At 26.9% G+C, this 115,343-nt stretch carries 113 protein-coding genes and 4 pseudogenes (1 of these 117 running past the window's edge); 46 read left to right on the top strand and 71 right to left on the bottom strand.

Annotated features, from left to right (window positions below; genetic code table 11):
* On the bottom strand, positions 1 to 67 hold the start of the coding sequence (locus tag HGAG_RS02070) for an alanine/glycine:cation symporter family protein (RefSeq protein WP_019117703.1). Its footprint begins 1,316 nt before the window's first position; the window shows 67 of its 1,383 coding nt (coding positions 1–67); it begins with the start codon at positions 65 to 67; the stop codon falls past the left edge of the window.
* Positions 68 to 319: 252 nt separating this feature from the next.
* Here HGAG_RS02070 and recJ point away from each other — a divergent pair, with 252 nt between their 5' ends.
* The 16 genes and pseudogenes from recJ to HGAG_RS02000 all read left to right on the top strand — a co-directional run bounded on the left by recJ (position 320) and on the right by HGAG_RS02000 (position 13,510).
* Positions 320 to 1,969 (top strand): single-stranded-DNA-specific exonuclease RecJ, encoded by a 1,650-nt coding sequence (gene recJ / locus HGAG_RS02065; RefSeq protein ID WP_019117702.1) that lies wholly within the window; start codon positions 320 to 322, stop codon positions 1,967 to 1,969.
* A gap of 8 nt (positions 1,970 to 1,977) precedes the next feature.
* Positions 1,978 to 4,155, top strand: coding sequence for a RelA/SpoT family protein (locus HGAG_RS02060; RefSeq protein WP_019117701.1), 2,178 nt, complete (start codon positions 1,978 to 1,980; stop codon positions 4,153 to 4,155).
* Positions 4,155 to 4,604, top strand: coding sequence for a D-aminoacyl-tRNA deacylase (gene dtd, locus HGAG_RS02055; RefSeq protein ID WP_019117700.1), 450 nt, complete (start codon positions 4,155 to 4,157; stop codon positions 4,602 to 4,604). Before HGAG_RS02060 ends, dtd begins: the two co-directional genes overlap by 1 nt.
* Complete coding sequence (locus HGAG_RS02050) at positions 4,604 to 5,209, top strand: MBL fold metallo-hydrolase (protein ID WP_019117699.1); 606 nt, start codon at positions 4,604 to 4,606, stop codon at positions 5,207 to 5,209. Before dtd ends, HGAG_RS02050 begins: the two co-directional genes overlap by 1 nt.
* A 9-nt stretch (positions 5,210 to 5,218) precedes the next feature.
* Positions 5,219 to 6,976, top strand: coding sequence for an aspartate--tRNA ligase (gene aspS / locus HGAG_RS02045; protein WP_019117698.1), 1,758 nt, complete (start codon positions 5,219 to 5,221; stop codon positions 6,974 to 6,976).
* A 12-nt stretch (positions 6,977 to 6,988) separates the two neighbouring features.
* Positions 6,989 to 7,402 (top strand): SoxR reducing system RseC family protein, encoded by a 414-nt coding sequence (locus HGAG_RS02040; protein WP_004838775.1) that lies wholly within the window; start codon positions 6,989 to 6,991, stop codon positions 7,400 to 7,402.
* A 64-nt stretch (positions 7,403 to 7,466) separates the two neighbouring features.
* Positions 7,467 to 8,783: a ribosome biogenesis GTPase Der gene (der, locus tag HGAG_RS02035; RefSeq protein ID WP_019117697.1), complete on the top strand. Its 1,317-nt coding sequence runs from the start codon at positions 7,467 to 7,469 to the stop codon at positions 8,781 to 8,783.
* Positions 8,780 to 9,358, top strand: coding sequence for a glycerol-3-phosphate 1-O-acyltransferase PlsY (plsY, locus tag HGAG_RS02030; RefSeq protein WP_019117696.1), 579 nt, complete (start codon positions 8,780 to 8,782; stop codon positions 9,356 to 9,358). The genes der and plsY overlap by 4 nt, the downstream gene beginning before the upstream one ends.
* Before the next feature lie 9 nt (positions 9,359 to 9,367).
* Positions 9,368 to 10,348 carry an NAD(P)H-dependent glycerol-3-phosphate dehydrogenase gene (locus tag HGAG_RS02025; protein ID WP_019117695.1) on the top strand — a complete coding sequence of 327 codons (981 nt, stop codon included), beginning with the start codon at positions 9,368 to 9,370 and terminating at the stop codon, positions 10,346 to 10,348.
* Positions 10,349 to 10,360: 12 nt separating this feature from the next.
* Entirely contained in the window at positions 10,361 to 11,035 is a 675-nt protein-coding gene (locus HGAG_RS02020; protein ID WP_019117694.1) for a YggS family pyridoxal phosphate-dependent enzyme, read from the top strand.
* On the top strand, positions 11,025 to 11,591 hold the full coding sequence (locus tag HGAG_RS02015; protein ID WP_019117693.1) for a cell division protein SepF: 567 nt from the start codon (positions 11,025 to 11,027) through the stop codon (positions 11,589 to 11,591). Before HGAG_RS02020 ends, HGAG_RS02015 begins: the two co-directional genes overlap by 11 nt.
* Before the next feature lie 22 nt (positions 11,592 to 11,613).
* A complete protein-coding gene (locus HGAG_RS10420) occupies positions 11,614 to 12,117 on the top strand; it encodes a YlmH/Sll1252 family protein (protein WP_341871702.1) in 504 nt (167 codons plus the stop codon).
* Positions 12,101 to 12,220 (top strand): annotated as a pseudogene (locus HGAG_RS12395) (YlmH/Sll1252 family protein); the annotation flags it as partial. The gene HGAG_RS10420 and the pseudogene HGAG_RS12395, both read left to right, overlap by 17 nt.
* A gap of 6 nt (positions 12,221 to 12,226) precedes the next feature.
* Positions 12,227 to 12,382 carry a hypothetical protein gene (locus tag HGAG_RS12390; RefSeq protein ID WP_341871701.1) on the top strand — a complete coding sequence of 52 codons (156 nt, stop codon included), beginning with the start codon at positions 12,227 to 12,229 and terminating at the stop codon, positions 12,380 to 12,382.
* Positions 12,379 to 12,846 (top strand): signal peptidase II, encoded by a 468-nt coding sequence (gene lspA / locus HGAG_RS02005; RefSeq protein ID WP_019117692.1) that lies wholly within the window; start codon positions 12,379 to 12,381, stop codon positions 12,844 to 12,846. The genes HGAG_RS12390 and lspA overlap by 4 nt, the downstream gene beginning before the upstream one ends.
* Positions 12,824 to 13,510 carry a uracil-DNA glycosylase gene (locus tag HGAG_RS02000; protein ID WP_019117691.1) on the top strand — a complete coding sequence of 229 codons (687 nt, stop codon included), beginning with the start codon at positions 12,824 to 12,826 and terminating at the stop codon, positions 13,508 to 13,510. Before lspA ends, HGAG_RS02000 begins: the two co-directional genes overlap by 23 nt.
* Before the next feature lie 5 nt (positions 13,511 to 13,515).
* On the opposite strand, the gene HGAG_RS01995 is transcribed toward HGAG_RS02000, so the two are convergent.
* The gene (locus HGAG_RS01995; RefSeq protein WP_019117690.1) at positions 13,516 to 14,436 is read right to left on the bottom strand and encodes a ribonuclease H-like domain-containing protein; all 921 of its coding nucleotides are present in this window, start codon (positions 14,434 to 14,436) and stop codon (positions 13,516 to 13,518) included.
* A 73-nt stretch (positions 14,437 to 14,509) separates the two neighbouring features.
* Between HGAG_RS01995 and HGAG_RS01990 the strand changes: the two genes are divergently transcribed.
* The 21 genes from HGAG_RS01990 (at position 14,510) to HGAG_RS01890 (ending at position 30,251) form a co-directional block, all read left to right on the top strand.
* Positions 14,510 to 15,628, top strand: coding sequence for a cysteine desulfurase family protein (locus tag HGAG_RS01990; protein WP_019117689.1), 1,119 nt, complete (start codon positions 14,510 to 14,512; stop codon positions 15,626 to 15,628).
* A complete protein-coding gene (thiI, locus tag HGAG_RS01985; protein WP_019117688.1) occupies positions 15,628 to 16,794 on the top strand; it encodes a tRNA uracil 4-sulfurtransferase ThiI in 1,167 nt (388 codons plus the stop codon). Before HGAG_RS01990 ends, thiI begins: the two co-directional genes overlap by 1 nt.
* Before the next feature lie 99 nt (positions 16,795 to 16,893).
* Positions 16,894 to 17,205, top strand: coding sequence for a 50S ribosomal protein L21 (gene rplU, locus HGAG_RS01980; RefSeq protein ID WP_004838787.1), 312 nt, complete (start codon positions 16,894 to 16,896; stop codon positions 17,203 to 17,205).
* A complete protein-coding gene (locus HGAG_RS01975) occupies positions 17,205 to 17,516 on the top strand; it encodes a ribosomal-processing cysteine protease Prp (RefSeq protein ID WP_019117687.1) in 312 nt (103 codons plus the stop codon). Before rplU ends, HGAG_RS01975 begins: the two co-directional genes overlap by 1 nt.
* A gap of 1 nt (position 17,517) precedes the next feature.
* A complete protein-coding gene (gene rpmA / locus HGAG_RS01970; protein ID WP_004838789.1) occupies positions 17,518 to 17,811 on the top strand; it encodes a 50S ribosomal protein L27 in 294 nt (97 codons plus the stop codon).
* A gap of 56 nt (positions 17,812 to 17,867) precedes the next feature.
* Positions 17,868 to 19,151, top strand: a complete 1,284-nt coding sequence (gene obgE / locus HGAG_RS01965; protein ID WP_019117686.1) for a GTPase ObgE — start codon at positions 17,868 to 17,870, stop codon at positions 19,149 to 19,151.
* Between the two features lie 8 nt (positions 19,152 to 19,159).
* Positions 19,160 to 19,447, top strand: a complete 288-nt coding sequence (gene yhbY / locus HGAG_RS01960; protein WP_004838791.1) for a ribosome assembly RNA-binding protein YhbY — start codon at positions 19,160 to 19,162, stop codon at positions 19,445 to 19,447.
* Entirely contained in the window at positions 19,447 to 20,040 is a 594-nt protein-coding gene (gene nadD / locus HGAG_RS01955; protein WP_019117685.1) for a nicotinate (nicotinamide) nucleotide adenylyltransferase, read from the top strand. Before yhbY ends, nadD begins: the two co-directional genes overlap by 1 nt.
* A complete protein-coding gene (gene yqeK / locus HGAG_RS01950) occupies positions 20,033 to 20,593 on the top strand; it encodes a bis(5'-nucleosyl)-tetraphosphatase (symmetrical) YqeK (RefSeq protein ID WP_019117684.1) in 561 nt (186 codons plus the stop codon). Before nadD ends, yqeK begins: the two co-directional genes overlap by 8 nt.
* On the top strand, positions 20,586 to 20,897 hold the full coding sequence (gene rsfS / locus HGAG_RS01945; protein ID WP_004838794.1) for a ribosome silencing factor: 312 nt from the start codon (positions 20,586 to 20,588) through the stop codon (positions 20,895 to 20,897). The genes yqeK and rsfS overlap by 8 nt, the downstream gene beginning before the upstream one ends.
* A gap of 24 nt (positions 20,898 to 20,921) precedes the next feature.
* Positions 20,922 to 21,560: a DUF655 domain-containing protein gene (locus HGAG_RS01940; RefSeq protein WP_019117683.1), complete on the top strand. Its 639-nt coding sequence runs from the start codon at positions 20,922 to 20,924 to the stop codon at positions 21,558 to 21,560.
* Between the two features lie 9 nt (positions 21,561 to 21,569).
* Positions 21,570 to 21,974 (top strand): RrF2 family transcriptional regulator, encoded by a 405-nt coding sequence (locus HGAG_RS01935; protein WP_004838796.1) that lies wholly within the window; start codon positions 21,570 to 21,572, stop codon positions 21,972 to 21,974.
* 14 nt (positions 21,975 to 21,988) lie between these two features.
* Positions 21,989 to 24,601: an alanine--tRNA ligase gene (alaS, locus tag HGAG_RS01930; RefSeq protein WP_019117682.1), complete on the top strand. Its 2,613-nt coding sequence runs from the start codon at positions 21,989 to 21,991 to the stop codon at positions 24,599 to 24,601.
* 9 nt (positions 24,602 to 24,610) lie between these two features.
* Positions 24,611 to 24,868, top strand: a complete 258-nt coding sequence (locus HGAG_RS01925; protein ID WP_019117681.1) for an IreB family regulatory phosphoprotein — start codon at positions 24,611 to 24,613, stop codon at positions 24,866 to 24,868.
* Positions 24,861 to 25,280, top strand: coding sequence for a Holliday junction resolvase RuvX (ruvX, locus tag HGAG_RS01920; RefSeq protein WP_026074029.1), 420 nt, complete (start codon positions 24,861 to 24,863; stop codon positions 25,278 to 25,280). Before HGAG_RS01925 ends, ruvX begins: the two co-directional genes overlap by 8 nt.
* The gene (locus HGAG_RS01915) at positions 25,273 to 25,515 is read left to right on the top strand and encodes a DUF1292 domain-containing protein (protein WP_019117679.1); all 243 of its coding nucleotides are present in this window, start codon (positions 25,273 to 25,275) and stop codon (positions 25,513 to 25,515) included. The genes ruvX and HGAG_RS01915 overlap by 8 nt, the downstream gene beginning before the upstream one ends.
* Positions 25,505 to 25,963 (top strand): Fur family transcriptional regulator, encoded by a 459-nt coding sequence (locus HGAG_RS01910; RefSeq protein ID WP_019117678.1) that lies wholly within the window; start codon positions 25,505 to 25,507, stop codon positions 25,961 to 25,963. Before HGAG_RS01915 ends, HGAG_RS01910 begins: the two co-directional genes overlap by 11 nt.
* Positions 25,947 to 27,623: a ribonuclease J gene (locus HGAG_RS01905; protein ID WP_019117677.1), complete on the top strand. Its 1,677-nt coding sequence runs from the start codon at positions 25,947 to 25,949 to the stop codon at positions 27,621 to 27,623. Before HGAG_RS01910 ends, HGAG_RS01905 begins: the two co-directional genes overlap by 17 nt.
* Positions 27,613 to 28,248, top strand: a complete 636-nt coding sequence (locus tag HGAG_RS01900) for an O-methyltransferase (protein WP_019117676.1) — start codon at positions 27,613 to 27,615, stop codon at positions 28,246 to 28,248. The genes HGAG_RS01905 and HGAG_RS01900 overlap by 11 nt, the downstream gene beginning before the upstream one ends.
* Positions 28,238 to 29,467, top strand: a complete 1,230-nt coding sequence (locus tag HGAG_RS01895; RefSeq protein WP_019117675.1) for a peptidase U32 family protein — start codon at positions 28,238 to 28,240, stop codon at positions 29,465 to 29,467. Before HGAG_RS01900 ends, HGAG_RS01895 begins: the two co-directional genes overlap by 11 nt.
* Positions 29,468 to 29,633: 166 nt before the next feature.
* Positions 29,634 to 30,251, top strand: coding sequence for a class I SAM-dependent DNA methyltransferase (locus tag HGAG_RS01890; RefSeq protein ID WP_019117674.1), 618 nt, complete (start codon positions 29,634 to 29,636; stop codon positions 30,249 to 30,251).
* Between the two features lie 85 nt (positions 30,252 to 30,336).
* Here HGAG_RS01890 and HGAG_RS01885 read toward each other — a convergent pair whose 3' ends face one another.
* On the bottom strand, positions 30,337 to 30,573 hold the full coding sequence (locus HGAG_RS01885; protein WP_019117673.1) for a hypothetical protein: 237 nt from the start codon (positions 30,571 to 30,573) through the stop codon (positions 30,337 to 30,339).
* A 71-nt stretch (positions 30,574 to 30,644) separates the two neighbouring features.
* Positions 30,645 to 31,862 (bottom strand): peptidase T, encoded by a 1,218-nt coding sequence (gene pepT, locus HGAG_RS01880; RefSeq protein ID WP_019117672.1) that lies wholly within the window; start codon positions 31,860 to 31,862, stop codon positions 30,645 to 30,647.
* Between the two features lie 117 nt (positions 31,863 to 31,979).
* On the opposite strand from pepT, the gene dut reads away from it, so the two are divergent.
* From dut to HGAG_RS01850, 6 genes are all read left to right on the top strand, one after another.
* Positions 31,980 to 32,414 carry a dUTP diphosphatase gene (dut, locus tag HGAG_RS01875; protein ID WP_019117671.1) on the top strand — a complete coding sequence of 145 codons (435 nt, stop codon included), beginning with the start codon at positions 31,980 to 31,982 and terminating at the stop codon, positions 32,412 to 32,414.
* Positions 32,414 to 32,956, top strand: coding sequence for a hypothetical protein (locus HGAG_RS01870; protein WP_019117670.1), 543 nt, complete (start codon positions 32,414 to 32,416; stop codon positions 32,954 to 32,956). The genes dut and HGAG_RS01870 overlap by 1 nt, the downstream gene beginning before the upstream one ends.
* A gap of 74 nt (positions 32,957 to 33,030) precedes the next feature.
* Positions 33,031 to 35,640 carry a DNA mismatch repair protein MutS gene (gene mutS, locus HGAG_RS01865; protein ID WP_019117669.1) on the top strand — a complete coding sequence of 870 codons (2,610 nt, stop codon included), beginning with the start codon at positions 33,031 to 33,033 and terminating at the stop codon, positions 35,638 to 35,640.
* Entirely contained in the window at positions 35,637 to 37,448 is a 1,812-nt protein-coding gene (gene mutL / locus HGAG_RS01860; RefSeq protein ID WP_040401569.1) for a DNA mismatch repair endonuclease MutL, read from the top strand. Before mutS ends, mutL begins: the two co-directional genes overlap by 4 nt.
* Positions 37,438 to 38,394 carry a tRNA (adenosine(37)-N6)-dimethylallyltransferase MiaA gene (miaA, locus tag HGAG_RS01855; protein WP_019117667.1) on the top strand — a complete coding sequence of 319 codons (957 nt, stop codon included), beginning with the start codon at positions 37,438 to 37,440 and terminating at the stop codon, positions 38,392 to 38,394. The genes mutL and miaA overlap by 11 nt, the downstream gene beginning before the upstream one ends.
* Positions 38,381 to 39,667: a methionine gamma-lyase family protein gene (locus tag HGAG_RS01850; RefSeq protein ID WP_019117666.1), complete on the top strand. Its 1,287-nt coding sequence runs from the start codon at positions 38,381 to 38,383 to the stop codon at positions 39,665 to 39,667. The genes miaA and HGAG_RS01850 overlap by 14 nt, the downstream gene beginning before the upstream one ends.
* Before the next feature lie 105 nt (positions 39,668 to 39,772).
* Here HGAG_RS01850 and HGAG_RS01845 read toward each other — a convergent pair whose 3' ends face one another.
* The 14 genes and pseudogenes from HGAG_RS01845 to gmk form a co-directional block, all read right to left on the bottom strand.
* Positions 39,773 to 40,768, bottom strand: a complete 996-nt coding sequence (locus HGAG_RS01845) for a tyrosine recombinase XerC (protein ID WP_019117665.1) — start codon at positions 40,766 to 40,768, stop codon at positions 39,773 to 39,775.
* A gap of 406 nt (positions 40,769 to 41,174) precedes the next feature.
* On the bottom strand, positions 41,175 to 43,046 hold the full coding sequence (locus HGAG_RS11070) for a peptidoglycan amidohydrolase family protein (protein ID WP_019117664.1): 1,872 nt from the start codon (positions 43,044 to 43,046) through the stop codon (positions 41,175 to 41,177).
* 195 nt (positions 43,047 to 43,241) lie between these two features.
* Positions 43,242 to 44,779 (bottom strand): annotated as a pseudogene (rny, locus tag HGAG_RS10410) (ribonuclease Y).
* An 84-nt stretch (positions 44,780 to 44,863) separates the two neighbouring features.
* The gene (locus tag HGAG_RS01830) at positions 44,864 to 46,603 is read right to left on the bottom strand and encodes an ABC transporter ATP-binding protein (protein WP_019117662.1); all 1,740 of its coding nucleotides are present in this window, start codon (positions 46,601 to 46,603) and stop codon (positions 44,864 to 44,866) included.
* Positions 46,596 to 48,329 (bottom strand): ABC transporter ATP-binding protein, encoded by a 1,734-nt coding sequence (locus HGAG_RS01825; protein WP_019117661.1) that lies wholly within the window; start codon positions 48,327 to 48,329, stop codon positions 46,596 to 46,598. The genes HGAG_RS01830 and HGAG_RS01825 overlap by 8 nt, the downstream gene beginning before the upstream one ends.
* Before the next feature lie 76 nt (positions 48,330 to 48,405).
* Complete coding sequence (gene epsC, locus HGAG_RS01820; RefSeq protein ID WP_019117660.1) at positions 48,406 to 48,936, bottom strand: serine O-acetyltransferase EpsC; 531 nt, start codon at positions 48,934 to 48,936, stop codon at positions 48,406 to 48,408.
* Positions 48,926 to 49,849 (bottom strand): cysteine synthase A, encoded by a 924-nt coding sequence (gene cysK / locus HGAG_RS01815; RefSeq protein ID WP_019117659.1) that lies wholly within the window; start codon positions 49,847 to 49,849, stop codon positions 48,926 to 48,928. The genes epsC and cysK overlap by 11 nt, the downstream gene beginning before the upstream one ends.
* Before the next feature lie 189 nt (positions 49,850 to 50,038).
* Positions 50,039 to 50,710 carry a translation elongation factor Ts gene (gene tsf, locus HGAG_RS01810; RefSeq protein WP_180362997.1) on the bottom strand — a complete coding sequence of 224 codons (672 nt, stop codon included), beginning with the start codon at positions 50,708 to 50,710 and terminating at the stop codon, positions 50,039 to 50,041.
* 10 nt (positions 50,711 to 50,720) lie between these two features.
* Positions 50,721 to 51,508 (bottom strand): annotated as a pseudogene (rpsB, locus tag HGAG_RS01805) (30S ribosomal protein S2).
* A gap of 133 nt (positions 51,509 to 51,641) precedes the next feature.
* A complete protein-coding gene (gene ftsY / locus HGAG_RS01800; RefSeq protein WP_019117658.1) occupies positions 51,642 to 52,751 on the bottom strand; it encodes a signal recognition particle-docking protein FtsY in 1,110 nt (369 codons plus the stop codon).
* Between the two features lie 9 nt (positions 52,752 to 52,760).
* Positions 52,761 to 55,139: a primosomal protein N' gene (gene priA, locus HGAG_RS01795; protein ID WP_019117657.1), complete on the bottom strand. Its 2,379-nt coding sequence runs from the start codon at positions 55,137 to 55,139 to the stop codon at positions 52,761 to 52,763.
* A gap of 8 nt (positions 55,140 to 55,147) precedes the next feature.
* Positions 55,148 to 56,321: pseudogene (gene coaBC / locus HGAG_RS10405) on the bottom strand (bifunctional phosphopantothenoylcysteine decarboxylase/phosphopantothenate--cysteine ligase CoaBC).
* On the bottom strand, positions 56,314 to 56,502 hold the full coding sequence (gene rpoZ / locus HGAG_RS01785) for a DNA-directed RNA polymerase subunit omega (RefSeq protein WP_004838826.1): 189 nt from the start codon (positions 56,500 to 56,502) through the stop codon (positions 56,314 to 56,316). The pseudogene coaBC and the gene rpoZ overlap by 8 nt, the downstream one beginning before the upstream one ends.
* A 2-nt stretch (positions 56,503 to 56,504) precedes the next feature.
* The gene (gene gmk / locus HGAG_RS01780; protein ID WP_004838827.1) at positions 56,505 to 57,101 is read right to left on the bottom strand and encodes a guanylate kinase; all 597 of its coding nucleotides are present in this window, start codon (positions 57,099 to 57,101) and stop codon (positions 56,505 to 56,507) included.
* 98 nt (positions 57,102 to 57,199) lie between these two features.
* Here gmk and HGAG_RS01775 point away from each other — a divergent pair, with 98 nt between their 5' ends.
* On the top strand, positions 57,200 to 58,948 hold the full coding sequence (locus tag HGAG_RS01775; RefSeq protein WP_019117656.1) for an Rqc2 family fibronectin-binding protein: 1,749 nt from the start codon (positions 57,200 to 57,202) through the stop codon (positions 58,946 to 58,948).
* Between the two features lie 51 nt (positions 58,949 to 58,999).
* On the opposite strand, the gene HGAG_RS01770 is transcribed toward HGAG_RS01775, so the two are convergent.
* From HGAG_RS01770 to rpiB, 11 genes are all read right to left on the bottom strand, one after another.
* Positions 59,000 to 59,281: an HU family DNA-binding protein gene (locus HGAG_RS01770; protein ID WP_004838829.1), complete on the bottom strand. Its 282-nt coding sequence runs from the start codon at positions 59,279 to 59,281 to the stop codon at positions 59,000 to 59,002.
* Positions 59,282 to 59,368: 87 nt separating this feature from the next.
* A complete protein-coding gene (locus tag HGAG_RS11850; RefSeq protein ID WP_244263833.1) occupies positions 59,369 to 59,770 on the bottom strand; it encodes a peptidyl-prolyl cis-trans isomerase in 402 nt (133 codons plus the stop codon).
* 26 nt (positions 59,771 to 59,796) lie between these two features.
* Positions 59,797 to 60,270: a SurA N-terminal domain-containing protein gene (locus tag HGAG_RS11845; protein ID WP_244263796.1), complete on the bottom strand. Its 474-nt coding sequence runs from the start codon at positions 60,268 to 60,270 to the stop codon at positions 59,797 to 59,799.
* Entirely contained in the window at positions 60,233 to 61,252 is a 1,020-nt protein-coding gene (locus tag HGAG_RS01760) for a peptidylprolyl isomerase (protein ID WP_004838831.1), read from the bottom strand. Before HGAG_RS01760 ends, HGAG_RS11845 begins: the two co-directional genes overlap by 38 nt.
* Positions 61,249 to 64,743, bottom strand: a complete 3,495-nt coding sequence (gene mfd, locus HGAG_RS01755) for a transcription-repair coupling factor (protein ID WP_019117655.1) — start codon at positions 64,741 to 64,743, stop codon at positions 61,249 to 61,251. The genes HGAG_RS01760 and mfd overlap by 4 nt, the downstream gene beginning before the upstream one ends.
* On the bottom strand, positions 64,736 to 65,320 hold the full coding sequence (pth, locus tag HGAG_RS01750; RefSeq protein WP_019117654.1) for an aminoacyl-tRNA hydrolase: 585 nt from the start codon (positions 65,318 to 65,320) through the stop codon (positions 64,736 to 64,738). Before pth ends, mfd begins: the two co-directional genes overlap by 8 nt.
* A gap of 2 nt (positions 65,321 to 65,322) precedes the next feature.
* The gene (locus HGAG_RS01745) at positions 65,323 to 66,309 is read right to left on the bottom strand and encodes a ribose-phosphate diphosphokinase (protein ID WP_026074028.1); all 987 of its coding nucleotides are present in this window, start codon (positions 66,307 to 66,309) and stop codon (positions 65,323 to 65,325) included.
* A 16-nt stretch (positions 66,310 to 66,325) separates the two neighbouring features.
* Positions 66,326 to 67,702, bottom strand: coding sequence for a bifunctional UDP-N-acetylglucosamine diphosphorylase/glucosamine-1-phosphate N-acetyltransferase GlmU (gene glmU, locus HGAG_RS01740; protein WP_019117652.1), 1,377 nt, complete (start codon positions 67,700 to 67,702; stop codon positions 66,326 to 66,328).
* A 9-nt stretch (positions 67,703 to 67,711) separates the two neighbouring features.
* Positions 67,712 to 68,431 (bottom strand): purine-nucleoside phosphorylase, encoded by a 720-nt coding sequence (gene deoD / locus HGAG_RS01735; RefSeq protein WP_019117651.1) that lies wholly within the window; start codon positions 68,429 to 68,431, stop codon positions 67,712 to 67,714.
* A gap of 117 nt (positions 68,432 to 68,548) precedes the next feature.
* A complete protein-coding gene (gene tkt / locus HGAG_RS01730; RefSeq protein WP_019117650.1) occupies positions 68,549 to 70,543 on the bottom strand; it encodes a transketolase in 1,995 nt (664 codons plus the stop codon).
* A complete protein-coding gene (gene rpiB, locus HGAG_RS01725; RefSeq protein WP_019117649.1) occupies positions 70,543 to 70,986 on the bottom strand; it encodes a ribose 5-phosphate isomerase B in 444 nt (147 codons plus the stop codon). Before rpiB ends, tkt begins: the two co-directional genes overlap by 1 nt.
* Positions 70,987 to 71,144: 158 nt before the next feature.
* On the opposite strand from rpiB, the gene murC reads away from it, so the two are divergent.
* Positions 71,145 to 72,536, top strand: coding sequence for a UDP-N-acetylmuramate--L-alanine ligase (gene murC / locus HGAG_RS01720; protein WP_019117648.1), 1,392 nt, complete (start codon positions 71,145 to 71,147; stop codon positions 72,534 to 72,536).
* Positions 72,537 to 72,556: 20 nt separating this feature from the next.
* Here the strand turns inward: murC and HGAG_RS01715 are convergent, their stop codons facing one another.
* From HGAG_RS01715 to nth, 42 genes are all read right to left on the bottom strand, one after another.
* Positions 72,557 to 72,781, bottom strand: a complete 225-nt coding sequence (locus tag HGAG_RS01715; protein WP_244263795.1) for an MBL fold metallo-hydrolase — start codon at positions 72,779 to 72,781, stop codon at positions 72,557 to 72,559.
* Positions 72,782 to 72,837: 56 nt separating this feature from the next.
* Positions 72,838 to 73,182 carry a type II toxin-antitoxin system PemK/MazF family toxin gene (locus tag HGAG_RS01710; protein ID WP_019117646.1) on the bottom strand — a complete coding sequence of 115 codons (345 nt, stop codon included), beginning with the start codon at positions 73,180 to 73,182 and terminating at the stop codon, positions 72,838 to 72,840.
* Positions 73,172 to 73,825 (bottom strand): alanine racemase, encoded by a 654-nt coding sequence (gene alr / locus HGAG_RS12385; protein ID WP_341871708.1) that lies wholly within the window; start codon positions 73,823 to 73,825, stop codon positions 73,172 to 73,174. The genes HGAG_RS01710 and alr overlap by 11 nt, the downstream gene beginning before the upstream one ends.
* Positions 73,826 to 73,848: 23 nt before the next feature.
* Positions 73,849 to 74,274: an alanine racemase gene (locus tag HGAG_RS12380; protein WP_341871700.1), complete on the bottom strand. Its 426-nt coding sequence runs from the start codon at positions 74,272 to 74,274 to the stop codon at positions 73,849 to 73,851.
* Between the two features lie 2 nt (positions 74,275 to 74,276).
* Entirely contained in the window at positions 74,277 to 75,464 is a 1,188-nt protein-coding gene (locus tag HGAG_RS01700) for an NAD(P)H-hydrate dehydratase (RefSeq protein WP_019117645.1), read from the bottom strand.
* Positions 75,461 to 76,741 (bottom strand): amidohydrolase, encoded by a 1,281-nt coding sequence (locus HGAG_RS01695; RefSeq protein ID WP_019117644.1) that lies wholly within the window; start codon positions 76,739 to 76,741, stop codon positions 75,461 to 75,463. Before HGAG_RS01695 ends, HGAG_RS01700 begins: the two co-directional genes overlap by 4 nt.
* A 30-nt stretch (positions 76,742 to 76,771) precedes the next feature.
* Positions 76,772 to 78,193: an Asp-tRNA(Asn)/Glu-tRNA(Gln) amidotransferase subunit GatB gene (gene gatB, locus HGAG_RS01690; protein WP_019117643.1), complete on the bottom strand. Its 1,422-nt coding sequence runs from the start codon at positions 78,191 to 78,193 to the stop codon at positions 76,772 to 76,774.
* Entirely contained in the window at positions 78,183 to 79,592 is a 1,410-nt protein-coding gene (gene gatA / locus HGAG_RS01685; protein ID WP_019117642.1) for an Asp-tRNA(Asn)/Glu-tRNA(Gln) amidotransferase subunit GatA, read from the bottom strand. Before gatA ends, gatB begins: the two co-directional genes overlap by 11 nt.
* 9 nt (positions 79,593 to 79,601) lie before the next feature.
* Positions 79,602 to 79,880, bottom strand: a complete 279-nt coding sequence (gatC, locus tag HGAG_RS01680) for an Asp-tRNA(Asn)/Glu-tRNA(Gln) amidotransferase subunit GatC (RefSeq protein WP_019117641.1) — start codon at positions 79,878 to 79,880, stop codon at positions 79,602 to 79,604.
* Positions 79,881 to 81,887 carry an NAD-dependent DNA ligase LigA gene (gene ligA, locus HGAG_RS01675; RefSeq protein WP_019117640.1) on the bottom strand — a complete coding sequence of 669 codons (2,007 nt, stop codon included), beginning with the start codon at positions 81,885 to 81,887 and terminating at the stop codon, positions 79,881 to 79,883. It abuts the gene before it with no gap.
* Between the two features lies 1 nt (position 81,888).
* Positions 81,889 to 84,078 carry an ATP-dependent helicase gene (locus HGAG_RS01670; protein WP_019117639.1) on the bottom strand — a complete coding sequence of 730 codons (2,190 nt, stop codon included), beginning with the start codon at positions 84,076 to 84,078 and terminating at the stop codon, positions 81,889 to 81,891.
* A gap of 164 nt (positions 84,079 to 84,242) precedes the next feature.
* A complete protein-coding gene (locus tag HGAG_RS01665; RefSeq protein ID WP_004838856.1) occupies positions 84,243 to 84,563 on the bottom strand; it encodes a YerC/YecD family TrpR-related protein in 321 nt (106 codons plus the stop codon).
* Between the two features lie 9 nt (positions 84,564 to 84,572).
* The gene (locus HGAG_RS01660; protein ID WP_019117638.1) at positions 84,573 to 86,222 is read right to left on the bottom strand and encodes a formate--tetrahydrofolate ligase; all 1,650 of its coding nucleotides are present in this window, start codon (positions 86,220 to 86,222) and stop codon (positions 84,573 to 84,575) included.
* A gap of 108 nt (positions 86,223 to 86,330) precedes the next feature.
* A complete protein-coding gene (locus tag HGAG_RS01655; protein WP_019117637.1) occupies positions 86,331 to 86,981 on the bottom strand; it encodes a type 1 glutamine amidotransferase in 651 nt (216 codons plus the stop codon).
* Positions 86,978 to 88,309, bottom strand: coding sequence for a Mur ligase family protein (locus HGAG_RS01650; RefSeq protein WP_019117636.1), 1,332 nt, complete (start codon positions 88,307 to 88,309; stop codon positions 86,978 to 86,980). The genes HGAG_RS01655 and HGAG_RS01650 overlap by 4 nt, the downstream gene beginning before the upstream one ends.
* A 127-nt stretch (positions 88,310 to 88,436) precedes the next feature.
* Positions 88,437 to 89,138 carry a glucosaminidase domain-containing protein gene (locus HGAG_RS01645; protein ID WP_019117635.1) on the bottom strand — a complete coding sequence of 234 codons (702 nt, stop codon included), beginning with the start codon at positions 89,136 to 89,138 and terminating at the stop codon, positions 88,437 to 88,439.
* Between the two features lie 82 nt (positions 89,139 to 89,220).
* Positions 89,221 to 89,790 (bottom strand): orotate phosphoribosyltransferase, encoded by a 570-nt coding sequence (gene pyrE / locus HGAG_RS01640; protein WP_019117634.1) that lies wholly within the window; start codon positions 89,788 to 89,790, stop codon positions 89,221 to 89,223.
* An 8-nt stretch (positions 89,791 to 89,798) separates the two neighbouring features.
* The gene (locus tag HGAG_RS01635; protein ID WP_019117633.1) at positions 89,799 to 90,698 is read right to left on the bottom strand and encodes a dihydroorotate dehydrogenase; all 900 of its coding nucleotides are present in this window, start codon (positions 90,696 to 90,698) and stop codon (positions 89,799 to 89,801) included.
* Positions 90,698 to 91,060, bottom strand: a complete 363-nt coding sequence (locus tag HGAG_RS12375; protein ID WP_341871699.1) for an iron-sulfur cluster-binding protein — start codon at positions 91,058 to 91,060, stop codon at positions 90,698 to 90,700. Before HGAG_RS12375 ends, HGAG_RS01635 begins: the two co-directional genes overlap by 1 nt.
* 35 nt (positions 91,061 to 91,095) lie before the next feature.
* Positions 91,096 to 91,413 (bottom strand): ferredoxin reductase domain-containing protein, encoded by a 318-nt coding sequence (locus HGAG_RS12370; RefSeq protein WP_341871698.1) that lies wholly within the window; start codon positions 91,411 to 91,413, stop codon positions 91,096 to 91,098.
* On the bottom strand, positions 91,400 to 92,266 hold the full coding sequence (gene pyrF, locus HGAG_RS01625; protein WP_019117632.1) for an orotidine-5'-phosphate decarboxylase: 867 nt from the start codon (positions 92,264 to 92,266) through the stop codon (positions 91,400 to 91,402). Before pyrF ends, HGAG_RS12370 begins: the two co-directional genes overlap by 14 nt.
* Positions 92,241 to 93,437, bottom strand: coding sequence for a dihydroorotase (locus tag HGAG_RS01620; RefSeq protein ID WP_019117631.1), 1,197 nt, complete (start codon positions 93,435 to 93,437; stop codon positions 92,241 to 92,243). The genes pyrF and HGAG_RS01620 overlap by 26 nt, the downstream gene beginning before the upstream one ends.
* A complete protein-coding gene (locus HGAG_RS01615) occupies positions 93,437 to 93,865 on the bottom strand; it encodes an aspartate carbamoyltransferase regulatory subunit (RefSeq protein WP_004838872.1) in 429 nt (142 codons plus the stop codon). The genes HGAG_RS01620 and HGAG_RS01615 overlap by 1 nt, the downstream gene beginning before the upstream one ends.
* Complete coding sequence (gene pyrB / locus HGAG_RS01610; RefSeq protein WP_004838873.1) at positions 93,858 to 94,787, bottom strand: aspartate carbamoyltransferase; 930 nt, start codon at positions 94,785 to 94,787, stop codon at positions 93,858 to 93,860. The genes HGAG_RS01615 and pyrB overlap by 8 nt, the downstream gene beginning before the upstream one ends.
* A gap of 58 nt (positions 94,788 to 94,845) precedes the next feature.
* Positions 94,846 to 95,379: a class IV adenylate cyclase gene (locus HGAG_RS01605; protein ID WP_019117630.1), complete on the bottom strand. Its 534-nt coding sequence runs from the start codon at positions 95,377 to 95,379 to the stop codon at positions 94,846 to 94,848.
* Positions 95,379 to 96,059, bottom strand: a complete 681-nt coding sequence (locus tag HGAG_RS01600) for a metallophosphoesterase (RefSeq protein ID WP_004838875.1) — start codon at positions 96,057 to 96,059, stop codon at positions 95,379 to 95,381. Before HGAG_RS01600 ends, HGAG_RS01605 begins: the two co-directional genes overlap by 1 nt.
* On the bottom strand, positions 96,056 to 97,966 hold the full coding sequence (locus HGAG_RS01595; RefSeq protein ID WP_019117629.1) for an ATP-binding protein: 1,911 nt from the start codon (positions 97,964 to 97,966) through the stop codon (positions 96,056 to 96,058). Before HGAG_RS01595 ends, HGAG_RS01600 begins: the two co-directional genes overlap by 4 nt.
* Positions 97,959 to 98,990, bottom strand: a complete 1,032-nt coding sequence (locus HGAG_RS01590) for a metallophosphoesterase family protein (RefSeq protein ID WP_019117628.1) — start codon at positions 98,988 to 98,990, stop codon at positions 97,959 to 97,961. Before HGAG_RS01590 ends, HGAG_RS01595 begins: the two co-directional genes overlap by 8 nt.
* Positions 98,987 to 99,556: a histidine phosphatase family protein gene (locus HGAG_RS01585; protein ID WP_019117627.1), complete on the bottom strand. Its 570-nt coding sequence runs from the start codon at positions 99,554 to 99,556 to the stop codon at positions 98,987 to 98,989. The genes HGAG_RS01590 and HGAG_RS01585 overlap by 4 nt, the downstream gene beginning before the upstream one ends.
* An 83-nt stretch (positions 99,557 to 99,639) precedes the next feature.
* Positions 99,640 to 103,107 (bottom strand): FtsX-like permease family protein, encoded by a 3,468-nt coding sequence (locus tag HGAG_RS10385; protein ID WP_019117626.1) that lies wholly within the window; start codon positions 103,105 to 103,107, stop codon positions 99,640 to 99,642.
* A gap of 1 nt (position 103,108) precedes the next feature.
* A complete protein-coding gene (locus HGAG_RS01575) occupies positions 103,109 to 103,810 on the bottom strand; it encodes an ABC transporter ATP-binding protein (protein WP_019117625.1) in 702 nt (233 codons plus the stop codon).
* Positions 103,811 to 103,814: 4 nt separating this feature from the next.
* Positions 103,815 to 104,258 (bottom strand): SsrA-binding protein SmpB, encoded by a 444-nt coding sequence (smpB, locus tag HGAG_RS01570; RefSeq protein WP_019117624.1) that lies wholly within the window; start codon positions 104,256 to 104,258, stop codon positions 103,815 to 103,817.
* Positions 104,242 to 106,362 carry a ribonuclease R gene (gene rnr / locus HGAG_RS01565; protein ID WP_019117623.1) on the bottom strand — a complete coding sequence of 707 codons (2,121 nt, stop codon included), beginning with the start codon at positions 106,360 to 106,362 and terminating at the stop codon, positions 104,242 to 104,244. The genes smpB and rnr overlap by 17 nt, the downstream gene beginning before the upstream one ends.
* 77 nt (positions 106,363 to 106,439) lie before the next feature.
* Positions 106,440 to 106,667 (bottom strand): preprotein translocase subunit SecG, encoded by a 228-nt coding sequence (gene secG, locus HGAG_RS01560; protein ID WP_004838883.1) that lies wholly within the window; start codon positions 106,665 to 106,667, stop codon positions 106,440 to 106,442.
* Positions 106,668 to 106,775: 108 nt separating this feature from the next.
* The gene (eno, locus tag HGAG_RS01555) at positions 106,776 to 108,071 is read right to left on the bottom strand and encodes a phosphopyruvate hydratase (RefSeq protein WP_019117622.1); all 1,296 of its coding nucleotides are present in this window, start codon (positions 108,069 to 108,071) and stop codon (positions 106,776 to 106,778) included.
* A gap of 18 nt (positions 108,072 to 108,089) precedes the next feature.
* Positions 108,090 to 108,842 carry a triose-phosphate isomerase gene (gene tpiA / locus HGAG_RS01550; RefSeq protein WP_019117621.1) on the bottom strand — a complete coding sequence of 251 codons (753 nt, stop codon included), beginning with the start codon at positions 108,840 to 108,842 and terminating at the stop codon, positions 108,090 to 108,092.
* Positions 108,843 to 108,851: 9 nt separating this feature from the next.
* Positions 108,852 to 110,048 (bottom strand): phosphoglycerate kinase, encoded by a 1,197-nt coding sequence (locus HGAG_RS01545; RefSeq protein WP_019117620.1) that lies wholly within the window; start codon positions 110,046 to 110,048, stop codon positions 108,852 to 108,854.
* Between the two features lie 47 nt (positions 110,049 to 110,095).
* Positions 110,096 to 111,103 carry a type I glyceraldehyde-3-phosphate dehydrogenase gene (gene gap, locus HGAG_RS01540; RefSeq protein ID WP_004838887.1) on the bottom strand — a complete coding sequence of 336 codons (1,008 nt, stop codon included), beginning with the start codon at positions 111,101 to 111,103 and terminating at the stop codon, positions 110,096 to 110,098.
* A 77-nt stretch (positions 111,104 to 111,180) separates the two neighbouring features.
* A complete protein-coding gene (trxB, locus tag HGAG_RS01535) occupies positions 111,181 to 112,107 on the bottom strand; it encodes a thioredoxin-disulfide reductase (protein WP_019117619.1) in 927 nt (308 codons plus the stop codon).
* Complete coding sequence (locus tag HGAG_RS01530) at positions 112,108 to 112,578, bottom strand: tRNA (cytidine(34)-2'-O)-methyltransferase (RefSeq protein WP_019117618.1); 471 nt, start codon at positions 112,576 to 112,578, stop codon at positions 112,108 to 112,110.
* Complete coding sequence (locus HGAG_RS01525; protein ID WP_019117617.1) at positions 112,571 to 113,404, bottom strand: Cof-type HAD-IIB family hydrolase; 834 nt, start codon at positions 113,402 to 113,404, stop codon at positions 112,571 to 112,573. The genes HGAG_RS01530 and HGAG_RS01525 overlap by 8 nt, the downstream gene beginning before the upstream one ends.
* Positions 113,401 to 114,048 (bottom strand): endonuclease III, encoded by a 648-nt coding sequence (gene nth / locus HGAG_RS01520; RefSeq protein ID WP_019117616.1) that lies wholly within the window; start codon positions 114,046 to 114,048, stop codon positions 113,401 to 113,403. The genes HGAG_RS01525 and nth overlap by 4 nt, the downstream gene beginning before the upstream one ends.
* A gap of 97 nt (positions 114,049 to 114,145) precedes the next feature.
* Here nth and rodA point away from each other — a divergent pair, with 97 nt between their 5' ends.
* Positions 114,146 to 115,321: a rod shape-determining protein RodA gene (gene rodA, locus HGAG_RS01515; RefSeq protein ID WP_019117615.1), complete on the top strand. Its 1,176-nt coding sequence runs from the start codon at positions 114,146 to 114,148 to the stop codon at positions 115,319 to 115,321.
* Positions 115,322 to 115,343 lie beyond the last annotated feature (22 nt).

Raw genomic sequence — 115,343 nt, 5'->3', positions numbered from 1 at the left:
CAGCAATTGCCAAAATCAAAGGCAAACCCCATAGCAAATCATTAAAACTTTTTAATATATCTACCATATAATTCTCCATTAAATTTTATTTTATTATTTTATCATCATTTAAAATAAATGCAAAATAATTTATAATTTATCAAAATTTTTAACTTTGTATTTTATAATTAACATTGCTTGTACCCATATCTTTATATTGATTCTAAAAATGGTATAATTTATTCATAAGAGAGGAAATTATGACCAAGTGGTATATATATAATAAAAAAATAATTATTTATCAAATTTAAAAAATAAAAATATTACCAAATTAGAAGCATTGATACTTGCAAATAGAGATATAGTTGATCCGAAAGTTGTTGATAGTTTTATTAATCCTACTTTAGAAAAGCTTCATGATCCTTTTTTATTAAAAGATATGGAAAAAGCTATTGATTTGATTATTGAAACTATGGAAAACGGAGAATCTATTAGGATTTTTGGAGATTATGATCAAGATGGTATAAGCTCAACTATGACACTTTTGGATGGCTTATTATATTTTTATGATGATATAAGCTATGATATTCCAGATAGGGTTATTGATGGCTATGGGATTAGCGATAGAATGATTGATAGGGCGATTGAAGCAAATGTAAGTCTTATTATCACTTGCGATAATGGAATTAGTGCTATTGATCAGGTTAAAAGATTAAAAGAAAATGGGATTAAAGTTATAATAACCGACCACCATCAAGTTTCAAAAAAAGAAGATGGGGAATGGGTTGAGCAAATTTTACCTCAAGCTGATTGCGTTATAAATCCAAAAAGACTTGACAATACTTATCCATTTGATGATTTGTGCGGAGCAGGAGTTGCTTTTAAATTAATACAAGCTTTGTACCAAAGACTTGATGGAGATATGGAATACTTATATGGTTTATTGGAATATGTAGCTATGGGAACTGTTTGTGATGTTGTTTCACTTACTGATGAAAATAGAATTTTTGTAAGAGAAGGTCTAAAAAGAATTAATAATACTGAAAAACTAGCTATAAAAGCCTTGGTTGAAGAAAATTCTTGGAATAGAGAAGTTAGTGCTTATACGCTAGGATTTATTATTGGACCATGTATGAATGCTACTGGTAGACTTTCTACTGCAAAACTTGCTATTGATATGCTAATGGAAGATGATATAGAAAAAATTCGTACTTATGCAAAAAAACTTGTTAGCTTAAATACTGAAAGAAAAGAATTGACTAATATAGGTCTTGAAAAAACTTTAGAAATTATAAAAGATAAAAAATATTATAATGATGATATTATTATTGTAGATGTTGAAAATATTGAAGAAAGTATTTGTGGTATTATAGCAGGAAGAATAAAAGAAAAGTTTAATAAACCTACTATAATTATGACTCAGTCAAGTCAAAATGGGATTTTAAAAGGCTCTGGAAGAAGCATAGAAGCTTATAATATTTACAAGGAAGTTTTTGAAATAAAAGACCTACTTGAATCATTCGGTGGACATCCTATGGCTTGCGGACTTTCTATAAAAAGTGAAAAAGTTGATGATTTTAGGCAAAAATTAAATGATAAATCAAAATTAAAAAAAGATGATTTTGTAAATATTATAAATATTGATGCTCAAATACCTATAGACAAACTTTCACTCGAATTTGCCGAAAGTTTACAAAGGCTAGAACCTTTTGGAAAAGACAATCCAAAAGCAAAATTTGCCGACAAAAACCTATTTATAAAAAATATAAATATGATTGGAAAAAACAATAATACCATGAAAATGATCTTAAATAAAAATGGTCGTGATATAGAAGCTATAAAGTTTAACGCACAAAAAGATTATAAATATTTAAGTGATAAATTTAAGGCAAATATAATAGGAAATAGAATTGACGCTGTATTTTATCCAGATATAAATGAATTTAATGGTAGAAGAAATTTACAAGTGAAATTAATAGATATAAGGTAGGTGATATTATGGCAAAAGATTTTCAAAAAGAATTTTTAAATTTCAAAAAAATTATTTTAAAAAATAATGAACAAGCAGATATTAATTTAATAAAAAAGGCTTATGATTTTGCTGAATATCATCACAGAGGTCAAAAAAGAAATTCTGGAGAAGATTATTTTATTCACCCAATAGCTGTTGCAACAACTATATCTAATATGCAGTTAGATGACCAAACAATTTGCGCTGGATTGATGCACGATGTTTTGGAAGATACGCCTGTAACAGAAGAACAAATGAAAGAAATTTTTGGGGAAGAAATAACTTTTTTAGTAGATGGAGTTACAAAGCTTAAAAAATTAAATTACAAAACAAAAGAAGAAAAACAAGCCGAAAACATTAGAAAAATGGTTTTGGCTATGAGCAATGACATTAGGGTTATTTTGATAAAGCTTGCTGACCGTTTGCATAATATGAGAACTTTGGAATATAAGACTGAAAAAAAACAAAAGCAAACAGCTAGTGAAACTTTAGAAATTTATGTTCCACTAGCACATAGGCTTGGAATATATACTATGAAGTGGGAGCTTGAGGACTTATGTTTTAGGTATCAAAAACCTGAAGAATATTATGAGCTTGCTCAAATGGTTCATAATAAAAGAAGAGAAAGAGAAGCCTACATAAATCAAATAATTGAAACTTTGGATAAGGCTCTTTCATCCTCAAATATAAATTATGAAATTTCTGGAAGACCAAAAGGTTTATTTTCAATTTATAAAAAAATGAGTAGAAATAAAATTGAATTTAACGAAATTTATGATTTGACAGCTGTTAGAGTTTTAGTTGATACGGTTGCAGATTGCTATGAAGTTTTGGGAAAAGTTCATTCAATCTGGAGACCAATTCCAAATAGAATTAAAGATTATATTGGACAACCAAAGCCGAATGGTTATAGGTCTTTGCATACAACAGTATTTGGAGAAGATTCTAAGCCATTTGAAGTTCAAATAAGAACAAGGCAAATGCATTATGAATGTGAATATGGAATTGCAGCTCACTGGAAATACAAAGAAAATAAAAGTAAATCAACAGAATTTGATGAAAAACTCACTTTTATTAGACAAATTATGGAATGGCAAAAAGAAGGTGGCAAGGATGTAGATAGTAAGGAATTTTTGGACACCTTAAAAGGAGATTTTTTCTCAAAAGAAATATATATATATTCTCCAAAAGGAGAAATTTATTCTTTGCCAGTAAATTCTTGTGCAATTGATTTTGCTTATAGAGTTCACACAGAAGTTGGAAATAAATGTGTGGGAGCTAAAGTAAATGGAAAAATTGTTCCATTTTCCCACAAGCTAAATACAGGAGATGTAGTTGAAATTCTTACAAGTAAGAATTCTCAAGGTCCATCAAGAGATTGGTTAAATATGGTCCAATCAAACCAAGCCAAAAGCAAAATCAAACAATTTTTCAAAAGATATAGAAAAGAAGAAAATATTGAAATAGGAAAAGATTCCTTATACAGGGAGCTTAGAAAATCAAACGAGATTTACAAAAAAGATATAAAAGATGATTGGCTAATAGAAATTGCAAACGACTTAGGTTATCCAACAAAAGATGAAATGTTTGCATCGATTGGATTTGGCAAAACAAATACAGACCAAATAATTCAAAAATTGATAAAAAAACACAAAGATGAATTGCCTAAAAAAATTGAAGATTTAGATATAAATAAGGAAAAACCAAAAAAATCTTTTTCTAATGAAGTAAGGGTAAGCGATCTTGATGACCAAGTGGATGTAAAATTTGCAAAATGTTGTAATCCAGTACCAGGAGATCAAATTGTTGGATATATTACAAAAGGAAATGGCATAAGCGTTCATGTAAGGACTTGCCCAAATATAACAAGCTTAAAATCTCCAGAAAGATTAATTGATGTATATTGGCAAAATAATTCTGATGATATGTTCCCTGTAAGAATACAAATTACAACAAAAGATAAAACTGGAATTATTTTTGAAATAACTAAATTAATTTCAACAGAAAATGTAAGTATTGAGGCGATGAATGTAAGAAGCAATGAAAATCATGAGGGAATTATTGATCTTACAGTTTCAGTTCCAAATACAGAAAAACTTAATGAATTAATTATGAAATTGAAAACAATAAAAATGATTGAAAGTATATATAGGGTGAAAAGTTAATGAGAGCAATTGTACAAAAAGTAAAAAAAGCAAGTGTAAAAGTTTCTGATGAGTTGATTTCAGAAATAGGAGAAGGATTATTGGTTTTTGTAGCAGTAACAGATTCTGATACAAAAAAAGATATTGATTATATAAAAAAGAAAATTGAAAAATTAAGAATTTTTGAAGATGACCAAGGAAAAATGAATTTGTCTGTAGAAGATGAGGGGGGCGAATTATTAATTGTAAGCCAATTTACCTTATATGGCGATGCAAGAAAAGGAAATAGACCTTCATTTATAAATTCATCAAGTGCAGATAAGGCAGAAGAATATTATGAAATATTGATTAAAGAGTTAAAAGATGATGGATTTAATGTAAAAACCGGAAAATTTCAAACACATATGGAAGTTTCATTAATAAATGATGGACCTGTTACTATACAGCTTGATAGTGAAAGGTTGTATTAATGAATATAAAAAAAATCACAGAAGGGCCAATGATGGCTAATTGTTATGTAGTTTATGACGAAAATAAAAATGGATTTTTGATTGACCCAGTTTATCCAGGTGGAAAAATTGAAAATTATATAGATAAGAATAAAATTAATATAGAGTTTATTTTATTAACCCATACACATTTTGATCATGTGTTGGGGCTTGAATATTTTAAAAACAAATTGAATGTAGATGTTTACGCTAGTGATGATAGTAAAAATATTGCAAATGATCCAGACTATAATTTATCTAGAGGATATTGCAATATAAATGTAGAAATTGATTCATATTTAAAAGATGGTCAAGAATTTTCTCCATTCAAAATAAAAGCTATCAAAACTTCTGGTCATAGTTTAGATTCAATGTCATATAAAATTGAAGATGATATTTTTTCTGGAGATACTTTATTTAATTTATCAATTGGAAGAAGTGATTTTCCAGGAGGAAATTTTAACACTTTGATTAATTCTATAAAAAATAAAATATTTATATATGATGAAAAAACAAGGATCCATCCAGGACATGGACAATCAAGTAATATTGGTTTTGAAAAAGAAAATAATCCATTTTTAAATTAGGAGGTTAGTATGGAATTTAAAAGAAGTCACATGTGTGGCGAACTTAGAGAAGAAAATATTGGAGATGAAGTTGTACTTATGGGCTGGGTTGCCAAAAAAAGAAATCTTGGCTCATTGGTGTTTATAGATCTTAGAGATAAAACAGGTATAACACAAATTGTAACACGTGAAGATGATAATGAAAATTATAAAATAGCAAAAGATGTAGCTGGAGAATATGTTTTGGAAGTTAAGGGAGAAGTTAGAGAAAGAGAATCTAAAAATCCAGAAATTCCAACAGGAAACATAGAAATAATAGCTAGTAAAATCAATATTTTAGATAAGGCAAAAACACCTCCTATTTATATTAAAGAAGATGATGATGTAAGTGAAAATTTAAAATTAAAATACAGATACCTTGATATGAGAAAACAATCAGTTCAAAAAAATTTAAAATTAAGATCTGATATTGTTAGGTGTATGAGAGAGTATATGTATGATAATGGATTTACAGAAGTTGAAACACCATTTCTTACAAAACCAACTCCAGAAGGAGCAAGAGATTATTTGGTTCCATCAAGAGTTAATCAAGGAAAGTTTTACGCATTGCCACAATCTCCACAATTAATGAAGCAATTGTTAATGATTGGTTCATTGGATAGGTATTTCCAAATAGTAAAATGTTTTAGAGATGAAGATTTAAGAGCAAATAGACAACCAGAATTTACACAACTGGATCTTGAATTAAGTTTTGCAGATCAAGATGATGTTATTAAAGTGAATGAAGGATTATTAAAAACACTTTTTGATAATTTTACTGACTATGATTTAAAACTTCCAATCCAAAGAATGGATTATTCTGAAGCTATGAATTCATACGGATCTGATAAACCAGATTTAAGATATGGATATAAGATAAATGATATTTCAGAAATATTTAAAAATTCTGACTTTAAAGTTTTTACAGATAATATCAAAGAAGGCCATTCTGTTAGGGCAATTAATTTTAAAGGACAAGCAGGAAATTATTCAAGAAAGCAATTAGATAAATTAACAGATTTTGTAAAAGATTATGGTTTAAAAGGATTGAGTTTTATTAAATTTAATTCAAAAGATGATATAAATTCTTCTATTAAAAAATTCTTAACTGACGAAATTGTTGAAAATTTAATAGAAAAATTAGATATTTCTGATAATGATTTGATTTTAATTGGAGCTGATAAAAATAAAACAGTTCTTGAAGGACTTGGAGCTTTAAGAAGAAAAGTTGCAAAAGATCAAAATCTTTATGAAAAAAAATATGCTTTTTGTTGGGTTGTAAACTTCCCTATGTTTGAATATAGCGAAGAAGAAGACAGATACGTTTCACAACACCATCCATTTACAATGCCAAATGAGGAAGACATTGATTTATTACTTACAGAACCTGAAAAGGTAAGAACTCAAGCTTACGATATTGTAATAAATGGTGATGAAATGGGTGGAGGTTCAGTAAGAATAAACAATCAAGAACTTCAAGAAAAAGTATTTAAGGCTTTAAAATTATCTGATGATGACATAGAACAAAAATTTGGTTTCTTTATAGAAGCTTTACAATATGGAACACCTCCTCATGCAGGACTTGCTTATGGACTTGATAGGTTGGTAATGTTATTTGCAAAAACTGAAAATATTAAAGATATTATTGCATTTCCAAAAACTCAATCAGCAACTTGCCCATTAACTCAAGCTCCAAGTATAGTTGATGAAAAAAGTTTAAATGAATTAAGCATTGAGGTAAAAGAATAAAAGGAGCATTGGATGCAAACTATTAGTAAAAAAGGAATAGTCGTAGAAAATTTAAATGGCAATGTAAAAGTAATGATTCAAAAGGAATCAGGATGTGGATCTTGCTCTTCATGTGGTGGTTGTGAAATAAAACCATCTTACTACACTACATTTACTAATGAAAATCTAAATCCTGGAGACTTTGTTTATCTAGATTCAGATGTAAAAACTGTAAATAGACTTTCTTATTTCACTTATTTATTTCCAGTTTTTATGATGATATTTGGAGCTGTTTTAGCCAATACAATATTTAAAGATAAGTTTCTAGATAATAATTTACTTACTGTTTTGTTTATATTTTTATTTTTAGCAATATCTATTTTTATTCTAAGAATGATGGATAAGAGATATGAAAATAAGGATATAATTACAATAAGAAAAGCCTAATATAGATAAGGTTAGCTTTGCTAACTTTATCTATTTATTTATCTTAAAATTAATGGAGAATATAATGAACGCACCAATAGTTACACTGGTAGGAAGAACTAATGTTGGGAAATCGACATTATTTAATAAATTAGTTGGCAAAAGAAAAGCTATTACAGAAGATGTGAATGGAGTCACTAGAGATAGGGTTTATGACAAAGTTGAATGGATAGGTCATGAATTTATACTAGCTGATACGGGTGGACTTGATATTTCAAATAAAGAACTTATGAATCAAGAAATAAAGTCTCAAGTTGAAAAAGCCTTATTAGAAAGTGATTTAATTCTTTTTGTTGTAGATGGAAGAGAAGGAATAAATCCACACGATTATGAAATAGCTGATGAAATTAGAAAATATAATAAAAAAGTTATAGTTGTAGCAAACAAAATTGATGGAGCAAATATACCAGATCATATTTATGATTTTTATCAATTTGGTTTTGATGATTTGATTAGTACATCTGCAGAAGGTTCAAAAAATCTTGGAGATTTGTTAGATAAAATTGTTGGTTTTATAGATTTTTCTAAATTCGATACGGATTTAGATGCTACAAGAATTGCAATAATTGGAAAACCTAATGCTGGTAAATCATCTCTTGTAAATCATCTTTTGAATGAAGAAAGAATGATTGTTACCGATATTGCAGGAACTACAAGAGATGCCATAGATACTTATTGGCAATATAAAGATAATAACTATGTTTTGATTGACACAGCAGGACTTAGGAGAAAAAATAAAGTAAGCGATAATATAGAATATTATGCTAATCAAAGAACTTTTGATGCTGTTGATAGCTCAGAAATTTGTTTGTTTTTAATAGATGCAACAGTTGGAGTAACTGAACAAGATACAAAAATTGCAGGATATGCTCACAACCAGAAAAAAGCAATTATAATTGCTGTTAATAAATGGGATAAGGTTCAAAAAGAAACAAATACAATGAAAAATATGGAAAAAGAAATTAGAAATAAACTTTCTTTTGCTTTATATGCCCCAATTATTTTTATTTCAGTTTTAAAAGGACAAAGGATTACAGATCTTTTGAATTTAATTGAAATTGTAAATAGCAATTATCACACAAGAATAAAAACTGGAGTATTAAATACTATCTTGCAAGATGCAATAATGATGACAGCACCTCCTCAAGATAAGGGGAAAAGATTAAAAATTTTCTATATCTCACAAGTTCAAACTGCTCCACCAAAGTTTTTATTGCATGTAAATGACAAAGAGTTGATGCATTTTTCATATCAAAGATATTTGGAAAATCAAATAAGACAAAATTATAGTCTTCAAGGAGTACCTTTTACTTTTGAAATTAGAGAAAGGAAAGAAAAATGAAATTTGTTTTAGTTGCACTTTTTTCATATTTAATTGGTTCTATCCCTTTTTCTTATATAATAGCTAAAGTTTTTTTCAAAAAAGATATAAGAATTATGGGAAGTGGAAATCCTGGAACTACAAATGTATTTAGAAATTTTGGAGCACTTGCAGGTTGCTTTTGCTTGTTTTTAGATATGGCTAAGGGATTAGTGGCAGTTTATTTTTCTATGTTTTTCCTTGGCGAAAAATATGCTTTAACTGCTCTTGTTTTTGTAGTTTTAGGTCATATATTTTCAATTTTTTTAAAATTTAAGGGCGGAAAAGGGGTAGCAACATCTGCTGGAGCGTTGTTTGCTTATGATTTGAGAGTTTTCTTGTGTCTATTAATTTTATTTTTAATAGTTTTTTTACTTACAAGAACAGTTTCAAAAGCATCATTAAGTGCAAGTTTACTTGCTCCATTTATTTCTTATTATTTTCAAGGTCTAAGTGCCTTTACACTAATTATATTATTTGTAGCAATTACAATAATAATTGAACATAGGTCAAATATAATTAGAATTAAAAATCATGAAGAAAAGAAAATGTTTTAAAGGAGTATTATGAAAATTTCAATTATTGGAGCAGGAAGTTGGGCAAGTGCTATTGCTGATTTCCTTTCAAAAGACAATGAAGTTTTAATGTATGCTAGAAATATTCAAGATGTAGATAATATAAATGATTTGCATATCAATAAAAAATATTTTGCTGATATAAAATTAAGTGAAAATATAAAGTCTACTAATAAAATAGAAGACTTATTAGAAAATAAAATAATAATTAATGCTATACCAACTCAACATACAAGAGAAGTATTAAGCAATATAAAAGATGGTCTTGATGAGAAAATTTTGGTTAATTTATCCAAGGGAATAGAAATTAAAACATTAAAAAGAATATCACAAGTAATTTACGAATTAAATCCAAATTGCACTTATGCAGTCTTGTCAGGGCCAAGTCATGCTGAAGAAGTGATTAGAAAAATGCCTACAGCTTTGGTTTGTGCTTGTGAAGATGAAAAAATCGCAAAAGAAATTCAAGATATATTTTCAAAATATTATCTAAGAGTATATACTTCAACTGATGTTATAGGATGTGAAATTGGTGGAGCTATAAAAAATGTACTAGCTTTTGGCATAGGAATGGTTACAGGTTTGGGATTTGGAGATAATACCAAGGCTGCGATTATGACTAGAGGAATCTATGAAATGAATAAATTTGCTATAAGCCAAGGAGCAGATAGAAAAACAATAAATGGACTTTGTGGAATAGGAGATTTAATTGTTACTGCTACAAGTATGCATTCAAGAAATAATAGGTGTGGAATATTATTTGGAAAAGGCTATTCATTAGATGATGCTTGTAAGGAAGTTAAAACAGTTGTTGAAGGAATTCCAACTACAAAGGCTCTTTACAATCTATCAAAAAAAGAAAATATTGAGCTACCTATTACAAACGAAATTTATAAGGTGATTTTTGAAAATAAAAATCCAAAAGATTCTGTAGAAGTTTTGATGAATAGAGATAAAAAAAGCGAATATTAGATTGGATGTGTTATGAGTATAAAAGATAATATTGATGATTTAAAAAAAGACTTAGAAAATTATAATGCTAATCTATTGGCTGTAACAAAAACTCATGGAATAGATAAAATTATGGAAGTTTACAATTACGGTTTAAGGGATTTTGGAGAAAATAAAGTTCAAGAATTAATAGAAAAAAAAGAAAAAATGCCAGAAGATATTAATTGGCATTTGATAGGTCATTTACAAACTAATAAGGTTAATAAAATTGTAGGAGAAGTTTCATTAATTCATTCTGTTGATTCTTTAAAAATTTTAAAGAAAATTAATAACAGGGCAAAATCTTTATCAATTGTTCAAGATTGTTTGATACAAGTAAATGTTTCAAAAGAAGAAACAAAGTCAGGATTTTTTGTTGATGAGATTGATAAAGTTATTGAAGAGGCCTCAAAATTAGATAATATTAACATAAAAGGTTTAATGACTATGGCTCCTAATACAGAAGATGAAAATCTTATTAGAAATTGCTTTAGGGAACTTAAAAAAATATTCGAAAAATTATCCAATTTAAGTTATAATAATATTGAAATGAAATATCTTTCTATGGGAATGACTCATGATTATAAAATAGCTCTTGAAGAAGGAGCTAATATAATTAGAGTAGGATCAAAAATATTTGGTAAAAGGATGTATAAAAATGTTAGATAAATTTAAAGAATTTATAGGAATTGACGATGATTACGATGAATATGATGAAGAAGTTGATGAAGAGGAAGAATTAGAAAAAACTAGCGAAAAAACTTACAGCCCTAGCTCAACTTATGATTTTAGTAGTACAATGGGCTCAGATAACGCTAAGACAAGCACCTATTCATCATTTTCAAATGATTATTCTTCTAATAACAAAGCTAGAAAAATTAGGGGAGGAGACAATATAGTTAGTATGAATAGTAATAATAGAAGCTTCGGCAAAAGCACATCAAATTCTTTTAGAATTTCTATTCAAGAACCATTAAGCTACGATGAAGATGGTCCAAAAATTGTTGATGATATTTTAGATAAAAAAGTTGTAGTATTAAATCTTGAAATGCTTGAAGTTGACAAAAAAAGACAAATTTTAGATTTTGTATCTGGTGCTGTTTATGCTCTTGAAGGAACAGTAGAAAAAGTTTCTAAAGGAATTTTTGTAATTTGTCCAAAGGGCGTAGATATTGATAATTATGTAGAAGATCAAATTTCTAGCGGAAATTACAATCAATTATAATTTGTAATTTAATAAATCTTTTATGAAATTAGAATATAATATTGATTTTGTTGAAGATAAGTCTGTCAAAGCAAATATAAAAAAAGCTATCTCTTTATTAGAAAAATCATTTTATACTAGAAAGGAAGTTTCAAGTTTTTTCTTAAATCCATTTGAGATTTCTGTATTAAATGATATAGCAAAAATTAATAATATAGAGATAGTTTTTTTGTCATGCAATGAATCTAGCGAAAGACAAATATTTGTTGCAAATCCTTATTCAAATGAAATTAATACTAGAAACTACATAAGTGTATTAGAATTCAAAAAAAATAATATAAAACATCCAGATGTCCTTGGAGCTCTTTTAAATTTAGGTCTTGAAAGAAATGATATTGGGGATATTTATGTTGGAGATAAAATTTGCGAATTTGTAGTTTTAAATAAGGATAAGGATTTTGTTAAATTTAACCTAAGTAAAATAAAAAATGAAAGAGTAAATATTGATTTTAAAAAAGATAATATTTTAAATTTGCCAAAAAATTGATTATATAGAAAATAGAGGATTTGTTTCTTCGCTTAGACTTGATAATATTGTTAGTGAATTTATAAATCTTTCAAGATCAAAGGCAAAAATTTTAATTCAAAGAAGGTTAGTGAAGGTTAATTATCAAATTATTGATAATCCTTCAAAAATTATTGATGATAATTCTTTAATATCGATTAGAAAAGAAGGCAGATTTATTTTTGATAAGGTAATAGGAAAGAGTAAAAAAGATAATTATCACATAGAATATAGGAAGTATAAATGATTTACACAATTTTAATAATTATTGGAATAATACTAGATAGGTTTACAAAAGCTTATGCAATATCACATTTTATTGAAAATCCAGTTTTTACAAATTTTATTAATTTTCTTTATGTAGAAAACAGGGGTGCAGCTTTTGGGATATTGCAAAATAAGAGGATATTTTTTCTTGTATTGACTTTAGTTGTTGTTATTTATTTATTGTATTATTTCATTAGAAACATAAAAAGCAATCCGAAATTATTAAACATTTCATTATCTTTAATTGTTTCTGGAGCTTTAGGAAATTTCTATGACAGATTATTTCATGGATTTGTTGTAGATTTTATAGAATTTTCTTTTTTTGATTTTCCAGTTTTTAATGTAGCAGATATTTTGGTTACAACTGGATCAGTTTTGTTGATTATTTTTATAATTTTCGGAAAAATGGATGGAGAAGAAAATGTCAGTTCAAATAGGAAATGATTGGGATGAAATTTTAAAAGATGAATGGAAAAAAGATTATTATATTAGATTAAGAAAAAATCTTATTAATGAATATAAAAATTATACAATTTATCCAAATATGTATGATATTTTTAATGCATTAAAAAAAGTTTCTTATGAAGATACAAAAGTTGTAATATTAGGGCAAGATCCTTACCATGGTGTGGGGCAAGCTCATGGATTTTCTTTTTCTGTTCAAGAAGGTATAAAAACACCCCCATCATTGTTAAATATTTACAAAGAATTACATGATGATTTAGGCTTATATATACCTAATAATGGAAATTTAATTAAATGGGCTAATCAAGGAGTTTTGTTATTAAATTCTACATTAACAGTTAGAGCTCATCAAGCAAATTCTCACAAAGACATAGGTTGGACAATATTAACTGATAATATTATAAAATTATTAAATCAAAGAGAAAAACCTCTTGTATTTATTCTTTGGGGAAAGTTTGCTCAATCTAAAGAAGAGTTAATAACAAATAATAGGCATTTAATTTTAAAAAGTGCTCACCCATCTCCATTCGCAGCTCATAGAGGATTTTTTGGTTCAAAACCATTTTCAAAAACCAATAATTTTTTAATAAAAAATAATATGAGTTCAATTGATTGGCAAATAGAAGAGACTGTTGCAAAATGATTTATTCATTCTGTAACAGTCTCTTTTTCGATTAAAAATTTCATAATATTTAAGATATTTTCACAAGAAAAAATCTTATCTTCCAATATGGATATTAAATTTTTATTTATTTTATACTTTCCTTTATTTTCGATATTAAAATTATTAACTGTTACAAAACCCGATGAATTTTTTGATAATTTCCCATACAAAACTATAATTTTTAATTCAATAGAATGGTCGTTAATATTTAATGAATAGTTTTCTCCACGAAAATATGATTTTTTTAAACTTTTGTTTGAAAAAAATTTTATATAGGCAATATCCTTATCAATATAAGCACTATCTAAGTGAATTTTGTAATTATTTATTTCAAATGAAAGTTCATCATTAATAATTTCTTCAATGTTAGCAATAGCTTCTGTTGATATTAGGTCATTTTTATTATGAATTAATATAGGCCATGGATTGTTCCTGTTTTTAATATCATCATTTAATTTACTAATAACCTTGTATCTAGATGGGTCATTTCTTTCTATTCCAACAATTTTTTCAATATTAGTAAGTTTCATAGAATCAAATTCTATTAATTTTCTTTTATTCTTTATAATTTTATAAAGGTCCAAATTAATTTGCCAGATTGGTTCTTCTTCATTTTCTATTAATCTAATATTTAAAAAAGGTAGATCAAAAATATCTCCATTATAGGTTATTAATTTTTTATTTTGAATTTTTTCTTTATAAATTTTTAATAATTTTACTTCTTCTTTATCATTTTTTGAAAAATATTGGTCTATATAAAATTTACTTTTTTTATAATCAAAATATATTAGTCCTAAAACTACAAGCTTATCTTTTTTTGGATCAAGTCCTGTAGTTTCAATATCTAAAATACATTCATCTTTTTTTAAATTTTTCCCATAAAAAGGGTATCTAACACATAACATACTTATACTATACCTTATATTTGATTTATTTTCTTTCTAATAATATAATAAATAAGTTAAAGGATGTGATAAAATGATATATTTAGATAATGCTGCTACAACAAAAATGTATGATGAAGTTATTGATATAGAAAAAGATTTTGAAAAAAATTTTTTTGCCAATCCATCAGCCTTACATAGTTTTGGTATGGATGTGGAAAATAAAGTAAAAGAGGCTAGAAAAATTATTTCCTCTTACATAAATGCAAATGAAAGAGAAATTTATTTTACAAAAGGAGCAACAGAATCCAATAATATAGTAATAAATTCATTAGCAGGCGAAAATAATAAGGCGATAACAACAAAATTAGAACATTCGTCTGTTATTGATGCTTTTGATAATTCAATTTATAAGGAAGTAAAACTTATTTCAAATGATGAATTTGGATTTGTTGATGTTGATAAATTAGAAAAAGCTATTGATGAAAAAACAAAATTAGTATCAATAATTTATGTTCAAAATGAAATAGGAAGTATTCAAGATATAAGAAAAATTTCTGATCTTATTAAGAAAAAAAATAAGGATATTTTATTTCATATAGATGCAACTCAAGCATTAGGTAAAATTTCTTGTGATGTTAAAAAATTAGGGGTTGATGCTATGAGCTTTTCATCACATAAAGTTCATGGACCAAAAGGAATTGGTGGTTTATATATTAAAAATTCCTTTAAAAATAAAATTAAACCCTTAATGTATGGCGGAAGGCAAGAAATATTTTCTTCAGGTACAACCAATGCTCCTGCAATTTACAGCTTTGCTAAGGCATTAGAATTATCAAAAGAAAAAGAAGATTTTTCTTATGTTAAAAATTTAAATATTTATTTAAGAAATAAAATTTTGGATAAATTTTCTGATATTCACGTAAATTCTCCCTTAGAAAATTCAAGCCCTTATATTTTAAATATATCTTTTGGTAAAATAAAATCAGAAGTTTTACTTCACATGCTAGAATCAGATGAAATTTATGTATCAAGCGGTTCAGCTTGCTCAAAAGGAAATAATAGCAGGATACTTTCAGCACTTAATTTGAATGAAAAATATATGGATGGAGCTATTAGATTTTCATTTTCAAATGATATTTCCATCGAAGATTTGGATCTTGTAGCTAGTAAATTATATGCTTATGTAGAAGAAATAAGAAAGGTGTTTTAATGGAAGATTTACTATCAGTAAGCTTTGGGGAATTGTTTTTAAAAGGAAAAAATAGAAATAAATTTTTTAAGGCTGCAATCGATAATATAAAAAGAAATATAAAAGACATTGGCTATGAAGATATGTATCTTGAAAGCTCAAAATTATATATAAAAGCCGATAAAAATGATTTTGATGATCTTATTAGAGAAATAAAAAAAGTTTTTGGAATAATTTATATTTCCGAGATAAAAAGATGCGATAAAAAAATCGAATCAATTGAAGATGCTTTAAAAGAAATCTTGGATAATATGGATATAAAAAATAAAAGTTTTAAAGTTATAACAAATAGAGTTGATAAATCATTTGAAATAAAATCTCCAGACTTTTCACAAATGATGGGTGGATTTATCCTAAAAAATTATGCAAAAGAAAATAATTTAAAAGTTGACGTTCATAATCCAGATTTTAAAGTTTTTATAGATATAAAAAAATACGCTTATGTTTATGCAAATAGACACGAAGGAATGGGAGGACTTCCACTAGGCTCAAGTGGAAATGGACTTTTGTTATTATCAGGAGGAATTGATTCACCAGTTGCAGGTTTTATGATGGCAAAAAGAGGAATGAGAATTAATTGTCTGCATTTTCATTCTTATCCATTTACATCAAAAAGAGCCTTGCAAAAAGCTGTTGATTTAGGAAAAATATTATCCCAATATACTGGGAAAATGAGAATATATTCTGTAAATATGGCAGAAATTTACAAGGCAATAAATAAAAATTGTCATAGAAATCAAACAACAATTTTATCAAGAAGATTTATGATGAGAATAGCTGAAAAAATTTCAGAAAAAAATAATTACCATGCTTTAATTACAGGAGAAAGTTTAGGTCAAGTTGCAAGCCAAACAGTAGAGTCTATGACAGTAATTGAAGATGCAACAAAACTTCCAATTTTTAAACCATTAATTGCACTTGATAAAACAGAAATAATAGATAGGGCACTATTCATTGGTTCTTATGAAAAAAGTATTGAACCTTATGATGATTGTTGCTCAATTTTTGCCCCATCAAATCCAATTACAAAACCAAAACTAAAATATATAAAAGAAAGTGAAAGTAATTTAGATATTGAAAATCTAGAAAATAAGGCAATTGAAAATATGGAAATATTTGATATATAAGTTGACAAAACTTGTATTTATTGGTAATATATTATGGTAAACCGCTCAGTATGGGTACTGATCACCTTGACTGGCGAGAATCTAAATAGGAGGTGTACTATGTACGCTATAATTAAGACAGGTGGAAAACAATATAAAGTATCAGAAGGCGATCTAGTTAGAGTTGAAAAACTTAATGCAGAAATAGGAGATAGTGTAAGCTTTGAAGATGTACTATTAGTAAAAAGCGATAGTGATTTAAAAGTTGGAACTCCAATAGTTGAAAATGCAAAAGTTGAAGCTACTGTAAAAGATCAAGCTAAAGACAAAAAAATAGTTGTGTTTAAATATAGACCTAAAAAAGCATCAAAAACTAAAAAAGGTCATAGACAACCATATACTTTAGTTGAAATTAACAATATTTCTTGTTAATGATTGATGTTACTTTATTAATAAAAAAAGAAAAAAGATTAGGATTTGCAATAAAAGGTCATGCAAATTTTGATCAACACGGATATGATATAGTTTGTGCTGCAGTGTCTATTTTATCATACACAGCAGTAAATACCTTAGATTATTACGAAGTACAATTTGATTTTTTTGATGATAAAAACGAAATGAAAGTTTCGTTAAAAAATTCAAATGAAAAATCTGAAATTATTTTAAATGATTTTGAAATTGGTATTAAAACTTTACTCACAAATTATAATGAATATGTTAATTTAAATTATAGGGAGGTTTAGGATGTTTTTAAACATAAACTTACAAAGATTTTCTAGTAAAAAAGGAGTTTCTTCTTCTAAAAACGGTAGAGATTCTAATGCAAAAAGACTTGGCGTTAAAAGAGCTGATGGACAAACAGTAAATGCTGGAACAATTATCGTTAGACAAAGAGGAACAAAAATTCACCCTGGCGAAAATGTAAAAAAAGGTGGCGATGACACACTTTTTGCTGTATGCCAAGGAGTAGTTAAATTTGAAAGAAAAGGAAAAAATAGAAAACAAGTTTCTGTATATCCAAAGCAAGACATTGCTTAATAGAGAACTAGCTTGCCCACGGGCAAGCTTTTTTTGTAAAAAGGAAATTTACACCAATGATTGATTATGCAAAAATTGAACTTCAAGCCGGAAAAGGTGGAGATGGAGCAGTCGCCTTCAGAAGAGAAAAATATGAACCTACAGGAGGGCCTGCAGGTGGAGATGGAGGAGATGGAGCAAGTATTTATATAAAAGCTACAAATTCCCTTTCAACGCTTGAAGAATATAGATATAAAACAAAATATAAAGCAACAAATGGCGAAGACGGTATGGGTAAAAAAAGATTTGGGAAAAAAGGAGAAGATCTTTATTTATATGTACCAGTTGGAACAATTGTTAGAGAAAGTACAAGCGGAAAAATTATAAAAGATTTGAAAAAAAATGGAGAAGAATTTCTAATAGCGAAGGGTGGCAAAGGTGGAAAAGGAAATGTTCATTACAAATCTTCCACAAGACAAGCTCCACGTTTTGCTCAAAAAGGAAAAGAAGGTCAAAAAATAACTATAAGTCTTGAGCTTAAAATTTTGGCTGATGTCGGTTTGGTTGGACTTCCAAATGTAGGAAAATCAACCTTGATTTCTGTTATTTCTAAAGCAAAACCAAAAATTGCAAATTACCATTTTACAACTCTTGATCCAAATCTAGGAGTCGTTAAAATTGATAAAGAAAGATCTTTTATAGTTGCTGACATTCCAGGACTAATAGAAGGTGCCAATGAAGGTTTAGGTCTTGGCCATGATTTTTTAAAACACGTTCAAAGATGTAAAATTCTTGTTCATTTAGTAGACATTTCAGGTTTTGAAGGACGAGATCCTATTGAAGATTTTGAGCTTATAAATAAAGAATTAAAATTATTTGATGAAAATCTTTATAACAAATATCAAATAGTTGCTCTTAATAAATCAGACTTAGATTTTAATGAAAATTATAAAAAATTCGAAGAAAAATACTCAGATAAATATAAAATTTTTAGAATTTCAGCTGCTACAACAAATGGAATAAAAGATTTGATTGATGAAGTTTCAAGAGTTTTATATAATTTTGAAGATGAACAATACGATCTTGATGAAAAAGTCGATGAAGCTTATCTTGAAGAATTTTATGATAAGTCAATTGCAAGTGATGAATTAAATTTTGAAATAGAAGATGGGATTTATGTTTGCAACGGATATAGAATCGATAAGCTTTTAGAAAAAGTTAATTTAGATGATTATGATAGTCGTATGTATTTCGAAAAAAATCTAAGAGAAATGGGTGTTTTTGAAAAGTTTGTAGAAATGGGAATCCAAGAAGGAGATTCTGTTGCTATAGGAGATATAGTTTTTGATTATTATGAATAGGAGATAAAATGATTTCAGGAAAACAAAGATCATATTTAAAATCTTTAGCTCATGATTTAAAGCCAATTGTTAATATAGGAAAAAATTCATTAACTGATGAAGTAATTACTTCAATTGATGAGGCTTTGGAAAAAAGAGAGCTTATAAAAATAAAAATACTAAATAATAACTTAGACGATAATGATGAAATTGTTGATGAAGTTATTGAAAAATTAAATTGCGAATTTGTTTCTCATTTAGGTAATATTTTTACCATATATAGAGAAAGCAAGAAAAATAAAAAGATAGATTTATAATGAAAATTGGTCTATTTGGTGGTACATTTGACCCGATTCATATTGGGCACATGATATTGATGGAAAATGTGATTAATAATTTGGATTTGGATAAAATATATGTTCTTCCAAATTCAAATCCACCACACAAATTAGAAAATAAAAAAACAGCCTTAAATTTAAGGCTAAAAATGGTAAATGAAACAATAAAAGACAATCCAAAACTTGAAATAAATGATTATGATTATAGAGATAATGAAATTCACTATACCTTTAACACAATTAATTATTTTAAAAAATCTTATCCCAATGATGAATTTTTCTTTATAATGGGCGAAGATTCATTTCTTGATATTGAAAAATGGAAAAATTACAAAGAAATATTAAAAGAAAATTTGATTATTTTTAAAAGATATAGCAACAAAAATTTTTCTCTTATATCTAAAATAAATCAAGTAAGAAAGTATAATAAAAATATATACCTAATTGATAATATAGCTTTAGATATTTCATCAACTTTGATAAGAAACTTAGTAAAAGAAAATAAAAGTATCAGATATTTGGTAAACGATGAAGTTATAAATATCATTAAAGAGGAGAAATTGTATGTTTGATTTTTCTAAATATAAAGACAAGCTTAAAAATGATATTGGAGAAAAAAGATTTAATCATGTAATCAGAGTTAAGGATATGGCCTTAAAAATCAATAAAAATATAGATATTGAGAAAATAAAAACAGCAGCTTTATTACACGATTGTGCAAAATATAATGAAAAATATTATTTAGATAAGTATAAGAAATATTGTGATTTTTCAAATGAAATTATTTCTAATAAAGCAATTTTACATTCATTTTTAGGACCTATTGTTGCTAAATATGAATATGGTGTAGATGATGAAGAAATTTTAAATGCAATTAAATATCATACTACTGGAAAAGAAAATATGACTGATTTTGAAAAAATAATATTTCTTGCAGATGCTTGTGAAGAAAATAGAAATTATGAAGGCGTGGATAAGTTAAGAGAGTTAGCCTTTAAAAATTTAGATGATGCTGTTTTATTTAGCTTAGATGGAACTATAAAGTCATTGGTTGATAGGAAGATGGTAATATTTCCTTTGACTATAAAAGCAAGAAATTATTTATTAAGGGAGAAAAATGGGTAAATTAGATATTATAGTAAAAACTTTAGAAGATAAACAAGCTTATGATATTAAAGTTATTGATCTTGAAAATAAATCTTCAATAGCAGATTATTTTGTACTTGCTACTGGAAATTCAATTAATCAAAATAAAGCTTTAATAGAATATATTGAGGAAAATCTTAAAAAAGAAGGATTTGATGTTTTATCTATTGAAGGATTGAGAGAAGGAAAATGGATATTAATGGACTGTGGCGAAGTGATAGTTCATATATTTTCATCAAATCAAAGAGAATTTTATAATATAGAAGATTTATGGGAGTCATAAATTATCGTTAAATAGAGGTATTTTATGGAAACTGATAAAAAAGATAAGATTATCATTGCTTTGATAATTGGAATTGTTATTGTTATATCTCGAAATTTTGTTTCAAGTCGAAATAATGATGAGCTTGTATTTGAAAAACAAGGCTTGTCAATTGAAATGAAATCAAATGAAGATAAGAAAAATAATGATGATAATAAACTAAATTCTGAATCTAAAAATTCTATTAGAAAAGTACATATTAGTGGTGAAATTAATAAGCCTGGAGTTTATAAAATAAATGAAGATTATAGATTAGAGGATTTAGTAAATGATGCGGGAGGGCTTACTGAAAACGCTGATATTGATAAAATAAATTTGGCATTAAAGCTTGAAGACCAAATGAGAATAATAATTCCAAACATCAATGACAAAAATAATGATGTGGATAATTCTACAAATCAACTTATTAGTCCCGTAGAAAAAATTGACGATAAAAAAGTTAATATTAACAAAGCTGATAAGGCTCAGTTGATGACTTTGCCAAATATTGGAGAAAAAAGAGCGCAAGCTATTATCGAATATAGAGAAAAAAACAAATTTAATAAGATTGAAGATATTAAAAATGTATCTGGCATTGGGGATAAGTATTTTGAAGCGATGAAAGATATGATAGTGATAGATTGAGGAGTAAATATGAAATTATCAACTAGAGGTAGGTATGGACTTAGAGCTATACATTATTTAGCAGAAAATGAAGATAATGGATATATTTCAGTTTCTGATATTTCTAATGCCTTAAAGTTGCCAGAAAATTACTTAGAACAATTAATAAGAATACTTAAAAGAAATAATTTAGTAATATCAGCAAGAGGTGCTAAGGGAGGTTACAAACTTTCTAGAAATTCTAGCGAAATTACAGTTGGAGATGTTTTGAGAGTATTGGAAGGCGAAATGACCTCAAGCGAATGCGTAGCTGATAGAAATAACTGTAATAATTCAGAATGTGAAGCTTATTATGTTTTTGCAAAAATTGATGATGCTATCAACAAGGCAGTTAATTCAATAACTATAAAAGATATGGTTAATGAAAAACTATAAATTAGGAGAAAATTATGAGAAAACTAGGAATGAACGAACTTAGAAAAGAATATTTAGATTTTTTTGGCTCTAAAAAAAATCATACAGTATTAAAATCATTTTCTTTGATACCAGAAGATGACGAATCATTACTTTTAATCAATGCTGGTATGGCACCATTAAAAAAATATTTTACTGGCGAAAAGAAAATGAAAAATAACAGAGCTACATCTTCACAAAGATGTATAAGGACTGGAGATATTGAAAGAGTTGGAATAACCGAAAGACATGGAACTTTTTTTGAAATGCTTGGTAATTTTTCTTTTGGGGATTATTTTAAAAGAGAAGCTATACATTGGGCATACGAATTTTTAACAGTTAATCTTGAAATTGATAAAAATCTTTTGTGGGTTTCAGTTTATGAAAATGATGATGAAGCATTTGATATTTGGCATGATGAAATAGGAATTGCCAAAGATAGAATTTTAAGATTTGGAAAAGAAGATAATTTTTGGGAACTAGAAGTAGGTCCATGTGGCCCAGATTCAGAAATTTTTGTTGACAGAGGTATAGAAAAAGCTGTTGATGAAAATGATAATAAACCAGGAAATGATGATTCAGATAGGTTTATGGAAGTTTGGAACTTAGTTTTCACTCAATTTAATAAAAACGCAAATAAGGAATATATACCATTAGCTCATCCAAATATTGATACAGGAATGGGACTTGAAAGAATGGCAATGGTTCTTCAAAATAAAGACAATATTTTCGAAGTTGATGTAAACCAAAATATTATCAAAGAAATTGAAGAATTATCAAATAAAAAATACAAGGAAAATAAAAAAGATGATATTTCTATAAGAGTTATTGCAGATCACGCTAAAGCCATGACTTTTATGGTATCAGACGGTATTCAACCTTCAAATGAAAAAAGAGGATATGTTTTAAGAAGACTAATAAGAAGAGCATTTAGACATGGAAAACTATTAGGAATTGAAGGAGAATTTTTATCATCTATTGTTGATTGCGTTATTGATTCTTATAAAGTTGAGTATGATGAACTTACAAAAAATAGAGAAAAAATCATTAATATTATAGAAAAAGAAGAAGAAAATTTCCAAAAAACAATTGACAGTGGTCTGGATATTTTAAATTCTTATATTAAAGAATTAAAAGAAAATAATAAAGATATACTTAGAGGTAAAGATGCATTTAAATTGTACGATACTTACGGTTTTCCATTAGATTTGACAAAAGAAATTCTTGACGAAAATGATTTAAAAGTTGATACAAAAGAATTTGATGAATATATGGAAAATCAAAGAAACCTTGCAAGAAATGCAAGAAAATCTGATGCAGGTTGGTCTCTTGAATCGATAAATGTAGATGAATTTAAACAAACAGAATTTGTAGGTTATGAAAATTTTGAAATAAATGCAAACATTATTGGCTTATTTGATAATAAAGAAAAAGTAAACTTTATAAAAAAAGGTCATAAGGGTATAATTGTAAGTGATAAGACTTCTTTTTATGCAGAAGGTGGCGGACAAGTAGCTGATACAGGATTTATTATCACAGATGATTCAAAAGCAAGAGTTTATAATGTACAAAAGAAAAAAGATGTTATACTTCATTATGTTAAAGTTGAAGAAGGTAAGTTAGAATCTTGTAATGCATTATTTAAAGTTAATAAACAAAGAAGATTAGATATAACAAGAAACCACACTGCAACACATCTACTAGATCAAGCCTTAAGAAATTTATTAAGTGATGAAGTTAAACAAGCTGGATCATTAGTAGATGAATATAAATTAAGATTTGATTTTACTTATCCAAATGCTTTAACTAAGGATGAAATCAAGAAAATAGAAGATGAAGTAAATGAAAAAATCAGAGAACAATTGCCTGTAAAAAAAGAAATTATGTCTTATAAAGAATCAGAAAAACTTGGAGCTATAGGTTTATTTGAAGATAAATATAAAGATATGGTTAGAGTTGTTTCAGTTTCTGATTATTCAAAAGAATTATGTGGTGGATGTCATGTAAATAATTCATCTGAGATTTTAATATTTAAAATAATTCAAGAATCATCTGCAGCTTCAGGTATAAGAAGAATAGAAGCTATAACAGGAAAAAAAGTTTATGAATATTTAAATAATAATATAGAAATAGTTAACTCAATTTCTGATGAATTAAAAACAAACCCTAAAAATGTATTGTCAAGAGCTAAATCTTTAAATGAAGAAATAAAACAGCTCAAAGATGACATTCAAAAGCTAAAAGAATTCAATGAAAAAGATATTTATAAAGATATAGAAAGTGAAGTTAAGGATATTAATGGAATAAATCTTTTAGTTCATAAATTTGAGAATGAAGATCTTGATACATTGAGAAATTTTGAAAACAGAATAAAAGACAAATACAAAGATTTAATAATTGTATTTGCTACTGTAAAAGATAATAAAATAATCTTTACAGCATCTGTTTCTGATTCATTAACAGATAAATACAATGCAGGAAAAATTGTCAAAGAAGTTAGTAAAATAACAGGTGGAAATGGTGGAGGAAAGAAAAATTTCGCTCAAGCTGGAGGTAAAGATATTTCTAAACTAGATGAAGCTTTAGAAAAAGTTTATGATTTAATATAAGGAGAAATTATGTCAGACAAAAACTTCAATGAAACTATGCGTTTCAATCCACAAGATGAGAAAAAAGTTGATATAAGAGAAATTATTACAGAAGTTTATAATGCTTTAGAAGAAAAAGGATATAAGCCAACAAACCAAATTATTGGATATTTAATTAGTGGAGATCCTACTTATATTACAGGACACAAAAATGCTAGAAAATTGATAAGACAAGTTGATAGAGATACTATTCTAGAAGAAATATTAAAATATTATATTAATGAGTAGAATTATGGGATTAGACTTGGGTGATAAAACAATCGGAGTCGCATTAAGCGATACGTTTTTTATCACTGCCCAAGCCTATATTACAATTAAAAGAAAAAAAGCAAGTTTAGATATTGAAAAATTAATTGAAATAATTAATGAAAAAGAAGTAAATTTAATAATTATTGGACTTCCAAAAAATATGAATAACACCTTAGGTCCTCAAGCCATGAAGGTGATTTCTTTTGTCGATTTATTAAAAAAATCCACTGATATTGAAATTAAATATCAGGATGAAAGAATGACTACTATACAATCAGATCAGGTCTTGATGGATATGAATGTTAATCTTAAAGATAGAAAAAAATATGTAGATAAAATTGCTGCCTCTTTTATTTTACAGACCTATTTGGATGGGAGAAATAATGAATAAGATAATTTTAACAGATGAAAATAATAACGAAGTCGAATTTAATTTGATAGATACATTCGGAGTAGACGATAAAGATTATGCTGTTTTAGAGCCAATAGATGAAGATTTTATATTGATTTTTGAAATGATGAAAAGTAAAGATTCTGTTAGCTTTAAGGCAATCGATAATAATAAAGAATTAGACGAAATTGTAAAAATATATGAAGAAATGAAAGAAGATGAAAATGAACATTGAACAGTTAAAAAAAGTATTTGAAAAAAATGGTCATAAATTTACAAAACAAAGACAAATAATTTTCAATGCTCTTAAAAATTCTAATTCAAAACATTTGACACCAGAAGAGTTGTTTTCTATAGTACATGAAGATAATAAACAAGTTGGTATAGCAACTGTTTATAGAACTCTTAATATTTTTGAAGATTTGGGAATTGTTAATAAGCAAGAATTTACAGATTCTGTGAATACTTATGAGCTTATTAGTCAAAAAGATGCACACCATGACCATTTAATTTGTACTAATTGTGGAAAAATTGTTGAAGAAAAAATTTTAGATAATGAAAAATTAGCAAAAAGTTTAAAAGATAAATATAACTTTGAATTGGATTATTATTCTTTAAGAATATATGGTATTTGCTCCGAATGTGAAGATAATTTAAGGAGTAAAAATGAGAATGCAAAATAAACTAAAAGTCATCCCATTAGGAGGACTTGGAGAAATAGGTAAAAACTGTACAATTGTCGAATATAAAAATGAAATGATTATGATAGATTGTGGCTTAACTTTTCCAGATGAGGATATGTTAGGTGTAGATATAGTTATACCAGATTTTACCTATGTTGAAGAAAACAAAGATAAGTTAAAAGGTATATTCATTACTCATGGTCATGAAGACCACATTGGAGCAATTGCATACCTTTTAAAAACAGTAGATACTAATGTTTACTGTTCAAAACTTACAAAAGGATTATTAGAAAATAAATTTAAAGAACATGGACTTAATTCTAATAGATTAAAGATGGTTAATGTCAATAATACAGTAAAAGTTGGAAATCTAAGTGCAGAATTTATCAGAGTAAGTCACTCAATTCCAGATTCTTGCGCAATAGCTGTAAAATCTCCAATAGGAACTATATTATTTACTGGCGATTTTAAAATGGATTTTACGCCTATAGATGGCGAACCTACTGATATACAAAAGCTTGCTTCTTTAGGTAGAAAGGGATTATTATGTCTTTTTTCTGATTCTACAAATGTAGAAATAGAAGGAAGTTCAATGAGTGAGAAAGAAGTAGGAGAAACTTTTATTAATTTATTTGGACAAGCACCAGGTAGAATAATTGTAGCAACTTTTGCTTCAAACCTTCATAGAGTTCAACAAGTAATATTTGCTGCTGAAAAATATAATAAAAAAGTAGTTTTATCTGGAAGATCTATGATAAATAACGTAAAAATTGCAAGTTCATTAGGATATTTGAAAATTAGAAATAATACTTTAATTGATATGAAAAATATTAAAGATTATTCTGATGATCAAATTGTTGTCTTGTCAACCGGAACTCAAGGAGAACCACTATCTGCATTGACAAGAATGGCAAATAATGAACATAAGCAAGTTCATTTAAATTCATCAGATACTGTAATTTTGTCATCATCAGCAATTCCTGGTAATGAAATGCCAATTAATAATACAATTAATAATTTAACAAAAATTGGTTGTGATATTATATATGATTCTTTGGCAAAAGTTCATGCATCAGGTCATGCTTGCCAAGAAGAAATTAAATTAATGCACCAATTAACAACACCAAAATATTTTATTCCAGCTCACGGGGAACCACGCCAATTGAAAAAACACATGGAAATAGCTATGGATATGGGATTGAATAAAGAAAATATTTTAGTCGGTCAAAATGGAGACGTTTTTGAATTTACCAAAAAATCTGCTAGAATTAATGGTAAAGTTCAAGCAGGAAATGTTCTAGTAGATGGTTCCGGTATTGGCGATGTTGGAAATATTGTTCTTAAAGATAGAAAACATCTTTCTGAAGATGGACTTTTAGTTGTAAGTTTAACAATTGAAAAACATACACAAAGAGTTTTATCAAATCCTGAAATTGTTTCAAGAGGATTTATTTATGTAAAAGAAAATCAAGATCTTATTGAAAATTCAAAAGATATTGTAATGAGAACAATGAAAAAATGTGAAAAAAAAGATATTCATGCTATTAGTCAAATTAAATATCAAATAAGAGAAGCATTGAAATCATATATTTATAATCAAACTGGAAGAGATCCTATGATTTTACCAGTTTTAACAGAAGTTGATAGCAATGAATATTAATTATAATCATATAGTTGATTATTTAAATAATATTTATATTGATGAAGATTTTATTGAATTAAGAAATTACGGAATTGAAAATAATATTCCTATAATGAAATTAGAAACAAAAGAATTTCTTAAAACTTTAATTTCAATTTCAAAACCTAAAAATATTCTAGAAATTGGAACAGCGATTGGCTATTCTTCATTACTTTTTTCTAAATATTCTAATGCAAATATTACTACAATTGAAAAGAGTAAAGATATATCAGAAATAGCAAAAGCTAATTTTTCTAAATATAATAAAAAAATAAATTTAATAAATATGGATGCAAAAAAAGCCTTGAATAATTTTAATCAAGGCTTTGATTTTGTTTTTATAGATGCAAATAAATCACAATATGAATATTACTTTAATGAATCATTAAAATTATTAAATGAAAATGGCCTTATTGTTTGTGATAATATTCTCTTTAGGGGAGAAATTACAAACGATGATTTAATTAATAGACGACACATAACTATGGTAAAAAATTTGAGAAAATTTTTATCTCATATTACAAATTTAGATGAATATGTAACAAGTATAATACCAATAGGCGATGGTATTAGTTTAACGACAAGGAGAGTTGATGAAAGATAAAGTTGAATTATTAGCACCAGCTGGAGATATGGAAAAATTAAAAGCAGCTATAAAATTTGGAGCAAATGCTGTTTATATGGCTGGAAATAATTTTGGTCTTAGAAAAAATTCAAAAAATTTTGATAAAGATGAACTTAAAGAAGCAGTTGATTACGCACATGAACATGGAGTTAGATGTCATATTACTATGAATATAGTTCCTCATGATAATGATCTTGAGGGAATTGTAGAATACATCAAATATCTTGAAAAAATTGGAGTAGATGCTTTAATAATTTCAGATCCTGGTATTTTTAATATAGCAAAAGAAAATTCTAATATAGATTTACACATTTCAACTCAAGCATCTGTAACTAATTCTCACACAATTAATTTTTGGTATAAACTTGGTGCAAAAAGAGTTATACTTGCAAGAGAATTATCACTTGATGAAATAATAGAAATTAGAAAAAATGTTCCAAAAGATTTAGAAATTGAATGTTTTATTCACGGAGCTATGTGTATTTCATATTCTGGAAGATGTTTATTAAGTAATTACATGACAGGAAGAGATGCAAATAGAGGAGATTGCGCTCATGCTTGTAGGTGGAAATATGCCCTACAAGAAGAAAAAAGACCAGGCGAATATTATCCTATAGGCGAAGATGAAAATGGAACATTTATTATGAATTCCAAAGATTTATGCCTAATAGATGAAATTGATAAGCTAATAGAGGCAGGAGTTGATTCATTTAAAATTGAAGGAAGAATGAAAACCGTCTTTTATGTTGCAACAGTTATTAGAAGCTACAGACAAGCAATTGATGCATACTATAATGGAGTTTATAATAAAGAAATTGCTAAAAAATATATGGATGAAATAAAAAAAGCTAGCCATAGACATTTTACAAAAGGATTTTTCTATAATAAAGCGGATTCTTCTTCTCAAATTTATGAAAATTCTTCATACATTAGAAATTATGATTTTATTGCTGTGGTTTTAGATTATGACAAAGAAAATAAAATTGCAAAACTAGAAGAAAGAAATAGATTTGTTTTGGGAGATGAAGTCGAAATTTTTGGAGATAGTCCAGACTTTATAAAATTTAAAATTGAAAATATGAAAGATTCCAAAGGAAATGGTATAGAAATAGCCAACAAGGCAAAACAAATAGTTTATATAAAAATTGACCATGAGCTTAAAAAAGGAGATATGGTAAGACGCAAAATTGATGAATAACTTTAAATTTTAAATGATTTTTTAAATCATATAAAATTTTTGCAAGCACCTTCTGATTAGGATTAACAAAACTAATCAGGAGGATTTTTTATTTCAAAAAGAAAATTATTAAATTTTAATTATTTATTAAAATTGGTATAATCAAGATAGTAATTTGGAGGATAAATTGTTAAGTAATAAAGGTTTTGATTTGTGGGCTGATGATTATGATCAAAGCGTTGAAATATCTGATAATGATGGTTCATATCCTTTTGCAGGATATAAAAATATACTTAATGAAATATATAATAGGATATTAAATGAATCTTATAGAAATATTTTAGACATTGGATTTGGTACAGGAACTTTAATATCCAAGTTATATGATCATGGCTATAAAATCTATGGGCAAGATTTTTCTAAAAGAATGATAGAAATAGCACAAAATAAAATGCCTAATGCGAAGCTTTTTTATGGAGATATTTCTAAGGGCTTGGTTAATCCCTTGTTAGAACATAAATATAATGCAATAATTGCTACATATTCACTTCATCATATAACTAATGAGAAAAAAGTTATATTTTTGAAAAAATTACTAGAACAATTAGATGGTGGGGGATGTATATACATTGGAGATATAGCTTTTGTATCTCGTGCTTTACATGATAAATGTATGAAAGAATCTTATGAACAGTGGGATAATGATGAGATTTATTTTGTTGTGGATGAATTTAGGTCTTATTTTCCTAAATTGAAATTTGAAAAATTTTCTGAATGCTCAGGATTAATTACATTAAAAAAATAGGATATTTTCTAGATAAATTAAATGGTAATAATAAAATTTTAGATAAAATACAAAAAAGGCTGTAATTATTTTACAGCCTTTAAATTTACTTATCTTTTGATGGATTTTCAGAAAAATCTGATCTTGTTCTTCTTGCTTCTGCTCCAACGTTTGAGTTGGTGTCAGCTTCATCAGTTATACTTCTTAAATTTTCTTGATCTGCAGTATGTTTTTTATCTAGAGATTCACTACCATCAGCTTTATTTGCTTCTCTTGATTTTTTATCAAGTTCTTTGTCTCCTCTGTATTGGTTGTCATTGCTTATTCTGTTTTCGTCAGTCATTTTAATCTCCTTTTAAATTTTAAAATTAGAATCTTACTATTACTATACCCAATTGAATAAATTTAACCATTTTATTTTTTTGATATTTCTTTTATAATTTCTACAATTGTATCAGATGCTTTTTTCATATCTTCAATAGGTATCAATTCATAAATACCATGGAAATTATAACCACCCGTAAATAAATTTGGACAAGGAAGATTCATAAATGATAATTTTGAACCATCAGTTCCGCCTCTAATAGGTTGTGTTATTACTTTTATTCCTAAATTTTCCATAGCATCTTTTGCATAATCTATTATTTCTTTATGATTTTTTAAAACATCTCCCATATTATAGTAAGTGTCGCTCATTTCTATTTTTATAATATTGCCATATTTTGAATTTAAGAAATTCACACAATCATTTAGGAATTTTTTCATTTTTTCGAATTTTTCCTTATCAAAATCTCTGATTATATAAACTAAATTTGTATCTTCAATACTTCCATCAATTGAAATCATATGATAGAAGCCCTCATAGCCTTCTGTATGCTCTGGTCTTTGAACTTGACCTATTAAATCATCTAACTCTTTTGCAACGCTTATAGAGTTAATCATTGTGTTTTTTGCAGTACCTGGATGGACGGATTTGCCTTTTATTGAAATTTTTGCTTCTGCTGCATTAAATGATTCATATTCTAATTCTCCAAGTCGTCCTCCATCTAGGGTATAGGCAAAATCTGCATCAAAATAATCAACATCAAAGCTATCGCATCCTGTTCCGATTTCTTCATCTGGTGTGAAAGCAATTTTTATATCTCCATGCTCTATTTGTGGATTATTTATAAGAAATTCTATGGCATCCATTATTGCAGCAATTCCTGCCTTGTCGTCAGCTCCTAATAACATTTCTCCATTTGTTGTAATTAAAGTTTTTCCTTTTAAATATTTTAAAAATGGAAAATCTTTTTCTTTTATAAATATATTTTCTTTTAATTTTATATCTCCACCTTCGTATTTTATAATTTGTGGATTTTTTATTCCTCCTGGCATTTCTGGAGAAGTATCCATGTGAGCAATGAATCCTACTTTTGGTAAGTTTTTATCTGTATTTGCTTTTAGGCATGAAAAAACAAATCCTTCTTCATTTATATAGGCATCAAGACCTAAATCATTTAATTCTTCTTTTAAAATTTTACCTAATTCTAATTGACCTTTGCTTGTTGGTTTTATCAAATTTGCTTTTGATTCGTCACTTCTTGTATCTATTGCAATATATTTTAAAAATCTGTTTTTTATTTTTTCCATTTTATCCTCCTATAAATTAATTATACACCCTTAGAATATTTAATTATACTGGTATTTTTAATTCAAATTTCTATTGATATATGATAAAATATAAAAGACGATTAGATAGGAGAAATTATGACTAAAAAAATTTTAAAAATAAAAACTAATAATATATTACCAGAATATAAGACTTTTTATTCAGCTGGTATGGACATATATTCTTCAAATGAAGAAGAAATTATAATAAAGCCAGGAGAAGTAGGCAAAGTTCCTACTGATTTAAAAATCGAAATTCCTGAAGGCTTTTTTGTTGCCATTTATCCTAGGTCATCTACAGGTGTTAAAAGACAATTAATGCTTGCTAATTCTACAGGAATTATAGATAGTGATTATAGGGGAGAGATAAAATTATTTTTTTATAATTTTGGGAAAAATGAACAAGTTATCAAAAAAAATGAAAGATTGGCTCAAATGGTAGTTCAACCTTATGAAAAAGTTGAAATTCAAAAAGTTGATGACTTATGTGAAAGTGAAAGAGGAGAAGGTGGATTCGGTTCAACCGGAAAATAATGAGAAATAATAAAAGTAACAATATTTCAAAACTTTATAATAAAAATAAATACAATCTTGTTTTACTTGTAATAGTATTATTGATTTCAATCTTTTTATTTTCAAAGCTAGCAAGTTATATTTCTAATAAGTCATTATCTAATTATGATAATGAAATTATTGTAATTAAAAATAATGATAGCGAAATAGATTCCTTGTCTTTGAAAGATATAAGAAAAATGGGAAAAAACGAAATGAAATTTACTACTCCTAAGGGAGAGGAATTTAAACTTGTGGGAGTATCAATTGAAAAAATCCTAAACAAAGAAGGTATTAATCCTAATTTGAATAATACAGTTGAGTTTTCGGATGGGTATGGACACACTACAAATATGAGTATGGAAACTGCTCTTGAAGTAAACAGAGTTTTATTAGTTTATAAAATCAATAATAAGGCTAATATGGACTATGACAAAAAATTGGGCATATTTTTTATAGTTGACAAGCAAGAAAAAGATTCAAGTAAATGGATAAAAAATATTCAATCAATAAATATTAAATAACTCATGATTTATCATGGGTTATTTCTTTTATATGAATTTTCCTATATGTTATAATAATCAAAGGATGTGATTATATGAATTCAGATTTTAAATATGATAAATTAACCCCTATGTTAAGGCACTATGTGGATGTCAAAAAAAACTTTGAGGATTCTCTATTACTTTATAGAGTCGGAGATTTCTACGAGGCTTTTTTTGATGATGCTATAATTATTAGCAAAAATCTCCAATTAGCTTTGACTGGAAAAGAATGTGGTCATGACAAAAGAGCACCTATGTGTGGAGTTCCTCATCATGTTATTGATACATATATAAATAAATTAGTTCAAAATGGATTTAAAATAGCCTTGTGTGATCAAGTAGAAGATCCAAAAATGGCAAAAGGCCTTGTAAAAAGAGCTATAACAAGAGTTATAAGTCCAGGTACAATAATAGATTTGGAATCGCTTGATAAAAAAGAAAATAATTTTTTACTTTCAATATATGAAAATAAATACGGAATTGGCGCTTGTTTTTCAGATATTTCAACTGGTAAATTAATGGCTTTTGAAATAAGAAATAATCAAAGCATTAGTGCAAACAAGCTAATAGATGAAATAGAAAAAATTTCTCCATCAGAAATAATAATAAATTCAAATTTTTCTAATAAAAAAGTTTTAAAATATCTAAACTTAAATAAAGAAATCCTTATAAATAAAATTGACGATAGCAAGGACTATGAAAGTTTAAGTGAAAATGTATATAAAAATTTGGGAGTAGAAAATTTCAAAAAAATAGAAAATATGAGAATTGCTTTAATAGCTATTTCAAATTTATTGGATTATATTTATAGTTATCACAAGGAAAAATTAGCTCATATAAATGATATTGAAATTTTAGATATTGCATCTTATATGCAGTTAGATGCAAATACACGAAGAAATCTTGAACTACATTCAAATATTGATAAAAAAGGTAAGGATAATTCTTTATTTAAATTAATAGATAAAGCTGATACTGTTATGGGTTCAAGGCTTTTAAATATGTGGCTTGAAAGACCACTAATCGAAAAAGAAAAAATTGATAAACGTCTAGATTTAGTCGAATTTTTCTTTTTAAACCCTGATTTATCAAATAAAGTTTCATATTTTTTGGATGATATATTTGATTTAGAAAGAATTATTGGAAAAATTTCTTATCAAAGAGCTAATGCAAGAGATTTTATTTCTTTGAAAACATCAATAAGAAATATTCCAGAATTTAAGAAATTTTTGGCAGGACTTGATAATAAAGATATTATTTCTTTTTCAAAAAATCTTCCAGATGTTTCAAATATTTATGATATTTTAGATAAATCTATAGTTGAAGATCCACCTGTTTTAATTACTGAAGGGGAAATTATCAAAGAAGGTTTCAATGATGATTTGGATAAGTTAAAAAAAGATTCTTTGTCAGCAGAAAATGATTTGATTGCTTATGAAAATGAACAAAAAGAAAAGACAGGCATAAATAAATTAAAAATAAATTACAATAAAAATAACGGGTATTCAATAGAGATAACTAAATCAAATTTAGATTTAGTTCCTGATACTTATATAAGAAAACAAACTTTAATTAATCGAGAAAGATATACTACAGAAAGACTTGAGGAGCTTTCAAATTTGATTTTGGGCTCTAGCGATAGGATAAATAACCTTGAGTATGAAATTTTTTGTCAAATAAGAGAATTTATATTGGATAATACCAAAAAACTCCAATACTTATCAAAATTAATTTCAATTATTGATTCTATTAATGCATTGTCAAAACTTGCTAGGGAAAATAATTATTGTAAACCTAAAATTACTACAGATAATATTATAAAAATTAAAAATGGCAGACATCCTGTTATTGAAAAAAAACTTAAAGAAAATGAGTTTATTTCAAATGATACGGACATCGGAGAAAGTAATAATCTAATTCAAATAATTACAGGGCCTAATATGGCAGGAAAATCTACTTATATGCGACAAATGGCTATAATTATAATTCTTGCTCAAATGGGTTCTTTTGTTCCTTGCGAAAAGGCAAGTATTTGTATTTGTGATAAGGTATTTACAAGAATTGGAGCTAGCGATAATATTTCAAAAGGCGAGTCAACCTTTATGCTTGAGATGAATGAAGTAAGTAATATATTAAAAAATTCAACTGACAAGTCCTTCATTATTTTAGATGAAGTAGGGAGGGGGACAAGCTCTGATGATGGTTTATCAATAGCTATGAGCTTGGTTGATTATTTAAGCAAAAAGAAGAAGGCTAAAACAGTTTTTGCTACGCATTTTCATGAATTGACAGTTCTTGAAAATAAATTGGATAATGTCATCAATTTAAAAATAGATATATTAGAAGAAAATGATAGCTTAGTTTTTTTGAGAAAAATTTCTAGAGGAAAATCTGATAGGTCTTATGGGATTGAAGTTGCTAGAATGTCCGGCTTACCATTAGATTTAATAGAAAATGCAAAAGTATTTATGAATAAACTTGATGAAAGTGATGAGATATTCAAAGACAATAACAAAATAATAAAATCTTCTATAGATGATTTGAATAAAATTAAAATTGATGAATTGAAAAATAAAGTAAATTTGATAAATATAAATGAATTAACCCCATTAGAAGCAATAAATATTCTTAATAAGCTTATTGATAATATAAAGGAGATATGATGAAAATCATAGAACTTGACAAAAAAACAATAGAAAAAATAGCGGCAGGAGAAGTTATAGAATCTCCTGTTTCTATAGTAAAAGAATTAGTAGAAAATTCAATAGATGCAAATGCCAAAAATATAGTTGTAGAAATAAAAAATGGCGGAAAATCTTATATAAGAGTTACAGATGATGGCATAGGAATTGATGAGGATGATTTTAAAAGAGCCTTTAAAAGACATGCAACTTCAAAAATTAAAGACTTCTCAGATTTATATGATTTATTTACTCTTGGATTTAGGGGCGAAGCCTTATCATCAATTGTTGCTTGTGCAAATATAAAAGCAATTTCAAAAACAAAAAATCAAAATCTAGGAAAAGAATTGATTTTTGAAAATGGAAATATAAAGTCATACAATTCTATAGCTACAAATATGGGGACAAGTATAGAAGTTTATGATTTATTTTTAAATCTTCCTGTAAGACGTAAATTTTTATCATCTGATATAAATGAATCAAATAAAATAGCAAAAATAATGCAAGCATTAGCTCTTGGATATAATGATGTTTCATTTAAATTTATAAAAGATAATAGGCTGATTTTTCATACATTAAAAGACCAAGCTATGGATAATAAAATTATTGAATTGTTGGATGAGAATCTAAAAGACAATCTTATCAAAATAGAAATTCAAAATTCTCTTTATAAAATTAATGGATTTATTTCAAAAGTTAATTATTATAGGGGAAATAGGTCTTTTCAATATATTTTTGTAAATAATAGGCTTATTGAAAATGAGAATATAAGCAAGGCTATAGAAAATGAATATAGAACACTTATTCCAAGTCAAAGATTTCCAGCTTTTTTTATCTTTATAGAAACAAATTCTAACAATATTGATGTAAATATTCATCCTAACAAAAAAGAAATTAAATTCACATATCAAAATGAGTTGATTGATTTATTAGAAGATGAAGTATCTAAAATCTTATATGAAAATATTAATATTAGGGAAGTTAAAGTATCAGAAAAAAATAAAGAAGAATTGAATTTTTATGATGATTATAGCGAGATTTTAAATTCATACAATAGGGTAAAAGAGGAAGATAATTCCTATAATTTTGAAAAAAATCCAGATACAAAAGACCAAGCAAAAAAGGAAGAAGATTTCTTTAGAGGTGCAGAATTAAATTTTATAGAAAAAAATGAAAAAATAGAAGATATAGACTACGATAAGAAAAGCCTTGGAACAGTAAAAAAATTAGAAATTGATAAGCTTTCTTATAAGTGTTCAATTTTTAATAAGTATGCTTTATTTTCTTATAATGATAAAATTTTAATCCTTGATAATAGAAGAGCTGATCAAAGAATTAAATTTGATAAATATATAGAAAATTTTAATAATGGAAAAATTTCCTCTCAACAATTAATTGAATCAAAAACTATTAAAGTAAATCTTCAAGAATATAATAAATATCTTGAAAAAAAAGAAATTTTCAAAAAAATGGGTTTTGATATTGAGGAATTTTCTTATGACAAATTGATAATTAGAGCTGTTCCTTTAATATTTGAAGAACCTGAAAATAAAAATTTTTTCTATGATTTATTAGATATTGATGAGAAAAATGAAAACTTATTTTTAAATAAAATTTCAAAGCTAATAAACAAAAATGTCTTTAGAAAAGGAGACATTCTTAATAAAGCAGAAGTTATGGCTACAATAGATAAATTAAATAAGTGTGATAATCCATATAAAACTTACGATGGAAAATCGACTATTATTATGATTGAAGAAGATGAATTGGAGAAATATTTTGATAGATAAAGTTTTGATTGTAACAGGACCTACAGCTTGTGGGAAAAGTGAGTTTGCTATAAAACTTGCCAAAAAATTTGATGGAGAAATTATTTCTGCTGACAGCCAACAAATTTATAAAGATATGTATATAGGAACAAACAAAATAAAAAAAATCGAAACGGATGGCATAAAACATTATGGGCTTGATATAAAATATCCTAATGAAGAATATTCTGTTCAAGAATTTAAGGATATGGCAAGAAATCTAATTAGTGAAATCAATTCAAAAAATAAAATTCCTATTGTGGCTGGTGGTACGGGTTTTTATATTGATTCAATTTTATTTGATATGAATTATGGAACAAATAAAAAAGATAAAAATTTAAGGGATAAGCTTACAAAAGATTTTCAAATGTATGGAAATGAATATATGTATGAAAAATTTTGTGAAATTGATCCTATAGAAGCTAAAAAATATCATCCAAATGAAACTCAAAGAATTATAAGAGCCTTTGAAACTTACAAATTAACTGGAAAAAAACCAAGTGAATTAAGAAAAGGTCTAAAAAATTTAAATAAAAATATAAATCCTATATTATTTTTTATAAACTATAAGGATAGGTCAAAACTTTATGAAAAAATCAATCTTAGAGTTGACCAAATGATTAATGACGGATTAGAAAATGAATTTGATAAGCTAGTTAAAAACTATAAACTAAGTTCATTATCTAAGTCATTACAGGCTATAGGTTATAAAGAATTTTTTACTTATAAAGAAAATGAAATTTCTTATGATGAGCTAAGAAGTGAAATTAAAAAAAATACAAGACGATATGCCAAAAGGCAAATCACATGGATGAAAAAATATTTAAAATATGATTTTTCTAATTTAATTTATAGGGATGAGGATATGGATGAAAAAATCTTGGAAAATATGGAAAAAATTGTAAAGGAGACTTATGATTTACAATAAATTATATGGAATTGATACAAAGATTGAAAATTATATTGAAAAAATAGATCTAGATTTAGAAGATAAATTTAAAAAATTAGATAAGATAAGTGAATACAATCAAATAAAGGTCTTAAAATCTTTTAGCGATAATAATCTTTCCGCTATTCATTTTAACTCTGCAACAGGATATGGATATGCAGATATTGGTAGAGAGGTGGTTGAAAATATTTTTTCTTCAATTTTTAAATCTGAAGATTCTCTTGTAAGACCAAATATAGTATCCGGCACTCATGCTATTTCTTTGGTTTTATTTTCTCTTTTAAATTATGGAGATAAGATTTTATCAATAAATGGAGATCCTTATGATACTTTACAACAAGTTATTGGAATTGAAGGAAATAAAAAAGGAAATTTGCTTTCAAAAGGAATTAAATACGATAAATTAGAATTAAAAAATGAACAAGAAATCCAATATGAAAAAATAAAAGAGAAATTAGATGATAAAACAAAGCTTGTAATGATTCAAAGATCAACAGGATATACAAATAGGAGAGCTTTTAGTATTAGTGAAATAGAAAAAGCTATTATTGAAATTCGAAAAATAAATAAAGACGTAATTATTTTTGTAGATAATTGTTATGGGGAATTCACAGAAATCAAAGAACCTATAGAAATAGGTGCAGATATAATTGCTGGCTCTTTAATTAAAAATCTTGGTGGTGGAATTGCAATAACTGGCGGATATATTTCTGGAAAAAAAGATTTAATTGAATACTGTGCAAATACCCTTACAGCACCTGGAATTGGAAAAGATGAAGGATTAAGTTTTGGAATGAATCGAAATGTCTTGCAAGGTTTATATTTTTCAAGCAAAACTACAATTGAGTCTATAAAAGTTGCTCTTCTTTTCGCGAAAGTTTTTGATGATTTAGGGTATGAAATAATCCCAAAATTAGATGATCCAAGAAGCGATATAGTCCAAGCTATAAAATTACATTCTAGCGAAAAATTAGAATTATTTGCAAAAGCAATCCAAGAATCTTGTAGTGTAGATTCCAATTTAACACCAATAGCTGACCAAATGCCTGGATATGAAGACCCTGTTATAATGTCATCAGGAGGCTTTGTAGAAGGAGCTACTTCTGAACTATCCTGCGATGGTCCTTTGAGAAAACCATACACAGTTTATTTGCAAGGAGGATTAAATAAATACCACGGAAAACTTGCCTTGATGAAGGTATTAGAAAAATTTGTGGATAATAAAATTTTAGATATAAATTCCATAAAATAAGTGATGAAACTAAAAAATACTCAACCAATAAGAATTAGTTATTGATTGAGTATTTTTTTATAAATTCTAACTTTGAAAAATTAATATTAATAGATAAGAATTTTTTTATATTTTTAAATTTGATAAAGGATTTTTGTTTACTGCTTTTTTCAAATCTTCATCATCCAAGTGGGTGTAAATTTGAGTGGTTGATACACTTTCGTGTCCTAATACGTCTTTTAAAGCTCTTATATCCACATTTCCATACTTATACATCAAAGTTGCTGCTGTATGTCTTAGTTTGTGAGTTGAATAGATTTTTGTATCAAAACCTGCTTTTTCTAAATATTTTTCAACAGTTGATTGAACAGCCCTGTTTGATATTCTTTGTTTTCTAGTAGATATAAACAAAGCGTCGATTTTTTTATCTTTTAAATATTTTTTCCTAATCTTTATATAATTTTCAATTAAATCTATGCAATTTTTAGTTAAATATATAGTTCTTTCTTTATTGCCCTTGCCAATAATTGAAAAATGATCATCTTTAATATCTTTTAAATCTACACTAACAAGTTCGGAAAGACGCATGCCTGTTGTTAAAAAAGTGAAAACTATAGCCATATCTCTATTTTTTAGAAATTCATTTTTTTCTTGACTAACAATTTCAAGTAAGTGTTCTGTTTCGCTCAAAGTGAGGTAGACAGGTTGTCTTTTTTGAATTTTTGGATTTCTTAATTTTTCTGTTATATTATTATCGATAATTTCAATTTCTTGATGTAAATATTTATAAAAAGAACGTAAAGCAGAAATTTTTCTTGACCTAGTAGAAGTGTTATCGTTTAATTCGTTATCCAAATAAGATATATAAGAATACATATCCTGAATATTAATATCATTAATAAAAGATTGATTGAAAATTTTATTAGAATCAAAATTTGATTTTTTTAAATCATAATCAAATTTTTCCTTATCATCAAAATAAACCTTTCTTAATATTTGAAAAGAAATAAAATTAATAAGGTCATAATGATATTCACTAATAGTTTTTTCGGATAAGGCTCTAATAGATTTTAAGTAGGAAAGATAATCTTTTAAAATTAAGGGGGACTTTATTTTAGTCATAAAAAAACTCCTAAATATTTTGTGCTAAGATCATTATAGCAGAAAAAAATAAAAATATCAATTATTGCACAAAATAATAATTTTGTGCAATAATTTTAGAATCAAAAAACCTCTCCACTAATAATATTTTTGTTTAAAATATTTAGCAAAAAAACTTTTTGGAAATAAAATTATAAATAAAAACAGCAGCTTTATAGTTGACTCATAAATCATTACAACAAATTTTAAAAATATATTAAATTTCTAAAAAATCAGACGTCGTATTTTGCGTTTTAAGCGATTTTATATTTTTTGTCAATTAATCCCTATATGGTAATTTTTAAATTGTATAAGTAATTATATATATTAATAAAAAAAGCGTATGCAAAATTTAAATTGCATACACTTATGATATTTTTATTAGAAGTTATATAGCTCCAACCAATCTATAATATTTAACTGGATATCTTCTATCGCCCATCTTACCTTTTCTTTCAGTGATTGATATTCCTCTATCTGGATAGTTGCAGTGTATTATTGTATTTTTATCTAAAATAAAACCTGTATGACCACCAGATCCTGATGACTTGCCTGGTATACCAGCAACAAAAATATCACCGTATCTAATTTCATTTTCTGATATTTCTTTTAGAATTTGACCTCTCCTGCCAAGTTCAAACAATGTTTCTGTATTTCCGTTAGCTACATTTTTAGAAATAAAACCACCGTGTTTCAAAGCTCTATAAACAGCTGATGAACAATCGGCATATCCTTTCTGATTTCTTTTTTTCCAATCCATACTATATTCATAGTTAAAATCTTTTGCCTGATACATCCATCCGATAGCTAAATCAAGATCCCTTACGGGAGTATAATTAGTAGAAATTAAATAACCTTTACCTGTATTATCAAAAGAATATAAATTATTATTGACTAGAACTTTATAACCTTTTGATATTCCGCTATAAGTATGATTGTAAAAATAATTTCCGATTTTTTGAATACCTTGAATTATTAACCCATTAGAATCAGGATGGAAAGTAGCAATTTTCATATAGGTAAATTGTGAAGTTTTAACAAGACCATCATTACCAACAAAATACATTACTTTAGGTCCAAAAGTAATAAATTGATTAGTATATAAGTAACCATTACCATAGGCAAAGTGTTTACCTTGATTATTTGTCTTCCAACCTTTACTATCTATAAGGTTGCCATCGTCATTAGTATATCTCCATCTATTACTATTATCTTGAAATTTACCAATAATCATTCTTCCATCATTACCCATAAAATACATTACTTTAGGTCCAAAAGTTATGAATTGATTAGTATATAAGTAACCATTATCGTAAGCAAAGTGTTTACCTTGATTATTTATCTTCCAACCCTTGCTGTTAATGAGGTTACCATCGTCATTAGTATATCTCCATTTTTTACTATTATCTTGGAATTTACCAACAATCATTCTTCCATCATTACCCATAAAATACATGATTTCAGGTCCAAAGGTAATAAATTGATTAGTATACAAGTAACCATTATCATGAGCAAAGTGTTTACCTTGATTATTTGTCTTCCAACCTTTACTATCTATGAGATTACCATCGTCATTAGTGTATCTCCATTTACTGTAGTTATCTTGGAATTTACCAATCATCATTCTTCCATCATTACCCATAAAATACATTATTCTAGGTCCGAAAGTTATAATTTGATTGGTGTAAATATATCCGTCTCCATAAGTAAAATATTTGTTATTATTTTTTTCTATAAAACCAACATTTGGAAGGCTACCATCTTTATAAATATATCTACATCTTCCATCTTCAGTCCAAATAAAATCGCCATCTTTTTTTGCAGGAGATTTCATTATTGTTTTTTTAACAGAACTTTCTTTGTTAGTAGATTCTATATTTTCTGTTAAATTAGAAGAATTATCCTTATTTTCATTAGTTGATGAATTTACATTATTTTCTAAGTTATTATTAGAAGAAGGATTATCAAGATTATCATTAGATTTTTCTATATTAGAAGAATCATTGTTTGATATATTTACATTATCTTCAATTTTTTTCTCAGAATTATCATCACTATTGTAGAAATTAGAATTAATTTCATTGTCATTAGATTTTGAATCTATAATTTCTGTGTTATTTTCTGTTGATATAAAATTTTCACTTTCTGATTTTAAATCAATATCAGAGTCTGCATAAGATGGTTTTACACAAATAAATCCTGAAATAAATAATAGTGAAAAAATATTAATCAACAAAAATTTTTTATACTTATGATTCATTTTTTTTGTATTCCTCCTTAGCAAGTACGCTCATAGTTCCATTATATATATATATATAAATGTCAATTTTCCTACAAAAAAATGTATCTTTAGTAAAAATTGATAATCAATACTAATGATCTATATGTTATTTCAAAATAGTTAACATTGAAAAAGCACAAAAAAAGAGAGGATGATTTTTCCTCTCCTTAAATTTTATTTAGCATATTCTATTGCTTTTGATTCTCTAATTACATTAACTTTTATTTGACCAGGATATTCTAATTCATTTTCGATTTTTTGTGCAATCTCTCTAGCAATTACAACCATTTGATCGTCCGATATTTTTTCAGGTTTTATCATTACCCTAAGTTCTCTTCCTGCTTGAACAGCGAAAGTTTTTTCTATACCATCAAATGAATTAGCAATTTCTTCTAAGTTTTCTAGTCTTTTAATATAATTTTCTAAGCTTTCTCTCCTTGCTCCAGGTCTTGCTGCTGAAATTGTATCTGATGCTTGTACTAGGATTGCAGCTATGCAATTAGCTTCTACATCTCCGTGATGGGATTCAATACAATTAATTACATTTTTGTTTTCGCCATATTTTTTTGCAGCTTCGACTCCTATTGATATATGAGTTCCTTCTACTTCATGATCTATAGCTTTTCCTAAATCATGTAATAGTCCTCCTCTTTTAGCATCCTTGTCGTCGAGTCCTAGTTCTTGAGCTAACATTCCAGCAATTTTTGCAACTTCTATGGAATGTTTTAAAACATTTTGTCCATAAGAAGTTCTAAATTTAAGTTTTCCTACAAGTCTTACAAGTTGAGGATGAAGATTGTGTATTCCCACTTCTTCAATTGCTTTTTGTCCGTCTTCAATTATTCTTTGTTCAACTTCATCTTCTGCTTTCATTAGCATTTCTTCGATTCTTGAAGGATTTATTCTTCCATCAAGTATTAATCTTTCTAATGCTACTTTAGCTATTTCTCTTCTGATTGGTTCGAATGCAGATATTACTACAGCTTCTGGTGTGTCATCAATTATCATATCTGTTCCTGATAATTGTTCAAAAGCTCTGATATTTCTACCTTCTCTTCCAATTATGCGACCTTTCATTTCATCGTTTGGCAATGATACTACTGTAACTGTGCTTTCTGCTACTTCATCAGCCGCATATCTTTGAATTGTTGTTGCTAGAATTTCTGAAGCTAATTTTTTACTTTCATTTTTTGTTTTTTCTTCAAACTCTTTAATGATTTTAGCTTGTTCATGAACAACATCATTCTTTAAGCTTTGAAGTAAAATATCTTTGGCCTCACTTGTTGTAAGCCCAGCAATATCTTGTAACTTCAACTCTTGTTCTTCGATAAGTTTCTCAATTCTGTCTTCTTTTTGTTTTAACTTTTTTTGGTCACTAGAGATTTCATCAGATTTCTTATCTAATAATAAGGATCTTTTGTCTAGACTCTCTTCCTTTTTTAAAAGATGACCTTCTTTTGTAGCAAGTTCATTATTTTTTTTGCTAATTTCTTGCTCGCTTTCTTTTTTGCGTTTAGAAATCTCATCTTTAGCACTTATTAGCGCATCTTTCTTTAGAGATTCGGCATCTCTATTTGCTTCATCAATAATTCTTGCAGATAATTCTTCTGCAGAAGAAATTTTTGATTCACCTATTTTTTTCTACAAAGATAGCCTATAAAAAAAGCTAATATTATGAAGGCGACAGATAGAATAATTTGATTAAAATTCATTTTATCACCTCCTGTAATTAGGATTTTCATCCTATAAATAATTATATCATAAATCTATATTTATACGAAAAAGTTTTTCTAAATTTATTTTTCTTTCATTTGCTTTAGATACATTTTTTTGTATTCTCCATTATTTTGGATTAATTGTTCGTGATTACCGCTTTCTAAAAATTTGCCGTGGGATAGGACAATAATTTTATCTACATTTTTTATTGTTGATAATCTATGAGCAACTATAAAAGTTGTTCTGTCTTTTTTTAATTCATTTATACCTTCTTGAATTATTTTTTCGGTTTCTGTATCTATATTTGATGTTGCTTCATCTAAAATTAGAATTTTTGGATCTCTTATATAAGCTCTTGCAAAAGATATGAGTTGTTTTTCTCCTTGGCTCAAATTAGATCCATTTTCTAAAACTTTGCTGTCAATACCTCGTTTTAATAATTTTTGTCCACCAACCTTTTTTAGTGATTCTATAACTTCTTTGTCTGTAAAATTTTCTCCCAAGCTAATATTTTCTTTTATGCTAGCCTTGAATAAAAAAGCATCTTGCAAAACAACTGCCATATCTTTTCTCAATAAATCTCTATTTATTTTATTAATGTTGGTATTTCCTATATATATTTTTCCCTTTCTTGGGGAATAAAAATTTAAAAGCAGATTTATCAAAGTTGATTTGCCCGAACCTGTTTGCCCAACAAAAGCTAGGGATGTTCCATTTTTAACTTCAAATGAAATTCCTTTTATTACATCTTCATTATCATAAGAAAAATAAATATCATCAAAATAAATGTCATTTTCTAAATTTATTTTTTTATTTTCTAATTTTTCCATAGATTTCATTTCTAAAAGTTCAAATATGTGATTTGCTGAGCTTAGAGCATCTTCAACATCTCCAAATCTCATAATTATTGTATTGATATTATTGAAAATTTTAGTTGTATAGTCTATTGCCATATATAAAGAACCTATTGTTACAAAATATATATTTGTAATTGAGCCAATTCCAAAATAAATAAGTACGATTATTATAGCTAAAAATTGAATAATATCCATAGCTCTATAACCTGAATAAGATCTTAATTTGGATAATTTAATATTCAAATCATATATTTTTCTATTTATTTTATCAAATTTTTTGAAAATATAATTTTCTCTATTAAAAACTTGAATGATTTCCATATTTTGAATATATTCATTAATTTTTGCATTAACATCTGCAGTATAGATTTTTATATCTTTAGTATATGCATAAGTTTTATTTAAATAAGTTTTAAATATCAAATACACAATAGGCATGAGTATCAAAAGCATTAAAGCTGCTATTGTATCAGTAAATAAAAGTGTTATATATAGACCAATAATTAATATTAAGGAATTTATAATATCAGAAAACAATAGTTGAAACATTGTTTTTAATTTATTTGTGTCATTGGTTATTCTTGATGCGATTTTTCCTGAAGGAAGATTATCAAAATAGGAAATTGGAAAAGTTGATACTTTATCATAGACATCTTTTTGTACTTTTGATGCAATTTTATTGGCTGCAATTTGAAAATTAACTCTAGACCTGTTTAATAAAATTCCTGACAATACAAAAACGATAAAATATATAAATAATAGTATTGCAATTTTTTTGTAGCTTTGTGGTGTAAGCTTAGATTTTAATACATCATTTATTATAAAAGCAATAATCATAGGTCCGATTATTTCAAGTATAGTTCGAAAAAAAGAAAAAATAAATCCAATAAGCAAAGACTTTTTTTCATCTAATGCGTAAGTTTTTAATTTATTATAATTTTTCTTTTCATTTGCCTTAATCATACATATCACCTAAAATTTGATTTTCATATTGTTTTTTATACCATTTGTCATTTTTCATTAGCTCATAATGGTTTCCTTTTTCAACAATTTTTCCATCTTCTAAAACAATAATTTCATCACAATTTTGCACTTGGCTTATCCTATGAGCTACTATAATTGTTGTTTTATTACTCCTATATTTATTTAAATTCGTAATAATATTTTTTTCGGTATTAGCATCAACAGCGCTCATAGCATCATCTAGAATTAAAATTTCTGGATTTTTTAATACAGCCCTAGCAATAGACAATCTTTGTTTTTGTCCACCTGATAATGAAACTCCTTTTTCGCCAGTAATAGTTTCAAGACCTTCAGGAAAATCAGCTATATCTTTTTTAAAATCTGCTATTTCTATTGCCAAATTCAACTCTTCTTCACTTGCATCTTCTTTTGCAAATAATATATTATTTCTTAATGTATCTGAAAAAATCATATTTTCTTGTGGAACATACCCAAGATTTTCCTTAAAACTTTTAAAATAAATATCTGATGAAATATCATCATTAAAATATATATCAGATTTATCAACCTTATATAAGTCTAAAATTTGTTTAATCAGGGTAGTTTTGCCTGATGAAGTTTTTCCTAAAATTCCCAAAGATTTAGAATTTTTTATAGATAAGTTTATTTCGTTTAATATATTTTCTTTTGAACTTGGATATTTAAAATTATGATTATCAAATTTTATATCCAATGGGAAATTGACGCTTTTTTTATTATCTGTATTTTTTATTTCCTCTTTATAATTTAAAGTTTCATCTATCCTATCCATAGCAGCGCTTGCTTGCTCTTTTAAATTTATAAAATCTCCTAGAGCATACATTGGCCAAACTAGCATATTTAAATAATAGGTAAAAGAAACAATTTGACCTATAGAAATTTTTCCTAAACTCATTAAATATGAGCCAAATCCTATTGCTATAATAAAAGTAAGTGACGTTATAATTCTTTCTACAGGAGCTAAAAGAGCCTGATATTTTGCAAGAATTATATTGTTTGTAGCTAATTCATCAGCGTTTTTATAAAATATTTTTCTCCTATTTTCAACTATGTTGAAAACCCTAATAAGCCTTATACCTTCAGCGTCTTCTAAAACACTATCATTTAACCTATCGAAGGATTGATTTACTTTTTTTGACTTATCATAAATCTTATCCCCTATTTTAAAATAGATAATAGCAATAAAAGGTAGTGGTAAAATAGAAAGTAAAGTTAGTTTTAAATCAATAGTAAAAACCATAACCAAAATTATACTAAAAGGAAGAATTGTAGCATCTATTAGTGCTAGAGTTCCATAACCTGCCATTATTGATATTTGAGAAATATCATTGGTAGATTTTCCCATAAGAGATCCTGTAGAATTTTTTTCGAAAAATTCTTGAGATTGGTTTAAAAATTTTCTCATTAACTTATTTCTTGCTAAATATTCTATGCTTCCACTAGCCTTAAAAACATTATAAGACCAACCCATAGCCAAAAAATATTTTAAAATAACCACAAATATAGTAAAGGATATAATTTTAATAAAATTATTTAAATCAATTGAATTGTTGTATATTAAATCAATTAATTTTCCAATAATATATGGCAAAAATAGTGAAACAATATCACTTAATAATAAAAATATAACTCCAATGATATAATATTTCTTATAATACTTGATAAACCATTTAAATTTTTTGTACATACTACCTCTTAAAATTAAAGAGCTGTTAATTTTAAAATATTTGTTAATAATTTAAAATTAAATAACAGCCCTTTTCTTATTTATTATGTTTATGTTTTATAATTTTAGCTGGAGCTCCTACTGCAGTACAATCATCTGGCACATCATCTAAAACTACAGAATTTGCACCAATTTTACAAAAATTACCTATGGTGATATTTCCCAATAAAATTGCACCTGCTCCAATTAAAACATTATTACCAACAGTTGGATGTCTTTTTACTCTTGCATTTTTTAAACCACCTAAGGTAACGCCATGATACATTAACACATCATCGCCAACTTCAGCAGTTTCTCCGATTACAACACCCATTCCATGATCTATATAGCATCTTCTTCCAATCTTAGCACCAGGATGGATTTCAATTCCAGTTTCTCTTCTAGCTTTTTGACTAATCTCATTTGCCTTAGAAAATTCTCCTTCTAAATATAATTTGTGTGCCTCAAAATGAGCTAATAAAGCTCTAATTCCCGGAGAAAATCTCAAAGCATCTTCTGCCTTAGTTAAGGCAGGATCTTTTTCCAAAGCTGCCTTAACTAATTCATCTTTATATTCTTCAAAAGTCATATTGATCTATATTATATAATTCTGTTGATAAATATCTTTCGCCTGTATCTGGCAAAACAGTAACAACCTTTTTACCCTCACCAAGCTTATCAGCAATTTCTATTGCACCACATACATTAGCTCCTGAAGAAATTCCAACAGCTAAGGCTTCGTTTTTAGCTAAATATCTAGACATTTTTATAGCATCATCGCCTTTAACATCAACAATTCCATCTATTAAATCAAAATCTAAATTTTCAGGAATAAAGTTTCCACCTATTCCTTGAATTTTATGACCTGATGCCTTACCACCTGATAATAAAGGACTTTCTGCTGGCTCAATTGCAAAAATCTTTACATTTTTATTATTTTCTTTTAGTCTTTTGCCAACTCCTGTTACAGTTCCACCAGTTCCAACTCCTGCAATAAAAGCATCTGGAGATATTTCATTTAAAATTTCAACACCAGTTGTTTCGTAATGAGCTTTTATATTAGCGGGGTTTGAGAATTGGTCTGGCATAAAATATCCGTCTTTTTTTGATAATTCTATAGCCTTATCAACTGATCCTTGAAGACCATTTTCTGTTGTCCTTATTACTTCAGCTCCGTAGGCTTGAGCAAGTTTCGATCTTTCTATACTCATTGAGCTTGGCATAGTTAATATACATTTATATCCTTTTGCAGCAGCAAGGGCAGCAAGAGCTAGGCCAGTATTTCCACTTGTTGGCTCTACAATTGTATCGCCTTTTTTTAGTTTTCCATTTTTTTCTGCTTCTTCTATCATATACAAAGCTATTCTATCTTTAATAGAGCCTGCTATATTATTTTTTTCAACTTTTACATAAATATCTGCTCTACCTTCTTTTTTCAAGGAATTTAATTTTAATAATGGAGTATTTCCAATTATTTCTTTTGCGTTATTATAAATTTTCATTAATTCTCCTTTCAAAATTATATATAAAAATTTAAAATTTAAAATTTAAAAATCATTTAATTTTTTCAATTGTTAATATTATATAGTAAAAAAATTATCTTTCAAACGATTAAGAAAAAAATCATAGTAAATTACTATGGATTCTTTGTAAAAAAAGAAAGCCAAACGGCTTTCTTTATAATTTAATTATTAAGCATTCATTTGGCTTTGAACTTCTTTAGCGAAATCTTCTTCTTTTTTCTCTAAACCTTCGCCAACTTCAAATCTAGCAAATCTTCTGATTTTGATGTTTTCTCCTACATTATTTGCAGTATCTCTTAGATATTGTTCAATTGTAAGATCAGGATTTTTGATATATTGTTGATCCATTAAGCATACATCTTTGAAATATTTTTTAAGTCTACCTTCAACTTTTTTGTGAGCTATCATTTCTTTTTTGTCTTCAGGCATATTTGGATTAGCTTCATTCATAGCTTGTTTAATTAATATTTCTTTTTGTTCTGCTACATCTTTTTCATCAGCGTCTTCTTCTGAAATATATAGTGGATTTAAAGCAGCTATATGCATAGCTATATTTTTTGCAAATTCTTTAACTGTGTCAGTATTTGCTGAAAAATCTGTTTCAGTATTGATTTCAACAATTACACCAATTTTATCGTTGTGAATGTATGAACCAATAATTCCTTCAGCAGCAATTCTATCAGCTTTTTTATCCAAAGTAGCTTGTCCTTTTTCTTTTAATAGTTTTATAGCATCATCTATATTACCATCAGTTTCAGTTAAAGCTTTTTTACAATCCATCATTCCTGCGCCAGTTTTTTCTCTTAATTCTTTTACTAATTTTGCACTTACTGCCATGATTTCCTCCTAATTATTCCTCAATAGATTCTTCTTCATCGTTTTCTTCTAACTCTTCTGATTCTGTTTCTTCTTCTTCATCATTTTCTTCAAAGTCTTCTTCGCTTACTGCGAATTCACTACCTTGATTTCCTTCTATTACAGCATCAGCCATTAATGAAGTAATAAGTTTTACAGCTCTTATAGCATCGTCATTTCCAGGAATAGCAATATCTACTACATCTGGATCACAGTTTGTATCTACAATTGAAATAACTGGAATACCTAAGATTCTAGCTTCGTGAACTGCTATTTGTTCATTTGATGGATCTACAACAAATAATACATCTGGTAAATCTTCCATATCTTTGATTCCACCAAGATTTTTTTCTAATTTATCCATTTCTTTGTTGTATTGTAGAACTTCTTTTTTTGGTAAAAGATCAAATGTTCCATCTTCTTCCATTGTTTCATATTTTTTAAGTTTGTTTACACTATTTCTAATTGTGTTAAAGTTTGTCAACATACCACCTAACCATCTGTTAGATACATAGTATTGACCACATCTTTTAGCTTCTTGTTCAATTGAATCTTGAGCTTGTTTTTTGTTCCTACAAATAAAACTGTTCCGCCTTCGCTAGCAATATCTCTAATTGTTTCGTAAGCTTTTTCAATTTGATTTGCAGTTTTTGCTAAATCTATAATATAGATTCCATTTCTTTCTGTGAAGATGAATTTTTTCATTTTTGGGTTCCATCTTCTTGTTTGGTGTCCAAAATGTACACCAGCTTCTAATAATTTTTTCATTGATACTATTGACATATATCTTACCTCCGTTTATTTTCTTCCATCTTTTTCTTCTAGATTTTAAACTAATTAAATTAGCAACGTAAATCTATCCAAAGATGTGCATAGTACTTATGTAATATACCATAAATTATAATATATTACAAGTTTATTCGAACATTGCTTCAACAAATGATTTAGAATCAAATTTTTCTAAATTATTTATTCCTTCTCCTACACCAATATACTTAACAGGTACTTCAAGTTCAACTTGTAATGGGAAAATCACACCGCCTTTTGCAGTTCCATCTAGTTTGGTTAAAATCAATCCTGTAATATCGCAAACATTTTTAAACTCCCTAAGCTGACTTATCGCATTTTGTCCTGTAGTTGCATCCAAAACTAATAAATTTTCTCTATTAGCATTATTAGCATGAGTTGAAATTGTTCTATTTATTTTTTCTAATTCATTCATAAGATTTTTTTTGTTGTGAAGTCTTCCTGCTGTGTCACAAATCAAGACATCAGACTTATTTGCTTTTGCTGCTTGAATTGCATCAAAAATTACTGCTGATGGATCTGAACCTTCTTTGTGAGCAATCATTTGTGTATTTGATTGTTTTGCCCATGAATCGAGTTGCTCAATTGCTGCTGCCCTAAATGTATCGGCAGCTGCTAAAGTCACTTTGTATCCATCTTTTTTCAAGTTATTTGCAAGTTTTCCTATAGTAGTTGTTTTACCAACTCCATTAACCCCTATAACTAAAATTACTGTTAGCTTATCTTTTGAAATATTTAATTTATTTTCAAGATTTTTTTCATCTAATTTTTTTTCCATAATTTCTTTTAGCAAAGGAAAAATTTCATCAGCATTTTTAACTGATTTTTCTTTAATTTCATCTTTTAATTGGTCAACTATTTCAATGGTAGATTTCATACCAATATCTGCTGATATTAAAATTTCTTCTAATTCATCATATAAGTCATCATCAATTTTTACATTTGCTGTAAATAAGTTTTTAAGTTTTGAGGAAAATTGCTCTCTTGTTTTTGATAAACCCTTTGATAATTTAGTAAAAAATCCTAATTCTTCTTCGGTATCGTCATCTTGTAATTGTTTTGAATTTTCATTTTCAAAATTTTCTTCTATAGTTTCTTCAAATCCACTTTCTTGTATTTTTTCATTTTCTTCGCTTTTTTCTAAATTATTTTCATCTGATAGATTTTTTTTGCTATTTTCTTCTTCATCATTCTTTTTTTTCTTAAAAAAATCAAACATTTTTTCTCCTTAATTTATATCACTTGGATTTAGTGCAATCAGTATGCTTGTGTCTTTGCTTTTACTTATAAAGTAATTTTTAAGTCTTGTAAGAAAATCAGATATTTTTTCTAATTTTTCCTCATTCGTTTTAATAATTATATTATATCTATATTTATTATTTATACGAGAAATTTTGCATGGATTTGGCCCTATTATTTTAACATCCAAATCTTTTTCATATTCTAAATCAAGATAATACTTTATTTTTTTTGATATGTCTATGCATTTTATTCTCGACTTGTTTAATACTTTAATAGTAATCAAATTTACAAATGGTGGATAATCGAAAGCTTTTCTTGCTTCTATCTCATATTTATAAAATCTTTCGTAATCATTTTTACTTGCTGCATTTATTACAAAATTATCCGGTCTATAGGTTTGTATTATTACTTCGCCTTTTTTATCTGCCCTTCCTGCTCTTCCTGAAACTTGGGTTAAAAGTTCAAAACTTGTTTCGTATGCTGTGTAATCATTAAGATTTAAAGATAAATCAGCACTAATAATTCCAACTAAGGTTACATTTTCAAAATCAAGACCTTTTGCTATCATTTGTGTCCCAATAAGAATATCAACTTTATTTTCTTTCATATTCTTATACATTTTTTCATAAGTTTTTTTATTTTTTGCTGTCATTGAATCCATTCTTATGATATTTGCTTTTGGAAACAATGCTTTAATTTCTTCTTCCAGTTTTTCAGTTCCAGCACCAAATTCTTTAATTTTATTTGAGCCACAAGAAGGACAAATATGAGGTTGGTTTTTTGTTCTTCCACAATAATGACATACTAATTTGGATACATTTTTGTGGTAGGTCATAGAAACATCACATGCTTCACACTTTATTACGTATCCACACTGCCTGCAAAAAGTAAAAGAATTATGTCCTATTTTATTCAAAAATAAAATTGTTTGCTCTTTATTTTTTAGTTTTTCTTTAATTTTTTCATATAGTAAAGAGCTTATCATTGAATAATTTGAACTTTTCAATTCTTCTCTCATATCAACAATATTCACTTTTGGGAGTCTTCCATTTACTCTATTTTTTAGTTCAAGTAATTTATAGTCTCCATCTATAGCTTTAGTCATAGTTTTAATAGATGGAGTAGCCGATGCAAATATTAAAGTTGCCTTGTTGTATTTTTTTCTAAATAAGGCCAACTCATCAGTATGAAATTTTGGATCTTGGGAAGATATATAACTTTTGTCGTGTTCTTCATCAATTATAATTAGACCAAGATTTTTAAATGGAGCAAAAATTGCGCTTCTTGCGCCTACAACGATTTTAACTTCTCCATTTTTAATCATTCTCCACTGTTGAAATCTTTCTTTTTGACTTAGTCTTGAGTGCATTATAGCAATTTTTTGTTTAAATCTTCCTTGAAATCTCTCTATAGTTTGGGGAGTTAATGATATTTCTGGAACAAGAATTATTGAATCTTTTCCCTTTTTTAGATTCTCTTCTACAATTTGTAAAAAAACTTCAGTTTTTCCACTGCCAGTAACTCCCTTTAATAAATAAGATTCATTAGGATTTTTTATAATTTTATTAAAGGCTTGACCTTGCTCGTTATTTAATGAAAATTTGCCATAATTTTTTATTTCTTTAACCAAAGATTCATTTACTTCTATTTTTTCAATTTTTACAATATTTTTTTTAACAAGAGAATCTAAAGAACTTTTACTTGAGCTTGTCTTACTTAATACATCTTTATAATCTGAATTTTTATTATTTTTGAGATAATTAATAATTTCTATTTGTTTTTTGGCATTTTTTGGAATTTTGATTTCCTTATAATTTTCAGATAGACTAAGTAAGTATTTATAATTAATATTTTGATTTGAATTAATGTCAAAATAAGAATCTATTAGTTTATTTTTTTTATATTTTCTTAAAGTATCTATATCTAAGCCATAATTATTAATTAAATCTTCCAAAGACTTTTTATCTTCTAAAATTTTATATAGCTTATCTTTTTTATCCAAATTTTTTGTTTTATAAAAATATTCTTTGATTTCTTTAATATTTCCAGGTGGTAAGACTTGTTTTATACAAGCTCTTAAAGGCGAAAGGTACCTTTTATTCATAAAAAAAGCTAAATTAATTAATTCATCATCTACGAGATTTTTTGAATCAATAATATCTACAACATCTTTTATTTCAAAGTTTTCATTCAAATTTTCCACTATATCGTAAACAAAGGCAATAGTATTCTTATTGCCTTTGCCAAATGGGACAATAATCCTCATCCCTTTTTTTATTTTATTTTTAAATTTATCAGGTATGTGATAAGTAAAAGATTTATCCAAAAATCTACTTTTACTATCAAGTATTACATAACAAAACAAATTATCACCTAAACCAAAAGATCCAAAATTTTATTAGCTAGTTCTTTTTTTGTCATTATATCAAGTTTTTCAACCTTATCTTTTGAAAGAATTGATGCAATATTTGTATCTACATCAAAACCTGCGCCCTTCTTTTTCAAATCATTGGCTATAATATAATCTGCCTTTTTTGATTCTAATTTTATTTTTGCATTTTTTATAAGGTCATCTGTTTCTGCAGCAAAACCAATCAAAACTTGTTTATCTTTTTTATTTCCAAAATATTTTAAAATATCAACATTTTCAATCAATTCTAGATTTAAATTGTCGCCATTTTTTTTGATTTTTTTTATCGCTTACTTCTCTAACTTTATAATCTGTAGGAGCAGCTGACATAATTAAGGCATCGCAATCATCAAATTCTTTATCAATTGCTTCTTTTAATTCTAAATTAGTTCTAATATTGATTTTATCAATTCCATTTGTCTTAATAGGATTTACAGGACCAGATACTAATTTAACATCAGCACCTCTTTTAAAAGCTTCTATCGCTATATTATATCCCATTTTGCCACTGGATTTATTTGTTATAAATCTTACATAATCAATTGGCTCTACAGTTGGTCCAGCAGAAACAATAATTTTTTTTCCCTTTAAATCTTTTTTTGTAAAATAATAATCAAGGTATCTTACAATATTTTCAGGTTCTTCCATTCTGCCATCTCCTCTTGTATCGCAAGCAAGAATCCCTGAATTTGGATTAATTATATGTACTCCTCTTTCTTTAATTGTTTTAAGATTACTTTGAGTTGCCTTATTATTTAACATATTTGTATTCATAGTAGGAGCTACAATTATGTCTTTATCACAAGCTAAAAGTGAGGCTGTAAGCATATTATCTGCAATGCCATAAGTCATTTTAGCAAGCGTATTTGCACTTAATGGTGCAACCAAAAAAACATCTGCCCATTTTGGAAGCTCAATGTGATGAACCTTTTCATGACTTCCTTCAAACATATCAGAATAGACAAGACATTTTCCCATAGTTTCAAAAGACAAAGGACTAACAAATTCACAAGCAGCCTTTGTCATAATAATTTTTAAGTTTGCTCCTTCTTTTTTTAATCTTGAGCAAAGATCTAAAACTTTATAAGCGGCTATTCCCCCACTAACACCTAGGAGAATATTTTTACCCTTAATCATTTTTTTCTACTTTTCCTTCCATTATTTCATGTAAAGCTTGAGTTACAGGTTTGTCTTCAACTTCTTTAGTTAATAAATCTGATCCATTTACAATTCTTCTTGCTCTTTTTGCAGCCATCATGCAAATTTCGTACCTACTTGAACTTATTTCTGATAATTCTTTAAAAGATGGATTATTCATATTTACTCCTTTTCAAAATCTATTTCTTCTCTAAAAACTTTATGTTTTTCTGCATTAATAATTTCATTTACTAAATTTATAGCAGAATTCAAATGATCATTTACAACCAAGTAATCATAATCTTTTATATAAGATAATTCTTTTCTTGCATTATGCATTCTTAGATTGATGTCACTTTCTGTTTCAGTTCCCCTATTAACAATTCTATTTTTTAGTTCGCTAAGGCTAGGAGGCGCCAGAAAAATATAAACTCCATTATCAATATTTTTCTTAACATTTAATGCTCCTTGAACATCTATTTCTAAAATTACTATCTTACCTTCATTGATTTTTTCTTCGACGAAGTCTTTAGGTGTACCGTAATAATTATCGTGAACTTTAGCATATTCCAAAAATTTATCTTCTTCAATCATTTTTTCAAATTCTTCATGACTCTTAAAAAAATAGCTTACTCCTTCTATTTCCCCAGGCCTTTGTTTCCTAGTAGTCACAGAAACTGAATAAACTAAGTTTTTTTGTGTATTCATAAGGTCATGCAATACTGTTCCTTTACCTACACCTGAAGGTCCAGATATTACTAATAAAAATCCTTTTTTCATCGTGCCTCCTTATTACTACTATTTTACATTATGCAAAAATTTAGTTCAAGTATATTATTCTGATATAATATAAATATAAAAATTAAAGAGGTGATTTAATGAGTTACGATGGTTTAGTAACAAAAGCCATAACTTTTGAAATAAAAAAATTATTGCTTGGAGGAAAAATCCAAAAAATTAGCCAACCTTCCAAAAATGATATTGTTTTAAATATCTATTCGATTGGAAAAAGCTACAAATTATTATTAAGTGCAAATAATAATGAAGCCAGAGTTCATATTACAGAAAGAAAATATGAAAATCCTATAAGCCCTCCTAATTTTTGCATGGTTTTAAGAAAATATTTAAATCAAAGTAAAATTGTTGAAATTGAACAATATAAAATGGATAGGGTTATTATTTTTCATATATCTTCAGTTGATGAAATGGGTTTTGATATTTCAAATAAATTAATAGTAGAAATAATGGGAAAATATTCCAATATAATACTAACAGATGAAAATTATAAAATAATAGATTCCATTAAAAGAGTAAATTTTAAAATGTCATCAGTTAGAGAAATCTTGCCAGGTCTAGAATATAAATTTATAGAAAGCAATAAAATTAATATTTTAGAATCAGATTTTTCACTTGATATTTTAAAATTAGATAAAAACATAGCAGATAATCAAAATCCAGAAAAACTTTTATATGAAAATTATTTAGGATTCTCCCCTACAATTTCTAAAGAGTTAATATACAAATCAAATATTGATCCTAGAATAAATTGGGGACTTGTAAGTGAAGATGAAAAACAATTGCTTAATGATAATCTATATGAACTTAGAAATTCATTAATTAATAATACCTACAGCCCAGTTTTATATAAAAATAGTAGAAAATATAAGGAATTTTATTCCTTTGATTTATCTGGTCTTGGGTTTGAAAAAATATTATGCAATTCTATGAGTAATGCTATTGAAAATTTTTATGAATCAAACAAATCCAATGATAGACTTAGACAAATTAAAAATAATTTATTAAGAAAAATAAATAGCCAAATTAAATTAGTTAATAAAAAAATAGATATTTTAAATAAAAATCTAAGCAAAGAAAAAAATATGGATTCTATAAGAATGAAAGGCGATTTACTAGCAGCAAATGTAAATAAATTAAACAAAGGCTATAAAGAAATAATTTTAAAAGATTTTTATAATAACAATAAAGATATAAAAATAAGCCTAGACTCTAGAAAAAATCCATGGGAGAATGTTGATAGTTACTATAAAAGATACAAAAAAATTAAAAATTCCATAGATTTTGCAAAAGATGATCTTCCAAAGCAAAATGACTTATTAGAGTATTTAAATCAAGTATCTGATTTTGTTGAAAGAAGCGAGAGCATAAGTGATTTAGATGAGATAAAAGAAGAACTAATTGAAAATAAAATAATTAAAAATACGAGTAGAAATAAGAAAAAAACTAAATCCAAATCAAAACCTATGCAGTTTAAAACTGTGGATAATAGTAATATATATGTTGGAAAAAATTCAAGACAAAATGACTATATTACTTTAAAACTTGCAAATAAAAATGATTATTTTTTCCACGTAAGAAATGCTCCAGGAAGTCACGTTATTTTAAAAACCAATTTATTAAATGAAAATGATATAAAAATAGCCTCCTATCTTGCTGCATCAAACTCATCACAAGCTAAATCAAATAAAGTTGACGTTGACTACACAGAAAAAAAGAATGTGAACAAGGCAAAGGGAGCTAAACCTGGTATGGTTTATTATGAAAATTTCAAAACAGTAACCGTAAATATGGATGAGAATCCAAAAAACTTATATGAAAAAATAAAATAAATTAAAAAGCCCAGAAAAAAATCTGGGCTTTTAACATATAAAATTGAATTATTATTTATTGTTAACTGCTTCTTTAAGAGTTTTACCAGCTTTAAATACTGGAGCTTTTGAAGCTGGAATTTTGATAACTTCATCAGGTTTTCTAGGATTTCTTCCTTCTCTAGCTTTTCTGTCTCTAGTTTCAAAAGTACCAAATCCTACAAGTTGAACTTTTTCTTCTTTTTTAAGAGATTCTGTTACAGTTTCGATGAAAGCATTTAATGCTCTTTCAGCTTCTACTTTTTTAAGTCCACTTTTTTCTGAGATATTAACTAATAATTCTGATTTATTCATATATCCTCCTTATAAATCAATCTTAATCTATTCTGCTTAACTCTAAGTAAGATTATACATATATATTTTATTTATTTCAAGCGTTTTTCAAATAAAAAGCTTGATATTTGAATTTTTTATAAGATTTTTCAAATAATTATTATATTCGTTTCTTAAATATAATTCTTTTGCATCAAGCAAAAGACTTTTTTTGTTATTATTTATTGAATTAACCATTAAAATTATGTATGAATCTTTGTATTTGAATACATTACTTATTTCGTTTGCCTTGGTTAGTGATGATTCTTTAAGCAAATTATCATCGTTATAAACGAACTCAGACCTATAAATATCATAATTTCTAACTTTATTTTTAAGATTATTTTTAAAATCATCAGAATTTTTAATATTAGACCTTATTTTTATAGCTTCTTTTTTATCATCAAAAATCAAGCAATCATACTTATATTTTTTATGGAGATTTTTATTATCTTCATAATATTTTAAAATTTTAGAATCTTTAACCTTATTATTGTTTAAAAAATAATCATAGTGTTTTTTCTAATTGAATCTTGATATGAAATTTCTTCAAATTCATCTTCTGTAACACCAAATGACTTTACATTTTCAATTAGTGAATCCTTTGATGAAATTTCTTGGCTTATTTTATCGATTATTTCTTGAGAATCATTTTTTGTTACTTTGATTCCATTTTTTTTCAAATCATCAAGCATAGCTTGATCCATAATTAAAGAATCTAAAAGTTCAGATTCTAATTTTTTGTAATTAGAATCTCCCTTTTTAGATTTAGAATCTAAGAATTTATCCCCATATTTTTTTAAATAAAATTTTTGATAATAACTTAATTCTTTTTCAAATAATTCTTTGCTTATTCCTTCATCATTAACAACAGCTACATACTTATCCTTATCAAATTTTTTTGAACAAGAACTTAGTAAAATTAAAGAAATACTAATTATTACTATTGGAATTTTCTTTATTATTTTCATCTTTTTTATTATCAGATGTTTTTGATTCTTTTTTTGTTTCCTTCTTTTGAGGACCATCTTCTGTTACTACTTTTGCTTTGTTAAATAGGTCTGTTAGGTAATCAGAATATTTTTTATCATTTAAGGTTTTAGAAATTTCATCTTTTAATGCTTCTGGAGAATCTTTTTTATCTGTAACTTTTATTATATGGTATCCATAAGAAGTTTTAACAGGATCAGAAACTTCATCTTTTTTCATAGAAAAAGCTTTATCTGCAAATTCTTTAACCATTTTATCTTTAGTAAAGTATCCTAAATCTCCACCTTTTTCTGCATTAGCAGTATCTTTTGAATATTCTTTTGCAAGTTTTGCAAAATCTTCTCCATTATCTAGTTTTTCTTTTACTTGTTTTGCTGTTGCTTCGTCAGCTACTAAAATATGGCTTGCTTTAACTTGAGATAGAGTATCTTTATTTTCTTCATAATATTTTTTAATTTGTTTTTCATCTACTGGATTTTTTTCTTCAAACCAAGCTCTGTGTTTTTGATAAATTTCATCTTTTTTAATTGTTTCTTTAAATTTATCACTGCTCATATTATAATCTTCAAGCATTTTATCAAATTTTTCTTGTCCACCAAATTGTTGAACATATTGTAAAAATTTGTCATCAAGAGCTTTATCATCAACTTTTACATTATTTTTTTTCATATCATCTGCTATAAGTTTATCTTGAACTAGCATTTGAACAATTGAAGGTTTTAATTGTTGTCTGCTTGCAAGCATTGCAGAATAAAAACTCATTTCATCTTTATAAGAATCTTTTGTGATTTTTTCGCCACCAACTAATGCTACTGCATCATCTGGTAATTTTTCTCCTTTTGCACTTTCTGAAGTTTGAGTTTCATTTGATCCGTTGTCTTTTTTGTCTTTTGCTCCATCATTAGCACAAGCACTTAATGCAAAACTTGTTGCTAAAACTAAGGCTATAAGTCTTTTGTTCATTTTTTCTCCTTAACATTTTTAATAACTTTTAATAATTCGTAACAGTCTAACAGTTTTGTATTTTTATTTGGTAATTTAAAAGCTGGATTTTGTGAAAGGTCAAATGAAAGTTCTCCGTGATAATTTTCATTAATTTGAGATAATTGCTCAAAAGTAAATTTATTTCTATCGTCATAAGATATTATTATTTCATTTTTTACTTCTCTAATTTCATCAAAACCTAATTTATCAGCAAGGGATTTTACCAATGATACGTACATTATATTGTCAACCATTAATGGAATATCTCCATACCTATCAATCAAATCTTCAACAAGAAAACTATAGTCTTCCAAAGTTTCAATTCTTGATATTCTGGTGTACATTTCTATTTTTTGTCCTTGATCTTCTATATAAGATTCTGGAATATAAGCATCCACTTTCAAGTCAATATATACGTCATTTAAATCGCTAGATTTAAATTCTTTTCCGCTTGCTTTATTAACAGCTTGTTGCAAGAATTTAACATATAAGTCATATCCAATAGCTTCTACTTGCCCACTTTGGCTTTCACCTAAAATATTTCCTGCGCCCCTAAGTTCTAAATCTCTCATAGCAATTTTATAACCACTACCAAAGTCAGAAAAATCTTTAATTGATTTTAATCTTTTTTCACCTATTTCAGTTAAAACTTTTCCTTTGGCATAAGTAAAATAAGCATAAGAAGACCTAGATGATCGACCTATTCGTCCTTTCAATTGATAAAGTTGACTAAGTCCCATCATGTCAGAATCATAAACTATAATTGTGTTTACATTTTGTATATCCATACCAGTTTCAATGATTGTTGTGGCAAGAAGTATATCAATATCCCCATTCACAAAATCTTCCATTATTTTTTCAAGATTTTTTGCAGACATTTGCCCATGAGCGATAGCAATATTTGCATCTGGTATTAATTCAACAAGTTCATTGTAAATTTTTTCGATATTATAAACTCTATTATAGACAAAATATACTTGCCCATCCCTATCAAGCTCTTTTTCGATAGCTCTTTTTATAATTGATGAATCATATTCTAATACGTAAGTATTTACAGGAAGTCTTCTTTCTGGAGGTTCATCCAAAGTTGACATATCCCTTATCCCAGTTAATGATAATTGTAAGGTTCTTGGAATTGGCGTAGCAGACAAAGTTAAAACATCAATATTTTCTTTTAATTTTTTTAGTTTGTCTTTATGTCTTACACCAAATCTTTGCTCTTCATCTATAATTAACAAGCCAAGATTTTTAAATTTTATATCATTTGATAGTAACCTATGAGTTCCTACAATAATATCAATTTTACCTGATTTTAAATTTTTTATATTTTTATCTTGTTCTTTTTTACTTACAAATCTAGATAATAAAGCACACTCGACAGGATAATCTTTAAACCTTTCTTTCATTGTAGAATAATGTTGACTTGCAAGAATTGTAGTTGGTACTAAAAAACAAACTTGATAGCCGTCCATTATTGCTTTAAATGCAGCTCTTAAAGCTACTTCAGTTTTTCCATAACCAACATCTCCACAAAGAAGTCTATCCATTGGTTTGATATTTTCCATATCATCTTTAATTTCATTAATAGATCTTACTTGGCTATCCGTTTCTTCATAAATAAAAGAATCTTCAAATTCTTTTTGCCAAGTTGTATCTTCACTAAAAGCACGTCCCTTGGCTTTTGATCTTTTTGCGTAAAGTTCTACCAAATCATCTGCTATTTCATCTACAGCTTTTTTTGCTCTTTGTTTAGCTTTTTTCCATTGATTACTTCCAAGTGATGAAATTTTTGGCTTGTCCCCTTTGTTACCAATATATTTACTAACTAAACCCATTTGGTCAACAGGAACAAATACTTTATCATTTCCCTTGTATTCAATTACAAAATAATCTTTTTTGGTATTATTTACTTCAATTTTAGATATTCCTTTATATATACCAATACCATTATTTTCATGAACTACATAATCGCCAATTTCTATATCAGAATAATTAATTATATCTTTAGCGCTTACTTGTTTCTTTCTTGTTTTTTTATTCTTAAATTTATCTTTACCAAAAATATCCCTATGAGAATATACATTTATTTTTTTGTCAGTGAAAATATAACCTCTTGATAAAGAATTTTCAGTTAAGATTATATTAGTATTATTTAAATCAGAATCTAGACCAATAGAAAAATTTCCAATATTATTTTCATTAAAAATTTCTTTTATACTTTCTAGAGATTTTTTATCAGATGCAAAAATAATAGCTTTTTCATTATTTTTAATTAAAGAATTAATATTAAAAATGAAATTTTCAATATTTTTATTAAAATTTTCTTGCTCAATAGATTTTAATTCAATAATTTTTTTTGCTTTTATTATATTATTGTTTTTTAATAAACTTGAAGAATTTATTATAGGATAAGATTTGATATTAGTAAAAATTTTATTTATATCTATTTTAATATTTTTAAATGATGGAAATATTTCCTCATTTTCTAACTGATTTGTAAAATCTAGATCTGATTTTTCCTTATCTTGTGAAAAATTGTCAATTGACCTATTTAAATCTTGAAAAAGAAATATTGAATCTTTATCTAAATAATCAAAAAAGTCATCAAAATTTTCATTTCTATAGGGAGTAATTAAATCTTCATTTGCGATATATAAACTATCACTGAGATAAGAAATTATTTGGTTATATTTATCTTTTAATTTTGTAGAATTACTTGAATCTGATATATTTTTTATATCTTTTTTTATTAATTCAATTATTTTCTGATAATCATTTTTATCATAAATTAACTCTTTTGTTGGTCTAATTATTATTTCATCAATATTTTCAAGAGATCTTTGAGTGTCTTTATCAAAAAATCTCATTGAATCTATTTCTGTATCAAATAATTCTATTCTTATAGGATTATCATATTCTATAGGCCAAAAATCTATTATTGAGCCCCTAATAGAAAATTCTCCTTTTGACTCAACTAATTTTGTAAAATCATAATTTAATTCTATAAATGATTTTTTTACCTCTCTTAAATCTAATTCACTATCAATATAAATTTTAAATGACTTATCTTTAAAAATTTTTCTTGGAGTTAATTTATTTCTTAAGGCATCTAAAGTAGTAGTAATTATAAACTTATCCTCATTAATAAGCTTTGTTAAAACTTCAATTCGATTTATTTCATTATTATTTTCTAAATTTTTAATATTGTAATAGTTAATTTCAGTTGATGGAAAATACATACAAGAATCATCTTGCAAAGAATTAATGTCATCACACATTAACTTTGCTTTTTTTTCATTCTCGCAAATAATAATTAATGTTTTTCCGGTGTAAGTAAATAGAGTTTGAAAAATATGAGCCTTGCTCTCATCAGTTAGGCCATGTAAAAATATTGGAGATAATTTTTTATAATTTTCAATTATTTCCTTAACTTGACTAATATTATAAATTTCATTAATAAGGCTATTCATTATCTTCAACTAGCCTTTTTGAATTAAACATACTCATAGTTTTTTCTATTCCTTCTTCTAAAATCATCTCTATAGCATCACTTGCAAGCTTTACTTCTTCTTCAATGATTTTAACTTCTTGTTTTGAAAATCCACTTAATACAAAATTCGCCAAATCCATATATGAAGGTTTTTTTCCAACTGCAACTTTTATTCTTGGAAAATCATCAAATTCTAGATTGTAAATAATTGACTTCATTCCATTATGAGTTCCAGCTGAACCTTTTTTTCTTATTCTAATACTTCCAAAATCAATATCTATATCATCATAAATAACTATTAGTTTATCATGGTCAAAATCAAAATATTTATATATTTCTCTAATAGCTTCTCCTGAATTATTCATATAAGTTTGAGGTTTTACAAGCATAACTTTATGGCCAGAAATTACTCCCTGGCCAATTAAAGATTTAAATTTAATTTTTCTTACATCAATACTATATTTTCTAGCTAAATAATCAATAGTTATAAAGCCAGCGTTATGTCTTGTGTTCTCATACTGTATACCAGGATTACCCAAGCCTACAATATAATACATTTTTATTTACCGTCCTCAAAAAGACCACTTATTGATTCGTAAGTGTTAATTCTATTTATAGCTTCAGCTAATAAAGGAGCTATTGAGATTTGTTTGATTTTTTGAATTTTCTTTTCTTCAGGTAATTTTATTGTATCTGTAATAACTACTTCTTTTACACAAGAATTTTCTAAATTTTCGCAAGCATTTCCACTTAAAACACCGTGAGTTGCAGCAATTGAAACTTCTTTTGCACCATGTTCTTTTAGATAATTTGCTGCATTGCAAATAGTTCCAGCAGTATCAATAATATCATCAACTAAAATACAATGTTTACCTTCAAAATCTCCAATTACATTCATAACTTCTGAAACATTTGGTCTTGGACGTCTTTTTTCAATTATTGCTATTGTTAATTTTAAATAATCAGCAAAGCTTCTAGCTCTAGTTACTCCTCCTAAATCAGGACTTACTACTACATATTCATCTGGATTGTCAAATGCTTTTTCTTTAAAATATGATGACAATAATCTAATAGCAGTAAAGTGATCAAGAGGTATATCAAAATATCCTTGAATTTGACCAGCATGAAGATCCATTGTTATAACCCTATCAGCTCCAGAAACAGTCATAAGATTTGCTACAAGTTTAGCACTAATTGGTTCTCTTCCTCTAGTTTTTCTATCTTGTCTTGCATAGCCATAATACGGAACTACTAGGTTAACATAACCTGCAGATGCTCTTTTACATGCATCTGTCATAATTAATAATTCCATTAGATTGTCGTTTGTTGGATAAGAAGTAGGTTGAATGATATATACATCCTTGCCTCTTACAGCTTCGTTAATTTTTACATTAATTTCACTATCTGCAAATTTTTTAACTTCAACTTCTCCTAATTTAATGCCCAATGATTTTGCAACAGCTTCTGCTAAATCAGGATTAGAGTTTCCTGCCAATACAACTAAATCGCCTCTTTTGATATGTGATGAACTTGAACATTCACTCATTTTTAATTTTGCTCCTTTAACTTTTCCAAATCTCTTTTTTTCTTTTTTCAACGTAACCAGATATATTTTTTTGTTCAGCTCTTTCTATTGAAAGCTCTCCTTGGTCAACATCTTTTGTTATTGTTGAGCCTGCAGCAATATATCCCTCTTTTTTCACATGAACAGGTGCTACAATATTAGAATTTGATCCTATAAATGCTCCATCTTCAATAATTGACCTATGCTTAAATTTACCATCATAATTTACAAAAATTACTCCACAACCAATATTTATATCTTTACCTAAATCACAATCTCCGATATAAGCTAGGTGTCCTGCTTTTGTATTATCATCAACATTAGAATTTTTAACTTCCACAAAATTTCCAATATGGACATTTTTGCCAAGTTTAGCCTTAGGTCTTAAATGTGAAAACGGACCAATATCTGTACCTTGATCAACAAAAGATTTTTCTATTACAGAATTGTCAATTTTAACCTTATCTTTTATTATTGAATCTTCAATTCTAGATGAGCCTTCAATAATACAATCTTCGCCAATTTCTGTATTTCCTATAATTTTACATGGACCAGATATTACAGTATCTTTTCCAATTTTTACGCCCATTTCAATATCTACTATACTAGGATTATCAATAATTACACCATTTAACATGTGATAATCATTAATTCTTTGTCTTAAAAGTTTTGTAGCATTTGCTAGCTCTTTTTTATTATTTATTCCATAAAATTGATCAGGATTGTCAGACATATAAGCTTCTACTTTTTTTCCTTCATTATTTAAAATTTCGATACAGTCTGTTAAATAATATTCATTGGACTTGTTGTCAGTGTTAATCTTTTTTAAAGAATTTTTTAGATCAATCCCTTTTAAAGCATAGATACCAACGTTGATTTCATTTACTTCTTTTTCTTTTTCGCTTGCATCTTTTTCTTCTACAATTTTTTGGAATTTATTATTTTCTCGTATTATTCTTCCATATCCTTTTGGATTATCAACTTTTGTTGACATAACAGTTAGACTATTGTTATTTTCTTTATGAAAATCAATAAAATCTTCAAGAGATTTTTTTGTAATTAGTGGAATATCTCCATTTAAAATAAGACAATCATCATCGTCATTTATTAAATCAATAGCCATACTTACAGCATAAGCTGTTCCGTAAGGGAATTCTTTTCCAATCTTTTGTTCTTTTATTTCAATATTTGGAAATTTTTCTTTTAATAAATCCTTATTTTTTCCACCAATTATTATAGTATTTGAATTTTCAAATGAGCAAGCATCAACTATATAAGTTATAAGCTCTCTATTTAAAATTTTAGTCATAACTTTTGAGGTATTAGATTTCATTCTAGTACCTTCTCCAGCAGCAAGTATTACATTTTTTAACATCTAATCTCCTTATTCTGGTGCAACTTCTAAAGCAAGTGTCATCATTTGTGTATAAGCACTTTGTCTATTTTCTGCACTATCAGATTCGTTAGATACTAAGGAATCACTAATTGTAAAAACTCCTAAGGCTCTTTTTCCATATTTTCTTGCTACAGTAAAAAGACCATAAGATTCCATCTCTACACATAAAACTCCATATTTTTGTAAATTTTCAAAAACTTTTGGATCCATTTCACTATAAAATTGGTCTGATGAATGAACTTGACCACAGTGAGTTGTGTATCCTAATTCTTGACTTTTTTTGTATGCATCAAGTAATAAATCAAAATCAGGTGTTGGAGAATAATGAATATTTCCAAATAAATTATCGTTAATTGATGATTCACTACAAGCACTTGTTGCAAGAACAATATCGTGTAATTTTATATTTTCTTGCATACTTCCAGCACTTCCAATTCTGACTATTGTATCGACATCATAAAAATTAAATAATTCATTAAAATAAATCATTGATGAAGGAATTCCCATTCCACTTCCCATTACTGAAACTCTTTTTCCTTTATAATAACCAGTATATCCGTACATTCCTCTTGTATTTGTAAATTCTTTTGCATCTTCAAGAAAATTTTCTGCTATATATTTAGCTCTTAAAGGATCTCCTGGCATCAAAACTGTATTTGCTATTTCATCTTTACTTTTTGCTGAAATATGTGGTGTTGGTATTGTCATAATTACTCCTTATTTTTATATTTCTAGTAATATAATATCACTTTTTAAAATATTTTTAAAATAAAAAGGGCTATTGCAAAATTATAAATAAATAATTCTGCAACAGTCCCCTACAAATTAATTATATTTTTCTATATATTTTTTAGCTATCTCTTCTTTAGTAAATCCTAATTCTTTTTGCACATCTTTAAAATTACCTGATATTCCAAATCTATCAATAGAAATATTTATTCCCTTATCTCCTGTAAATTCGCTCCATCCAAATGAACTTGCCATTTCAATTGAAACTCTATTTTTAACATTAGCTGGAAGAATTTTTTCCTTATAAGCTTGGTCTTGTTTTCTAAATAATTCCATTGATGGCATTGATACAACTCTTACATCAATATCAGATTTTTTCAATTCATCTCTTGTTTGTAAAGCTAATTCTACTTCACTACCTGTTGCAATTAAAATTCCATCTGGAACTTCTTTATCAGAATCTTTAATTATATAGGCTCCATTTGAAATATCATCAATATTTTGTGTAGCTTCAAGATTACTTACGTTTTGACGTGTTAAAGCTATAACTACTGGGCAATTTTTGCTTTCAAGAGCAATTTTCCAAGAAAGTCTAACTTCATTTGCATCTGCTGGTCTTAGCATTATTACATTTGGTATTGTTCTAATCATTGCTAATTGTTCTATTGGTTGGTGTGTTGGTCCATCTTCTCCAACAGCAACAGAATCATGAGTGAAAACATAAGTTACAGGAATTTGTGAAAGAGCTGAAATTCTTAAACCTGCTTTTAAATAATCTGAAAATACAAAAAATGTAGAAACGTGATGGAAAGTTCCGCCGTGTGCTACAATGGCATTTGCTATTACACTCATAGCAAATTCTCTAACTCCATACCAAACATTTCTTCCACAAGGATTTGTGTCTGAAAATCTTTCAGCATTTTTTATATTTGTTTTGTTAGATGAAAATAAATCTGCGCTTCCGCCCCAGAAATTTTTTGTGACTTTTGCTAAATCTTGGATTATTTCTCCACTAGAAGCTCTTGTTGCAAGACTATCATCAGATGGAGAATATTTTTTGATTTCTTCCATCCAATTTTCTGGTAATTTTCTTTCAAATCCATTAATATATTCTTTATAGTCTTTTGGATATTTTTCCTTATATTCTGCTAAAAGTTTTTCCCATTTTTCGTATGATTTTTTACCATTTTCTATAATATTTTCTTTGAATGTATCATAAACATCTTCTGAAATTTCAAAATCTTCATATTCCCAATTGTAGAATTTTTTTGCTTCTATAAAATCGTCATTTCCAATTGGTGCACCATGAACTTTATTTGTTCCTTGATTTTTTGAACCATAACCAATAACTGTTTTAACTTCTATAAAAGTTGGACCATTTTTATTTTCTTTTGCTTTATTAATTGCATCATAAATTTCTTCAAGATTATTCCCATCCAAAACTTTAATATAATTCCAATTTTGAGCTTTAACTCTTTGTTCAATATTTTCTGAAAAAGATGTATTTAAATTTCCATCCAAACAAATATCATTTGAATCATGAAGAATTATTAATTTATTTAAATTTAAATGACCTGCTAAAGACATTGATTCGTATGAAATTCCTTCCATCAAATCTCCATCTCCGCATATTGCATAAGTATAATGATCAACTATGTTAAATCCATCTTTGTTATACAATGCAGCAAGATGTTTTTCAGCTATTGCAAATCCAACTGCATTTGCAATTCCTTGGCCCAAAGGACCAGTTGTTACTTCAACACCATCTGTATGTTTTCTTTCTGGATGGCCTGGAGTTTTTGAGCCAATTTGTCTGAAATCTTTTAAATCATCAATACTCAAATCATAGCCTGATAAATGTAATAGAGAGTAAAGCATAGCTGAACCATGGCCAGCTGACAAAACAAATCTATCTCTGTTGTGCCAATTGCTTTTTTTAGGATTAACATTCATTATTTTATTCCACAAAACATAAGCCATAGGACTTGCTCCCATTGGAAGACCTGGATGGCCACTATTTGCTTTTTCAATTTGTGCTATTGATAAACATCTTATTGCATTTACAGCTTTTAAATCTTTTTTATCAAACATTAATTATTCTCCTCAATTTCTTTGATTTTATTTACTCTTTTAAGATGACGTCCGCCTTCAAATTCTGTTGTAGCAAAAATCTCTACAATCATTTTTGCAACTTCTGAGCCAATTACTCTTGAACCTATGCACAAAACATTACTATTATTGTGCGCTCTAGACATTTTTGCAGAATATGTCTCAGACACGCAAGCTGCTCTTATACCTTTAAATTTATTGGCAGCAAGACTCATTCCTATTCCTGTCCCACAAATTAAAACAGCAAAATCAGCTTCTTTGTTTAAAACTTTTTCGCATGCAATTTTTGCAAAATCTGAATAATCACAAGATTCTTTTGTAAATGTTCCAACTTTTTCAACTTCATATCCAAGTTCTAAAAGTTTTTCTTCTACGCTATCAACTAGATCAATACCACCATGATCATTTCCTATTATATATTTCATTAAAAACCTCTCTAACTATTTGCTTATAAATAAAGATTATCATTTTATGACTTTACTGTCAATTTGGTAAAAGTTGTTAGAAATATCAAATTAATGGTCTTTGTATAAATTTTATGGTATAATAGTTAGGCAAAAAATATAAAAATAAAGGAGCATCAATGTTCGAATTTAACATAAATGATTATAAATATAAAAATATACATATGATAGGAATTGGTGGAATTTCCATGAGTGGTATTGCTATTTTATTAAATAATAATGGTTATAAGGTTACAGGATCTGACATTTCAATTTCTGAAACAAGCAAACATTTAGATAAAAATGGAATTAAATATACAATTGGACAAAAAAAAGAAAATATTAAAAATCCAGATTTAGTTATATATACAGATGCAATCGCCGAAAATAATGAAGAATTAGTTGCAGCTAGAAAACTTGATATTCCTGTAGTAAGCCGTGGGGTTTTCTTGGGTGGTTTGATGAAAAACTACAAAAATTCTATTGCAGTTTCTGGTTCTCATGGAAAAAGTACAACAACAAGTATGATTTCAAAAATTCTTATGAATTCTACAAAAAATCCTACTATTTTATTGGGTGGAGATCTTGATGAAATCGAAGGAAATGTTCATGTTGGCGATAAGGATATATTAGTAACAGAAGCTTGTGAATATAAAGGAAATATAAGATATTATTACCCTTCAATTGGAATAATTTTAAATATTGACGAAGATCATCTTGATTATTATAAAGACATAAATGACATAGTTGAAACTTTTAAATTTTACTTGAGAAATCAAAGTAAAGATTCAAAAACAATTTTGAATTTAAATGAAGAAAATAATAAATTAGTTATAGATGCAGTTCAAGGAGAATTGATTACCTATGGACAAGATAATCCTGATGCTGATTATAATGCTACAAATATAAGTTTTGATGAAAGTGGTAAGCCTAGATTTGATTTGATAATGAAAAATGGAGATGTTGAACATTTTGAGCTAGCAATTCTTGGAAGACATAATATAAATAATGCTTGCGCATCAATCATTGCTACTTTAGAAAGTGGTGTTGACATAAAAACGATCAAAAAAAATATCGAAGCCTACACTGGTCTTGAAAGAAGAATGCAATTAATAGGAAATGTTAATGATTGCAATATTATTTTAGATTATGGTCACCATCCTTCAGAAATTCAAGTTAATTTAAATGCCTTGGCTGAACACACAAAAGGAAGACTTATTTGTGTATGGCAACCTCATACTTACACAAGAACTAAGAGATTGTTTAATGAATTTGTTAAATGTTTTGATGAAGCTGATGAAGTTATAATTACTGATATTTTTGCAGCACGTGAACCATTTGATCCAAGTATTTCTAGTAAAGATGTAGTTGATGCTCTAATTAAAACTGGAAAAAGCGCAAAATATATTCCTACATTTGAAAAGGTAAAAGAATACTTATTGTCTGATATTAAAAAAGATGATCAAGTTATAGTTACAGGTAGCGGAGATTCAGATCGTTTAGCTAGAATGATAGCAGGTGTTAGTGAATAAAAGAAATTAAAAAGCAAGTTTTAGAAATTCTTAATTAAAAGATTTTCTTTAACTTGCTTTTTTTTAAGGTTTTTATTTTTAATATAAGTATAATAATATCTACTATTAGACCTATTTCCCCCATCTATTAATAGACTTTTGTCCTTTGTTTTTACTAAAACTGCATTTCCTTGACCTACGTCTATATAAGTAATTTCTAATTCATCTAAATTTGTATATGTATTTTCTTTTTTATTAACAAGCAAAAAAATAAAAAAAGCCGACAGGAATACTATTAATAAGTTTTTAAAATTTATTTTCACTAATCTATTCCTACAGATATGGCAATTGCCGCATCAATTTTTAACATTACCGACTTATCAAAAGAACCTAATTTATCTCTTAGCCTTCTCTTATCGATTGTTCTCAATTGTTCAAGAAGAGCCACGCTATTTTTTGGCAAACCAAATTGATTTGCACTTAAAGAAACATGGGTAGGCAATTTTGATTTTTTTAATTGACTTGTAACAGGAACTACTATAATTGTTGGAGAATATTTATTTCCCATATCATTTTGCACAACAATTACAGGTCTTACTCCTCCCTGTTCGCTCCCTACAACAGGAGAAAGATCTGCATAAAATAAATCTCCTCTTTTAACTTTCATTATTTTCTCCTATAAATTTAGAATTGCATTTATAAATCCTAGGAACTCTTTTTGAAATTGAAGTCATTAATTCATAAGGGATTGTATTAATTTTTTTTGCCTCTTTGTAAATATCTGGATAAATTGTAATATAATCTCCTATTTTACAATCAATATCACTTACATCAATCATCATTTGATCCATACAAACTCTTCCAACAACTCTTGCTAGTTTCCCATTTACTAAAACTTCTCCTATATTTGAAAATGCTCTTTTAAATCCATCTGCATAACCTATTGCAACTGTAGCAACTTTCATATCTTTATCAGCAGTAAAGGTTCTGCCATAAGAAATGCTTGTTCCTTTTTCTACATTTTTTACAAAAGAAATTTGTGCTTTAAATTCAAAAGCTTGTTCTAATTTAATTTTTGAAATTTCTTTTATATAATCAGATGGATAAACGCCATACAAAGAAATCCCTACCCTCAACAAGTCTGATTTAAAATCATATTCCATTGATGCTGCAGAATTTGCAATATGAACTAATTTTAAATCAAAATCATCTTTGATTTGGTCTATTATGTATGTGAATTTTTTATATTGTTCATTTGTATATGTTAAATCTTTCTCATCAGCTGTTGCAAAATGAGAAAAAGCTCCTATGAAATTTAAATTTTCAAGCTCTTTTAATTTTTTATTTTTTCTATTTCAAAATCTCTAAATCCAATTCTTGTATGTCCTGTATCAAGCCCAATATGACAATTTATTTTTGAATTTAATTTACTATTTATTTCTTTAGCATAATCTAAATCATAAATTACTACATCAATATTTAATTTGCCACATTCATTATATTTATCTATAGGCAAATATCCTAATATTAAAATAGGAGTATTAATTCCATTGTCTCTTAAATATTTTGCCTCTTTAAATTGAGCTACAGCTATGTAATCTATGTAATTTTTTATGTAATTTGCAACTTCTAAAGAACCTAGCCCGTAAGCGTCAGCCTTTAAAACTGCACAAAATTTTGAATTTTGAGATTTTTCTTTTATTGATTTGATATTATTTAATATTTTGTCTAAATCAACTAATAAATAATTTTCTTCCATCATTAACACCTCATTAATTTATAGGTCTTTGGTAAATTTTTTATAATATCACTAGCAATTAGTGAATCTTGAGAGTTTTCTAAAGAATAAATATCTCCAGCAAGCCCATGAATGTAAACAGACAAAACCGCCGCATCATACGGTTTCATAATAGCTAAATTTGAAAGTAAAATTCCTGTCAAAACATCTCCGCTACCAGCTGTCGCCATTCCATTATTTCCAGATTCATTTATGTAAATATTTACACCATCTGTAACAATTGTATTTTTTCCTTTCAAAACTAAAACAATATTATGTTTTTTTGCAAATTCAAAAGAAACTTTTGCCCTATTGTTTTTTATATAATCTAAAGGCAAATTTGAAATTCTAGAAAATTCCATTTCATGCGGAGTTAAAACAATATTTTCTTTCTTATCTATTATTTCAATATTTTCTTTCAAAGCATTTAGTCCATCTGCATCAATTAATAGATTTTTTTCATAATTTTGGATTATTTTTTCTATTAATTTATAAAGATTATTTCCCTTGCCCATACCAGGACCAATTCCTATTGCATCTTTATTTTTTATTAGTGATAAAATTTTATTGCTTATTTTTTCTGAGTAATAAAAATAATCACAATCTACCTCATTTATTATACTTTCTGTAGATTTTATTTGTAAAATGTCAGAAATAGATGAAGGACAAATAATATAAGAAAGACCACATCCCGAACGTAAAGATGCACAAGATGACAAATAAACAGAACCAGCCATTCCTTTTTGCCCACCAATTATTGCAACTTTTCCAAAATCTCCCTTGTGTCCATCTTTTGGTCTATCTTTTAATAATTTTTTTACAGATTTATTTATTTCAATATAATTTTCTTTTTTTAAGCAAATAGCAAGAGCATAATTTCCGTCATGGCTTATACTCAAATTTAATTGTGTTTTATTATTATCAATAAAAACAATCGGTTTATTACCTATATGTTTGATTTCTATTTTTTTTCTCAATATGTAGGCTAAATTAAAACCACAAGCCTTAATAATAGCTTCTTTTGCTGCAAAAATTCCAGCAAAAGTTTGTAATGAATTTTTCTTTTTTTTAGAATAATGAATTTCATTATCAGTAAATATTTTACTCTCAAAATCTTTTTTTTCTAATTTTTCTTTAAATTTTTCAATATTTACTATGTCAATTCCTATCATTTTCTATTCCTCAATTTTTGAAATGATTCTTCTGCATTTTTAATTATTTCTTTCTCATTTAAATAAACAAATTTTTTATCATCATACACAAGATCACCATTAATTATTACATAAGAAACATCTTTATCAAAAGTTGAATAAGGCAAGGATGAAATCAAATTATTTTGTGGTGTATGGTTAGGATTATTTAAATCAATTAAAATAATATCTGCAAGTTTTCCTTCTTCCAAAGTTCCAATTTTATCATCAAGTCCCAATGCCTTCGCCCCATTTATTGTAGCCATTTTTAAAACATCATAAGCTTTTAAATTTTGAGGATTTTTATATTTTGACACAAGTGATGCTAAAGAAATTTCTTTTATCATTGATAAATTATTATTGCTTGCAGATGAATCTGTACCCATAGCTAAATTTATTTTCTTATTAATCACTCTTGTACAATCTAAAAATCCCGATGAAAGTTTCAAATTACTTGAAGGATTGTGAACTACACTAACATCATATTTTGATAAAATACCTAAATCTTTATCTGATAAATAAACTCCATGAGCTGCTATTGTTTTATTTTCAAAAATTCCACATTCTTCAAAGACTTCAGTTGGACTTTGATTAAATCTTTTCATACAATCTGTGTTTTCTGTTTTTGTTTCAGATAAATGAATATGAACTGGCATCTTATATTTTTTTGCGTATTTATTTATTTCTTTTAGATAATTTTTATCTGTTGTGTAAACCGCGTGAGGTCCAAAAGCTATATTTATTCTTCCATCTTGAGAATTTTCATATTTTTTAAAAAGATCAATATTTTCTTTTATTTTTGTACAGTCTTTATCTTCAAGAGTAAGTCCTCTTGAAATTTGCGCTCGCATTTTTGATTTTTCTAGGGCTTTTATAGTTTGATCTTCAAAATAATACATGTCTGCAAAACTTGTTGTTCCTGTCATAATCATTTCAGCTTGAGATAAGAGTGAGGCCCAATAAACATCTTCTGCAATTAATTTATCTTCCAAAGGCCAAATTTTTTCATTTAGCCAAGTCATTAATTCAACATCATCGCTAAAATTTCTAAATAAACTCATCCCAACATGGGTGTGAGCATTTACAAAACCAGGCATTGCAAGATAATTTTTGCCATCTATTTTTTTATCATAAGAAAAATCAATTTTATCACTTGTAATCTTTTTTATTTTTTCATTTTCTATATAAATATTTCCATTTTTTATTACTTCCCCATCAACCATTGTGAGGATTTTTACATTTTCTATAAGTATATTCATAATAAATAAGAGTAGCTAAAAAGCTTACTCTTATAACTCTCCTATTCTTTCTTTTAATAAGATATTTATTTGTTGTGGATTAGCCTTTCCTTTAGTTTTTTTCATACATTGACCAACTAAAAATCCAAAAGCTCTATCTTTACCATTTTTTATGTCTTCAATTGATTGAGAATTTTCGCTTAAGACTTCTTTAACTACATCTTCTAAGAAATTTTCATCATTAATTTGAAGAAGATTTCTATCTTTAGCAAGTTTTTCTGGATCTTCATTTGATTCAAAAATTTCTCTTAATAATTTTTTTCCAACATTATTGTTAATTTTATTAGACAAAACTAAATTTATTAATTTAGAGAAATTTTCTACAGATAAATTCATTTGATCTGCTTCAATTTCACTTTCATTTAGCCTTCTTGAAAGCTCACTTAGTATCCAATTTGAAACTTCCTTAGGATTTTTTACCAAATCATTTGTTTTTTCAAATAAATTTGCAAGATTTCTATCGTTTGACAAAAGTTTTGCATCATATTCTGAAAGCTTATATTCTTTCATATATCTTTTTGCTTTTGCTTCAGGCAATTCTGGTAAATTTTCTTTTATTTCATTAATAAATTCTTTGCTAAGCTCAATTCTTGGTATATCTGCTTCTATAGAAAATCTATAATCATTAGCAGTTTCTTTAGTTCTCATAGAAATTGTAGTTTGAGAATCGTCATCCCATCTTCTGGTTTCTTTTACTGATTTTTTTCCTTCTTCAAGCATTTTTTTATGTCTATCAGTTTCAAATAAAAGAGCATCTTCGATTGCTTTTATTGAATTTAGATTTTTAATCTCAGATATTGTTGTTTTTTCTCCATTATCAAGATTTTCTAGATTTATATTTACGTCGCAACGCATTTGCCCTTCTGCCATAATACAATCGGAAACTTCCAAAAATCTTAAAGTTTGAGCTAATTTTTCAACAAATTCTCTTGCTTGTTTTGCAGATTTTAAATCTGGTTCTGTAACAATTTCGATTAGAGGAAGTCCTGCTCTGTTATAATCCATTAGGGTGTTATTACTTTCATCGTGATTAGATTTTGCTGTATCTTCTTCCATGTGTATAGAATTTAGTCTAATTTCATCTCCATCACTTAAAATAATATGTCCACCAACAGCATAAGGCTCGTCTTGTTGGGTTATTTGGTATCCCTTTACAAGGTCTGGATAAAAATATTTTTTTCTATCCATTTTCATTGATTCTCTTATTTCACAATCTAAGGCAAGACCTGCTTTTATAGCATATCTTACAGCTTCTTTATTAATTAAAGGTAATGTTCCTGGGTGTCCTAAGCAAATTGGACAAGTGTTTGTGTTTGGAACAGCTCCAAATTCATTTTTACAGGAACAAAACATTTTGGTTTTTGTAGATAATTCAACGTGAATTTCTAATCCTATAATAGTTCTAGTTTTCATTTATTTTCCTTTCGAAAGTTTCGCAAGCATTTATTATATCTTTATCCTTAAATCTATCTCCAATAATTTGAATACTTCCAGATATTCCATCTCTTACTGGAATAGAAATTCCGCAAGAACCTGTTAGATTTACACAAACATTAAATATATCTGAAGAAAAATCTTTTAATGGATCATCAGTATATATTCCTAATTTTGATGGAAGATCCACTGTTGTTGGAGTAATTAATAAATCATAGTTTTTAAATATTTCTTTAAATTCTTCCACTATCAAAGTTCTTAATTTTAGTCCTTGCTTGTAAATTCTTTGGTCATCTTCACTTGATAAATACATAGTTCCAAGTGCAATTCTTCTTTGAACATTTTCTCCAAAACCTTCAGACCTATTTTTTATAAATAATTCTTCAACATTTTTATACTCATCAGTTTGGTGACCATATCTAATTCCATCAAATCTTGATAAATTGCTTGAAACTTCAGAGCTCATTACAACATTATAAACTTCATTTGCATATTTAGAATATTTTAAATCTATTGGACAAATCTCTGCTCCCAATTCTTTTAAAATATTTATTGCATAATTGTAATCATCTTCTACTTCTTTATCTAAATTATAAAAATTAGCTTCATTTTTTATGACTGCAATTTTTTTATCAGAAAAATCAAAATTTTCTTTTTCAAAATTATAAAAATCTAGGCAAGAAGTCATATCTAACTTATCAGGAGATTGGCTTGCACTAGCAATTATTCTCAAATCTTCTACATTTTTTGCAAATAATGAAACTTGATCTAAACTATTTGCCATAGAAACAACACCATACCTACTCATAAGTGAATATGTAGGTTTATAACCAATAATACTACAATAACTTGCAGGTTGTCTTACTGACCCACCTGTATCAGTTCCAAGAGAAACTAAAACATCTCCTTTTGCAACACTAACAGCAGAGCCTGATGAAGAACCACCTGGAATTAAACTTTCATCTAAAGGATTTTTTATTGGGCCAAAATATGAAGTTTCTCCAGAGCCTCCCATTGCAAACTCATCCATATTTGTTTTTGCAATAATAATAGCATCTTCTTTTAATAGATTTTCTACAACAGTTGCATTATAAACTGGCTCGAAATCTTCTAACATTTTTGATGCACAAGTTAGTTTCATATTTTTATATGAAATATTATCTTTTACACTCACAGGAATTCCAAATAAAGCTCCAATTTTTTCGCCTTTATTTAATTTTTCATCTAAATATTTTGCCCTATCCAAACTATCTTGTTCATTAAAAGAAATATAAGCATTTAAATTATCGTTTTTAATTTTTTCTAATACATTTTTTGTATTATCATAGACTGAAATTTCTTTATTTATAAATTTATCTATAGTATTTTTAATATCCATAATAGCTCCTTATAATTTCCAATTCAATCTAAAATAACCATATTCTTTATCTTTTGCATTTTTTAGAGCATCTTGTCTATCTAAAGATTTTCCTTCTATATCTTCTCTTAATACAGCCTTATGATTATCTAACATTTCAGTCATTTTTACATCTTTACAATCCACATCAAAAATATGGTCAATAAAATCTAAAATTTTATTATATTTATCAGAAATTATATCAATATCTTGATTTGATAAATCAAGATTTGCTAATTTATAAATTCTTATAACTTCATTTTTGTCCATTTATTCCTCCTCTAATTTTTTTAAAAATTCAAATAATTCTTGATTTTCTAAAATTTTTACACCCAAATTTTCTGCTTTTTCTTTTTTACTTCCAGGTTTTTCTCCACACAAAACCAAATCAGTATTTTTTGATACCGAAGAAGTAACATCTCCATTATTTTTTATAATTAAATTTTTAATATCATTTCTTTTGTAATTTTCTATTGTACCAGTTATAACAATTTTCATTCCATCAAGTGAATTAGATTTTTCGCTAGTGTCAATAGCTTTTATTTTAATTCCCTTAGACAATAAAATATCCAGTGATTTTTTGATATTAGGGTCGTTGAAAAAATCAACTATGTCCTCTGCTGTTTTTTCCCCTATATCTTCAATCTCGATTAAGTCCTCTTGCTTACTTTCTCTAAGTTTATCAAAACTTTTATATTTTTCTGCCAAATCTCTTGCAGTTTTTATACCTACATTTGGAATTCCAATTGCATGGATAAAATGATTTAATTCACAAGATTTGCTATTTTCAATGGCATTTAATAAATTATTGGTCTTTTTTTCTTTAAAAGATTCCAAATTAATCAAATCTTCATAAGTAATATCATAAAGGTCGTAGATTTCCTTAATGCCTAATTTATTTATAAATAATTCAATGGTTTTTTCAGACAAACCTTCTATATCCATTGCATCTCTTGATGCAAAATGTACCATTCTAGCTTTTAATTGAGGAGTACATGAAATTGAATTTGGACAATATATATGAACATTTCCTTCAATTAATTCACTGTGACAATAAGGACATTTATCCGGTTTTTCTATTTCTTTTGTGTTTTCTTGATTTTCATCAACAACTCCCAAAATTTCAGGAATTACATCATTTGATCTTCTAATAAAAACTTTTGAACCAATTTTTAATTTTTTTCTTAAAATATCATCGTAATTATTAAGGGTGGCTCTTTGAACAGTCACTCCAGAAAAGTCAACTGGTTCAAGGATTGCTGACGGTGTAACTTTTCCTGATCGACCTACATTCCACACAACATCTAATAAAGTTGTTGTGTATTCCTCTGGATCATATTTATAAGCAATAGACCATCTTGGAAATTTATTTGTATAGCCTAAAACTTCTTGAGTTTTTACATCATTAACCTTAATTACAACACCATCTGTCAAAACATCAATATGATGTCTTTCTTCTTTTATAAAATCAATTTCTTTTACTATATCATCAAATTTATTTATTACTTTTTTATAAGGATAAACTGGAAGTTTTTGTTCTTTTAAAAAATTTAATTTTTCTTCTTCAGTATTAAAATCAAGACTATTTGTTGAAATTTGATAAAAATAAGCTTTTAAATTTCTTTTTTTTGTTTGACTTGTATCAAGATTTCTTATTGCGCCCGCCGCAGCATTTCTTGCATTTTTTAAAGGTATTTCATTTTCTTCATTGTATTTTTTAAGACTAGACAAGGGCATTACAGCTTCCCCTTGAATTTCTAATAATGATTTTTCTTTTATTTTTGTTGGAATGGTTGGAATAGTTAAAACTTGTTTGGTTACATCTTCTCCTTCTATACCATTTCCTCTTGTAGCTGCAGTTTTTAATAAACCATTTTCATAAGTTAAATTAATAGTTAAACCGTCAAATTTATATTCTGTAATAAATTCTAATTCTTCTAATTTATCTTCATGAGTTTTATTATATTGGTCTCGTAATTTTTTAGTTCTTATAAGCCAATCTTTTAATTGAGTTATATTTTGCGATTTATCTTGGGAATATAATCTTGTAATATGAAAGTGCTTTTCGAACTTATCTAATATTGCTCCACCAACTCTTTGGGTTGGAGAAAATTCATTTACATAGCCTGTCTTTTTTTCTAGATTTAAAAGCTCATCATACAACTTATCATATTCTCCATCTGAAACTATGGGATTATCTAAGGTATAGTAATGATAATTTAATTCATTTATTTTATCAATTAACTCATCTATTTTTATTTTATCTATATTATCCATTTTAAAGCCTCTTAATTGGAGCATAGTCTTGGTTTAGCTTTTTTAATCCTTTTTTATCAAAAGCTACAACAAGCTCATTGCCATCGTCTGATTTTTTCACTTGAACTATCATTCCCTCTCCCCATTTGGTGTGAATAATTTTATCTCCAATTTGAAAATCTTCTTTTGATGATTCTTTTACAGTATTTTTCTTTAGAACACTCTCTCTTGCCTTATCTCTCATATAAGCTTCATTGCTTTTCATTTTTACATAAGGGGAGTAGGCAGGAGTTTTATCTTGATCAATTTTTTTGATTAGAGATTTCACTTCATTTAAAAATCTTGAAGGCTTATAATATACAGCCTGACCAAATTGTCTTCTAATTTCTGCACTTGAAAGATATAATTTTTCCATTGCCCTTGTTATTGCAACGTAGCAAAGTCTTCTTTCTTCTTCAATATTTCCCTCATCAATACTTCTTTTTGATGGAAATAAACCTTCATCCATTCCAACGACAAAACAAACTTTAAATTCAAGTCCTTTGGCTGAATGAATCGTCATAAGAGAAATAGCATCATCACTATTTTCAGTTTTATCTAGATCTGATAAAAGAGATAAATTTTCTAAATAATCATAGATATTATCTTCTGGATTATTTGACTGATATTCTGCTGCTGAGGAAATAAATTCATTTAAATTATCAATCCTCGACCTATTTTCTACAGAATAAGATTCTTCCAAAGCTTTTATGTATCCACTTTTATCAAGTATTTCTTCTATCAATTCCACAATGTCATAATCTTTATAATTGTCAAAAATTTTTGCCAATGGATTATAAAATTTTTCACAAGAACTTTTTAATTTTGTAGGAAGATTTGAAAACAAAGACGGATCACAAACAAGCTCTGTTAAAGAAAATCCTAATTTATTGGCTTCTTTTTCTAATTTTTCTACAGTTTTATCGCCTATTCCTTTTTTTGGTTCATTTATTATTCTTTTTAAACTAATATCATCTTTTGGATTCACTAAAATTTTTAGGTAAGAGATAAGATCTTTTATTTCTTTTCTATCATAGAATTTAAGCCCACCAATAACCTTATAATCAAGTAGATTTTTCATAAGATATTCTTCAAAAATCCTTGATTGAGCATTCATCCTATATAAAATCGCCATATCTTTAAGTCTATAGCCATCATTTAGTAAAGAATTAATCTCATCTATAACAAATTTTCCCTCTTCTGATTCTACAGAAGATTTTTTATATAAAACTTCTGATCCATCATTTTTTGATGTCCAAAGATTTTTTTCTTTTCTTTCGTTATTATTTTTGATTAGTTTATTTGCAACATTAATAATATTAGAAGTTGACCTATAATTTTCTTCAAGTTTTATAGTTTTTGCATCCTTAAAGTCTTTTTCAAAGTCCAAAATATTATTAATATCAGCTCCCCTAAAACTATAAATTGATTGGTCAGCATCTCCAACAACTCTAACGTTATTGTGACCTTTTCCAATAAATTTAATAAGTTCATATTGGCTTTTGTTAGTATCTTGGTATTCATCTACAAAAAGATATTCAAATTTATCTTGATAGAATTTCAAAGTATTTGAATCTTCAGCAAATAATTCCAAAGTTTTTAAAATCAAATCATCAAAATCTAAAGAATTGTATTCAAATTTTTTCTTTTCATAATTTTTATAAATATCATAATATTCTTCTTGCTTTGCATAAAAAGTATTAATATTTAAAAATTCTTTTGGACTAATTGATTTATTTTTACAATAGCTTATAAGGTTTAAAGCCTCTTTTGGGCTAATATCATCTTTATAATTTAAATCATTAATAATTTCTTTGACCAAGGTTTTTTGATCATTTGTATCGTATATAGTGAAATTATTATCATATCCTATTTTATTTATATTCATCCTAAGTATTCTTGCACAAATAGAATGAAAAGTACCAATCCATAAGTGAGAAACATCTTCATCTAACAGATCTGATATTCTTTCTTTCATTTCATTGGCAGCTTTATTTGTAAAAGTTATAGCTAAAATATTAACTGGATTTACATTTTTTTCTTTTATTAGATAAGCAATGCTTGTGGTTAATACTCTAGTTTTTCCACTCCCAGCTCCTGCAACAACAAGAAGGGGTCCTTTGTCGTGCAAAACTGCCTCTTTTTGTTTATCATTTAAATTAGATAAGTCCATTTTTCACATCCTTTCATCCTAATAATTATACCACAAGAAACAAAGTAATCTAAAGCATAAAAATTTTATAAAAAAATAAATTAATCAGAGCAAAGACAATTTTAAAATAAAAAAACGAATCTATCAAATTGATAAATTCGTCTTAATTTTTAAATTTTTTTAATTTATTTTTTATTTTTTTCTTCTTTTAAATTATTTTCAATTAATTTTTCCAAAACTAAATCATATCCATCAGTTCCATAATGAAGTGATCTATTTACTCTAGAAATTGTTGCTGTTGATGCTCCAGTTTGTTCTTCTATTTCACTATAAGTTTTTCTGATTTTTAATAATTTTGCAACTTGTAGTCTTTGAGAAATTGATTGAAGTTCCCTTGCTGTGCAAGCATCTTCAAAAAAATCGTAGCACTCATCTCTATTTTTTAACATTAAAATAGCATCAAAAAATTCATCTAATTCTTTACTTTGTAATTTTGAATCTGTCATATTTATCTCCTAAAATAATCCCATGATATTACCATCATCATCAATATCTATATCGTATGCTGCTGGTCTTTTTGAAAGACCTGGCATTGTTAAAATATTTTGAGTTAAGGCTACTATAAAGCCTGCACCTTGATTTAATCTAATATCATTTATAGTAATCTCATATTCGCTATCTGGATTTAAATTTGTTGGATCATCTGATAAGGAATATTGAGTTTTAGCAATACATATTGGTAATTTATCAGAATTTAAATTGTTAATTCTTTTAATTTCATTTAAAGCTTTTTTAGAATATTTTACTCCACTAGCCCTATAAATTTCTTTTGCTATGATTTCAATTTTTTCTTCAATCGGTAATTTTTCATCATATAAAACTTTAAAATCATTTTCGTCTTTACTTTTTTCAATAATATAATTACAAATTTCAAGACATCCTTCAGAGCCTTTGTGGTAAACATCACATTCAAACGCTTTAAGCGATAAGTTTTCTACGAGATTTTTTAGAGTTTCTAATTCTTTATTTGTATCTTGATCAAATTTATTTATAGCGACAACGATATTTTTTGAAAATTTCTTTAGATTTTCAAGATGAATTCTTAAATTATCAAATCCTTTTTTTAGACTTTCAATATTTTCTTCATCAATTTTTTTCAAATCTTGTCCACCATGATATTTTAGAGCTCTTATTGTAGCTACAACAACTGTCATATTTGGTTTTAGTCCAGCTTGTCTACATTTAATATCATAGAATTTTTCAGCTCCAAGGTCTGCACCAAATCCTGCCTCTGTTACAGCGAAATCCGCCAAAGATAATGCAGTTTTTGTAGCAATAATTGAATTACAACCATGAGCTATATTTGCAAATGGTCCACCATGAATGATTGCTGGTGTGTTTTCTAAAGTTTGACATAAATTTGGTTTTAATGCATCTTTCATTAACACGCAAACAGGACCTGTTGCTTTTATATCGTCAACAGTTACAGCATTGCCATCTGTGTCATAAGCTACTATCATTTTTGCAACTTTTTTCTTAAAATCGTAAAGATCATTGCTTAGACAAAATACTGCCATCATTTCTGTTGCAACAGTAATATCAAATCCATCTTGTCTTGTAACTCCATCAGTTTTTTTGCCTAAACCTACAACAACTTCTCTAAGAGCTCTGTCGTTTAAGTCAACGCATCTTTTCCATAAAATATTATTTAGATCAATATTTTTTTCATTTCCTTGGTAGATATGATTGTCAATCATAGCAGCTACTAAATTAACTGCACTTGTTATTGCATGAAAATCTCCTGTAAAATGAAGATTTATATCTTCCATAGGAATTACTTGAGAATATCCTGCTCCACAAGCTCCTCCTTTAATTCCAAAAGAAGGTCCCAAAGATGGCTCTCTAAGAACTGAAATAGATTTTTTGCCCAATTTATTTAGTCCCATAGATAAGGCAACATTCATAGTAGTTTTTCCCTCACCAAAAGGTGTTGGAGAAATTGCTGTTACTAAAACAAGTTTTGAATCTTTTTTTTCATCAAAGCATGGATTAATTTTGGCTTTGTATTTGCCATATTTTTCATAATCACTAATTTCAAGATAATTTGCTATTTCTTCAATATCTTTTATCTTTGCTTCTCTAGCAATCTCAATATCTTTTTTCATTTAAACTCCTATAATTATAATTACAATACGTTTTGCTTTTCATGTATATTATATCAACTTATTACATTCAGTGCAATAGTCGATTAAAGCGAATTAAAATTTATTTATTTATCTTTTGTTACTCTCTATAATCTTAATGAATGTATTTGCCAAATTTTCATTTCTAGCAAGAAGTGGTCCGTGTAAATAAGATGCAAAAGTATTTTTATATCTAAATCCTTCTGTTAAATCCTCACCATTGTTTCCATTGCCTGACACAACACTTGCAAAAGCTTTGTTTTTATCATTTAAAATAGTTATTCCACCGTGGTTTTCAAAACCATGATAAATTTGTCCATTTTGCAAATCTTTAATTTCAATATTTCCAACAAATCTATTTCCATTTTCTTGGTTTTTTGTATAATAATCAAATATTTTTAAGCCTTCAATTTTTTTGTTGTAAGCATCATAATAATATTGTCCCATTAATTGATAGCCACCACAAATTGCCAAAAATAAGCCATTATTTTCAATATATTTTATTAAATTTTCTTTTTTACTTTCCAAATCTTTTTCTACAATTGATTGTTCATAATCTTGTCCACCACCAAAAAAAACAAAATCATATTTTCTATAATCAAATTCATCTTTTAAACTTACTACTTCAATATTTACTTCGTGACCTTTTTTTTGAGCGAAATATTTTAAAGCCATAATATTTCCTACATCACCATAAGTATTTAATAAATTTCCATATAGATGACAAATATTTATAATCATTTAAGTTTTAGTACCTCCCTAAGTCTTAGCATAGCTGTGTAAGTAGAAAGTATATAAATTTTTTCTGTTGGTTCATTTTTTATATTATCAAAAATTTCATTCTCATAGTCTATTTCTACGATTTCTCCACCATAAATGTCAGCTATTTCAAGTCTTCTTTTCATATCAGTTTTTCTAGTTCCTGAAACTTTTATGCTTTTAATATTTAATTTTTTAAGTTTTTCATAATAAGAATCATATATCCAAGAAACGTCAGTTCCATCAGCGTAGTTATCATTTAACAAACAATATAAACTAATTGGCTCTTTTTCTAATAACATTAAATTAATAATTTGATTTAAGCCTGTAGGATTTTTGACAAGATTTATTATCACTTCTTTATTTTCAATCTTAATTATTTCTTGTCTTCCAAATACGTGTTCTTGAAATTTTAAGCCTTCATAGATTTTTTCATAAGGTATTTTCAATTCTTTAGCAAGAGCTATAGCACTTAAAGCATTATAAATATTATAAAATCCTCCAATTTGAGTTTCATAAATTTCTCCATTTACTTTAAATTTTGAAAAATTTGCATCCATAGAAATAATCTCTCCAATATTATAAGATAATTTAGGAGAATGAAAATCACATTCTGGACAAGAAAAATCTCCCAAAGAAGAATAATTAACTAATTTATATTTTAAAATTGAATTACACTTTGGACATAAAATTCCATCACTATTAAATTCTGCCTCAAGATTATAAGAATTGGATTTTTTATCATCTTCTCTTATTCCATAATAAATAGGATTATATTTTTTTAGCTCATCGTATGAAAAAATAGGCAAATCTCCATTGGCAATTATTTTTACATCACTACATTCGCCAAGTCCATCCATGATTTTTTTATAAACATTATAAATTTCTCCAAACCTATCCATTTGGTCTCTAAAAATATTGGTTAAAATAACATAATCTGGTTTTAAAAATTTACTTATCCTAACAAGATTAGCTTCATCTACCTCCAAGATCGCAAGTGCATTTTCATTTTTAGGAATATCCAACAAAACTGTTATTATACCTTGAATCATATTAGAACCAGAATCATTTGTAAAAACATTTTTATAGTGCTTTCTCAAAATATTTGTAACAAAATGAGTTGTCATAGTTTTCCCATTAGTACCAGTTACAAAAATAAATTTGGTATTTTCGCTTAAAGCATCCAAAATATCATTATCTAAATTATAAGCGATTTTCCCTGGCAAGCTTGTAGCTTTATGATTTGTAAGTTTTAGTAAAAATTTACTAAATTTTGCAATTTTAATAATTAATTTATCTTTTATATTCATAAAAAAATTATAACAGATTAAAGGCTAATAAGTCTATAAAATTTTTATTCAAATTATTTTAAATAATAAAAGAATTAAATTTATTTTAAAATTAAACAAAAAAATAGACTAAAACTTTTAGTTTAGTCTATTTTTCCTGAAGAATATTTCTACAAACTTCTCTCATCATATAATCTACCTTATTTGACCATTCTGGATCGCTAGCATATAACTTTCCTATAGATTTTGTAGATATCCCATTATAATATTTTCCATCTTCACTTAAATAATTTTCTTTTAGAAATTTAGCAACGTGATCTATTGATTCGCCCTTATCTTTAAAAGTATTTGCACTGTTAATAGGATCTTGGTCGATAGCATTAAAGCCAAATAAATTATTTTTTGTTTTAGCAAGGTATGAATGACCATTTCCAGTTTCATGTTTTGCCATTCCCATCAATAAAATCGCATTTACTTCATATTTTTCTTCTGCTTTTTTGAAATCTTTTCCAAGACCTTGTAAATTTGTATTTTTAAGACCATATTCAAGTTCCTCAGCAGTTAAATTAGTTTTGTTTGTCAAATACAACATTGATGTTTTGCTTAATTCATCAGATCCTTTATCGTTCAATTCTTTATAATCTTTTTCTAATTTTTCAAATCTTTCAATTCTAGATTGTCTTAAAGTTAAGGTTTCATTGCTAATTTCATTTACTCCATTAATCAAGCTATCTCTTTTACCTTTGTTTTTTGCAGCTAGAGATGATTTTTCCAATCCTGTTGAAATAACTAGCACAAGAACAATAGCTAAAAAAGATAAAAATGAAATTTTAATTCTATTTTTTTTCATCCTTTATCTTCCTTCTTTCATAAATAAATAGTAACAAAACAATTACAACTACTATATCATTTCTTATGCTAGATTGCAAATTTTATTTTCTAGAACCTGGTTTTATAGCTGGTGTATTTTTTAAATCTTCTGGTAAATTATCAGGATCATAAGTTTCAATGTTAAGCTCAGTTGCAGATAATAATTTTAAACCATTAATTTCTTTTTTTCCAGATCTATTTACAATTGATGTTAAAGCATTTACTTTTGCTCCATAGCTTTCAATTACATCAACAGTTTCAAAAGAAGATTTGCCTGTTGTAACTACATCTTCAACTATAATTACATTCATACCTTCTTTTATTTCAAATCCCCTTCTTAGAGTCATAATATTATCAACTCTTTCAGTAAAAATTGCATTAACTCCCAAAGCTCTTGCAACTTCATAAGCTATAATTATTCCGCCCATTGCAGGTCCTACACACAAATCTACTTTTATACCAGATTCTTTTATTTTTTCAGCAATTATTTTTGAAACTTCTTCGCAATAAACAGGATTTTCTATTAATTTTGCACATTGAATATATTTTTTTGAGTGTTTACCACTTGATAATAAAAAATGTCCTTCTAATAGTGCATCAGATTTTTTTAATAATTCAATTGTTCTATCCATAATCTCTCCTATATAATTTTTCTTATTTCTTCTAATGAATTTAAATTTTCTCTTTGCATGTATTTTTCTAAATCATCAACTATATTTATCATTGTGTTAAAATCTACAAAATTGCTTGTTCCAACTTGCACTGCACTTGCTCCTGCCATAATAAATTCCAAACAGTCCCTGTAATTTGAAATTCCACCCATACCAATTATTGGTAAATTTGTAGCATTACTTGCTTCATAAACCATTCTTAAAGCAATTGGTTTTATACAAGGTCCAGAAAGACCTGCCGTTTTATTTTCAAAAACAGCTTTTTTATTATCAACATCAATTGCAAGGGCATTAAAAGTATTTACTAGAGAAATACAATCAGCTCCTGAATTTTCTGCAATTTTTACAAATTCTTTTATATCTCCAACATTTGGAGAAAGTTTTACCATCAAAACTTTTTTTGTAGCTTTTCTTACTTTTTCTATAACTTCGCAAGCTTTTTTAGGATTTGTTCCAAAAGCCATTCCACCTTCTTTTACATTTGGGCAAGAAATATTTAATTCAATTATTGGGACAGATGTTTTATCAAGCAAGATTGCTCCCTTAACATATTCATCTACGCTGTGTCCGCCAAGATTTGCAATTGTTACAGCATCTTTTGTTTCCAAAAATGGCAATTCTTCTTTTATAAAATATTCTATTCCAGGATTTTGAAGTCCAATTGAATTCATAATTCCAGCAGCAGTTTCATAGATTCTTATCCCCTTGTTTCCCAAATTTTTATGTAGGGTTAGTCCTTTTGAAGAAATTCCTCCAAGTTTATTTATATCAATATAGTCTGCAAATTCTTTACCAAAACCAAAAGTTCCACTTGCAGCTATGACCGGATTATTAAATTCAATTCCGCAAATATTCACTTTTAAACTCATTAGAAAATCTCCTTTGAATCAAAAACCGGACCATCTTTGCAAACTCTTATAAAATCGCCTTTTACATTTTCTACTGTGCAACCAAGACAAGCTCCGATTCCACATGCCATGTGTGCTTCCATTGAAATTTGAATTTCAGCATTTTTATTTTTATTCGCCAAAGTTTTTAGCATTTGATTTGGGCCACAAGCATAAATTACATCATATTTTTCTGTATCAATTTTTTCAGTTATAAAAATTTTATCTTTTTTATCAATAGTTACAGTTGTAGAATTTACATAATCTTTAAAATAATCAGTAAAGTATTCTTCATCGCTAAATCCTGCGTAAAAATCTGCCTTTAAATCTAATGATTTTGCCAAATATAAAAGTGGAGCTATTCCAATTCCACCAGCAACTATTGCAGCTTTTTTTCCTTTTTTATTTCAAATCCATTTCCCAAAGGGCCTAATATTTTTACTTTTGAACCCTCTTTTAAATCACTTAAAATTTTTGTTCCAACGCCTTTTACTTGGTATAAAAAAGACATAGACTCATCATCTTTATCACAAACACCAAAGGGTCTTGAAAGAAGGGGCGAATTTCTAAAGCTATCGCATCTTAACATAAAAAATTGACCTGCTTTTGCATTTAATTTGGTTTTTATTTTACAAAAATAAATATCATCCTTTATTTTTTTATTAAAAATTACAGAAGCTTCTCTATAAGATTCCATTAGCTTGGATTTCCTTTCTAGTTTCTATACATTTTTCTCTTGCATAATATCCTATTTTATCTTCCCCATCATCATAGTTTAAATAATTTTTAAGTATTGCCCTTGATGAATTTACAACTCCTCCATTTAATGAATTTAATAAATTATAAACATTTAATGAATCGGCTTTTTGTGCTCCAAAACCTGGAATCAAGAAAAACATATTATTATATCTTTTTCTAATTTTTTCAACTTCCTCTTTGTGAGTTGCACCAACTACAAGTCCAATTGGTCCGTATCCTGAATCATCAATCAATTTATCATTTAATTCTTTTAATTTATCTCCAATTGTATAAAATAATTCGCTGTCATCTTTTAATCTTAAACATTCAAAATCATTTGCTCCTGGATTTGAAGTTCTTAAAAGAACAAATACTCCTTTATCTTTATTTTTTATAAATTCAAGATATGGAGAAATTGAATCCATTCCCATATAAGGGTTTAAAGTCATAAAATCAGCCTCAAAATCTCCAGAAAAATGTGCTTTTGCATATTGACTTGCACTTTGAGCAATATCTGATCTTTTTACATCAGCAATTGATAACAAATCATTTTCTCTTAAATATTTTAAAGTATTTTTGTAAGCAAGCATTCCTTCAATACCATAAGATTCGTAGTAGGCAATTTGAACTTTATAAATAGCACAAACATCTTTTGTATTGTCAATAATTTCCTTATTGAAATCAAATAATTGTTCGCTTACACTTTTATTTTTCTTCATTTTTTCTGGAATATAATCTAGTGATGTATCAAGACCAACGCAAACAAATCCATTTTCTTCGATTTTTTTATAAAGTCTTTCCATTAAGGTCATATTTCAAAATTCCTTTCTTGTAAACTCTTACTATTTGTCCTTGGAGTTTTTGATTTATAAATAATGAATTTTTTGATTTTGATAAAATATCTTCTTCTTTATATTCGTATATTTTATCCAAATCTATAAGAGTAAAATCAGCCATATATCCTTCTTCTATTTTTCCTTTTTTTATTTCAAGAAGTTTTGATGGATTTGTTGACATTAACCTGATTAAATCATTTAATGAAATAATTCCACTTTTCACTAAAGTCATATAAGAAGTTGAAAAAGCTGTTTCAAGTCCAATGAAACCTGGCTTACCGTTTTCTTTTTCCTCCTTTGAATGAGGAGCATGGTCTGTGGCTATACAATCAACATATCCTTTTTTTATCATATTTAATAAAGCCAATCTATCTTTTTCTTTTCTAATTGGTGGATTTACTTTTAACTCTTTTCTATCAGAAAAATATATATGATGAGGTGTTACTTCGCACGTGATTTTCGCTCCCAAATCTTTAAAATATCTTATTGCCTCAATTGCTCCTTTTGTAGAAACGTGAGAAAAATGAATTGGCATATCCATCTTATAAGATAAATAACAATCTCTCAAAGTCATAACATCTTCTGCTATTTCATAATCATATTTTGAAATTTCCTTACATTCTTCATGCAAGGTAAATTTTAAATTATTTTTCTTTGCGATTTTTATGGCTTGATACATGGAAAAATCATCATCAACTCCCTTACCATCATTTGACAAGAACAATAATCCTTCTGGTAAATCTTTTAAATGAGATAGGTCATCGCTTTTGAAATCTTTTGTTATTGAGTAAACTTGTTTTATATCTATTAAATCTAAATCTTTTGCTCTTTTAACAATATCCTCATATACTTTTTTGCTTGATACAATTGGATTTGTATTTGGCATTAAATTTACAGTTGTATATCCACCTTTTAGAGCTGACATTGATCCTGTTTTTAAATCTTCTTTGTAGGTAAATCCAGGATCTCTAAAATGAGTATGCATGTCCACAAAAGAAGGAACCAAGACAAGACCATTACAGTCTATAATCTCAGTTTCCTCATCAGATTTAAATTCAGTTGTTATAAATCCATCTTCTACAAAGATGTCCCTTTTTGATATATTTATATCATCAATGGCAACAAGATTTGTAAAAATTTGTTTCATTATTCCTCCACATCATATATGTGATCGCAATAAGCACATTTGTACATTTTTTCTTTTTTATCTATCAATATAAATTTGCTTTCAATATTTCTTTCTGTGGTTGATACGCAAGTTGGATTTTGACATTTTAAAATTCCCTTGCTAACTTCTGGTAATTCTAATTGTTTCTTTTCTACAACTTTTTCTTCTTCAATGAAGTTTACTGTTGCACTTGGGTCTATTATTGATACAGCATCTAAATTAATATCTAAGTTATTTGCAATTTTTACTATATCTTTTTTTCCTTGAGAGGAAGAATTTGCGTTTAATATTAGTGCAACTTCATCATCAAGTTGGTCTAGATTTAAAAGATTAAAAATTTTTATTCCTAATCCTGGTTTAATATGGTCTATTACAATTCCATTTTTTAATGAAGTAATCTCAATCATTATTAGCCTCCAATAATTTTATAATTAGTGCCATTCTAGCATACATTCCGCATTTAACTTGTTGGAAATATAAAGCTCTAGGATCATCATCCACATCTTTGTCAATTTCATTTACTCTTGGAAGTGGATGTAGGATTGCAAGATCTTTTTTTGCATTAGCTAATTTTTCTCTATTTAATACGTAAGAATCTTTTAATCTTGTATATTGGTTGTCAGAGAAAAATCTTTCTTTTTGGATTCTTGTCATATATAAAATATCTAGATCATCTATAGAATTATCCAAAGATCTTTTTTCAACATATTCTATATTATTTTTTTCAAAAACACTTTTTTTAATGTAGTTAGGAAGTTTTAATTCTTCTGGAGAAATTAGAACATATTCGTTATTATCAAATAAGGTCATAACTTTAAGTAAAGAGTGAACAGTTCTTCCATATTTTAAATCTCCACAAATTCCTATTTTTAATCCTTCAAGTCTTTTCTTATAAGTTGAAATTGTCAAAATATCTGTAAGAGTTTGAGTTGGATGTTGATGTCCACCATCTCCTGCATTTATTATTGGACAATCAGATGTTTCTGATGATAATTTTGCAGCTCCTTCTTGTGGATGGCGCATTGCAATTACATCAACGTATTGGCTTACAGTTCTAATTGTATCTTGTAAGCTTTCTCCCTTAGCTTGGCTTGATGCTTTTGGATTTGAAAATCCTTCAACACTTCCTCCAAGTCTTAACATTGCTGATTCAAAAGAAAGTCTTGTTCTAGTAGAAGGCTCAAAAAAAAGAGTCCCTAATAACTTTCCATTACAATAATTGGAAAATTTTTCAGGACTCTTCATTATGTCTTCTGCTAAATCAATTATTTCAAGTAAATCATCTTTAAACAAATCTTCTGCACTTAACAAATTTTTAATCTTTAGCATTTGACACTCCTTTTTTTGTTTTTACTATTATACCAAAAGCATATAGACTCGTCAATAATTATTTACGCTTTTCGATTAACTCGTTAATTGATTCATTTGTCACATTTTTTCTATCAATTTCAAATTCATCTAGAATTTCTTCCATTAAATTTACATTAGTAAATTCAATTTCCATATAAGGATCAGGATAAACATCTTTGGACCAAATATCTATATCAAATCTTTGTCCCCTATAATTATAAGAAATTCTTTTTTTATCGCCAACATATCTTTCAACTAAGCCAATTTCTTCTAAAATTTTTATCATATTTGAAGTTGAATTTATTGTAGTAGTGTATTCATTATTTACTCTTATATTATCTTTGTTATCAACAACTTCTTTGAAAGTTAGCTCTGTAGCTTCTCTTTTATCATCTACAGTTTTTTCTCTAATTCTCAAATAACCATTAGAAAATTCTTTTGCGTTTTTTGGAGCAAAGGTATAATTTTTTTGAATTTCTACTCCCAAAAATTCTGCACCTTTTGCTTTTAATTTTTCTTCAATTTCTTCGATATTAATATTTAATACCTTGATTTCTAATTCTCTATCCATTAACTTATCCTTTCTGGCAAAAAATTTATATAATCTCCTGCCACACATTTTATTTCTATACCATCTACTATACCTTCAAAAATTTGTTTATGCCCTGGTCCATGTAGATGTCCATACAATACACATTCTACTTGATACTCTTTACAAATTCCAAAAAATTCATTCAAAGATTTATCGCTGTTAAGAGGTGGATAATGTAATATAACAATTTTTTTATTATTTGTCTTACTAGAGTCCAATGAATTTTTAAGTCTTTGTAGCTCTCTTTTAAAAATTTTCTCATCGTGTTCTGTAAATTCACTATTATCTCTGCTAATCCATCCTCTTGTTCCGCAAATTTCATAGCCTTGTTCAAAAAAAGAATTATTTTGCAAAAATTTAATAGATTTTAAATCTAATTCATTGAGTTTTTTTAAGGATGACCACCAATAATCATGATTGCCTTTTAGCATTATTTTATTTCCGTTAAGATCATCGATTTTTTTAAGATCAATGTAGGCGTCTTCTATATTCATAGCCCAAGAAATATCCCCCACAATCAAAACTGTATCATCAGAATTTACAATCTTATTCCAATTGTTAAATATTTTTTCTTGATAATTAAGCCATGATTTTCCAAATACTTCCATGGATTTTTCTTCTGTATAATCAAGATGTAAATCTCCTATTGCATATATCATACTTGCTCCATATTTTTTATATCTATATTAATAGCCTCTGCATCAAAAATATCTTTTTCTCTTTTGTGACATGTAAAATAAATAATTTGAAATTTTTTTGATAAATCCAACAAATTTAACAAAGCCATCCTCAACCTATCATTGTCATAATTTATAAAAGCATCATCAAAAATCAAAAATAAATTATCTAATAATTTTTCACAAAGAGCAAATCTTAAAGAAAAATTAACTTGGTCAAAAAAACCTATTGAAACTTTATCAATATCAATTATTTCATTATCAGAACTTATTATGATAGGCTCTAGGTTTTTGTCAAAATCAATTTTTTTATATTTCCCCTTTGAAATTTCTCTAATTATTTGACTAATAAATTGAGATAGAATTTTTTTATTATAAATAAATTTATCCTTGTTTGAACTTATAATATCTATAGCTTTATTGCACGCAGAAATTTCTATTTCTAAATTATTTAATTTTTCCTTTAATTGATTAATTTCATCAATCAAATCAACTTCTTTTGATATTTTTTCCTCAACACTTACAAGCTTTTTTTCAAGTTTTAAATTATCATCTAAAAGTTTATAATATGAATTTTCGTAAAATTTAATTTTATTTTCTAATTTCAAAATATCAATTTCATCACAAGAAAAATCAACAGGCACATCATATTTTTCCTGTTTTTGAAGAATATTTAAAATTTCTAAAGTCTTATCTCTTTCTATAATTAATTTTTCATAGTCTTTGTATTTGTTTTTTGCATTTTTATAAGAAGATTTAGAATTTACAGAAATTTTAGCAAATTCATTTTTTATTTTTATATTTAAATTGCTAATCTCTTCTCTGCTATTTATATTTAAAATTTTACCTTTAAAAAAATAAAATAAAAAAAGTGGAAGCAGGAATAATAAAATAAAATATTTTTTTGTAAAAATTGATACAAATAAAATCATAAATCCTATTAAAAAATAAAGTAAATTTATCTTATTATCTTTTTTATTCTTATAAAAATCATCCTGCTTTTCCAAAAGCCTATCAAGATTATCAAAAAATACTTTGTCAATTCCTGAAAATTCCTTATATTCTTCTAATTTTTTATCAATTATTTTAAGCTGGTCTTGCCTAGATTTTTCTTCAATATAATTAGAATTTGCTTTAAATTTTCTGTAATTATCCCTATCAATTTTTAATTTTTTGAGATTTTCTTCTAAGAGTTTTATTTCTTCTCTTTGTCTTTTCAAATTTATTATGTCGTTATTATAGGATTTTCTAAGATTTCTAATATTATCCAATTTTTCATTTTTATTTTCCAATTCTTTTAAAGTTTTTGCATAAGGCTTTGTATATGCCCTTGAACTTCCAATTTTATTTAGCCAATCTTTTATATTATCAATAGCTTTTAATTGAGAAAAAATTATATCATTTGATGGATTTTTTAAAAAATCTATTACAACCTTTTTAGAATCCTTATCAAAACTTTGAAGTTGGTAATTGTTTGCTATACTCTTATACAAAGAATAATTTAATTTTAAAAAATATTCTCCAGGAAAATTCAAATTTGATTTTTTTCCCAAAATTTCTTTTTTCAAAGACAAGTTATATATTTTATATGAACCATCATCAAAATTTCTTTCTATCCTAAAATCCTCATTATTAGATGATAAGATCAAATTCCCAAAATATTTATAAGAGCCTAAAGGTTTGTATTTTTCTTTTTTATAGGAGAAATGCCTTTTATTATTTCCATCATCAAAGCCATAAAATACTCCTTCAATAAAATCAGAAATTGTAGATTTACCACTTTCATTATCCCCATAAATTAAATTGAAATTTTGATTTAATTTTATGGATTTATTTTGAAATTTACCAAAAGAAATTAAATTCAATTCTTTAATAAAAACCTTACTCATCCTTGCTCCTCAATATGGCATCAAAGCCAATTTCTAAACATCTTTTATTAATAGGATCTTCCATATCCAAATCTTTAACATTTTTATAAAAATCTCCAAGCAAAGAAGATTCGTAAATTTTTCCTAAATTTTCATAATAATCTATGCTTTTTTCCCTATTAATTTTAAGATAAGTAATATCTAATTTTTCCTTTAAACTTTTCTCATCAAAAGCAAATTTATCATAATTTAATAAATTTATAGATAAAAAATTATATTTTTTCTCCAAAAAATTTGCCAAATATTTTTTTAATTCATCAAAATTTTCAAAATTGTTTAAGTCAATTTTTAAACTTTTAAAACTCATTTGTGAAGAATCTATAAAATTTATGCCATAATCATCTACTAAATTATAGCCAAAATCGCCCTTATCTTTGAAACTAACTGGTTCTATACTTCCTACATAAAAAATATTTTTAAAAAACTCTTCTCTTTTGTGAATATGTCCCAAACCAACATAATCAAATTTAAGATTTTTTATTTTTTCCAAATTTAAATTCATATAAGTTGAATTATTTTGATTAAATTCCCCATGACCTAAAAAGATATTATAAAAATTGTAATCAAGCCTTATATTATAGTTAAAATTTTTATCAAATATCCTATCATTATAAGAAATCCCATAAATTCTTACATTTTCATATTCAAAAAAATCAAATTTTTCACTAGAAAATATGTGAAGATTTTTAGGTTTATCTGAGAAAAATATTTCATTTTTTGAATCTATATAATCGTGGTTTCCGCAAAGATAATATATATTTTTAGAAAATTCTTCAAATATTTCAAATAATTTTTGATAATCCTTTAAACTAAAATAATCTCTTTCAAAAAGGTCTCCCGAAATTAACAAGAAATCTACATCCTTACTTTCTTTCAAAATTTTTTCAAAGCTATCCCATTTTATTTTTCTTATAAGCTTGCTATATGAACTATCAAAATCCAATTTATCAGCCAAATGTATATCAGAAATATGGAGAAATTTCATATCAAATTCACACACTCAATCATTGTTTTATTTTCACTTATATCAAAAACTGTAATAGAGCCGTTATCTATCCAAAAATTTTTGAAATTGTCCAAATCTTTTAAGACTGTAAATAAAGTTGCTCTAATTGCAATTCCATGACTTACACACAAAATATTTCCATCATAAGTAGATTTTTCTTTTATAAAATCATTAACTCTTTTTATTAAATCTTCAACGCTTTCTCCATTAGGATATTTAGTTGAGTAAGGATTATTTTTTAAATTTTCATAGAAATCTTTATATTTTTCTTTTGTATCTAAAACTTTTTGTCCCTTAAAATCCCCAAAATCTAATTCATTTAATCTTTCATCTTCAATAAATTCATCAAAGCCCAAATATTTTGCTGTTTCTTGACTTCTTATTAATTTTGATGTGAAGACCTTATCTATTTTGTAATTTTTTAAATTTTTTTTGCTTTTATCCAAATCAATATAAGCTTTTTTTGAAAGTTTTGTTTTAGGAGTTGAAAATTTTAATTCTTTATTTGATTCTGTTAATCCATGTCTTAAAAATATTATTTTCATATTATCACCTTTATTATTATAACATATAAAAAAAGCAGGCTCGAATGCTTTTTATTCGCCTGCTTTCATTGCTTCTGCCATATTTATTTTTTTAATTTAAAATGAACAATCAACATTATCAAAAATGATGTAAATAATGTTATAAAGGCAGAAAATATATATGATGATAAATGAGTTTTGTAAGAAATAAAAATTCCATCTGGTGCTGCTACAATTAAAACATATCTTAGCATAATATATCCCAAAATATATCCAAGAATAATGCCAAAAAATGTTAAAATATATGTTTCCCTATAAATATAGGAAGTTGTTTCTCTAGGATAAAATCCTAAAACTTTTGTAGTTGCAAGTTCTTTTTTTCTCTCGCTCACATTAATATTAGTCAAATTATACAAAACTACAACGGCAAGTAGCATAGAAACCACGGTAATAATTCCAATTACTAGATTTAAATTTGCCATTAAAGTGTCCATCGTTTCGTAAAATTTACTTGGCTCTATAATACTTTGACTTATTTTATTTTCCAATATTTTATTTTTAATTTGACCGCCTGCTTTTACTAGATTAGCATTTGCAATAAAATCTTTGCCAAATTTATTTTTATATGCATTTTTTGTCATATAAATATAATCATCAATATAATTTTCGGCAATATCTTTAATGTCCGTTTCTACAATTTTATAATCTAATTCAAATTTTAATTTTTTGTTTGATTTTAAATTATTTGATAAATTTTTACTAATTACAACTTTATTATTATCAAGTGAAATTTTTTTCTTATTTTTATCCCTTATTTTTATAAAATCATCAATTCTTTCTCTATCATCAAAAACAATTAAATTAACTTTTTTATTTTTATCTTTCAAGCTTACATCTACATTCTCATAGATAATTTTCATAGATTCTGTATCTTTTAAAATACTTTCATAAGATTTTTTATCTTCTTTTTTGGCATTTTTATCAAAAATTGATATAAAATCATATTTTGTAATTTCTTGTTTTTGCAATTTAGATGTATCTTTAACAGAATCAATCATGGCAAAACCAAAAAATAAAAGTGCAGTACAACCACCCACTCCAAAAATTGTCATAAACATTCTAGATTTATACCTAAATAAATTTCTAAATGTAATTTTTGTCATAAAAGATAGGCTATTCCAAATAAATTTAATTTTTTCAAGAAATATCCTAGATCCATTTTTTGGAGCTTTAGCTCTTAATAAATCTGCTGTTTGCTCTTTTACTTCGCTTATGCTTGTAAAATAAACAGTTAGTGAAATTAAAAAAGTAGATAAAAATATAGTAAATAAAATTATCCAAAACGAATTTATAAATTCCAAATCTAAAACTCTAAATCCAGTTGAATATGCTTTAAAAATAACTTTACAAACTATATATTTTCCAATTAATGAACCGATTAAAGAACCAAAAATCGTAGGAATTAATCCGTAAATAAAAAATTTTCTACCTATATCAAAATTAGAATAACCCAAAGCTTTCAAAGTTCCGTTTTGTATTCTTTGTTCTTCAATATATCTTTTTATTGTTGTAAGAGAAACAAGAAGGGCGATAAAATAAAAAAATGTTGGAAAAACTTTTGATAATTCGTCCATATTTAAACTATTTTTGTAATAGCTATCAATAGATTTATTTAAAAATATGCTTTCAAATTCATAAGTAGGATCAATTAAATTTACCAAATTTTCTCGAGCTTCATTAATTTTTTCATATCCCTTTTTGATTTTATTTTTAGCCTTTTTTTCTTCGTCTTCAAACTTTTTATTCGCCTTATCAAGCTCACTTTCTTTTTCTAAAAGTTCATTAAAAGAAGACTTTAACTTTTCTTCTCCCTTAATTTTTTCATCATCTAATTTTCTTTTTCCATTCTTATAAGAAATCAAAGCTGAGTTTAATTTTTTTTCATTATTATCAAGTTCTATCTTGCCTTGTTTTAATTTATTTGATGCATCAATTTTTTCTTTTTCAAATTTCTCTTTTGATAGCTTATATAAAGAGTTTTTTTCATCCAACTCTCTTTTTGCTTTATCTAATTTTTTCAAATTTTCATTTATTGGACTCATAGCATTTTGGTAAGCTTCATCAAATTTATTTTTATTTGCTAAATACTCCTTATTTAACTTATCCAATATAATTTCACTTTGAGAAATTTTAATATTTAAATCTTCTTTTTTTTCATTTAAAGAAAGTAATTCTTTTTTTATATTTTCAATTTCTTTTTTATTTTCTTCATTATCACTCAAGTTTGATAATACTTCTAATTTTTTCTCTAAATTTTCTATTTTTGAATTTATTTCATTTAATTCAGATTTGTAATTTGTTAGATTTGTATTTTCCTCATTTTTTTTATCTTCCAAATTTTTAAGCATAGCTTTTTTTTCTAAAAAAGAATTTTCGATTAAAGACTTGCTCGAATTTATCTTATTATAATTTTTATCAATTTCTTCATAAGCCTTATCTATTTTCTCTTTTGAATCGTTTAATTTTTCTTCATTTTTTTTCATTTGTTCATTAAAAGAAAGAAAATTTTTATTGTAGCTTTTTTTACCACTATTTAATTTAGAAAATCCTTGGTCAATTTGTTTTTTTGATGCACCTAACTTTTCATAGGCATCGTTAATTTTAACCTTAAATTCATCTTCTGCTTTGTTGTATGAATTTATACCATCTAACAACTTTTCGTTTGCATCTATAAGTTTATCTTTTTGTTCTTGTAATTTTTTCTCACTAGAAGATAGTTCATTTTCTTTTTCATTAAGTTTTTTATTAGCATCAGCTTTTACTCTTTTTAAAACTTGACTAGGTCTGTTTTTTAAATCTTTTTTTAGATTTTCTCTTTTTTCTTTTACATAAGATTTATATTCATCAGAAAATCTATCCATATTTTTTGTTTTTTTATAACTAATATCAACTTCACTAATCTCATCAGTTTTAAAATTATCTTTGTTTATATAGGCAAAAGAAAAAACCATTTCTTTTCCCTTATAAGAAACATCCCTTACTTCATCCATCAAATATTCAGAAGAATTTGCAAAACCTACGACCTTATATTTTTTATATTTTAGTAAATCATCTAATTTTTCATCATCTATTGACTTAAAATATATATAGTCGCCTAGTTTATAATTTTTTTTCAATAATTCATCTAAAATTATTTCTTCATCATTTTTGATTTTTCTTCCCTTTATTATATTTAATTTTTCAATATCTTTATCATAAGATTTTACAGAAATAAGCTTATCTTTAGCATATAAATCCAAATTTTTTTTATAAGCAAGCTTATCAATATCCTCATCCTTTTCGATAATTAACTTATCTTCGTTTTTAATTCCATAAGTTGCTTTAATAATTATATCTGGATGTTTATTTTTATTTAAAGTCTTATTTAGAGTTTTTCGCATTGAAGGCCCAGTCATAAAAAGGGCAACAACAACCATAGAAGCAAGCATTATCATAACAAAAATCGAAAAAATCTTGCCTTTGGTTTGTTTTATATCCCTAAAAATTGACCTATAATAATTATTTTTTTTCATTTTACCACTCTATATTTTCAACATTTTCCGGATTTTCATTGACATAAGAATTTACAATTGTGCCATCTTTTAGTTCAAAAACCTTATCTGCTATATCTTTTATTGCACCATTATGAGTTATAATAATTACAGTAGTGTTTAAATTTTTTGCAGTATCTTGCAATAATTTCAAAATTGATTTTCCAGTTTTATAATCCAAAGCTCCTGTTGGCTCATCGCACAATAAAAGTTTTGGGTTTTTGGCAATTGCTCTTGCAATTGCTACTCTTTGTTGTTCCCCACCTGAAAGTTGAGAAGGAAAAGAATTCTTTCTATGAGAAAGTCCTACCTCATCCAAGGCTTTTTCAGCATCCATATTATCTTTTGCGATTTCACTAGCAAGCTCAACATTTTCGATGCTTGTAAGATTTGGTATTAAATTATAAAATTGAAAAACAAAACCTACGTCATCTCTTCTATATTTAGTCAATTCTTTTTCATTCATTTTTGATAGGTTTTTCTTATCAACAATTATTTCTCCATCACTTAAAGTATCCATTCCACCAATTAAATTTAAAAGTGTAGTCTTTCCTGCTCCACTTGCTCCTACAATTATAACAAGCTCGCCTTCATCTATACTTAAATTAATATTATCATTTGCAACAATCTTATTTCTACCAACTTCAAAATACTTGTATACATTTTTTAATTCTATATATGCCATATCATTAATAATTTTTGAGTGCTCTTTCTATTTTTCTTTTAGCATCATTTTTCTTTATAGTTTCTCTTTTATCATAGATTTTTTTACCCTTTGCAAGAGCAATTTCCGCTTTGATCAAGCCATCTTTTAGGTAAATTTTATTTACAATCATAGTATAACCTGCTTGAGAAACTTTTCCAATTAATTTATCAATTTCTTTTTTATGAAGCAAAAGCTTTCTAGTTCTAATTGGATCAATATTTTTTTCGTAGGATTGTTCATAAGGTGTAACATTCATATTATAAATAAATAATTCTCCCTTATAATCCCCAACGTGAGATTCCTTTATCGAAACTTTTCCTTCTCTTATACTTTTTACTTCATTTCCCTTTAATTCAATTCCAGCCTCATATTTTTCTTCCAAAAAATAATCATGTTTTGCTTTTTTATTATTAGCTAAAATTTTCAAATTCTTCCTCCAACAAATCGAAATCTATATTTCTTTTTTCAAGATCTACATTTTTAACTTCAATCAAAACTTTTTGTCCAATTTTATATCTTTTATTATTATCTCTATTTACACAAGATAGCTTTTGTTCAATATATTCAAAATGATCGTCAGAAAATTTATACATAAAACATCCTTCAACCGTATTTTCAAGTTCAATAAAAATCCCAAAATCTGTAATCGTTGAAATAATTCCTTGAAATTTCTCTCCAATATATTTTTTCATATATTTACACTTATATAAATCTTCTACATCTCTTTCACATTCTTCACTATTTCTTTCTGTAATTGATAAGTGTTCTGCATTTTTTGCTAATTGTTTTTCTAATGATGATTGGCTTATATTTTCAAATTTATTATCAACAAAATCTTTTACAAGCCTATGAACAATTAAATCAGGATACCTTCTTATAGGAGCTGTAAAATGTGTATAATATTTTGTTGCTAAACCAAAATGAATATCCCTATAATTTGCATATTTTGCTTTTCTCATTGTCCTAAGCATTAACATATTTACAAGACTTTCATCATCTTTTCCTGAAACTTCTTTTAAAATTTCTTGGAAATCTTTTGGATGAAGTTCTTTTCCCTTAATATTATAGCCTAATGTGTTTAAAATATTTTTGAAAGATTCTACCTTTTCATCTTTTGGCTTTTCATGAATTCTATATAATGATGGAAAATCCATGTAAGCAAATAAACTAGCTATAGTTTCATTTGAAACTAACATAAATTCCTCTATCATTTTATTTGCAGATCCTCTTTCAAAAATAGAAATATTTAAAACATCTCCTTTTTCATTTACATCAATTTGACTTTCCGTAAAATTAAAATCTATAGCTCCTCTTTTTTCTCTTTTATTTTTTAAAATTTTGTATAATTTGTCAAATAATTCTAATTTTTCTATCAAAATTTCATCATCATAAACTTTGTCTTTATTATCCAAATAATCATTTACATCATCGTAGACTAACCTATAGTTAGATTTGATCATAGACTTATATATTTTATAATCAACAACTTTACCTGATTTGTTAATTCTCATTTTTAAACTTAAAGCAAGTCTATTTTCATTTGGATTTAAAGAACATATTCCATTAGATAATTCCTCTGGTAGCATAGGCAAAACTATATTGTATAAATAAGTTGAATTTCCTCTTTGATAAGCTTCCTTATCAATTTCACTATTTTCTTTTACATAATGGCTTACATCTGCAATATGAACATATAAAATAAAATCTTCTTCATCTTTTTCTATAGATATTGCATCATCAAAATCTTTAGAATCCCTACCATCAATCGTAACTGTAAATAAATCCCTTAAATCTTTTCTATCTTTTTGTTTTGAAATATCTATTTCTTTTTCAATAAAAACAGCTTCTTTTTTTGTTTTTTTTGAAAAATTATCTTTTAATCCGTAAGATCTTATTATTGATAAAACATCAACATTAAAATCATTTTTATTTCCTAAAACTTCTACAATTTTTCCTTCTGGAGAGCCATTTTTTGGATATTTTATAATTTCACAAACTACCTTGTCATTATTTTTTGCTTTTTTTGAAAATTTTTCATCAATATAAATATCTGAAGATAAGTTATCTCTATCGCTTATTACAAATCCAAATCCCTTATTTTTTTTATAAAGTCCAACAATTTGATTTGTATTTCTTTGAAGAATTTCTACTACTTTTCCTTCAGCATTTTTCCCATATTCTTTTTCTTTTATAATTTCAATTTTAACCCTATCTTTGTCATTTGCTGAATTTAAATTATTTTGAGAAATAAAAACATCCATATATTCATTATTATCAGAAATAAAAAATCCATATCCACCTTGAGCGAGTGAAATTTCTCCCATAAGTGATTTATCATCATTACTTAATGGATGAATTTTATTTTTTGAGCTTATTTTGATTTCATTTTCTTTAGCAAGTTTTTTAATAATTTTTTTTACATCTTTTTTTATATACTTATCACAATCCAAATATCTTAACATCTCATCAATAGTCATTGGCTTGTAATTTTTATCGTTTACTATATTTATAATTAAATCTTTAAAATTCATATTTTCTCCTATTAAAAAAGAGGCTAGTGAAAGCCTTCTTAACTTGCCTTACAAATTAAAAATCTTTACTAAACCCCTTAGTTTATTGCAAGAAGTATTGTACTTAATAAAAATAAGACAACACCTGCAAAAATTACAACCTTATCTAACATTTCGTTTTTTGATTTATGAGCGCTTCTACCAAATACATTTGTTTCTTGACCAGCTAAGGTTCCAAGCCCATCAGTTTTTGGTTCTTGTAAGGTTACTGCTATAACCAAAATTACAGAAGCTATCATCAATAATACTGATAATACTGTTGTCATCTGACACCTCCGTTTTCATACTATTTTATAATATCACAATTATATAAATTTTACAATAAAAAGAGGGGCTTTCTATTATTTTACCCCTCTATTTATTAAATAATAATATTATTTATTAATATTATAGAATGCTTTAAGTCCTTTAAACTTAGCTGTATCAAATAATTCATCTTCAATTCTTAGAAGTTGATTATATTTTGCAACTCTATCAGTTCTTGATGGAGCTCCAGTTTTAATTTGTCCAGCATTAACAGCTACAACTAAGTCTGAAATTGTTGTATCTTCAGTTTCTCCTGATCTGTGAGAAACAACTGCAGTATATCCTGCTTCTTTTGCCATTTCAATAGCATTTAATGTTTCAGTTAAAGAACCTATTTGGTTTACTTTGATAAGGATAGAGTTAGCAACGCCTTCTTTAATTCCTTTTTCAAGTTTTTTAGTATTTGTTACGAATAGGTCATCCCCTACTAATTGAACTTTATTTCCAAGTCTTTTTGTAAGTTTTGCCCATCCTTCCCAGTCATTTTCATCAAGTCCATCTTCGATTGAAATAATTGGATATTTTCCTACTAATTCTTCTAACCAATCAATCATTTCATCTTCTGTTTTAACTGTGCCTTCTCCATCTAAATGATATTTTCCATCTTCTTTGTTGTAAAATTCACTTGATGCACAGTCCATAGCTATATAAACATCTTTTCCTGGTTCATAGCCTGCTTCTTTTATAGCTTCACAGATAATTTCTAGAGCTTCTTCATTTGATTTTAAGTTTGGAGCAAATCCACCTTCATCACCTACAGCTGTATTGTAGCCTTTGTTTGAAAGAACTTTTTTAAGGCTGTGGAATACTTCTGCGCCCATTTGTAAAGCATGTGAAAAACTTTCAGCTCCTAGTGGGAAAATCATAAATTCTTGAATATCTACAGAGTTATCAGCGTGTTCTCCACCATTTAAAATATTCATCATTGGTGTAGGAAGAAGCTTTGCATTAGCTCCTCCAATATAATTATATAGAGAAACACCTTGTTCATCTGCTGCAGCTTTTGCTACTGCAAGAGAAACTCCAAGAATTGCATTTGCACCTAATTTTCCTTTATTTTCTGTTCCATCAAGTTCAATCATTGCTTTATCTATTCCGATTTGATCAGAAACATCATAAGTAAATTCTAATTCTTCAGCTATGATTTCATTTACATTATTAACAGCTTTAAGAACAGATTTTCCTAAATAATAATCTTTATCGCCATCTCTTAGTTCAACTGCTTCCCATTCACCTGTTGATGCGCCTGATGGTACGCTTGCTCTACCGAAACCACCTTCTTCTGTTACTACTTCAACTTCTACAGTTGGATTTCCTCTTGAATCTAATATTTGTCTAGCATATACGCTTGAAATTAAGCTCATCTTATTCTCCTTATATTTTTATTTTTTGTGATTAATTAATTGTTCAAAGTCATTTGCTTTAAGGCTTGCTCCACCTATTAGTCCACCGTCAATATTTTCTTTTGCTAATAATTCTTTAACATTAGCTGGTTTCATTGAACCACCATATTGAATTCTAATTTTTCCAGCACAATCTTCACAGAATGCTTCTTTTATATAATTTCTAATAAAAGCACACATGTCATCAGCATCTTCTGCAGATGCAGTCTTGCCAGTTCCTATAGCCCAGATTGGTTCGTAAGCAATAATAACTTTTGTTATATCTTTACCTTCAATTCCTTTAAGATCTTTTTCAAGTTGTTCTTTAACTTTTTCTTCTTGTTTATTAGCTTCTCTTTCTTCTAAAGTTTCGCCAACACAAAGAATTGGAACTATATCATGATCAAGTGCTGAAAGGACTTTTTTGTTGATTAGTTCATCGTCTTCATTAAAATATTCACGTCTTTCAGAGTGTCCCAAAATTACGTAATCAGCTTTTATGTCATTTAACATTTTTGGAGAAATTTCTCCAGTATAAGCTCCACTTTCTTCAAAGTACATGTTTTGAGCACCAAATTTTATATCTGAATCTTTTAAAATCTCACTTGCAAGTAAAAGGTCAATCGCTGGTACACAAACACCTTTTTCTACGCTTTCATCAAGGTCAAGTTCTACTAATTCTTCTAGCAAAGATTTAGCTTCGCTAGGAGTCATATTCATTTTCCAATTTCCTACTATTACAGGTGTACGCATATCTACTCCTTATTTTTCATCTATACAATCAATTCCTGGTAGAGTTTTTCCTTCTAAAAATTCTAGACTTGCTCCACCACCTGTTGATACGTGAGTAATTTTATCCTTATATCCTGCTTCTTCTATAGCAAGTGCACTATCTCCACCACCTACTATTGTTGTTGCAGAAGAATCTGCCAAGGCTTTTGCTACTTCATTAGTTCCATTAGCAAATACTTTTACTTCAAATACTCCCATAGGTCCATTCCATACAACTGTTTTTGCTTTCTTTATAATATCAGCATATTCTTTTGCAGTTTTTGGTCCAATATCTAAAGCTTCTTTATCTTGTGGGATATTATCAATATCAACTATTTCAGTTTCAGCATCTTCTTTTATTTCATCAGCAATAACTACATCTTTTGGTAAAAGTATTTTTACATTATTTGCTTCAGCTTTTTTAATTAATTCTAAAGACAAATCCATCTTGTCTTCTTCAAGAAGTGATTTTCCTATTTCTTTTCCTTGCGCTTTTAAGAAAGTATAAGCCATTCCTCCGCCGATTAAAATATAATCAACTTTTGAAATTAAATTTTCTATTACGCCAATTTTATCTGAAACTTTTGCTCCACCTAGGATTGAAACGAATGGTTTTTCTGGATTTTCCAAAGCTTTGCCCATTATTTCAATTTCTTTTTGAATTAAAAATCCTACAGCACTTTCAAGATTACTTGCTACACCAACATTAGAAGCGTGAGCTCTGTGGCTTGTTCCAAAAGCATCATTTACAAACAAATCAGCAAGTGATGATAATTCTTTTGCAAATTCTGGGTCATTTTTTGTTTCGCCTTTTACATATCTTGTATTTTCAAGCAAAGCAAGATTTCCATTTTCAAGCTTTTCTACTTCCTCTTTTACTTTTTCATCAACTACTACATCTGATGGTAAAAAGTGGAATTTTTCTCCATAGTGATTTTCTAACCACTCTGCTACTGGTTTTAATGAAAATTCTGGATTTGCTTCTCCTTTTGGTCTTCCCAAATGGCTCATCAAAATAACTTTTGCATTATTTTCTAATAGGTAGTCAATTGTTGGAAGGGCAGCTTTTATTCTTGTATCATCAGAAATTGTATGATTTCCGTCTTTTGATAAAGGAACGTTAAAGTCTACTCTTACCAAAACTTTTTTACCTTCAACATTTAAGTCTTTTACAGTTTTTTTATTCATAATTCTCCTCTAAAAAAGGCGAGAATAATATCTCGCCTGTCTAACTCTTAAAGATTTGCTAAGTAATCAAGTGTTCTAACTAGGTTAGATACGTATCCCATTTCATTGTCATACCATGCAACAGTTTTAACAACTTGAGTTCCATCTGTTCCTTCAACTATTTTTGTAAGTTGAGAATCAAATATTGAACCTGCTGGATAACCTATTATATCGCTTGATACAATATCATCTTCTGTGTAAGCAAATGCATCTGATGAGTATTTTTTCATTGCTGCATTAACTTCTTCTACTGTAACTTTCTTTTCTAATACTGAGTATAGTTCTGTAATAGATCCTGTAATTGTTGGAACTCTCAATGCAGAACCGTCAATTTTTCCTTCTACTTCTGGAAGTACTTTTCCTACAGCTTTTGCAGCTCCTGTTGATGCAGGAATTGTATTTTGTGCTGCAGCTCTACCACCTCTTAAGTCTTTTTTAGAAGCTGGTGTATCTTGAATAGCTTGTGTAGCTGTATAAGCATGGATTGTTGACATTTGTCCTGAAACAAATCCAAATTCATTTTTTAGAACGTTAACCATTGGTGCTAAGCAGTTTGTTGTACAACTTGCTCCAGAAACTACAGTTTCAGATCCATCAAGTATTTCATGATTTACTCCAAATACTATTGTTTTTAAATCTCCTTTTCCTGGTGCAGAAATAAGAACTTTTTTAGCTCCAGCTTTTATGTGTGCTTCTGCTTTTTCTTTTTCTGTAAAGAATCCTGTACATTCAAGCACTATATCAACACCTAATTCTTTCCAAGGTAAATCTTCTGGATTTCTTTCAGCAAAAACTTTGATATCTTTGCCATTGATTTTAAATCCATCATCTGTTAGTTCAGCATCTCCGTTAAATCTTCCTTGAGCAGTATCATATTTAAATGCATATAATAAACCTTTTTTATCAATAAGGTCATTGATTGCTACTACTTCAATATTTTCTTCTACTTCAGAAATTCTTCTTAGTGTAAGACGTCCTATTCTTCCAAATCCATTAATAGCTACTTTTGTTGTCATTATTTCCTCCTAAGTGCTTTTTCAATGTGTTTTACAATAATTATTTTACTAATTGACGTTTTTTTGTCAAGTTAGTTCTACCAATTACCATTTTCAATATACTTATTTGCCATTTCGCTAGCAATACATCCATCACTTGCAGCTGTTACCATTTGCCTAATTTTTTTGACTCTAGTGTCTCCTACAGCAAATACTCCTTTAACATTTGTTTTCATATCCTCATCTGTTGGAATATATCCATTTTCTAATTCAACTTGGTCTTTAAACAAATCTGTTTGTGGAACATTTCCTATATATACAAAAACTCCAATTGGACTATCGTCGTCATTTTTTATTGTTTTTAATTCATTAGTTTGTGTATTTTTCAAAACTAATTCTTTTACTTCGCTATCTCCTTTTATTTCTTCAACTGTATAATTTAATAAGAAAGAAATTTTTTCATTATCTTTGCATCTATCAATAACAGTTTGACTTGCTCTAAGTCCTTCTCTTCTGTGAATTATTGTTACACTTTTTCCAAATTTTGTAAGGTACAAAGCTTCTTCAAGGGCAGCTTCTCCACCACCTACTACATAAATATCTAGTCCTTGATAAAATGGACCATCACAAGTTGAACAATATGAAACTCCAAGATTTGCAAATTCTTTTTCGCCTTTTACATTTAATTTTCTATGGCTTGCTCCTGTTGAAAGGATTACAACTTTCGTTTCATAAACTTCATCTTTTGTATAAACTTTTTTAACATCGCCCAAAAGTTCTACTTTTGTTACTTCTTGATATTTTATATCGCAAAACTGTTTGGCTTGTTCTTCCATTCTATCAGATAGGGCAAGTCCACCAGCATCTTTCATTGATCCTGGATAATTTTCTACATGTTCTGTTGTAGCAATTTGTCCACCTGCTATATCTTTTTCTAAAATTAATGTTTTTAATTTTGCTCTTCCTGCATAAAGACCTGCTGTAAGTCCCGCAGGGCCTGCTCCTATAATAATTACATCAAACATTTAATCACCTCTATTAATTAAAAAATTATTTTGCCTAAGACCTTCATATAAAACTATTGCAACTGAATTGGCTAAATTAAGTGACCTATCCATATTTTTTGTCATTGGAATTGTATAAACCCTATCTTTAAATTTTTCTATTATTTTTTTATCAATTCCTTCTTTTTCCCTGCCAAAAATCAAATAATCTCCATCTTTGTAAGAAATATCTGCATAATTTTTATCACTACCAGTTTCAATAAGATAAATATTTTTCCCTTTTATATATTCCAAAAATTCTTCCATTGAGTCGTGAACTACTAAATCAAGTTTATCCCAATAATCAATGCCTGCTTTTTTTAAACTTTTATCTGAAAAATCAAATTTAAATGGTCTTATTAAATGGAGTCTTGATTCGGTTAATACACAGGTTCTTGAAATATTTCCTACATTTCCAGGATGTTCTGGTGAAATTAAAACTATATTAAACATGGGAATTTTTCTCCAATACTATATTTATTGCCTCAACTAAGCCAAAATTTTCATTTGTTGAAACAGTATAGTCGCAAACTTCCTTTACCTTTTCAATAGAATTTCCCATAGCAAATGATAGTATTGAATTTTCTAACATAGGAATGTCATTATCTTGATCTCCAATTGCTGCAATCTCATTTTTATTTATACCCAGAAAACTTCCTATCTCACTTATTCCATTAAACTTGTTTACATCTTTTTCCATAATCTCAATAACTTTATCATTTGAGCTTGTAGCATAAAGGTCTAACTCTTTAACTTTTTCTAAAACCATAATCTTTTCTTCTTTTTTTTCTACATCTGGAAAAATTTGAAATTTTAAGGCGGTATTTTTTCTATTATTTAATTCTTTTAATGGATTTGTTGAAAATGAAAAATTCACTTGATAATTCATTCCGTACTGACTATCTTTTTTCAAATGATTAAATCTTTCTGGTCTAATTCTGTTTGAATAGTATGTATCTACGTCATAAAATTGATAGGAAAGCTCATAGTTTTCGCTAAAATTTATAAGCTCTTTGATTTTTTTATCTTCAATTCCTTTTGTGTATATTGGTTTTTCTTTATTTATCATAGCAAGTGCTCCATTGTTTGTAACAAATGGATTATCAATGCCTGTTAAAGACATTAAATATCTAACTGAAGGCATAGCTCTGCCTGATGTAAATACAAATTTAATTCCATTTTCATCTAATTTTTTTAGGGCATCTATTGTTTCTTTTCTTAAAATTGAATTATTGTCAAGACTTGTTCCATCCAAGTCCATTGCAAATAATTTTATCATCTTCTCTCCTTATAATCTTCGCATAAATCTCTTAAATCACATTCTTCACATAAGGGATTTCTTGCCTTACAAATTTTTCTTCCATGAGCAATTATTTGGTGATGAAGTTTTGACCATTTTTCTTTTGGCAAATTTTTTCTTAAATCTTTTTCTGTATTCAAAACATCTTTGCTAGCTGCAAGTCCAATTCTATTTGAAACTCTTTGAACATGAGTATCTACTGCTATTGCATCAATGCCAAAAGCATTGCTCATTACAACATTGGCAGTTTTTCTTCCAACGCCTGGAAGTTTTGTTAAATCTTTCATATTATTTGGAACTTTTCCATCAAATTCTCTAATAAGCATTATTGAGGCATTTTTTATATTTTTTGCCTTATTTTTATATAAACCACAAGTTTTTATATAAGATTCAATTTCTTTTATATCCATATTAGAAAAATCTTCTGGAGTATTTGCGAATTTAAACATATTGCTTGTAACTTTATTTACCCTAACATCTGTACATTGGGCAGACAAAATTGTTGCAATTAAAAGCTCAAATGGCGTTGTAAAATCTAAAAAACTTTTATCTAAATTTGGATACATTTGATCTAATCTATCAACAACTTCATTAATTTCACTTTTGTTTAAAATAATTATCACCTCTTTATCGTTTTATCATTATACCCTTAAATATAAAAATATTAATTGAAGAAATTTTCTGTCTATTATATAATTATTTTTGAATTGGAGTGATTAAATGTTTAATATAAAGAAAAAAGAATTCAAAAAATTTGATTGGCTTTTGTTTTTGAGCACAACTTTTTTGAGTATATATGGACTATTTGTCCTTTATTCTGCTTTTTCTGGAAATTTTTCAGAAATTAAAAGCCAAATTATTGCTAGTATTTTAGGATTTTCTTTTATAATACTTATTTGCACAATGGATCTAGATGTTTTAAAAAAAGCAGCTTACCCAGTTTATGGAGTTTCTCTATTGCTTTTGATTTTAACTATTTTTTTAGGACAAGGTGCTGAAAGATGGGGTTCAAATTCTTGGCTAATTATTGGACCTGTTCAAATCCAACCATCAGAAATTACAAAAATAGGAATTATTTTTGCCTTAGCAGCATATTTAGAAAAATATAAGGACGAAATTAACAATCCATCAAGATTGATAAAAACTTTAATTTTTGCATTTTTGCCAATAGTTTTTATTTTGTTGCAACCAGATTTTGGTACAGCTATGGTTTATATTTTCTTTATAGCTGTAATGCTTTTTTTGGCAGGTCTTTCTTGGAAATGGATTGTTGGACTTTTAGCTGTGGCAGTTTTGGGAGCTTTGTTTTTATTATTAAATCTAGAAGGCTATAAGGCTGATAGAATTCACGATTTTTTAGACCCATCAAGGGATACATCAGGAAGTGGATGGCAACAACAACAAGGTTTAATAGCTATTGCTTCAGGAATGTTATCTGGTAGAGGATTTATGCAAGGAACTCAAGCACAATATGGTTATATTCCAGAAAAAGAAAGTGATTTTATATTCTCAGTTCTTGCAGAAGAATTAGGATTTATTGGAGCTATACTAATGTTAATTGCTTTTGTAATTATGATTTATAGACTTTTAACAATAAGCAAAAATTCAAAAAACTACTTTATTTCTTTAATGGTTGCTGGTATCTGTGCAATGTTTTTTGTCCATATTTTTGAAAATGTGGCAATGACTATAGGACTTATGCCTGTAACAGGAATTCCCCTCCCATTTTTTTCATCAGGTGGAACATTCTTACTAATTTGTTTTATAAATATAGGACTTGCCCTATCAGCATCAATGCAAAAATCATCCTATGATATTGAAGATACAAGTTATTACGAAACTATAAAATTTAAAAATACACCTAATAAAAATATAAATTTATCTGAGAATAAATAAAAAAATCCTTGCAAAAATTAAT

The sequence above is a fragment of the Anaerococcus obesiensis ph10 genome (assembly GCF_000311745.1).
GTDB classification, from domain to species: Bacteria; Bacillota; Clostridia; order Tissierellales; family Peptoniphilaceae; genus Anaerococcus; species Anaerococcus vaginalis.
This window is presented reverse-complemented; position numbering and strand designations above follow the sequence as displayed.

Excerpts from the sequence above, each read along its gene's own strand:
- HGAG_RS02060 (WP_019117701.1), top strand. The coding sequence starts at position 1,978 with ATGGCAAAAGATTTTCAAAAAGAATTTTTAAATTTCAAAAAAATTATT.
- dtd (WP_019117700.1), top strand. The coding sequence starts at position 4,155 with ATGAGAGCAATTGTACAAAAAGTAAAAAAAGCAAGTGTAAAAGTTTCT.
- HGAG_RS02050 (WP_019117699.1), top strand. The coding sequence starts at position 4,604 with ATGAATATAAAAAAAATCACAGAAGGGCCAATGATGGCTAATTGTTAT.
- aspS (WP_019117698.1), top strand. The coding sequence starts at position 5,219 with ATGGAATTTAAAAGAAGTCACATGTGTGGCGAACTTAGAGAAGAAAAT.
- HGAG_RS02040 (WP_004838775.1), top strand. The coding sequence starts at position 6,989 with ATGCAAACTATTAGTAAAAAAGGAATAGTCGTAGAAAATTTAAATGGC.
- der (WP_019117697.1), top strand. The coding sequence starts at position 7,467 with ATGAACGCACCAATAGTTACACTGGTAGGAAGAACTAATGTTGGGAAA.
- plsY (WP_019117696.1), top strand. The coding sequence starts at position 8,780 with ATGAAATTTGTTTTAGTTGCACTTTTTTCATATTTAATTGGTTCTATC.
- HGAG_RS02025 (WP_019117695.1), top strand. The coding sequence starts at position 9,368 with ATGAAAATTTCAATTATTGGAGCAGGAAGTTGGGCAAGTGCTATTGCT.
- HGAG_RS02020 (WP_019117694.1), top strand. The coding sequence starts at position 10,361 with ATGAGTATAAAAGATAATATTGATGATTTAAAAAAAGACTTAGAAAAT.
- HGAG_RS02015 (WP_019117693.1), top strand. The coding sequence starts at position 11,025 with ATGTTAGATAAATTTAAAGAATTTATAGGAATTGACGATGATTACGAT.
- HGAG_RS10420 (WP_341871702.1), top strand. The coding sequence starts at position 11,614 with ATGAAATTAGAATATAATATTGATTTTGTTGAAGATAAGTCTGTCAAA.
- lspA (WP_019117692.1), top strand. The coding sequence starts at position 12,379 with ATGATTTACACAATTTTAATAATTATTGGAATAATACTAGATAGGTTT.
- HGAG_RS02000 (WP_019117691.1), top strand. The coding sequence starts at position 12,824 with ATGTCAGTTCAAATAGGAAATGATTGGGATGAAATTTTAAAAGATGAA.
- HGAG_RS01995 (WP_019117690.1), bottom strand. The coding sequence starts at position 14,436 with ATGTTATGTGTTAGATACCCTTTTTATGGGAAAAATTTAAAAAAAGAT.
- HGAG_RS01990 (WP_019117689.1), top strand. The coding sequence starts at position 14,510 with ATGATATATTTAGATAATGCTGCTACAACAAAAATGTATGATGAAGTT.
- thiI (WP_019117688.1), top strand. The coding sequence starts at position 15,628 with ATGGAAGATTTACTATCAGTAAGCTTTGGGGAATTGTTTTTAAAAGGA.
- rplU (WP_004838787.1), top strand. The coding sequence starts at position 16,894 with ATGTACGCTATAATTAAGACAGGTGGAAAACAATATAAAGTATCAGAA.
- HGAG_RS01975 (WP_019117687.1), top strand. The coding sequence starts at position 17,205 with ATGATTGATGTTACTTTATTAATAAAAAAAGAAAAAAGATTAGGATTT.
- rpmA (WP_004838789.1), top strand. The coding sequence starts at position 17,518 with ATGTTTTTAAACATAAACTTACAAAGATTTTCTAGTAAAAAAGGAGTT.
- obgE (WP_019117686.1), top strand. The coding sequence starts at position 17,868 with ATGATTGATTATGCAAAAATTGAACTTCAAGCCGGAAAAGGTGGAGAT.
- yhbY (WP_004838791.1), top strand. The coding sequence starts at position 19,160 with ATGATTTCAGGAAAACAAAGATCATATTTAAAATCTTTAGCTCATGAT.
- nadD (WP_019117685.1), top strand. The coding sequence starts at position 19,447 with ATGAAAATTGGTCTATTTGGTGGTACATTTGACCCGATTCATATTGGG.
- yqeK (WP_019117684.1), top strand. The coding sequence starts at position 20,033 with ATGTTTGATTTTTCTAAATATAAAGACAAGCTTAAAAATGATATTGGA.
- rsfS (WP_004838794.1), top strand. The coding sequence starts at position 20,586 with ATGGGTAAATTAGATATTATAGTAAAAACTTTAGAAGATAAACAAGCT.
- HGAG_RS01940 (WP_019117683.1), top strand. The coding sequence starts at position 20,922 with ATGGAAACTGATAAAAAAGATAAGATTATCATTGCTTTGATAATTGGA.
- HGAG_RS01935 (WP_004838796.1), top strand. The coding sequence starts at position 21,570 with ATGAAATTATCAACTAGAGGTAGGTATGGACTTAGAGCTATACATTAT.
- alaS (WP_019117682.1), top strand. The coding sequence starts at position 21,989 with ATGAGAAAACTAGGAATGAACGAACTTAGAAAAGAATATTTAGATTTT.
- HGAG_RS01925 (WP_019117681.1), top strand. The coding sequence starts at position 24,611 with ATGTCAGACAAAAACTTCAATGAAACTATGCGTTTCAATCCACAAGAT.
- ruvX (WP_026074029.1), top strand. The coding sequence starts at position 24,861 with ATGAGTAGAATTATGGGATTAGACTTGGGTGATAAAACAATCGGAGTC.
- HGAG_RS01915 (WP_019117679.1), top strand. The coding sequence starts at position 25,273 with ATGAATAAGATAATTTTAACAGATGAAAATAATAACGAAGTCGAATTT.
- HGAG_RS01910 (WP_019117678.1), top strand. The coding sequence starts at position 25,505 with ATGAACATTGAACAGTTAAAAAAAGTATTTGAAAAAAATGGTCATAAA.
- HGAG_RS01905 (WP_019117677.1), top strand. The coding sequence starts at position 25,947 with ATGAGAATGCAAAATAAACTAAAAGTCATCCCATTAGGAGGACTTGGA.
- HGAG_RS01900 (WP_019117676.1), top strand. The coding sequence starts at position 27,613 with ATGAATATTAATTATAATCATATAGTTGATTATTTAAATAATATTTAT.
- HGAG_RS01895 (WP_019117675.1), top strand. The coding sequence starts at position 28,238 with ATGAAAGATAAAGTTGAATTATTAGCACCAGCTGGAGATATGGAAAAA.
- HGAG_RS01885 (WP_019117673.1), bottom strand. The coding sequence starts at position 30,573 with ATGACTGACGAAAACAGAATAAGCAATGACAACCAATACAGAGGAGAC.
- pepT (WP_019117672.1), bottom strand. The coding sequence starts at position 31,862 with ATGGAAAAAATAAAAAACAGATTTTTAAAATATATTGCAATAGATACA.
- dut (WP_019117671.1), top strand. The coding sequence starts at position 31,980 with ATGACTAAAAAAATTTTAAAAATAAAAACTAATAATATATTACCAGAA.
- HGAG_RS01870 (WP_019117670.1), top strand. The coding sequence starts at position 32,414 with ATGAGAAATAATAAAAGTAACAATATTTCAAAACTTTATAATAAAAAT.
- mutS (WP_019117669.1), top strand. The coding sequence starts at position 33,031 with ATGAATTCAGATTTTAAATATGATAAATTAACCCCTATGTTAAGGCAC.
- mutL (WP_040401569.1), top strand. The coding sequence starts at position 35,637 with ATGATGAAAATCATAGAACTTGACAAAAAAACAATAGAAAAAATAGCG.
- HGAG_RS01850 (WP_019117666.1), top strand. The coding sequence starts at position 38,381 with ATGATTTACAATAAATTATATGGAATTGATACAAAGATTGAAAATTAT.
- HGAG_RS01845 (WP_019117665.1), bottom strand. The coding sequence starts at position 40,768 with ATGACTAAAATAAAGTCCCCCTTAATTTTAAAAGATTATCTTTCCTAC.
- HGAG_RS11070 (WP_019117664.1), bottom strand. The coding sequence starts at position 43,046 with ATGAATCATAAGTATAAAAAATTTTTGTTGATTAATATTTTTTCACTA.
- HGAG_RS01830 (WP_019117662.1), bottom strand. The coding sequence starts at position 46,603 with ATGATTAAGGCAAATGAAAAGAAAAATTATAATAAATTAAAAACTTAC.
- HGAG_RS01825 (WP_019117661.1), bottom strand. The coding sequence starts at position 48,329 with ATGTACAAAAAATTTAAATGGTTTATCAAGTATTATAAGAAATATTAT.
- epsC (WP_019117660.1), bottom strand. The coding sequence starts at position 48,936 with ATGACTTTTGAAGAATATAAAGATGAATTAGTTAAGGCAGCTTTGGAA.
- cysK (WP_019117659.1), bottom strand. The coding sequence starts at position 49,849 with ATGAAAATTTATAATAACGCAAAAGAAATAATTGGAAATACTCCATTA.
- ftsY (WP_019117658.1), bottom strand. The coding sequence starts at position 52,751 with ATGTTTGATTTTTTTAAGAAAAAAAAGAATGATGAAGAAGAAAATAGC.
- rpoZ (WP_004838826.1), bottom strand. The coding sequence starts at position 56,502 with ATGAATAATCCATCTTTTAAAGAATTATCAGAAATAAGTTCAAGTAGG.
- gmk (WP_004838827.1), bottom strand. The coding sequence starts at position 57,101 with ATGAAAAAAGGATTTTTATTAGTAATATCTGGACCTTCAGGTGTAGGT.
- HGAG_RS01775 (WP_019117656.1), top strand. The coding sequence starts at position 57,200 with ATGAGTTACGATGGTTTAGTAACAAAAGCCATAACTTTTGAAATAAAA.
- HGAG_RS01770 (WP_004838829.1), bottom strand. The coding sequence starts at position 59,281 with ATGAATAAATCAGAATTATTAGTTAATATCTCAGAAAAAAGTGGACTT.
- HGAG_RS11845 (WP_244263796.1), bottom strand. The coding sequence starts at position 60,270 with ATGAAAATAATAAAGAAAATTCCAATAGTAATAATTAGTATTTCTTTA.
- HGAG_RS01760 (WP_004838831.1), bottom strand. The coding sequence starts at position 61,252 with ATGAACAAAAGACTTATAGCCTTAGTTTTAGCAACAAGTTTTGCATTA.
- mfd (WP_019117655.1), bottom strand. The coding sequence starts at position 64,743 with ATGAATAGCCTTATTAATGAAATTTATAATATTAGTCAAGTTAAGGAA.
- pth (WP_019117654.1), bottom strand. The coding sequence starts at position 65,320 with ATGTATTATATTGTAGGCTTGGGTAATCCTGGTATACAGTATGAGAAC.
- HGAG_RS01745 (WP_026074028.1), bottom strand. The coding sequence starts at position 66,309 with ATGAGTGAATGTTCAAGTTCATCACATATCAAAAGAGGCGATTTAGTT.
- glmU (WP_019117652.1), bottom strand. The coding sequence starts at position 67,702 with ATGTTAAAAAATGTAATACTTGCTGCTGGAGAAGGTACTAGAATGAAA.
- deoD (WP_019117651.1), bottom strand. The coding sequence starts at position 68,431 with ATGACAATACCAACACCACATATTTCAGCAAAAAGTAAAGATGAAATA.
- tkt (WP_019117650.1), bottom strand. The coding sequence starts at position 70,543 with ATGTTTGATAAAAAAGATTTAAAAGCTGTAAATGCAATAAGATGTTTA.
- rpiB (WP_019117649.1), bottom strand. The coding sequence starts at position 70,986 with ATGAAATATATAATAGGAAATGATCATGGTGGTATTGATCTAGTTGAT.
- murC (WP_019117648.1), top strand. The coding sequence starts at position 71,145 with ATGTTCGAATTTAACATAAATGATTATAAATATAAAAATATACATATG.
- HGAG_RS01710 (WP_019117646.1), bottom strand. The coding sequence starts at position 73,182 with ATGAAAGTTAAAAGAGGAGATTTATTTTATGCAGATCTTTCTCCTGTT.
- HGAG_RS12380 (WP_341871700.1), bottom strand. The coding sequence starts at position 74,274 with ATGGAAGAAAATTATTTATTAGTTGATTTAGACAAAATATTAAATAAT.
- HGAG_RS01700 (WP_019117645.1), bottom strand. The coding sequence starts at position 75,464 with ATGATAGGAATTGACATAGTAAATATTGAAAAATTTAAAGAAAAATTA.
- HGAG_RS01695 (WP_019117644.1), bottom strand. The coding sequence starts at position 76,741 with ATGAATATACTTATAGAAAATGTAAAAATCCTCACAATGGTTGATGGG.
- gatB (WP_019117643.1), bottom strand. The coding sequence starts at position 78,193 with ATGAAAACTAGAACTATTATAGGATTAGAAATTCACGTTGAATTATCT.
- gatA (WP_019117642.1), bottom strand. The coding sequence starts at position 79,592 with ATGGATATTAAAAATACTATAGATAAATTTATAAATAAAGAAATTTCA.
- gatC (WP_019117641.1), bottom strand. The coding sequence starts at position 79,880 with ATGGACAAAAATGAAGTTATAAGAATTTATAAATTAGCAAATCTTGAT.
- ligA (WP_019117640.1), bottom strand. The coding sequence starts at position 81,887 with ATGGATAATATAGATAAAATAAAAATAGATGAGTTAATTGATAAAATA.
- HGAG_RS01670 (WP_019117639.1), bottom strand. The coding sequence starts at position 84,078 with ATGGACTTATCTAATTTAAATGATAAACAAAAAGAGGCAGTTTTGCAC.
- HGAG_RS01665 (WP_004838856.1), bottom strand. The coding sequence starts at position 84,563 with ATGACAGATTCAAAATTACAAAGTAAAGAATTAGATGAATTTTTTGAT.
- HGAG_RS01660 (WP_019117638.1), bottom strand. The coding sequence starts at position 86,222 with ATGAAAAAAGATATTGAGATTGCTAGAGAAGCAAAGATAAAAGATATT.
- HGAG_RS01655 (WP_019117637.1), bottom strand. The coding sequence starts at position 86,981 with ATGATTATAAATATTTGTCATCTATATGGAAATTTATTAAATACTTAT.
- HGAG_RS01650 (WP_019117636.1), bottom strand. The coding sequence starts at position 88,309 with ATGAATATAAAAGATAAATTAATTATTAAAATTGCAAAATTTAGTAAA.
- HGAG_RS01645 (WP_019117635.1), bottom strand. The coding sequence starts at position 89,138 with ATGAAAAAAAATAGAATTAAAATTTCATTTTTATCTTTTTTAGCTATT.
- pyrE (WP_019117634.1), bottom strand. The coding sequence starts at position 89,790 with ATGGATAGAACAATTGAATTATTAAAAAAATCTGATGCACTATTAGAA.
- HGAG_RS01635 (WP_019117633.1), bottom strand. The coding sequence starts at position 90,698 with ATGAGTTTAAAAGTGAATATTTGCGGAATTGAATTTAATAATCCGGTC.
- HGAG_RS12370 (WP_341871698.1), bottom strand. The coding sequence starts at position 91,413 with ATGGAATCTTATAGAGAAGCTTCTGTAATTTTTAATAAAAAAATAAAG.
- pyrF (WP_019117632.1), bottom strand. The coding sequence starts at position 92,266 with ATGACCTTAATGGAAAGACTTTATAAAAAAATCGAAGAAAATGGATTT.
- HGAG_RS01620 (WP_019117631.1), bottom strand. The coding sequence starts at position 93,437 with ATGAAACAAATTTTTACAAATCTTGTTGCCATTGATGATATAAATATA.
- HGAG_RS01615 (WP_004838872.1), bottom strand. The coding sequence starts at position 93,865 with ATGATTGAGATTACTTCATTAAAAAATGGAATTGTAATAGACCATATT.
- pyrB (WP_004838873.1), bottom strand. The coding sequence starts at position 94,787 with ATGCTAAAGATTAAAAATTTGTTAAGTGCAGAAGATTTGTTTAAAGAT.
- HGAG_RS01605 (WP_019117630.1), bottom strand. The coding sequence starts at position 95,379 with ATGGATAGAGAATTAGAAATCAAGGTATTAAATATTAATATCGAAGAA.
- HGAG_RS01600 (WP_004838875.1), bottom strand. The coding sequence starts at position 96,059 with ATGATATATGCAATAGGAGATTTACATCTTGATTATACAGAAGAAAAA.
- HGAG_RS01595 (WP_019117629.1), bottom strand. The coding sequence starts at position 97,966 with ATGAGTAAGGTTTTTATTAAAGAATTGAATTTAATTTCTTTTGGTAAA.
- HGAG_RS01590 (WP_019117628.1), bottom strand. The coding sequence starts at position 98,990 with ATGAAATTTCTCCATATTTCTGATATACATTTGGCTGATAAATTGGAT.
- HGAG_RS01585 (WP_019117627.1), bottom strand. The coding sequence starts at position 99,556 with ATGAAAATAATATTTTTAAGACATGGATTAACAGAATCAAATAAAGAA.
- HGAG_RS10385 (WP_019117626.1), bottom strand. The coding sequence starts at position 103,107 with ATGAAAAAAAATAATTATTATAGGTCAATTTTTAGGGATATAAAACAA.
- HGAG_RS01575 (WP_019117625.1), bottom strand. The coding sequence starts at position 103,810 with ATGGCATATATAGAATTAAAAAATGTATACAAGTATTTTGAAGTTGGT.
- rnr (WP_019117623.1), bottom strand. The coding sequence starts at position 106,362 with ATGAATTTTAAAGATTTAATTATAAATATAGTAAACGATAAAAATTAC.
- secG (WP_004838883.1), bottom strand. The coding sequence starts at position 106,667 with ATGACAACAGTATTATCAGTATTATTGATGATAGCTTCTGTAATTTTG.
- eno (WP_019117622.1), bottom strand. The coding sequence starts at position 108,071 with ATGAGCTTAATTTCAAGCGTATATGCTAGACAAATATTAGATTCAAGA.
- tpiA (WP_019117621.1), bottom strand. The coding sequence starts at position 108,842 with ATGCGTACACCTGTAATAGTAGGAAATTGGAAAATGAATATGACTCCT.
- HGAG_RS01545 (WP_019117620.1), bottom strand. The coding sequence starts at position 110,048 with ATGAATAAAAAAACTGTAAAAGACTTAAATGTTGAAGGTAAAAAAGTT.
- gap (WP_004838887.1), bottom strand. The coding sequence starts at position 111,103 with ATGACAACAAAAGTAGCTATTAATGGATTTGGAAGAATAGGACGTCTT.
- trxB (WP_019117619.1), bottom strand. The coding sequence starts at position 112,107 with ATGTTTGATGTAATTATTATAGGAGCAGGCCCTGCGGGACTTACAGCA.
- HGAG_RS01530 (WP_019117618.1), bottom strand. The coding sequence starts at position 112,578 with ATGTTTAATATAGTTTTAATTTCACCAGAACATCCTGGAAATGTAGGA.
- HGAG_RS01525 (WP_019117617.1), bottom strand. The coding sequence starts at position 113,404 with ATGATAAAATTATTTGCAATGGACTTGGATGGAACAAGTCTTGACAAT.
- rodA (WP_019117615.1), top strand. The coding sequence starts at position 114,146 with ATGTTTAATATAAAGAAAAAAGAATTCAAAAAATTTGATTGGCTTTTG.